Annotated in this window: 95 protein-coding genes, 1 tRNA gene, 1 other RNA gene, 5 pseudogenes and 1 riboswitch (2 of these 103 cut by a window edge); of the genes and pseudogenes, 71 read left to right on the top strand and 31 right to left on the bottom strand. The window is 55.4% G+C overall.

Annotated features, from left to right (window positions below; all coding sequences use genetic code 11):
- Positions 1-386, top strand: a pseudogene (locus BM022_RS05890) (DDE-type integrase/transposase/recombinase) (its annotated part extends 295 nt beyond the left edge of the window); the annotation flags it as partial.
- A 70-nt stretch (positions 387-456) separates the two neighbouring features.
- A pseudogene (locus BM022_RS05885) lies at positions 457-1,571 on the top strand (IS3 family transposase).
- A 217-nt stretch (positions 1,572-1,788) separates the two neighbouring features.
- Here the strand turns inward: BM022_RS05885 and BM022_RS05880 are convergent.
- Positions 1,789-3,198: a tyrosine-type recombinase/integrase gene (locus BM022_RS05880; protein ID WP_091137653.1), complete on the bottom strand. Its 1,410-nt coding sequence runs from the start codon at positions 3,196-3,198 to the stop codon at positions 1,789-1,791.
- Positions 3,199-3,507: 309 nt separating this feature from the next.
- On the bottom strand, positions 3,508-3,957 hold the full coding sequence (locus BM022_RS15115) for a site-specific integrase (protein WP_143079535.1): 450 nt from the start codon (positions 3,955-3,957) through the stop codon (positions 3,508-3,510).
- Between the two features lie 134 nt (positions 3,958-4,091).
- Here BM022_RS15115 and BM022_RS05865 point away from each other — a divergent pair, with 134 nt between their 5' ends.
- The 5 genes from BM022_RS05865 (at position 4,092) to BM022_RS05845 (ending at position 8,877) form a co-directional block, all read left to right on the top strand.
- The gene (locus tag BM022_RS05865; RefSeq protein WP_177191632.1) at positions 4,092-5,984 is read left to right on the top strand and encodes a pentapeptide repeat-containing protein; all 1,893 of its coding nucleotides are present in this window, start codon (positions 4,092-4,094) and stop codon (positions 5,982-5,984) included.
- A 343-nt stretch (positions 5,985-6,327) separates the two neighbouring features.
- Positions 6,328-6,744: an EamA family transporter gene (locus BM022_RS05860; RefSeq protein ID WP_091137647.1), complete on the top strand. Its 417-nt coding sequence runs from the start codon at positions 6,328-6,330 to the stop codon at positions 6,742-6,744.
- On the top strand, positions 6,741-7,091 hold the full coding sequence (locus BM022_RS05855; RefSeq protein ID WP_091137645.1) for an EamA family transporter: 351 nt from the start codon (positions 6,741-6,743) through the stop codon (positions 7,089-7,091). Before BM022_RS05860 ends, BM022_RS05855 begins: the two co-directional genes overlap by 4 nt.
- 199 nt (positions 7,092-7,290) lie before the next feature.
- Positions 7,291-7,578, top strand: coding sequence for a hypothetical protein (locus BM022_RS15430; RefSeq protein WP_177191631.1), 288 nt, complete (start codon positions 7,291-7,293; stop codon positions 7,576-7,578).
- A gap of 399 nt (positions 7,579-7,977) precedes the next feature.
- The gene (locus BM022_RS05845; protein WP_091137642.1) at positions 7,978-8,877 is read left to right on the top strand and encodes a hypothetical protein; all 900 of its coding nucleotides are present in this window, start codon (positions 7,978-7,980) and stop codon (positions 8,875-8,877) included.
- A 246-nt stretch (positions 8,878-9,123) separates the two neighbouring features.
- Here the strand turns inward: BM022_RS05845 and BM022_RS05840 are convergent, their stop codons facing one another.
- From BM022_RS05840 to egtB, 7 genes are all read right to left on the bottom strand, one after another.
- The gene (locus BM022_RS05840; protein WP_091137640.1) at positions 9,124-9,507 is read right to left on the bottom strand and encodes a hypothetical protein; all 384 of its coding nucleotides are present in this window, start codon (positions 9,505-9,507) and stop codon (positions 9,124-9,126) included.
- Positions 9,508-10,105: 598 nt separating this feature from the next.
- Positions 10,106-10,849, bottom strand: coding sequence for a hypothetical protein (locus tag BM022_RS05835; protein ID WP_091137638.1), 744 nt, complete (start codon positions 10,847-10,849; stop codon positions 10,106-10,108).
- A gap of 11 nt (positions 10,850-10,860) precedes the next feature.
- Positions 10,861-12,345, bottom strand: coding sequence for an alkaline phosphatase D family protein (locus BM022_RS05830; RefSeq protein WP_091137637.1), 1,485 nt, complete (start codon positions 12,343-12,345; stop codon positions 10,861-10,863).
- A gap of 303 nt (positions 12,346-12,648) precedes the next feature.
- A complete protein-coding gene (mnmC, locus tag BM022_RS05825) occupies positions 12,649-14,511 on the bottom strand; it encodes a bifunctional tRNA (5-methylaminomethyl-2-thiouridine)(34)-methyltransferase MnmC2/FAD-dependent 5-carboxymethylaminomethyl-2-thiouridine(34) oxidoreductase MnmC1 (protein ID WP_091137635.1) in 1,863 nt (620 codons plus the stop codon).
- Between the two features lie 74 nt (positions 14,512-14,585).
- Entirely contained in the window at positions 14,586-15,335 is a 750-nt protein-coding gene (locus BM022_RS05820) for a TerC family protein (RefSeq protein WP_091137634.1), read from the bottom strand.
- Between the two features lie 198 nt (positions 15,336-15,533).
- Positions 15,534-16,511: an L-histidine N(alpha)-methyltransferase gene (gene egtD, locus BM022_RS05815; RefSeq protein ID WP_091137632.1), complete on the bottom strand. Its 978-nt coding sequence runs from the start codon at positions 16,509-16,511 to the stop codon at positions 15,534-15,536.
- The gene (gene egtB / locus BM022_RS05810) at positions 16,508-17,914 is read right to left on the bottom strand and encodes an ergothioneine biosynthesis protein EgtB (RefSeq protein ID WP_091137630.1); all 1,407 of its coding nucleotides are present in this window, start codon (positions 17,912-17,914) and stop codon (positions 16,508-16,510) included. The genes egtD and egtB overlap by 4 nt, the downstream gene beginning before the upstream one ends.
- A gap of 457 nt (positions 17,915-18,371) precedes the next feature.
- Here egtB and BM022_RS05805 point away from each other — a divergent pair, with 457 nt between their 5' ends.
- The gene (locus BM022_RS05805) at positions 18,372-18,911 is read left to right on the top strand and encodes a PRC-barrel domain-containing protein (protein ID WP_091137628.1); all 540 of its coding nucleotides are present in this window, start codon (positions 18,372-18,374) and stop codon (positions 18,909-18,911) included.
- 102 nt (positions 18,912-19,013) lie between these two features.
- On the opposite strand, the gene BM022_RS05800 is transcribed toward BM022_RS05805, so the two are convergent.
- Positions 19,014-21,335 (bottom strand): ATP-dependent DNA helicase, encoded by a 2,322-nt coding sequence (locus BM022_RS05800; RefSeq protein ID WP_091137626.1) that lies wholly within the window; start codon positions 21,333-21,335, stop codon positions 19,014-19,016.
- A gap of 190 nt (positions 21,336-21,525) precedes the next feature.
- Between BM022_RS05800 and BM022_RS05795 the strand changes: the two genes are divergently transcribed.
- From BM022_RS05795 to BM022_RS05685, 26 genes and pseudogenes are all read left to right on the top strand, one after another.
- Complete coding sequence (locus tag BM022_RS05795; protein ID WP_091137624.1) at positions 21,526-22,674, top strand: MFS transporter; 1,149 nt, start codon at positions 21,526-21,528, stop codon at positions 22,672-22,674.
- A gap of 111 nt (positions 22,675-22,785) precedes the next feature.
- Positions 22,786-24,198, top strand: a complete 1,413-nt coding sequence (leuC, locus tag BM022_RS05790) for a 3-isopropylmalate dehydratase large subunit (RefSeq protein WP_091137623.1) — start codon at positions 22,786-22,788, stop codon at positions 24,196-24,198.
- On the top strand, positions 24,179-24,391 hold the full coding sequence (locus BM022_RS15930) for an entericidin A/B family lipoprotein (protein WP_256208965.1): 213 nt from the start codon (positions 24,179-24,181) through the stop codon (positions 24,389-24,391). Before leuC ends, BM022_RS15930 begins: the two co-directional genes overlap by 20 nt.
- 28 nt (positions 24,392-24,419) lie before the next feature.
- Positions 24,420-24,602 (top strand): annotated as a pseudogene (locus tag BM022_RS15715) (3-isopropylmalate dehydratase small subunit); the annotation flags it as partial.
- A 42-nt stretch (positions 24,603-24,644) separates the two neighbouring features.
- Positions 24,645-24,770 (top strand): entericidin A/B family lipoprotein, encoded by a 126-nt coding sequence (locus BM022_RS15710; protein WP_371264298.1) that lies wholly within the window; start codon positions 24,645-24,647, stop codon positions 24,768-24,770.
- Between the two features lie 47 nt (positions 24,771-24,817).
- Positions 24,818-24,982, top strand: a pseudogene (locus BM022_RS15705) (3-isopropylmalate dehydratase small subunit); the annotation flags it as partial.
- Between the two features lie 39 nt (positions 24,983-25,021).
- Positions 25,022-25,150, top strand: coding sequence for an entericidin A/B family lipoprotein (locus tag BM022_RS15700; protein ID WP_218146839.1), 129 nt, complete (start codon positions 25,022-25,024; stop codon positions 25,148-25,150).
- A 19-nt stretch (positions 25,151-25,169) separates the two neighbouring features.
- Entirely contained in the window at positions 25,170-25,808 is a 639-nt protein-coding gene (leuD, locus tag BM022_RS05770) for a 3-isopropylmalate dehydratase small subunit (RefSeq protein WP_091137618.1), read from the top strand.
- A gap of 31 nt (positions 25,809-25,839) precedes the next feature.
- Positions 25,840-26,901, top strand: a complete 1,062-nt coding sequence (gene leuB, locus BM022_RS05765; RefSeq protein ID WP_091137684.1) for a 3-isopropylmalate dehydrogenase — start codon at positions 25,840-25,842, stop codon at positions 26,899-26,901.
- A 63-nt stretch (positions 26,902-26,964) separates the two neighbouring features.
- Positions 26,965-28,077 carry an aspartate-semialdehyde dehydrogenase gene (gene asd / locus BM022_RS05760; RefSeq protein WP_091137616.1) on the top strand — a complete coding sequence of 371 codons (1,113 nt, stop codon included), beginning with the start codon at positions 26,965-26,967 and terminating at the stop codon, positions 28,075-28,077.
- Positions 28,078-28,311: 234 nt separating this feature from the next.
- Positions 28,312-30,159, top strand: a complete 1,848-nt coding sequence (locus BM022_RS05755; protein ID WP_091137614.1) for a FimV/HubP family polar landmark protein — start codon at positions 28,312-28,314, stop codon at positions 30,157-30,159.
- 74 nt (positions 30,160-30,233) lie between these two features.
- Positions 30,234-31,061, top strand: a complete 828-nt coding sequence (truA, locus tag BM022_RS05750) for a tRNA pseudouridine(38-40) synthase TruA (protein ID WP_091137613.1) — start codon at positions 30,234-30,236, stop codon at positions 31,059-31,061.
- A 109-nt stretch (positions 31,062-31,170) separates the two neighbouring features.
- Complete coding sequence (locus tag BM022_RS05745) at positions 31,171-31,797, top strand: phosphoribosylanthranilate isomerase (protein WP_091137682.1); 627 nt, start codon at positions 31,171-31,173, stop codon at positions 31,795-31,797.
- Positions 31,784-32,980: a tryptophan synthase subunit beta gene (trpB, locus tag BM022_RS05740; protein ID WP_091137611.1), complete on the top strand. Its 1,197-nt coding sequence runs from the start codon at positions 31,784-31,786 to the stop codon at positions 32,978-32,980. Before BM022_RS05745 ends, trpB begins: the two co-directional genes overlap by 14 nt.
- A gap of 14 nt (positions 32,981-32,994) precedes the next feature.
- Positions 32,995-33,804, top strand: coding sequence for a tryptophan synthase subunit alpha (gene trpA / locus BM022_RS05735; protein WP_091137609.1), 810 nt, complete (start codon positions 32,995-32,997; stop codon positions 33,802-33,804).
- Positions 33,805-33,832: 28 nt separating this feature from the next.
- Entirely contained in the window at positions 33,833-34,693 is an 861-nt protein-coding gene (gene accD / locus BM022_RS05730) for an acetyl-CoA carboxylase, carboxyltransferase subunit beta (RefSeq protein ID WP_091137608.1), read from the top strand.
- Positions 34,694-34,766: 73 nt separating this feature from the next.
- Entirely contained in the window at positions 34,767-36,125 is a 1,359-nt protein-coding gene (gene folC / locus BM022_RS05725) for a bifunctional tetrahydrofolate synthase/dihydrofolate synthase (RefSeq protein ID WP_091137606.1), read from the top strand.
- A 12-nt stretch (positions 36,126-36,137) separates the two neighbouring features.
- Positions 36,138-36,863 carry an SPOR domain-containing protein gene (locus BM022_RS05720; protein ID WP_091137605.1) on the top strand — a complete coding sequence of 242 codons (726 nt, stop codon included), beginning with the start codon at positions 36,138-36,140 and terminating at the stop codon, positions 36,861-36,863.
- A gap of 75 nt (positions 36,864-36,938) precedes the next feature.
- Complete coding sequence (locus tag BM022_RS05715; RefSeq protein WP_091137603.1) at positions 36,939-37,445, top strand: CvpA family protein; 507 nt, start codon at positions 36,939-36,941, stop codon at positions 37,443-37,445.
- 116 nt (positions 37,446-37,561) lie between these two features.
- Positions 37,562-39,082 carry an amidophosphoribosyltransferase gene (gene purF / locus BM022_RS05710; protein WP_091137601.1) on the top strand — a complete coding sequence of 507 codons (1,521 nt, stop codon included), beginning with the start codon at positions 37,562-37,564 and terminating at the stop codon, positions 39,080-39,082.
- Positions 39,083-39,246: 164 nt separating this feature from the next.
- A complete protein-coding gene (locus tag BM022_RS05705; protein ID WP_091137600.1) occupies positions 39,247-40,425 on the top strand; it encodes an O-succinylhomoserine sulfhydrylase in 1,179 nt (392 codons plus the stop codon).
- A 955-nt stretch (positions 40,426-41,380) separates the two neighbouring features.
- Complete coding sequence (locus BM022_RS05700) at positions 41,381-42,784, top strand: S8 family serine peptidase (protein WP_256208962.1); 1,404 nt, start codon at positions 41,381-41,383, stop codon at positions 42,782-42,784.
- Positions 42,769-43,233: a hypothetical protein gene (locus BM022_RS15925; protein ID WP_256208961.1), complete on the top strand. Its 465-nt coding sequence runs from the start codon at positions 42,769-42,771 to the stop codon at positions 43,231-43,233. The genes BM022_RS05700 and BM022_RS15925 overlap by 16 nt, the downstream gene beginning before the upstream one ends.
- A gap of 13 nt (positions 43,234-43,246) precedes the next feature.
- A pseudogene (locus BM022_RS05695) lies at positions 43,247-44,014 on the top strand (PLP-dependent transferase); the annotation flags it as partial.
- 572 nt (positions 44,015-44,586) lie between these two features.
- Complete coding sequence (locus tag BM022_RS05690) at positions 44,587-45,270, top strand: PEP-CTERM sorting domain-containing protein (protein WP_256208960.1); 684 nt, start codon at positions 44,587-44,589, stop codon at positions 45,268-45,270.
- A 171-nt stretch (positions 45,271-45,441) separates the two neighbouring features.
- A riboswitch (cyclic di-GMP riboswitch) is annotated at positions 45,442-45,528 on the top strand.
- Positions 45,529-45,772: 244 nt separating this feature from the next.
- On the top strand, positions 45,773-47,548 hold the full coding sequence (locus BM022_RS05685; protein ID WP_256208959.1) for a S8 family serine peptidase: 1,776 nt from the start codon (positions 45,773-45,775) through the stop codon (positions 47,546-47,548).
- A 135-nt stretch (positions 47,549-47,683) separates the two neighbouring features.
- Here the strand turns inward: BM022_RS05685 and BM022_RS05680 are convergent, their stop codons facing one another.
- From BM022_RS05680 to BM022_RS05660, 5 genes are all read right to left on the bottom strand, one after another.
- Positions 47,684-48,499, bottom strand: coding sequence for a M48 family metallopeptidase (locus BM022_RS05680; protein ID WP_091137679.1), 816 nt, complete (start codon positions 48,497-48,499; stop codon positions 47,684-47,686).
- Positions 48,500-49,025: 526 nt separating this feature from the next.
- The gene (locus BM022_RS05675) at positions 49,026-49,520 is read right to left on the bottom strand and encodes a peptidylprolyl isomerase (protein WP_091137597.1); all 495 of its coding nucleotides are present in this window, start codon (positions 49,518-49,520) and stop codon (positions 49,026-49,028) included.
- 8 nt (positions 49,521-49,528) lie between these two features.
- Positions 49,529-50,134 (bottom strand): peptidylprolyl isomerase, encoded by a 606-nt coding sequence (locus tag BM022_RS05670; RefSeq protein WP_091137677.1) that lies wholly within the window; start codon positions 50,132-50,134, stop codon positions 49,529-49,531.
- 119 nt (positions 50,135-50,253) lie between these two features.
- Entirely contained in the window at positions 50,254-51,483 is a 1,230-nt protein-coding gene (locus BM022_RS05665; RefSeq protein ID WP_091137596.1) for a L,D-transpeptidase family protein, read from the bottom strand.
- The gene (locus BM022_RS05660) at positions 51,480-52,556 is read right to left on the bottom strand and encodes a nuclear transport factor 2 family protein (protein WP_091137595.1); all 1,077 of its coding nucleotides are present in this window, start codon (positions 52,554-52,556) and stop codon (positions 51,480-51,482) included. The genes BM022_RS05665 and BM022_RS05660 overlap by 4 nt, the downstream gene beginning before the upstream one ends.
- An 87-nt stretch (positions 52,557-52,643) precedes the next feature.
- Here BM022_RS05660 and cysS point away from each other — a divergent pair, with 87 nt between their 5' ends.
- The 12 genes from cysS (at position 52,644) to BM022_RS05600 (ending at position 63,791) form a co-directional block, all read left to right on the top strand.
- Entirely contained in the window at positions 52,644-54,026 is a 1,383-nt protein-coding gene (gene cysS / locus BM022_RS05655) for a cysteine--tRNA ligase (RefSeq protein ID WP_091137593.1), read from the top strand.
- 198 nt (positions 54,027-54,224) lie between these two features.
- The gene (locus BM022_RS05650) at positions 54,225-54,617 is read left to right on the top strand and encodes a DUF5675 family protein (RefSeq protein ID WP_091137592.1); all 393 of its coding nucleotides are present in this window, start codon (positions 54,225-54,227) and stop codon (positions 54,615-54,617) included.
- A 49-nt stretch (positions 54,618-54,666) separates the two neighbouring features.
- Positions 54,667-55,203 (top strand): hypothetical protein, encoded by a 537-nt coding sequence (locus tag BM022_RS05645; RefSeq protein WP_143079534.1) that lies wholly within the window; start codon positions 54,667-54,669, stop codon positions 55,201-55,203.
- A 140-nt stretch (positions 55,204-55,343) separates the two neighbouring features.
- Positions 55,344-56,069 (top strand): EI24 domain-containing protein, encoded by a 726-nt coding sequence (locus BM022_RS05640; RefSeq protein ID WP_091137589.1) that lies wholly within the window; start codon positions 55,344-55,346, stop codon positions 56,067-56,069.
- Positions 56,066-57,856, top strand: a complete 1,791-nt coding sequence (locus tag BM022_RS05635; protein WP_256208957.1) for a tetratricopeptide repeat protein — start codon at positions 56,066-56,068, stop codon at positions 57,854-57,856. The genes BM022_RS05640 and BM022_RS05635 overlap by 4 nt, the downstream gene beginning before the upstream one ends.
- 174 nt (positions 57,857-58,030) lie before the next feature.
- Positions 58,031-58,618 carry a DUF488 domain-containing protein gene (locus BM022_RS05630; protein ID WP_091137587.1) on the top strand — a complete coding sequence of 196 codons (588 nt, stop codon included), beginning with the start codon at positions 58,031-58,033 and terminating at the stop codon, positions 58,616-58,618.
- A 24-nt stretch (positions 58,619-58,642) separates the two neighbouring features.
- Positions 58,643-59,113 (top strand): hypothetical protein, encoded by a 471-nt coding sequence (locus tag BM022_RS05625; RefSeq protein ID WP_091137585.1) that lies wholly within the window; start codon positions 58,643-58,645, stop codon positions 59,111-59,113.
- 102 nt (positions 59,114-59,215) lie between these two features.
- Entirely contained in the window at positions 59,216-60,340 is a 1,125-nt protein-coding gene (locus tag BM022_RS05620) for a DNA recombination protein RmuC (protein ID WP_091137583.1), read from the top strand.
- Positions 60,341-60,355: 15 nt separating this feature from the next.
- Positions 60,356-61,126, top strand: a complete 771-nt coding sequence (locus BM022_RS05615) for a M90 family metallopeptidase (RefSeq protein WP_091137581.1) — start codon at positions 60,356-60,358, stop codon at positions 61,124-61,126.
- Positions 61,126-62,187: a glucokinase gene (gene glk / locus BM022_RS05610; RefSeq protein WP_091137579.1), complete on the top strand. Its 1,062-nt coding sequence runs from the start codon at positions 61,126-61,128 to the stop codon at positions 62,185-62,187. Before BM022_RS05615 ends, glk begins: the two co-directional genes overlap by 1 nt.
- Positions 62,184-62,789 carry a transcription elongation factor GreB gene (gene greB / locus BM022_RS05605; protein WP_091137577.1) on the top strand — a complete coding sequence of 202 codons (606 nt, stop codon included), beginning with the start codon at positions 62,184-62,186 and terminating at the stop codon, positions 62,787-62,789. Before glk ends, greB begins: the two co-directional genes overlap by 4 nt.
- A gap of 183 nt (positions 62,790-62,972) precedes the next feature.
- Positions 62,973-63,791, top strand: a complete 819-nt coding sequence (locus BM022_RS05600; protein ID WP_091137576.1) for a TrmH family RNA methyltransferase — start codon at positions 62,973-62,975, stop codon at positions 63,789-63,791.
- Positions 63,792-63,796: 5 nt separating this feature from the next.
- Here BM022_RS05600 and BM022_RS05595 read toward each other — a convergent pair whose 3' ends face one another.
- On the bottom strand, positions 63,797-64,813 hold the full coding sequence (locus BM022_RS05595) for an MBL fold metallo-hydrolase (protein WP_371264297.1): 1,017 nt from the start codon (positions 64,811-64,813) through the stop codon (positions 63,797-63,799).
- 36 nt (positions 64,814-64,849) lie between these two features.
- Positions 64,850-66,817, bottom strand: a complete 1,968-nt coding sequence (acs, locus tag BM022_RS05590) for an acetate--CoA ligase (RefSeq protein ID WP_091137574.1) — start codon at positions 66,815-66,817, stop codon at positions 64,850-64,852.
- Between the two features lie 443 nt (positions 66,818-67,260).
- On the opposite strand from acs, the gene rimP reads away from it, so the two are divergent.
- Genes rimP through truB form a run of 5 tightly spaced genes read left to right on the top strand, consistent with a single transcriptional unit; the run spans position 67,261 to position 73,248 of the window.
- Entirely contained in the window at positions 67,261-67,689 is a 429-nt protein-coding gene (gene rimP, locus BM022_RS05585; protein WP_091137572.1) for a ribosome maturation factor RimP, read from the top strand.
- Positions 67,690-67,716: 27 nt separating this feature from the next.
- Positions 67,717-69,204 carry a transcription termination factor NusA gene (gene nusA / locus BM022_RS05580; RefSeq protein WP_091137571.1) on the top strand — a complete coding sequence of 496 codons (1,488 nt, stop codon included), beginning with the start codon at positions 67,717-67,719 and terminating at the stop codon, positions 69,202-69,204.
- 18 nt (positions 69,205-69,222) lie between these two features.
- Complete coding sequence (gene infB, locus BM022_RS05575) at positions 69,223-71,853, top strand: translation initiation factor IF-2 (protein ID WP_091137569.1); 2,631 nt, start codon at positions 69,223-69,225, stop codon at positions 71,851-71,853.
- A gap of 27 nt (positions 71,854-71,880) precedes the next feature.
- Positions 71,881-72,261: a 30S ribosome-binding factor RbfA gene (gene rbfA, locus BM022_RS05570; RefSeq protein WP_091137567.1), complete on the top strand. Its 381-nt coding sequence runs from the start codon at positions 71,881-71,883 to the stop codon at positions 72,259-72,261.
- A gap of 39 nt (positions 72,262-72,300) precedes the next feature.
- Complete coding sequence (gene truB / locus BM022_RS05565) at positions 72,301-73,248, top strand: tRNA pseudouridine(55) synthase TruB (RefSeq protein WP_256208956.1); 948 nt, start codon at positions 72,301-72,303, stop codon at positions 73,246-73,248.
- On the opposite strand, the gene BM022_RS05560 is transcribed toward truB, so the two are convergent.
- Both BM022_RS05560 and BM022_RS05555 read right to left on the bottom strand, forming a co-directional pair.
- Positions 73,243-74,082, bottom strand: coding sequence for a response regulator (locus BM022_RS05560; RefSeq protein WP_091137566.1), 840 nt, complete (start codon positions 74,080-74,082; stop codon positions 73,243-73,245). The genes truB and BM022_RS05560 overlap by 6 nt on opposite strands.
- A 165-nt stretch (positions 74,083-74,247) precedes the next feature.
- Positions 74,248-75,186 (bottom strand): GGDEF domain-containing response regulator, encoded by a 939-nt coding sequence (locus BM022_RS05555; RefSeq protein WP_091137564.1) that lies wholly within the window; start codon positions 75,184-75,186, stop codon positions 74,248-74,250.
- A gap of 368 nt (positions 75,187-75,554) precedes the next feature.
- Here BM022_RS05555 and BM022_RS05550 point away from each other — a divergent pair.
- The 5 genes from BM022_RS05550 to recR all read left to right on the top strand — a co-directional run bounded on the left by BM022_RS05550 (position 75,555) and on the right by recR (position 79,142).
- Positions 75,555-75,631, top strand: a tRNA-Met gene (locus BM022_RS05550).
- A 581-nt stretch (positions 75,632-76,212) separates the two neighbouring features.
- An RNA gene (ffs, locus tag BM022_RS05545) (signal recognition particle sRNA small type) lies at positions 76,213-76,311 on the top strand.
- A gap of 146 nt (positions 76,312-76,457) precedes the next feature.
- Positions 76,458-78,134: a DNA polymerase III subunit gamma/tau gene (gene dnaX, locus BM022_RS05540; RefSeq protein ID WP_091137563.1), complete on the top strand. Its 1,677-nt coding sequence runs from the start codon at positions 76,458-76,460 to the stop codon at positions 78,132-78,134.
- Between the two features lie 14 nt (positions 78,135-78,148).
- Complete coding sequence (locus BM022_RS05535; protein ID WP_177191635.1) at positions 78,149-78,472, top strand: YbaB/EbfC family nucleoid-associated protein; 324 nt, start codon at positions 78,149-78,151, stop codon at positions 78,470-78,472.
- 73 nt (positions 78,473-78,545) lie between these two features.
- Entirely contained in the window at positions 78,546-79,142 is a 597-nt protein-coding gene (recR, locus tag BM022_RS05530) for a recombination mediator RecR (protein ID WP_091137559.1), read from the top strand.
- Positions 79,143-79,323: 181 nt separating this feature from the next.
- Here the strand turns inward: recR and BM022_RS15425 are convergent, their stop codons facing one another.
- Entirely contained in the window at positions 79,324-79,569 is a 246-nt protein-coding gene (locus BM022_RS15425; RefSeq protein ID WP_177191628.1) for a hypothetical protein, read from the bottom strand.
- Positions 79,570-79,606: 37 nt separating this feature from the next.
- Between BM022_RS15425 and rluB the strand changes: the two genes are divergently transcribed.
- Entirely contained in the window at positions 79,607-80,323 is a 717-nt protein-coding gene (gene rluB, locus BM022_RS05520) for a 23S rRNA pseudouridine(2605) synthase RluB (protein WP_371264296.1), read from the top strand.
- A gap of 29 nt (positions 80,324-80,352) precedes the next feature.
- On the opposite strand, the gene prmB is transcribed toward rluB, so the two are convergent.
- The 4 genes from prmB to dapC form a co-directional block, all read right to left on the bottom strand.
- Positions 80,353-81,246 carry a 50S ribosomal protein L3 N(5)-glutamine methyltransferase gene (gene prmB, locus BM022_RS05515; RefSeq protein WP_091137556.1) on the bottom strand — a complete coding sequence of 298 codons (894 nt, stop codon included), beginning with the start codon at positions 81,244-81,246 and terminating at the stop codon, positions 80,353-80,355.
- An 846-nt stretch (positions 81,247-82,092) separates the two neighbouring features.
- On the bottom strand, positions 82,093-83,226 hold the full coding sequence (dapE, locus tag BM022_RS05510) for a succinyl-diaminopimelate desuccinylase (RefSeq protein ID WP_091137554.1): 1,134 nt from the start codon (positions 83,224-83,226) through the stop codon (positions 82,093-82,095).
- Between the two features lie 52 nt (positions 83,227-83,278).
- Positions 83,279-84,100: a 2,3,4,5-tetrahydropyridine-2,6-dicarboxylate N-succinyltransferase gene (gene dapD, locus BM022_RS05505; RefSeq protein WP_091137552.1), complete on the bottom strand. Its 822-nt coding sequence runs from the start codon at positions 84,098-84,100 to the stop codon at positions 83,279-83,281.
- Positions 84,101-84,146: 46 nt separating this feature from the next.
- A complete protein-coding gene (dapC, locus tag BM022_RS05500; protein WP_091137550.1) occupies positions 84,147-85,340 on the bottom strand; it encodes a succinyldiaminopimelate transaminase in 1,194 nt (397 codons plus the stop codon).
- A gap of 121 nt (positions 85,341-85,461) precedes the next feature.
- On the opposite strand from dapC, the gene BM022_RS05495 reads away from it, so the two are divergent.
- The 6 genes from BM022_RS05495 to BM022_RS05470 all read left to right on the top strand — a co-directional run bounded on the left by BM022_RS05495 (position 85,462) and on the right by BM022_RS05470 (position 90,882).
- Positions 85,462-86,346: a DMT family transporter gene (locus BM022_RS05495; protein WP_091137669.1), complete on the top strand. Its 885-nt coding sequence runs from the start codon at positions 85,462-85,464 to the stop codon at positions 86,344-86,346.
- A 188-nt stretch (positions 86,347-86,534) separates the two neighbouring features.
- Positions 86,535-87,485, top strand: coding sequence for a D-2-hydroxyacid dehydrogenase (locus BM022_RS05490; RefSeq protein WP_091137549.1), 951 nt, complete (start codon positions 86,535-86,537; stop codon positions 87,483-87,485).
- Between the two features lie 348 nt (positions 87,486-87,833).
- The gene (locus tag BM022_RS05485; protein ID WP_091137547.1) at positions 87,834-88,253 is read left to right on the top strand and encodes a rubrerythrin family protein; all 420 of its coding nucleotides are present in this window, start codon (positions 87,834-87,836) and stop codon (positions 88,251-88,253) included.
- 110 nt (positions 88,254-88,363) lie between these two features.
- Positions 88,364-89,695: a (Fe-S)-binding protein gene (locus tag BM022_RS05480; RefSeq protein ID WP_091137546.1), complete on the top strand. Its 1,332-nt coding sequence runs from the start codon at positions 88,364-88,366 to the stop codon at positions 89,693-89,695.
- 51 nt (positions 89,696-89,746) lie between these two features.
- Complete coding sequence (locus BM022_RS05475; RefSeq protein ID WP_091137544.1) at positions 89,747-90,346, top strand: DUF3501 family protein; 600 nt, start codon at positions 89,747-89,749, stop codon at positions 90,344-90,346.
- Positions 90,346-90,882 (top strand): CNP1-like family protein, encoded by a 537-nt coding sequence (locus BM022_RS05470; RefSeq protein ID WP_091137542.1) that lies wholly within the window; start codon positions 90,346-90,348, stop codon positions 90,880-90,882. Before BM022_RS05475 ends, BM022_RS05470 begins: the two co-directional genes overlap by 1 nt.
- 44 nt (positions 90,883-90,926) lie before the next feature.
- On the opposite strand, the gene BM022_RS05465 is transcribed toward BM022_RS05470, so the two are convergent.
- The 6 genes from BM022_RS05465 to BM022_RS05435 form a co-directional block, all read right to left on the bottom strand.
- Entirely contained in the window at positions 90,927-91,676 is a 750-nt protein-coding gene (locus BM022_RS05465; RefSeq protein ID WP_091137541.1) for an MBL fold metallo-hydrolase, read from the bottom strand.
- A gap of 48 nt (positions 91,677-91,724) precedes the next feature.
- A complete protein-coding gene (locus BM022_RS05460; RefSeq protein ID WP_091137539.1) occupies positions 91,725-92,066 on the bottom strand; it encodes a protein tyrosine phosphatase family protein in 342 nt (113 codons plus the stop codon).
- Between the two features lie 110 nt (positions 92,067-92,176).
- Positions 92,177-93,295 carry a glutamate 5-kinase gene (gene proB / locus BM022_RS05455; protein ID WP_091137537.1) on the bottom strand — a complete coding sequence of 373 codons (1,119 nt, stop codon included), beginning with the start codon at positions 93,293-93,295 and terminating at the stop codon, positions 92,177-92,179.
- A 331-nt stretch (positions 93,296-93,626) separates the two neighbouring features.
- Positions 93,627-96,824, bottom strand: coding sequence for an efflux RND transporter permease subunit (locus BM022_RS05445; RefSeq protein WP_218146838.1), 3,198 nt, complete (start codon positions 96,822-96,824; stop codon positions 93,627-93,629).
- Between the two features lie 58 nt (positions 96,825-96,882).
- On the bottom strand, positions 96,883-98,115 hold the full coding sequence (locus BM022_RS05440) for an efflux RND transporter periplasmic adaptor subunit (protein WP_091137532.1): 1,233 nt from the start codon (positions 98,113-98,115) through the stop codon (positions 96,883-96,885).
- 215 nt (positions 98,116-98,330) lie between these two features.
- Entirely contained in the window at positions 98,331-99,710 is a 1,380-nt protein-coding gene (locus BM022_RS05435; RefSeq protein ID WP_091137530.1) for an efflux transporter outer membrane subunit, read from the bottom strand.
- A gap of 528 nt (positions 99,711-100,238) precedes the next feature.
- Here BM022_RS05435 and BM022_RS05430 point away from each other — a divergent pair.
- Both BM022_RS05430 and BM022_RS05425 read left to right on the top strand, forming a co-directional pair.
- Positions 100,239-100,751 (top strand): RNA polymerase factor sigma-70, encoded by a 513-nt coding sequence (locus BM022_RS05430; RefSeq protein WP_091137529.1) that lies wholly within the window; start codon positions 100,239-100,241, stop codon positions 100,749-100,751.
- Positions 100,752-100,812: 61 nt separating this feature from the next.
- Positions 100,813-101,088 (top strand): FecR/PupR family sigma factor regulator, encoded by a 276-nt coding sequence (locus BM022_RS05425; RefSeq protein WP_218146837.1) that lies wholly within the window; start codon positions 100,813-100,815, stop codon positions 101,086-101,088.
- Positions 101,089-101,126: 38 nt separating this feature from the next.
- On the opposite strand, the gene BM022_RS15920 is transcribed toward BM022_RS05425, so the two are convergent.
- Positions 101,127-101,855, bottom strand: a complete 729-nt coding sequence (locus BM022_RS15920; RefSeq protein WP_256208954.1) for a PEPxxWA-CTERM sorting domain-containing protein — start codon at positions 101,853-101,855, stop codon at positions 101,127-101,129.
- 467 nt (positions 101,856-102,322) lie between these two features.
- On the opposite strand from BM022_RS15920, the gene BM022_RS05415 reads away from it, so the two are divergent.
- The 6 genes from BM022_RS05415 to BM022_RS05390 form a co-directional block, all read left to right on the top strand.
- Positions 102,323-102,553 (top strand): MbtH family protein, encoded by a 231-nt coding sequence (locus BM022_RS05415; RefSeq protein ID WP_091137527.1) that lies wholly within the window; start codon positions 102,323-102,325, stop codon positions 102,551-102,553.
- Complete coding sequence (locus BM022_RS05410; protein WP_091137525.1) at positions 102,553-103,299, top strand: thioesterase II family protein; 747 nt, start codon at positions 102,553-102,555, stop codon at positions 103,297-103,299. Before BM022_RS05415 ends, BM022_RS05410 begins: the two co-directional genes overlap by 1 nt.
- Entirely contained in the window at positions 103,277-103,981 is a 705-nt protein-coding gene (locus BM022_RS05405) for a 4'-phosphopantetheinyl transferase family protein (RefSeq protein WP_177191629.1), read from the top strand. The genes BM022_RS05410 and BM022_RS05405 overlap by 23 nt, the downstream gene beginning before the upstream one ends.
- A 77-nt stretch (positions 103,982-104,058) precedes the next feature.
- On the top strand, positions 104,059-109,341 hold the full coding sequence (locus BM022_RS05400) for a non-ribosomal peptide synthetase (RefSeq protein WP_091137522.1): 5,283 nt from the start codon (positions 104,059-104,061) through the stop codon (positions 109,339-109,341).
- Positions 109,341-113,930 (top strand): type I polyketide synthase, encoded by a 4,590-nt coding sequence (locus tag BM022_RS05395; RefSeq protein ID WP_091137520.1) that lies wholly within the window; start codon positions 109,341-109,343, stop codon positions 113,928-113,930. The genes BM022_RS05400 and BM022_RS05395 overlap by 1 nt, the downstream gene beginning before the upstream one ends.
- A 48-nt stretch (positions 113,931-113,978) precedes the next feature.
- A protein-coding gene (locus tag BM022_RS05390; RefSeq protein ID WP_091137518.1) for a non-ribosomal peptide synthetase crosses the window boundary here: on the top strand, positions 113,979-115,343 show its start. The gene runs 1,989 nt beyond the window's last position; 1,365 of the gene's 3,354 nt are visible here — the first part of the coding sequence; it begins with the start codon at positions 113,979-113,981; its stop codon lies off the right edge, out of view.

The raw sequence follows: 115,343 nt of genomic DNA, 5'->3' as shown, positions 1-115,343 counted from the left end.
AGGAAGGCCACAAGATTCGGTACTTCCAATACACAGCTATTGATGACGCGACCCGCATTCGTGCTTTGAAGATTTATGAAGGCATACGCAGCAGAACGCGATCGACTTTGTAGATTACGTCATTGCCAGGTTCCCATTCCGAATAAATACCATTCGCACCGATAACGGCCACGAAGTCCAGGTCAAGTTCCACTGGCACCTGGACGATCTGGGGGATACGCCATTCCTACATAAAGCCGAGAACGCCGCGATTGAACGGCAAAGTGGAGCGCTCGCATGGAACAGATCAGCGCGAGTTCTACCAACTACTGGCCTATACAGACGATGTCGACCTTCACGCCAAATTGGCTGAATGCGAGACTTTCTATAACTACCACCGGCCATATCGTAAGCTTCCCCATTTAGGAGACGCGCAAAAAGTAGAACTTTCTGGCAGGATTTTAGCTGGAGGTTCAAATGAAGAAATCGAGATTTACGGAAAGCCAGATTGTTGGGATATTGAAGGAAGCGGACAGCGGCGTTGCTGTTAACGAGATCTGGCGCAAGCATGGGATCAGTTCGGCAACGTACTATAAGTGGAAAGCCAAATATGGTGGGCTTGAGGTTTCCGAGTTGGTGCGTGTAAAGGAGCTGGAAGCGGAGAACAGTCAGCTCAAGCGCATGTACGCGAACCTGGCCTTGGAGAATGAGGCGATCAAGGCGGTATTAAAAAAGCTGTAGCGCCGTCTGAGCGCCGGGATGTGGTTTTGCGCTTGGCGGGTGATCAGAAGCTGTCGATCAAACAATCCTGCCAACTGGTGAACCTGTCACGGGCGGCGTATTACCGGGACGAGAACAAGCTTGCAGTGCGGGATGCGCCGGTGATTGAGGCGCTCAATGCGATTGTTGCCAAGCATGGCCGTTGGGGATTCTGGAAATGCCATGACCGACTGCGGCTTAAAGGTCATCCTTGGAACCACAAGCGAGTCTGGCGGGTGTATTGCGCCATGAAGCTCAATCTGCCGCGTCGTACGAAGAGACGATTGATCAGACCAATGCAGCCGCTGGATGCACCGCAGCGGCCCAATGAAGTCTGGTCGCTGGACTTCATGAGCGACAGCCTCTACCAGGGCCGGCGATTCCGCACATTGAATATCCTGGATGAAAGCGTACGAGAGGCGTTGGCTATCGAGATCGACACCAGTCTGCCCGCGCAACGCGTCGTGCGAACATTACAGCAGCTTGAGGCTTGGCGCGGGTTGCCCAAAGCGATACGGCTCGACAATGGCCCGGAACTGACCTCGCAGTACTTGGCCGACTGGTGCCAGGACAAAGGCATTGAACTGCGTTTCATCCAGCCGGGCAAGCCGAATCAAAATGCTTTCATCGAGCGTTTCAACCGATTATATCGGACGGAAGTGCTCAACAATTGGCTATTTACGTCACTTGATGAGGTGCGAGAAATCACGCACCAATGGCTACAAAGCTACAACGAAGAACGACCTCATGACGCGCTGGGAAGCCTGCCCCCGGCTGTGTTCCGTGAGAGATTGCTCGCAGGGAAGAATTCTACTTCTGAACTGTCTACTTGACGGGGAAGCTTACGATATGGCGGTTGGGCGGACAAACACCCTACGAACGTCTGGTCGAAAAAATGCGATAATTTCTTCAGTCAGCCGAGGTTGTCTCCATCACATATGCCAAATCGCCCATCGGCCGCGTAATGTGGATAGGGTTCAGTATGGCAACATTGCGGAGCAGGACATCTCCTAAAGAATCTCAGTGGATAGCATTCTGATCAGCTGGGGTTTATTCATCGCACCTTAGAATTTCTTCCAATTTATCGCCGAGCATCTTCCATGCCTCACGTTTTTCGTCAGTATATTCGTCAAGCAAATAGACTCGGTCAATTTTCGATCCAATTACATGATTCTGGCAGAGGTTAATTATGTCACGGTTGATTTTAAGTTTTTGCATGAGGGTTGACCCCGTTCTTCGCAAGTCGTGCGGTGTCCACTCTTCGTCTCCGATTACAAGACTGTTATTTTCAACTCGGCATTTCAGCTTTCGGCTGCGTTGCTTGAATTTCACTTGCCTATCACCCACTTGCTTACTGACAGTTTTTTCGCACACGTGACCCTCTTTATTGCGTGCTGGAAATGCCCAATCGCTGTCACCCGTTAGAGCGTGCAATTGTTTGAATTGATCGAGTGTAAACTCGGACAGGTAAATAAGCTGCTCGCGTTTTTTACCGTGTTCACCCTTGGTATTTGCTGCCGGAATAAACCATGTTCGCTGCTCAAAGTTGACATGCTTCCACTCAGTCTTTAGCAATTCACCTATGCGGCAGAGCGTTCCTAAGCACAACCATAGCGCAATTTGCGATTCGTTTTTCAAGAGGCGTTCAATGCCACATTTTCGAGAACGGTTTGCATAAATTTGAGCTGTCGCATCAAATATGCGTTTCAGCTGAATGATTTCGCCGATGCTCAACTGCCTTTTCCGCTCTTTGGTGTAGCCCTTTGGGACAAGTTGTTTGATGTCCACCAGCTCTGCAGGATTGCCATCGATCAGTAAGGCACGCCAAGGCTTGCGCCTTTCCGCCCACCGCAGCATTTGTCCGATGTCCTTCGATAACTCGACCGCTGTTGCCGTCTTTCCGGCGGCAATGATCCGCCGATAAACATCACGCAAATGATTCTCGGTCAAATGCCGTACTTCGATATCACCCAGTACAGGAATGGCATGCTTGCCGAATGACTGCCTAATGTACTTGTTGCCATCGCTACGGCTCACCCCGTCTTTAATCCAAATGCCATAAAGATCATTAAAGGTGAGGGCGTCGGCGCGCTTTTGCTCATCGACACGAATGATCTCCAGAATGGCCGCTTGAGCTTCGATTTTGACCGCGACCTTGTGGACTCGAGGGTCAACGCCTGACTTAACTAAATCACGTGCTTTATCGCGTTCTTCGCGAATGACTGCCATATCAACAGTTGGGTAAGTGCCACAATAATGCCAAGCCACTTTTCCCTGCCATTTGAAAGCGTAGCGAAAAACAATAGAGACACTTCCCGAATTAAGGCGAACTTCGCCAGATAGTCCGCCACCGTCATTTAACGTGTCACCTTTCCATTCTGCCTTAACGGCATCCAGTTCTTTAACGGTCCACTTGCTACCTTTTTTGCCCCTTGGATACCTTGCCATACCTAAGTCCATCAATTCCTATGGGTAAACCCATGGGTAAACCCGTCAGTGGCTTTTATCGAATCTCATTGCACCGTAATGGACGAACTATATCCTGAAAAGCGATAAGTAACAATCGGAAAACAAACAAAATATATGTTCTAGCAAGTCCACTAGCGTCCAAAGTAGTTTATTAGTTCATCTCTTATTAACTTGCTACGAACCAAGGGGTCGTGGGTTCGAATCCTGCCGGGCGCGCCATTCCATGCGGTTCTTCACGGGGCCGCATTTTCTTTTTGTGCTATAGAATCGAGTTGTGCTATAGATTTTCATTTTAGCGGTCTAACCGGCTCGGGTTTGCGCCGGTAAATCGCCTCTGCTGTGCGGGCGTCTCTGCAGGCAATAGCAGCGTCCCAGCATGCTCCAGGAATCCATAGCGGAGGCGCGCTTGGCTCGCAGATCGTGCTCGGTGAACCAGTCGCTGACCCTTGTCTCTTTCAGTACCCAATCCATGAACCGACCCCACATGCTGTCCCAGCCGTGGCAGTTGCCGGTCTCCTCATCGAGATACCCTTCCCCCTTGCGGTTGCAGAACAGGAACGGCGACAGCGCTGGCCGGGCCTGCTCGGCCATCTCCACCGCTGCTCTCGCAGCTCGCTCTTGATGATACCGCTGCGGTACCGGCAAGCAGTCCAGCTCTTCTGGCAGTATGAAGGCCGTCCACTTACACGGTTTGCCAGTCGAAGTGGCCAAGGCGTGGACTGGCGAACGTACGAAAAACGTGTTATTCATGGACATGATTTGCTGAAGGCGGAAATTGCACGGCAGTGCGAGAAAGTAAAAAATTATCGGAATGCCGTCAGCGTGTTGAGCTCAGAGATCGACATCTAAGGAATCGTTAGCTCCAGTCTATGTGGAGCTCTGTATTGGGCGAGAAAACAAAAGTGGATAAGAGTGAAAGTTATGGGTTATTTGGAAAAGGTAGAGATGAATGGAATAACTGGGCACAGCGCTGCTTATCAGATCGAGCCGAACTGGAGGCAAAAGAGGAATGGAGGCTCAACAGTGACCAAGACGGAATACCGGTGGGAGCTAATCAAGCAACCATCGACTGGTTGTCCTGCGCCTCAGCCGACTTTTCCAATCATTCCTTCGGAAGCAATGCTGACTTGTCAGGTTTTATTTTTCCGGGGCCTGTAATCTTTCGGGAAGTTGCGTTTCATAGAAATGCTAATTTCGAGCTTGCTTTATTTCACCATTTCGCCAGTTTCGAGAGCGTAACATTTTCTGGTCCCGCACATTTTCAACGCACCGTTTTTGCTGGCGGTAGCAGCTTCCGTAGAGCTCTTTTTCAGGAAGACGCTCATTTCACCCATTCACAGTTTTTACAGCATGTTAATTTTGAAGATGCACAATTTAGCGGCGGCCAGTCATTTTTCGATCAGGCGCGGATAAAAGGGACTTTTCAGAATGCTTCGTTTGGGATGGTGACTTTCGATTCTTCAATTCTCTCCTGTCGTTTTAATAGTGTAACCTTCGGCGGGGTGAGCGATTTTAGCCAAACGCTATTTGAAGATGCTACCTCATTCCTTCGTGCGCGGTTCGTCCAGGCAATTTTTGCGGGGGCAGAATTTAAGCAATTGTCCTGGTTTATAGGTGCAGTGTTTGAATACAACGCCTCCTTCTTTAACACTAGATTCCATCAAGCCGTAGCATTTCAACATTCTAAGTTTGAATCCGGTGCAAGCTTCACTGGTTCGCAGATTGCCGATGCCGAGTTTTTCGACTGTAAATTTGGTGACCGCTCTGACTTCACACACATTCAATGCGGCTTGATATCTTTTGAAAGGACGAAGTTTGCAAGCGATGTAGCGTTTCACGGGTCTAGTTTTAAGAAAGATGCCAAGTTCAGGGACGCGCTATTTTCCGGAGACGCCAGCTTTGCTAAGGCACGTTTTGAACAAGATGTTGTGTTCAACTCCGCACTATTCAAACGGTTGGTAGAATTTGATGACGTCAAGTTTGGAGGCATGTCGAATTTTTCACAAGCAACCTTTGACGGATCTACTTCTTTCAATAAAGCCACTTTCTGCCGGGACGTCGCTTTCGTTGGCATAAGAGCACAGAGCCTTTTTGCACTTAGTCAGGTAACGTTCCATTTGCCTCCTGACTTCCGTCAAGCCCATTTCTCGGAAGCGCCCAGCTTTGATGAGTCGCAATTTTGTGTCTCCGTTTCACGGGAGCCGACGATTGAATTTCCGGCGAGATGGCGCGCGCTTAAACGTCTAGCTATCCAAGCTCATGATCATGAAAGGGAGCTGGAATTTTTTGCTCAGGAGATTAAATCCCTGAGGAATGTAGAAGATTTTCAGTTCCCGATTTGGAATAATTACTCTCGGGGGAAACCGCTTTGGCCCGGTGGCGTCCGATACTGGATGGGTCTTCTCTATGAGCAGACGTCCGACTTTGGGCGTTCAGTCCTTGGCCCTCTTGTGGGTCTAGTCCTGCTCATGATTGCATGTACTTGTTTTTACTTTTCTTACCAATTTAATATTGAAGGAATCCAACAGGATCGAGGCGGCTCATGTACCCAAATCTTCGCTGCGATGTTCCTCGCGGTTCACAATGGATTGGTTGTTACTGGGCTGGGGAGATCGAACAAGCTGGAGCAGAGTTACAGTTGTCTTTATGGAGGAACCCCTTCCATGCCGAACATGCCCGACGTCATAGTTTTGGTTGGTATTTTTCAGACTTTGTTATCCGCTGTACTGATTTTCTTACTGCTCCTCGCAATTAGAAACAAGTTCCGTATCAAGTAATAAAGCTTGATTTTATAACACAGTTCTACATTCATAACTTACTGAAACTTAATAATAAATCTCTTGCTAGACTAACGGCTACGGACCAAGGGGTCGTGGGTTCGAATTCTGCCGGGTGGGCCATTCCCATGCGGCTCTTGCAAAACCGCATTTCTCTTTTTGTATACCATAAATTCAGTCTATACATAAAATCCACGTTAATGCTTTAACCCGCTCAGGCTCTATCTATAGATCGGCATGTTTCCCCGATAGTCAATTTATTTTTTTTAACAGCTGATCTCCATCCCGAGCCGACGCGGTATGATCCGGTTTTACTGAAGTTCGCTAATTTTCTGGATTCACGATGACCCCGATTCAATCCCCAGCGAGTGTGAAAGGCGCGTTGCCCTACTGGGGGGTCCTATGCTGCGCCCTGTTTGTTACTGCGTCCGTGGTTTGTTTGAAAAAGGGGGTAGACAACACACAGAATCTACTTAATACATTGAGTTGGCTAGAGATGCCGGCACTTGTCTCGGGATGGGTCTGGGCGGGAATTCTTTGTTTCATCATCAGCTTTGTTTTTTGGTTGAAGGTACTTAAGGTTCTTCCCCTCAACATCGCTTTTAATCTGGTTAACATTGAACATGTTTTTGTCCCGCTGGCCAGCTATCTTTTTCTGGGTGAAATGATCAGCTCAATGCGCGCTGTCGGAATTGGTATTGTTCTCTTGGGGGTCTGGGTGATTGCAGAAGCTTATTGTCGGATTGAGGAACGAGTGTGACTAGCGGGTTCTTCGTTCTCGTTATCCTCTCCCAAGCCCTTGTGGTCGGAGGGCAGATTTTTCTCAAGCATGCGTTGAATAGCACGGTGGACGGATCAGAAACTTCCACCTGGAAGCGGGCTGCGCCATTCGCCTATGGTCTCGGTCTGATGACGCTCTGGTTCTTCCTATGGCTGGAGCTGTTATCACGGGTCGAGCTGAGCTATCTCTACCCGTTCGATGCCCTGGGTCCGCTTTTCATGGCGTTTGGGGCTAGTATGATGCTCAAGGAAAAAATGACGCCCCGTCTATGGTGTGGGGTCTTGCTGATTGTCGTCGGACTTCTAATCGTTGGTGCCAGCCAGTAACCATTTATGTATTTTGCTAACATACGATTTTTTCCATTCGTGAGCTGACCCCATATAGACCATGCAGTTCTGAATCAAATCTCGACTACTATACCTTCAGTGTGCTTTCAGAAAACACGACTCTTTAGCAATCAGATACTTATAGGGCCACTACGAACCCAGGGGTCGTGGGTTCGAATCCTGCCGGGCGCACCATTCCATGCGGTTCTTTACAGAACCGCATTTTTCTTTTTGTCCTCCAGATTTCCGGTTCTCTGGTCTAGCTCGTCAGTTAGACGGTAACTCATCCTCGTCCTGCTTTAATCGCTTGCCGGAAGAAGTCAACCAGTTCCGGCACGTGATGATCGAAGGTGAAGAGGCGGCGCTGCTGCCAAACGCGCTCGCGGATCGTTTGCGGTTGATCGCGGTCTCGCAGCTGGGCGGCAAGCTGGTCCATCGTTTCAAAAATATTCCGACGCCAAGTTGCCCTGGTCAATGTGTGGGGTAGGAACCGCCAGCTAAATGTTCGGCTTCAGCGTAGGGCGTGGGAGCTATGAAACTTGCCTCCTGTTTTTTTTGCCCCCTTAAGATCGTGCTTGCGGGGTAGAATCAATCTGAGGACGCCGAGTGCGGTTCCATCGCGGGGTTTACTTTTGCCAAGGGTGGCGCAATGGAGGGGGACGGGCCCGGAAACGGGATCTGCGCGCCAACAGGTGCTATCCTTGGAATGAATGCGACGGGAGCCAGCATTTGGCGCAGCCTGATGCAAGGCAGAGCGATCCAGGCGGGTGGCACGCCCTGTCGCTATGACGTCGGTTCATTCCAGCACAAACGAACGGAACAACGTGGCAACGAGTCTATATAACAGGTACCATTTCACGCTATTCTGGATAAAACGAGGTCAGTCATGAAACACACTTCCTTGTTGATTAACAATCTCCGTGCGGTGTTACTTGCCGCCTTGACAAGTGGTATCGTGGGTACCGTTAATGGGCAGCAGCTTCACCCCGTTACACCCACAAGTCCGCTTCCCGAGTCAGGTCGGTTTGGTGGGACTGGTCCAGGCGGTACGCCAGCAGGGGTGCCTGCCTACGACTTGCAGCATGCTCCCCCGGAGGAAAGACACCGGGAAGGACGAGGCCAGGTTTCCCCCGACCCAAGAAATGCCCCGTTCGGTCAAACAGGCACACAACCAGGCGGCTCCGCACCCGGGCAGTTCTCTTACGATTCGAGAAACATGCCGCGGGGACGAGTAGAGACGCTGGGCGGTACAACGGGCGGGCAAAGCCCGGACGACTTCAGAACGGCGCCCTCTGGTCAGGCCGGTGCATATGGCGGCCCAACGCTCGGACGGGTCCCAGGCGACGCGAAAAGTACCCCGTACGGGCAACCCCGCAAGTCCGGGTCGAAAGCCGCGAGTTCCGGCCAAAAACGCCAGTACGGAAGCGCAACGTCAGGCAAGGCGCGACCCGAGTCCAAAGACGCGTCCGCCAGCCAAACACGCACCTCCGGCAGCGAAACGAGAAGGAAGGCGTCGTCTGACTCGGGAGATATATACACGGACCAAAGCCATGGATACGGCGCCACAACGGCCCGGCAGAGTCCATCCGCCGCTAAAGATTCAACCGCTGGCGAAGGACGGGAATCCGCCCCCGCAGCCAAAGGGAAGGCTTCAGCCGAGGGGAGGGGAGCATCTGGGGACGAAAGACAAACAAGCGCGCAGGGAAGCGCTCACGGGAGCCCAAAGAGAGAACCGGCTAAAAAAGAGCCGCCGAAAGATCCCTATGAAGGAATTAAATTAAACTAGGGAATGAGCAAATTAGCCGCAGACGGTGGATAGCGGATGGGGCGGGCGGCGGCGAGGCGTGGCGCGATTTTTTCCTGGTGGCGGTTCGGCACGTTCCACAGAAAATCAGGCTCATTGCTCCCGCCGAAAAATCCCGACCGGTGACACGAGGACCCATTAGACATGGGAGCTTGTGAAGACATCGGCTCGGTTTTCGGTATTATGAGGGCCCGGCCGAATCCCTTGCCCAGCTTGGGCACGTACTGCTCAGGCAGATTCTCCCCTGACCAGCGAGAGACTGTCGTCGGCTGTCAAGGCGCCGAAAAAATGCTGGAAGAGCTGGTCGCTCCTAAGCACCGCGCGCGCGTCCACGACGAGACGCAACCGTCCGCTTTCAAGCCGCAAGAGCTTCAGGTAATTGGGAAAAATATGATGCGCAGGCACCGCAACCCCGTTACCGGGTTCAGATGGATAGTGGACCCATTCCGGAACCAGGCCGGATTCGCGTATGCTGGTTTCCGATTCTTCGAACACGTACGCGGTAATGCCCATGGCGGCGCTTCTCCAGCAATCCACTGGCATAAGCGGCTGCACCGCCTGGGAGTTGGAGCTTGAGCCCTGGATGGATTCGCGGTTGGGTTTGGCTTTCATAATTTCCTCAGAAGATGATCACGTTATCTTGGCCGTTGTCCCTCTATTCCTTGTACGAGGGCTATTCGCGCTTATTTTAGTTATCGTGCCGACCATGGATGTAGTCGGATCGAGCGATTCTCCGGTAAGAGCTTGTCAACTGAACACATAAAACACGCTGGGGCTGATTTTCCAACTCGCATCCAGCCGCCTCGATACTGCTTCCATTCGCTGAACTGATACACTTATCTGCCATTACGTAGTTCCCGCGATTTCGCGAGTAGTTCATCACTTTTTTTCGCTTGCGGGGTCTTTCCACGGTTCCATGTTACGCGTTCCAGCGACTTTGCCCATTGGACCAAAGTACATCGGCCTAAAGTACACTCGCCGTCGGCCGACCGTATCTGGACCGACAGAATAATCGGAGCAGAGACTCTTTCTGGTGTTAGCCCCTGCCCATGATGCAGCCCAGGATGAGGCACTCATCAAGCGTGCGGCGGTAGAAAAACACGTTATTTTAACTCTTGCATTCGCGTTTTAGTAAGTATCACACGCTTTATTCAGGCTAACGCCAATGAACATCGGTCGGGCGGGACCTGGCGCTGCGGGACGCGGTTTATTATTGTCCTGCCGGTAACCGGTGTGGTGTATAGAAGGCTCCGGTAATAGGCCCCTCCTTGTTTTCCTCATGGTATTCGTGCCACCAGCGTGCTGATTGCCAGATCGCTTCCGGGCAACTGGCGCGGCTCTCCAGCCCCGGGGTGAGATCGAACCCGGCAGCGCCCGTTACGGTTTCAAGCATGGCGGCTGAGGGCATCCCCAATCCATCCAGCAGCGGATTTCCCGCACGGCCGGCGCCCCATGCGTATCCCAGCCAAGCCAGAAGGAGCTGCACTGCATCAATTACAATCCGCTGCTGCTGGAAACGCTCGACCGCGTTCATCAGCATTCGGGGTTCCACCGAGGGTGGCAGGTAAAGGATGCCGATGTTGGGGAAGAGCTTCGGATCACCGTACTTTTCAAGGGCACTATTCTGCAAACAGTTGCGCGCGGTCGGAAAACCGAAGCCCCCGGCAGGCGTCAGGGAGATTTCATACAAGGGAGCGGCATACAGGTCGGCTGTCGTGCTTTCATCCAGCAACGCGACATGCGACCAGTGGCTGGGCGTCAAATCGTTGCGCAAGTGCGATTGGGCAATTCTTAAACGGAAATGGATGAGATCCGTACCTCCTACAAGCAACATCGCCACCCTGTCGGGTCGCCAGTGCGAGCGCAACCAGTCTATATTTGTATTCCCTTTTTCCCGCTTGCTCTCCGCGAATCCGTTGTTGATCGATTTAGCTCTTGAAGAAAGCGTGTACATAATTTTGCTCCTCAGGCAGGGGACAGGGACATCTCACGCAGCAGCTGCGGCTTGCTTTGAAGGGGGTCTTCATGAAGCGGGTAATAAGTGGTGCGCAGGCGTACACCCGTGCCATTGCGCGCAAACGAGAGCAGTGCTACATGATTGCCGACCTGTTCATGCAATCTGGAGCAGCTAAACCTTCCCCCAAATCCGCTGAACCATAGAAGCTCGGGTACCGGCCCAGGCGATGAATGGCGGGGCCAGGGGTTGGGCCGGCCCGTAATCGCGTCCCACAGGGCAACGAGTTGATCCTTTCCTACGGAGCTTGCGAGCGAGGTGGGGGAGGAAATGATTTCAAATATTGACTCGCGTCCGGTATGGGCGTCTCTTATGGCGGCGACACGTCCCCAATGCACATCTCCTGTGATGAGAATAACCGGGAGGCCGGCTTCGGCCAACTTCGCCAAGGCCTGGGTGATGTGACCGAAGTCGCCATAGTTAGGCATCAGGTAATCCGCGATCTTGCCCTTCCATTCGCTCGATGCGACGTCGAGCAGCGACTGTCCGGTAATGAACAATGCGATGCGACGCTTGCGTATGACCTCGGCCACCCAGTGTTCGAGCTGTTCCCTTGCTCTCGTCGTCAACACTGTAGCCCGATCAGGGTCGCGCCGCGATCGTCCGTCTGCGAAAAAGAAGGACAGCGGCTCGATATCGAGCACTGAGGCATCGCCCAGCTTGGCGGGGCCTCCGTGAAAGTAGGCGTCGCGCTCATGGGTGAATTGGAAGGCCTCGTATAAGGCCGCGGCGGCTACTGTCCAGTTTTCACGCCCGGATTCTGTCCAGCTATTCTGGATGAATGGGCTGGGGTGAGGGAAATTATTCCAGTATTCATGATCGTCAGGTACCGAAATGGCCGGCGCAAGCCGGAGCAACTGCGAGTATCCCGCTTCCCCCTGCCAGTTCGCACGATAGTCGGCTTCAAACTTGCGCGCAAGCCGTGCCGCATCGGGGGGGAAATTCGCTAGTGTAGGGAGATCGAGATACACCTGGTCTCCCAACAATAATGTCAAATCAGGCCGCGCTGCGCTGTTCAGTTCGCGCGCAAGCAAGCCTGCCCGTCCACCTCTATCCTCCGCCTGATGAAAGCATGAAACCAGCAGGACATTGAACGTGCCGTCGAGGAGGCCTGGAACGCCGGCCGGCAATGTTTTCGTGCGCAACTCGGTGCGTGTTACTGTGCCATTAGCGCTTGCGGTAACGGTTATTTTATAGACCCGGCCCGGTTGCAGCCCGCTGATCTCGAACACGCCGGTAAAGTTCTCCGTGGCCCTTTCGTCCAGCAGCTCGTCCGGGATGGCGCTGGCGAGGGGACGGAGCGTCTGCATGCGGACGTCGCTGAGGGGTATGTTGTCCACATGCCAGGACAGTACGGGCGCGTGCGATGCAAGTATGCCGATCCATAGCCGCAGGCACTCAACCGGCGCGGCCCGAGGCAGAAGGGTTATCTTCATTTCTGAAAAAGCTTGAACATCAAATCAGGTCGGGGCCGAGTGGAGCGCGATAAGAAGCAGGAAGGCAAAATGTATAATTCCCGGGCGGATTGAGCCTTGATCCAGCGGTAAGTGAACAGTAGAAAAGCAACCGGAGAGTCGGACGAAACGCTCGCCGGATATTCACGCGCGGGCTCGCCTGTTTCGAAGATTATACGGCAGGTGAAGCCGTGCGCGGTGAATGAAGAGTTTCCGTATCAGTATCAGTACTGCGCTCCGCCAGCAACTGGCGAATACTTTTCAATGGCTGCCCCTGCAGGTTTCTCACCCGGTTACCGTTGTTTTTACCGTTTGCTTCGACCCTTGCTGACCCCGCGCGGTGGGAGCAAGCGCAGCCAGCACGTGTAAAGGCAAAGGCGGCAACTGTCCGCACGCGGCTGCTGCGATTACTTCACCCGAGAGGCCGGCGGTTATCAGGCCGCGCGTACCGTGGGCCAGACTGGTGTAAAGCCGGGGGGAAAGCTCGCCTACCAGCGGCATGGCGCCGGGGACGGAAGCTCTTATCGATGCGCGGCCCTCCAGTTGGCCGGCGCCCTGCGACATGATGGCCGCTGCCTTGGCCAGTCCCGGCGACATTTCCGCCAACCTGGATAGATTCTCGAGGTGTTCCGCGATCCGTACCCCCGTTTCTTCATCGTTGAAGCGATGTGTTGCGCCGATTAAATGGAATCCCGCGGTCGAGGGCGCGAGATACCCACTGGTGCATACAATCGTCTTGAGATTTTCGCTTGCGCGCGTCGATGGCGCCAAGGTAATCTGGCCGCGCACAGGGGTGAGCGGCAGATTCGCCGAGGGCTGAAGCGAGGTTGCCTTGGGGCCGGAGCAGATGATGGCTACCTCAGCTCGACAAAACCAGGTCTGATTGTGCCGGTCTCTTCCTTCCACACGCCACTCGTCGTCCACCGCGGTCAACGCGTCTACATGATAGCCGGTGCGCTGCACGATGGCCGGGCTTTGCGCCAGCACGTCGCACATCCTCGGCGGGACCACCCAGCCGCCGGCAGGGAACCACAAACCGCCATTGGCGAGCTCGATACCGGCCAGGCGAGAGGCTTCGGCCGCGTCCACCCGCTGAAACACGTGCTCCGGCCAACCGAGCGTTGCCAGTTTGTCGATTCGTTTTGCTTCTTCCGCCGAAAACGCCAGTTGCAGTTCGCCGCATTCCGCACGTACCGTTCCGTCAGCAGGTAACTTCTCGTCGAGCAAGGCGAGCGCGTGACCGTAGGACGCCAGCACGAAACGATGCAGCGGATTCATGCCGGCGCTCAAGCGCGTGTGCAGTATGCCGCGTGGGTTTCCGGAAGCACCGGCGGCCAGCGTCGGTGCACCCTCGACCAGCGTAACCGAGACGCCCCGGGCCGCCAGTGCGGAGGCAGCGGCGCAACCGGCGATGCCTCCGCCGATGACAACCGCTGTTGCAGGCGTGCGGCGAACAAGCGGCAAACCGGCAAGACGGCCTTGCAGCATATGGCGCTTGCACCCGAAGCCAGGCGATTTGGTTACTTGAAACCCGGCTTGCTCCAACCCTCGCCGAATCTCGCCGGCACAGGTGTAGGTGGCAAAGGTTGCGCCCGGGCGCGATACCTGCGCAATGCGGTCGAGCACCGGCTGTGTCCACATTTCCGGATTACGCCCAGGTGAAAAACCGTCCAGAAACCATGCGTCGATATCGCTCCGAACTTCATCCAGTGCCTCCGCTACGTCAGCGATGACGAGGGTGAGGTGCGCGCGGCCGTTGCGGAAGGCCCAGCGATTCCAGCCTGGAACACGGCGCTTCCAGCACCTGACGAGCTCGTTCGCATACTGGCGCAACGCCGGCCACAGCGCCAATGCATCCGCCAGTTCCTTGTCGTCCAGAGGGAATTTCTCGATACTGAAAAAATCCAGGTGAGTTCGGGGTGGGGCAACCTCGTCGAATAATTGCAGGGCGCATAAAAAGGCCAATCCGGTGCCAAAGCCTGTCTCGCCGACGACAAGGCCGTCGCCATCCTGCAGTGAAGCAAACCGCTTGGCCAGCTGGTTGCCCTCAAGGAAAACATGGCGCTTTTCGGCAAGCCCGGAGCCGCGGGAGAAGTAAACATCGCCAAAACGGCTGCAAAAAGGTTGTCCGCCTTGCCAATCAAGCATAGCGGTTTTTCCACGATCCCTTGAGCCCAACAAGCAGCCGATGGACAGCCCTCACAACAGTAATGATTGGACGGTCACTCAATCTTGCTTAATGCTTTATGTAATTTGACCGGCTCGGCCATTTTTTTGCGCATGCGAAGATTGATAAATTCGACGCTGACGGAAAAAGCCATAGCGAAATAGATATAGCCCTTGGGTACATGTATGTCGAAGCCTTCAACGATGAGTGTTACCCCTACCAGTATCAGGAATGAAAGCGCAAGGATCTTGATGGTGGGGTGCTTCTCCACAAAATCACCGATAGGCTTGGCGGCGAAAAGCATTACCAGTACGGCCAGGATAATGGCGATGGCCATCAACGCGACATGCTCAACCAGCCCTACAGCGGTAATAACCGAGTCCAGCGAAAATACAATATCCAGTATGGCAATCTGGATCAGCACCGATCCCAGACCCGTCACGACCATCTGTTTATTGTTGTCCTCCGCGCCTTCCAGGCTGTTATGAATTTCATGAGTAGCCTTGAACAATAGAAATAGCCCGCCGCCGATCAATACCAGATCGCGTCCCGAAATCGACATGCCAAACAGTTCGAACCAGGGCTTGGTCAAGCCCATGACCCATGAAATCGAGAATAGCAGGCCGAGGCGAGTCAGCATGGCGAGGCTAAGGCCCATTCTTCTCGCGAAATTACGCTGCGCCTCCGGGAGACGCCCTACCAGGATCGAGATGAAAATAATGTTGTCAATGCCTAAAACAATTTCCAGCGCGGTTAAGGTCACCAGCGCTACCCATGCTTCCGGGCTCGCCACCCATTCAAACATCAACTTCCCCTATTCTTGACCTGGATTGGTTGGAACACAATTTTTCCAATGAATACGGTTGCCTGCCTCTGCGGGACGTTCCCTGCAGAATTTCTTACGGCAAAAGGTATGAAAAATTGCGAAGCGGCCGCGCAAACACACTTTAATACGGCTTATTTTATTCTGATAGCCGGGTTTGTGGACGACGGCAGCAACTTTCTATGTTATCACGCCGAGGGTGACGGCGAACCATGACAGTGGGTCTGTCCAGGTGTGTTCGACCTCGAATCCGCCATCGTTCAGCAGGCTTTCCAGACATTCGATGGTGTATTTATAGCTGTTCTCGGTATGAATGCGTTCACCTTGACCAAAGCGCAATGTCATGTCGAGTGCATCTATCCTGACGGATTGGGGAATAACGCTTTCGAGGTGCAGTTCTACCCGCGATGCTGTCTGATTCCAGAACGATACATGGGAGAAAGTGTCCGGTTCGAAGTGGCCGCCTAGTTCGCGGTTAATCCGGACGAGAAGGTTTTTGTTGAACGAAGCGGTTACGCCTGCGCTGTCGTTATACGCCGCGTGCAGGATTCCGCTATCTTTTACCAGATCTGCCCCAAGCAGGAGCTGATCTCCCCTGGATAAATGGCTGGCGATGTTTTGCAATAGCGATATGGCTTGATTCCTTTCCAGATTACCGATACTCGAGCCAATGTATAAAACCAGCCGCGGGGGAGCTTGCCGCTCAAGAAAGGTAAGGTCTTCGAAATCTCCGACGTGGGGATGCACGCAAACCGAATCGAGATCGCGCTCCATCTCGTCTTTTGCCATCTGCAGCGCGGCGGCCGATACGTCCAGAGGGAAGTAATTGACGCTGAATTGATGCTGAAGCAGCGAGCGCAGCAAGATGCGCGTTTTTGTCGCCGTGCCGGCGCCTAATTCGGCAACGGTGACATTCTGCCCGAGCCGAGAACATATTTCGTTCGCATGCGTACTCAGTATTGCCGCTTCTGTTCGCGTGGGATAATACTCGGGCAAGCAGGTGATCTGCTCGAACAGGGCCGAGCCGCGGTCATCATAGAGCAGCTTCGGCGGCAGGCTCTTCGGCGTGCGAAACAGGCCATCCACCACCTCGGTCGCTATCGCCGGCAGGGGGGGTGATACAGGACTAATAGGACTGGACCGTTGTCGCGGGATCATTCGACAGTTCCATCATGAGCTAAGCGGACGCCGGAGAATTGCCAGCGCGCGTGCGGTGGGAAGAAATTGCGATAGGACTTGCGAATGTGCGATCGTGGGGTGGCGCATGAGCCGCCGCGCAATACCATCTGGTTGCACATGAATTTTCCATTGTATTCGCCTTCCGCGCCAGCGGGTGGACGGTAGCCCGGATAAGCGGTGTAAGGGCTGGAGGTCCACTCCCACGCATCGCCAAAGACCTGCTGCAAACCCGTTTGCCGAGAGCCCGCCCGCGGATGGTACGTCCGGCTCTCCAGCAAGTTTAAGCCTGCCGCTCCTGTATTCTTGAGTGAGCTCGCGGCGATTTCCCATTCAAACTCGGTTGGGAGCCGCATTCCGGCCCAGCGGGCAAACGCATCGGCTTCATAGAAACTGATATGGCACACTGGTTCGGCTGGCCTCAACGGCACGGTTCCCTGGCAAGTGAATTGGGTCCATCCATATCCTGCCTGTTCCCAGTAGAGCGGCGCTGCCCAACCGTTGCGACAGACATGATCCCAGGCATCGGATAGCCACAGTTCCGGGCGTCGATATCCGCCGTCCGCGATGAAGGCCAGATACTCCTGATTGGTCACGAGACGGGAGGCAATACAAAAAGGCTCAATGAAAACGGTATGCCGCGGCAATTCGTTATCGAAAGCAAAGCCGGAACCGTCATGGCCAATATGATGGAGACCGCCATCGAAGCAAAACCAGGCCAGCAGGGGCATAGAAGCAGGCTCGACGTCCACGGGGGTCCCGCTCTGGCCCGGCTGATAGCTTGGGCGTACCGGGTTCACCCAAAAGGCATGCTTGATATCGGTGATGATGAGCTCCTGATGCTGCTGTTCATGGTTCAGTCCCAGCTCGAGCAAACGGAAAACCTCGGGGGAAGCGCCCTGATCGAGTAAATCGCGAATGATGTTATCGACATGGGTACGATAGGACCATACCTCATCGAGCGTGGGACGGGAGAACGTTCCCCGGGTAGTGCGACTGGGGTGCGGCCCCAGCCGCTTGTAGTACGAGTTAAACAGGAAGCCGTAACGTTCGTCGTACGGCAGGTAGCCGGTTACATGCGGAGCCAGCACGAAGGTTTCAAAAAACCACGTGGTGTGCGCAAGATGCCATTTTGTTGGACTCGCATCCGGCATCGATTGAACCATCTGATCCTCGGGCGTGAGGGTTGCCACCAGATCCATCGTTTGATTTCGTACTTGATGATATCGCTCGAGCCAATGCTCGGATGGCAAACGCGTACCTGTACCTTCGTCGCGCAGGGACTGGGAGAGGGTGAAGAGTTCAGTTTCACCGCGGCCGGGCACTACCACGGAGCCAAGCCCGGCGCCTCTCTTACATCGGATAGTAGACGGGGATGTCGGCATTGCTGTTCTTCCGTAGTTCGTTGCTGTTGGTTCTGGCAATGGGTTCTGGCAATGGGATGATTCGGGTAGGCAGCCGGATGATCTGCTTCATCGTCATCGGTCTGCTGCATGGCGTGCACATTCCCATGCATGTCATGGGAAGTTATTCTGCCCGACCTGCCGTATCTCCTCTGTGCGCTGTCAGACATAGGCTGAGCAGACCTCCGCCGTAAACAAGAATGAAGGGCCCCCTGGATATGCTGGATATTTATGCAAACTGGTCAAACGCGGCGAAAATGCTCGCTTTGCGACGTCTTTGTACGTTACCGCACTGACCCTCGTCGGCAATTTCCGCATCATGCACCTATCCGATCGCTGCAAAGTGAATCGAACGGGTCGGGGATGAGTACTAGGAAATTCCGGGCGGAAAGTAGAAGTCCAAATACGGGAACTCTTAACCTTTAAAAAGGAGATAACCATGAGCTATGAAGATCGCGATACCTACGGTATGTATAAAAGCACCAGCTATAAAAGCTATGACAAGCAGGGACCCGGGCCTCGCCTGATGGGTGCCGATACGCTCATTGGTGAGGATGTCTACAATCACAAGGATGAAGATCTGGGCGATATCAAGGAGATCATGCTGGACATGAACACCGGAGCCGTTGCTTACGCGGTGCTGTCCTTCGGCGGATTCCTGGGTATCGCCGACAAGCTTTTCGCCGTACCGTGGAAGGCGCTGAAGCTGGATACGGAAAACAAGCGTTTTATACTGAATGTGGACAAGGAACGCCTGGAGGCCGCGCCGGGATTCGACAAGGACGACTGGCCCAATATGGCCGACCCGACCTGGCAGAACACGATCAACTCCTACTACGGCACGAAGTCCTACACCGACACGACGGCGACCAAGGGTTACACCTCATCCGGGAAGAAGGAGGACCGAATCATTCCGGAAGCGCCGTCGGGCACCGATTTCGTGAAGGACGAAACCGGTGGCGACTACGTCCATAAATAAGGCAAGGACGAAATCGTTCCGGCCAGCTAATGGCCGGGATGAAGTCTAGCTGAGTTTGAGTTAGGTGGAAAAGAGGCAAGGAGATCTTGCCTCTTTTGCTTTTCAGGCGCCCTGAAACCGTTCGGTCTTCCACCAACCTGGTAGCAGGCGACGCACGTCGGGCCGCGCGAACCGATCATCGATTAGATAGATGATCCCCCTGTCCGACTGAGTTCGGATGACGCGGCCAGCTGCTTGCACGACCTTTTGCATGCCCGGAAAAAAATACGTGTAGTCGTAGCCTGCATTAAGCATTGTGTCCATGCGACGTCTTAGTTGTTCATTTACCGGATTGACCTGAGGTAGCCCGAGCGTCGCAATGAACGCGCCGCTCAGGCGACTCCCAGGGAGATCGACGCCTTCGGCGAAAGACCCTCCCAGCACCGCAAAGCCTATGCCTTGGCTGGTCGCGGTGAAGCGCGCAAGAAATACGTCCTGCTCAATCTCGTCCATTCCTGGTCTTTGCTCCCATATGGGAATGGAAGGATGGCTTGATCTGAATTGAAGCGTCACGCGTTGGAGATAGTCAAAGCTGCTGAAGAATGCGAGATAATTTCCCGGCTTTTGTAAGTATTGCCAGGAGATCAAGTCAACAATGGGGGGAATGGACGCTTCGCGGTGCCGATACCGCGTTGAAATATTACTGACGACCTTAACCAGCAGTTGTTCGGGTTTGAAAGGCGATTCCACGTCGACCCAACCGGTATTTTGAGGCAGTCCCACCATATCGCTATAAAAGCGATATGGGCTCAGTGTGGCCGAAAACAACACCGTTGACTGCGCCACGGCGAACCGGGGTGCGATCAATGGCGCGGGGATGACATTCCTGAGGCAGAGTACCACAGGGACGCTTCTGGTGCGCGAGGTCCGCTTTTTTACCCCGCCTGCCTTTTTGTTTTTGACATCCGCCGTCACGTCAAACAATGAATGCTCATCAAAGGTTTCGCATATTCGAGTGAAGCGCAGTGAATCGAAGTAGAAGCGCTGCAGTTCTCCGTCGATGCCATCGGGGTTTTCCGTCAAATATTCCGTTATTGCGTTGACGGCCTGCTGCAACGCGGCTAAAAAACTGTCAGGTACCGCGCTGTACACCCGATAGGCTTCGGCCGACTCCTTGCTGAACGCGTTCCAGCAGCGGCTGAGGCGGGCAAGGACTTTTCCGAGTTGTACCGGGGCCGATCGCCTGGCAGATTGAAAATGCGCTTGATCCAGCTCCGCCGTATACATCTTGCGTGCTCGGCCGATCAGGTTGTGTGCCTCGTCCACCAGCACACCAACAGTCCACTGGTTGGCGACGGTCAATCCGTACAGTATGGCGCCCAGATCGAAATAATGGTTGTAGTCTCCTACGATTACGTCGCTCCACTGAATCAGATCCTGGCTGAGATAGTAGGGGCAAACACGATGCTCGCGGGCGAGGGCGCGGAGCGCGTCCTTGTCCAGCACATCCGTACCGGCGAGGGCAAGCGCGGCGCTGCGCGCCTGCGGCAGTCGATCGTAAAAGCCGTTTGCAAGCGGACAGGAAGCACCATGGCACGCCTTGTCGGGATGCTCGCATGCTTTCTCACGTGCGACCAGTTCGAGTACCCGGAGGCCCACTGTAGGCTGGGCGCAGTTACGCTTCATGAACCTGAGGGCGTCCAGCGCGAGTCTGCGCCCTGATGTTTTGGCCGTCAGGAAGAAAACCTTGTCCAGTTTCTGTCCGGGCCAGGCTTTAAGCAGCGGGAAAAGCGTGCCGATTGTCTTGCCTATCCCGGTGGGCGCCTGCGCGATCAGACAGCGGCCGAGCACGGCCGCTTTGTACACGGCCTCAGCCAGCTGTCGTTGGCCAGTACGAAATGATCCGTGGGGGAAGGTCAGATGTATCAATGCTTCGTTGCAACCGGCCCGGTGAATCAGTTCCTGTTCAGCCCAGTTCAGAAAGCGCTCGCACTGGTCATTGAAGTGTGCCTTGAGCGCCCCTCCCTCTTGGGTTTCGCTCAGCATAACTTCTTTTTTGCGTACGATATCGAAGTACACCAAGGCAAGGCAGATCCGCGGCAGGCCCAGCTTTTGGCACAGCAACCAGCCATAAATTCTGACCTGTGCCCAGTGGAGTTGACGATGATTATCAGGCATCATGCCGAGTTCGCCCCGAAACGTTTTGATTTCTTCCAGCTGATTCAGGGCTGGATCAAACCCATCGGCGCGCCCACGAACAAGCAGGTGCTTATACTCGCCGCTGAGACTGATTTCCGCTTGATACTGCGAGGGGCGGCGCGCGGTGACAACCTTGTGTCCGGCCATGCCTTCCTCCGCCGACGGCGCCGGGGTGAAACGTAGATCGAGATCGCCACATTTGGCGCTGAATTCGCATAATGCGCGCACCGAGACCGCGTATTTCATGCACGGATTCCGCTCAGCCAGAGCGTCAGCCGACGTGACGGACGTGTCTGGGCAGACGTTCGTGATTTCTACCGCGGGTCGCAAGCTCACTTTGCTATCGTCTCCCATTGTGAGGACGTGCTGAAAATTATTACCGGGTTCCCGGAAATGCGCATCCATTCACGTTCTGAGCCGAGCTGATCAGTTCCCCATGCACACCGTTCCTTACTGGCGTCTTTCCGGCTTCTACTTCTTCCATTTTGCCTTCATCGGCGCCTTCGCGCCTTACTGGAGCCTCTATCTCAAACATCTCTCGTTCAGCGCGCTCCAAATCGGCATGCTGATGTCGCTGTTGCACGTCACGCGCGTTTTCGCTCCGGCCGCATGGGGCTGGCTTGCAGATCATACCGGCAGGCGGCTCCTGATCGTCCAGGTAGCCGCGCTCGCCGGTCTGGCAAGTTATTGTGGCGTATTCTTTGGCGAGTCGTTTGGCTGGATGTTCGTAATCATGGCGCTGATGAGCTTTTTCTGGAGCGCGTCGCTGCCGTTAATCGAGGCCACCACACTTTCTTACCTGGGCGAAAGCACGGCGCGTTATGGACGCATACGGGTCTGGGGATCGGTTGGGTTTATTTTAGCCGTCACCGCGACCGGGTACCTGCTCGATGCGGCCGGTATCGCTTCCCTGTTGTGGGCGGTGCTTGGGCTTAAGCTGGGCATCGTTATTTTCTCACGCCAGATTCCCGAAGGGGAAGTTATGGTTCATCACGCGGATGGAACTTCGATAGGGCAGATATTCAGGCGCCCGGAAGTGATTGCCTTTTTCGCGGCCTGCATGCTGATGGCGCTTGCGCATGGCCCCTATTACACATTTTATTCGATTTACCTGGTTGAGCACGGCTACAGCAAGAGCATCGTCGGCTGGTTGTGGGCGATAGGCGTGATCTGCGAAATAGGGATTTTTTTCCTGATGCCGCAGCTGATGCATCGGTTTCGTCTCAAACAGATCATGGCCTTCAGTTTCGGTTGCGCTATCGCCCGGTTCCTGATGATAGGCTGGGGCGTGGACTGGCCAGCAATGATTCTGCTGGCGCAAGCGCTGCACGCCGCAACCTACGGTGCCCACCATGCCACCGCGATGATGGTGGTGCATCAATTCTTTCGCGGCCGTCACCAGGCAAAGGGACAGGCGCTCTATACCAGTCTCACGTTCGGGCTCGGCGGAACATTGGGCGGCATCTTCAGCGGCTATGCCTGGGAGTGGCTGGGGGCCGGTCTCACGTTCACCGTGAGTTCAATCGCAGTTCTGCTCGGATTGATATTGGTCGTCTGGAAAATGAACGTCGGCCGCGCAACATGATTTGTCCGGAAGAACCTGCAATGCGATACCGTTGTCTGTTACTGTTATGTTCCTGTTATGGGATAATTTCCACTTTGGCAGAATAATCCTTCCTTTACATTTGAATTAAAGATGCAAACGTTATACGACAAACTCTGGCGCAGTCACGTGGTACATGAGGAATCGCCCGGCGACCCGGATGGCATGACGCTGCTGTATATCGACCGGCACCTGGTGCACGAGGTCACCAGTCCTCAGGCATTCGAAGGCCTGAAGCTGGCCGGGCGCAGGCCGTGGCGGCGGGACTCCATTCTAGCCGTGGCGGATCACAATGTGCCCACGACTGCCCGCGGGCAGGGAATCAGCGACCCGGTGTCACGTCTTCAGGTGGAGACGCTGGACCAGAACTGCGACGAACTGGGTATCACAGAGTTCAGGATGAATGACCTGCGCCAGGGAATTGTTCACGTTATCGGCCCGGAGCAGGGCGCCACGCTGCCGGGGATGACAGTAGTGTGCGGCGACTCGCATACCAGCACCCACGGCGCGTTCGCCTGCCTCGCGTTCGGCATCGGCACCTCCGAAGTGGAGCATGTGCTCGCGTCTCAGTGCTTGCTGACAAAGAAAACCAAGGCAATGCAAGTCAGCGTCGACGGTGAGCTTGGTCATGGAATAACGGCCAAGGACATCGCGCTAGCGGTCATCGGCGAAATCGGTACGGCTGGCGGTACGGGTTACGCGATTGAATTCGCCGGTAGCGCGATACGGGGGCTTTCCATGGAAGGCCGCATGACTTTGTGCAATATGGCGATTGAAGCGGGCGCGCGCGCGGGCATGGTTGCGGTGGACGAAACCACGATTGAATACCTCCGCGGACGCCCATTTGCGCCCAAGGGTGAGCTGTGGGATAGGGCGACCGCGTACTGGCGCAGCCTCAAAAGCGATGAAGGCGCCAGGTTCGACAAGGTGGTGCGGTTTGATGCGGCACAGATCAGACCGCAAGTGACATGGGGCACCTCCCCGGAGATGGTAACGGCGGTCGATGGAAAGGTGCCTGATCCGGCGCAGGTGGAGGATGCGGTAAAGCGCCACGATATGGAACGCGCGCTGAAGTATATGGGACTCGCACCCAATACGCCGATTAGCGAGATCCGGCCGGACAAGATATTCATCGGGTCCTGCACCAACGCCCGCATAGAGGATCTGCGCGCCGCGGCGGAAGTGGTGAAAGACAGGCATATTGCCGCGAACATCAGGCTGGCGATGGTCGTGCCTGGCTCCGGCCTGGTCAAGAAACAAGCGGAGCAGGAAGGGCTCGACAAGATATTCCGCGATGCGGGATTCGAATGGCGGGAGCCCGGTTGCTCAATGTGTCTTGCAATGAATGATGACCGGCTTGAGCCCGGCGAGCGTTGCGCCGCCACTTCCAATCGCAACTTCGAAGGCAGGCAGGGACCGGGAGGGCGTACACATCTTGTCAGCCCGGCCATGGCCGCGGCTGCGGCGGTAGCAGGACATTTTGTGGATGTACGGAAAAAATATTGAAAATATATTAATATTAGAGCGCAACACCGGTGTGTCCTGTTTAATTATTACAAGAAAGGGGGTTTTGATGAAAATGCTGTCGATAATGTTTGCCCTGATTGCTGTTGTTGGTTTGTCCGGATGTAACACCTTCGCAGGTATGGGCAAAGATATCCAGAGCGGTGGTAAGGCAGTAGAGGAATCGACGAAATAGGTCTGAATTTAACTCGCTAGCGAAAAAATTTACTTTCTGCGACGGATTGGTGGCGCCGCTTGATCGCGCTAATGTCGATACCGACGCCATCATTCCCAAGCAGTTTCTGAAATCCATCAAGCGGTCGGGTTTTGGACAGAATCTCTGTGACGAGTGGCGGTATCTGGATCACGCCGAGCCGGGAATCGACGCGACCCAACGCAAGCCCAACACCAATGGGTTCTGTTCATTTATTACAAAAAAGGGGTTTACGATGAAAATGCTGCCGGTAATGATTGCTTTGATTACTGTTTTTGGTTTGTCCGGATGTAACACCTTCGCAGGTATGGGCAAAGATATTCAGAGCGTGGGTGGGGCCGTAGAGGAAAAGGCGAAATAGATCTGAATTTAACTCGCTAGTGAAGAAATTTTACTCTCTGCGACGGTTTGGTGGCGCCGCTCGATCGCGCCAATGTCGATACCGACGATATCATTCCCAAGCAGTTTCTCAAGTCCATCAAGCGGTCTGGTTTCGGACAGAATCTCTGTGACGAGTGGCGGTATCTGAATCACACCGAGTCGGGAATCGACGCGACCCGATGCAAGCCCAGCACAGATGGGTTCTGTTCATTTATTACAAAAAAGGGGGTTATGATGAAAATACTGCCGGTAGTGGTTGCCTTGATCGCTGTTTTTGGTTTGTCCGGATGTAATACTTTCGCAGGCATGGGCAAAGATGTGCAGAGCGGGGGTAAGGCATTGGAGAATCAGGCGAAATAGGTCTAGATTGAAGTAGATAGTGAAAAAATTTACTTTCTGCGACGGTTTGGTGGCGCCGCTTGATCGCGCTAATGTCGATACCGACGCCATCATTCCGAAGCAATTTCTGAAATCCATCAAGCGGTCAGGTTTCGGGCAGAACCTTTTTGACGAGTGGCGCTATCTTGATCATGGCGAGCCAGGGATGGATTCGACCCAGCGCAAGCCTAATCCCGATTTCGTACTTAACCTGCCTCGTTACCGCGGTGCGCAAATATTGCTCGCGCGCTCCAATTTCGGTTGTGGCTCAAGCCGGGAGCATGCGCCGTGGGCGCTTCAGGATTATGGTTTCGAGGTAGTCATTGCCCCAAGCTTTGCCGATATATTTTTCAATAACTGTTTCAAGATTGGTCTGCTGCCTATAGTGCTCGATGAGGTAAAAGTGGATCAGCTCTTTCGTGAACTAGAGGCAAACGACGGCTATCGGCTGGCTGTTGATCTGGAGAACCAGTCGGTGACGACACCGGGTGGGGAGTCGTTCTTTTTCGATATCGATCCATTTCGCAAGCAGTGTCTGTTGAACGGGCTGGATGAAATTGGCCTGACCTTGCAGCACGCGGACAAGATCAAGGCATTTGAGGACAGGCATCGCGCGACGCAGCCGTGGTTGTTTGCATGAAGCTCAGGCTCGCCGGCGTGAAAAGGTTTTTATGAAGATTGCGATCCTATCCGGCGATGGAATAGGCCCGGAGATTGTCGCTCAAGCCGTACGAGTCCTGGAAGCGCTGAGGAGCGACGGGTTGGAATTCGAGCTGGAGCATGGGCTACTGGGCGGTTGCGCTGTGGATGCCGCGGGAGAGCCTTTTCCTGAAGCGACACGCAAGCTTGTTGCCGATGCTGATGCAGTGATTCTCGGCGCAGTAGGAGGCCCCCAATACGATACGCTGCCGCGGCAGCTCCGGCCCGAACGAGGGTTGCTCGGTATACGCAAGGCGCTGAATCTGTTTGCCAACCTGCGCCCCGCGACGCTGTACCCGGAACTTGCCAATGCGTCCACACTGAAGCCTGAAGTCGTGGCCGGGCTGGACATTCTTATCGTGCGCGAACTGACCGGAGACATCTACTTTGGCGAGCCGCGCGGGATTGAGCAGCGCGAGGGCCAGCGCGTTGGATACAATACGATGATATACAGCGAAGCGGAAATACGCAGAATCGCGCGGGTGGCGTTTCAGGCCGCGCGCAAGCGTAATCGGAGGCTTTGCTCGGTGGACAAGATGAATGTGCTGGAATGCACCCAGTTGTGGCGCGATGTCGTGACCGAGACGGCGCCGGAGTATCCCGATGTGGAACTCTCGCACATGCTGGTGGATAATGCCGCGATGCAGCTGGTGCGCAACCCGCGCCAGTTCGATGTGATGGTGACCGGCAACATGTTCGGGGATATTTTATCGGATGAAGCGTCCATGTTGACGGGCTCCATCGGAATGCTGCCGTCGGCATCGCTGGACGAAAGAAGCAAGGGCCTTTACGAACCGATTCACGGCTCAGCCCCGGACATCGCCGGAAAAGACGTGGCCAATCCCTTGGCGACAATATTATCCGCGGCGATGATGCTGCGCTATACGTTCGATCTGGAGGTCGCGGCATCCCGGATAGAAGATGCTGTAAAAGCGGTGTTGGCGAAAGGTTATCGAACTGCGGACATCGATGAGCCCGGAATGAAAAGAATTGGCACGGCGGCGATGGGCGACGCGGTTCTGGCAAATTTATAGATTGGCAGGGTAGAAAAGATCCGGACCCTGGTGGGCCTGGGCTGAGGATGAACAGGACGAACGATGAGACAAGTTGGGTTTATTGGCTGGCGCGGCATGGTAGGCTCCGTGCTGATGCAGCGGATGCGGGAAGAAAACGACTTCGCGCTGGTAGCGCCGACCTTCTTTACTACCTCGCAGAAGGGTGGCAAAGGTCCGGATATCGGGCAGGAAACTCCGCCACTGAAGGACGCGCACAATATAGACGAGCTCAAGGCGATGGATATCCTTGTTTCCTGCCAGGGGGGCGACTATACCAGCGAAGTATTTCCCAAGTTGCGGCGGGCGGGTTGGAACGGTTACTGGATCGACGCCGCCTCGACATTGCGTATGGGAAAGGACGCGGTCATTATTCTCGACCCGGTCAATTTGCCAGTTATCGAGCAGGCGCTGCACGATGATGTAAAAAACTATATTGGCGGAAATTGCACCGTAAGCCTGATGCTGATGGCGGTGGGCGGATTGTTCGAAGAAGACATGGTGGAATGGATGAGCGCCATGACTTATCAGGCCGCTTCCGGTGCCGGAGCTCAGAACATGCGCGAGTTATTGCTGCAGATGGGTGAAGCCCACCGGGTCGCGAAAAACCTGCTGGACGATCCGGCCGCAGGGATCCTCGATATCGACCGGGAAGTCGCGGGGACGCTGCGCGATGTGAGTTTTCCGACCGAGAATTTTGGCGTGCCGCTGGCGGGCAGTCTTATCCCATGGATAGACAGGGGTCTTGACAATGGGCAGACGCGCGAGGAATGGAAAGGCCAATCGGAGACAAACAAGATCCTGGGCCGCTCCGATCATTTAGTTCCAGTGGATGGAATCTGCGTTCGCGTGGGCGCCATGCGCTGCCACAGTCAGGCGTTGACGATCAAGTTGAAGAAGGATGTGCCGCTGGACGAGATCGAGGATATTCTCTCCGCGTCCAACAGTTGGGTGAAAGTTGTTCCAAACGACCGAGAGAGCACGTTGAAGGAGTTGACGCCGGCTGCGGTTACGGGGTCATTGGCAATCCCCGTGGGGCGGTTGCGCAAGCTTGCGATGGGGGGCGAGTATCTTTCAGCCTTCACTGTCGGAGACCAGTTGTTGTGGGGAGCGGCGGAACCATTGCGCAGGATGCTGAGACTCCTCGTGCAAGCCTGAGAACCACGCAGGGTAAACGCTATCCCTTCGCAGGACTCAATAAAGACTTCCGCGAGGCTTGCTCCTCCATAAACGTTGTCCTATCCTGGTTTTATTCCCGTTGTCATTCCTTTATGACGTTACTTTTTCTTTCGCGAGAATGTAGCCGTGCGAAAGCCAGTCGCGGGATTCCTGAATAAGACCCGGGCACTTGCGAGGACAGCCTTGTTTCAAAGAGGAGTCGCGCCAAGCCGGATGGGCATCCCACGCGGGAGGCATGGGGCTGTTCCCGGCACCCCCCCGCACGGGGATTTTGTTTACGGGTTTGCAACAGCTTGTGCGCTTTTGTTCGTACTTATGGCTTCCGGAACCGGATGGGCGGCTGGCTTGGGAAGGCTTACCCCGACTTCGGCGTTGGGACAGCCGTTCGAGGCGGAAATCGAGCTGGTCGCGGTTAAGGATGGGGAAAAGCCCGGGCTAACAGCGAGCCTTGCGCCCCAGCAATTTTTTCGTCAGGCAAATATCGATTACTTGCCGCTGCTCGCAACTTTTCGAGCGAGTGTCGAAGTCCGTTCGGACGGACAACCCTATGTCAGGATCGTTTCTTCGCAGCCTGTCACCGAACCGTTGCTTAACTTGCTGGTCGAGCTGAGTTGGCCCTCGGGACGCCTGATGCGCGAATATGCGATTGTGCTCGCACCGCTGGGTGGTGATGGACTGATGCACGCCGCGCAGACAGCTGGAACTGCCCCGGCTGTTTTGGAAGAGGCTCAATTGCTTTCTGGAAAAACGCAGGATGCTTCTGGCTGGGAGCGATTTGGATTTCCGGTCGCGAAAGGGAGTGCGAACGAGGAAGCATTGAAACAGACGGTAACGGGAAAGATCGCACCCGCAGGGAACGCAGATCGCCTATTGGGTAAACAGAGGGAGGTGCGGCAAGAGGTCCTTCAGCGTTCTAAAGGCGCGGAGCCGCCGCATGCCCGCAGTGAAGAAGAGGTCGGCGCGATCGTTCGCGGGAACGGAAGAGATGCAGGTGCTCAGCCTAGCCTCCGCGAGGTAGACGAGGACGCAACTGGCAAAATTGGTTTGCCTCGCGGGGACGGCGAGCGCATTGCGTTGCTTGAGAAAGATATCGAGAACACGGAGCGTCTGTTCGAGCAAGAAAATCCGGCCCAGGCGGAAATGCAAGAACAGGCGGTAACGCTTGCGCCGGGAAAGGCGATTTCGCCGTTCGCCGTCGTGCCTCAGTCAACGCCATCCGCTCCATCGGCGCCCACACAGAGCGAAACAAATCGTCCAGAAGGAGCCCGGCCCGTTTATGAGGCAGCGGATGAGCCGGTGGCAATCGCAAAACCTGTGCAAGCCGCCTCGTTTTCCGTAAGCTCGCCAGAACCCGAGGCTGTTTTTCTGGACTTCGCCCAGATGACGCAGCCGATTGTCGATCGGTTGATGACGAACCGTGACGTTCTCGGCGGGACGCTCGCGCTTTTGATTGCTGGTGTTGTCGGCGCATCCATTGTGCGAAGGTCGAAGAAGGCGGGCGACCCGGCGGGCGGAAACGTCATATCTCCTACGTTGGACTCTTCAGCCGCGGCGGCTGCACGCGTACCTTCCACTGTCGCCAAGCACGAGACGCATGCCGCTTTTTCTACCGAGCGAGCAGCGGGCGCAGCCGGGGTCCGCAAACGCCGCCATCGGGGCACGCGAGATGTTAAAACTGAACCGGTTTCCCCAATTTTGCAGAATACCCCGGCAGAACATGTGCCAATTCCGAAGACGAAGATGAACGTGTGTGCGCTATTGTCCGGCTCATCGGAAGGCGCATCTCTGCCAACCGGCGCGGGTGTGCCGACGGAATGCCACGCGGCGGGAATTGATTTAAACAAAAACGTTTCCTCCGCATATCCTTACACGTATCTTCGGGGGCGCCCCTTGCATGAAAGAAGGGTCGGGGGACGGGAAATGCTATCCCAGCTCGATCTGGCCAGGGCATATCAGGAAATGGGCGACAAGGATGCGGCGCTGCAAGTTCTGCGGGAGGTGATTCGCAATGGCGACGCGGGGCAGCGGGAGCGTGCACGACATATATTGGCGAATCTTTAGAGCGCGGGGCGATAGTTGTACACCATTATTTCATCCTTTTTGTGCCGGGATCACGATCTAGGGTCATCGCGGCGATGAGAATCGCGCTTGTGCTGGAGTATGATGGCAGCAGTTTTTGCGGTTGGCAAAGCCAGCACTCACGGGATTCGGTGCAGGATGCCGTGGAAGCGGCGGTATCCGCAATCGCGGGCGGCAATATTCGCGTTATGGCGGCAGGGCGTACCGATGCCGGCGTTCATGCCTTTTATCAGGTGCTGCATTTCGATACGCAGGCACAGCGCCCCGCCAGCGCCTGGGTGCGAGGTGTCAATGCGCTGTTGCCCGACAGCATCGCAGTGCTGTGGGCGTCACAGATATCCGATGCGTTCCATGCCCGATATTCAGCTATTGAACGCTGCTACCGCTATGTGTTATTGAATCACCCCGTCCGCCCAGGGCTTGGCCACCGCAATATTGGCTGGTTTCACGGAGCGCTCGATCTCGAGTCCATGCGCGTTGCGGCGCAAATGCTGGTCGGCGAGCATGACTTCAGCGCCTTCCGAGCCGCGGAGTGCCAGGCTGTATCTCCCGTACGTCACCTGACCAAACTGGACATTTCGCGGCGGGGCGACATTATTCTATTTGAACTTCGCGCCAACGCCTTTTTACATCATATGGTGAGAAATATTATCGGTTGCCTCGTCTACGTGGGTAAGGGCAAACACCCCCCGGCGTGGGTCAAGGTGCTGCTGGAGGGACGTAATCGCGCCGCTGCCGCGCCGACATTTTCTGCTACCGGGTTATACTTGGCGGGGGTCCGCTACGATGCCAAATGGAACGTGCCGAGCTTTACCGATTCCTCACATGAACCTCTGCCTGCCGTCGTGCTGCCGTACCTCGATGGCCGCACAGCTTGTGGCTGAGGCTGTTGACGGACGCTAAGGATCTGCCAAATACCCAGGTCCCGGCGGGGTCATGGCGGTCGCAAATAATGAAATTGTTGGAACCTATAGAAAACCAAACGACTGTTCCATGGCGATACGGGTAAAAATTTGCGGTATTACGCGCGTTGAGGATGCTCTGGCCGCGGCCCACAGTGGCGCCGATGCCGTCGGCTTTGTTTTCTGGCAGCACAGCGCGCGCTACGTCACGGCAGAGAAAGCAAGGGATATTATCGCGGCGCTACCCCCATTCCTTGCCAAGGTCGGTGTCTATGTCGATCCGGATCCGGATTGGGTGCGGGAAACTTCTTCTTTGGCTGGGCTGGATCTCCTTCAATTCCATGGAGATGAGCCACCGGCATTTTGTCGGCAATTCACCCTGCCTTATATCAAGGCGGTACGCGTCAGGGCGGGATTAGATTTGCTACAATACGCAACCTTTTATAAGGGGGCAAGCGGGCTACTGCTCGATACTTATGTCGCAGGCGAGCCGGGTGGGACAGGGCATGCATTCGACTGGGATTTGATTCCGCAGACGTTACCATTGCCGCTGATTCTGTCCGGTGGACTGCATCCGGGTAACGTTGCAGAAGCGATCCAGCGGACCCAGCCATGGGCCGTGGATGTATCCAGCGGAGTGGAAGTCGCGAAAGGCATCAAAGACGCCGGCAAAATTGCTGCGCTCATGCAAGGAGTTCGAAACAGTGAACGTTTATGATTTTCCCGATAAATATGGTCACTTCGGTCCATATGGCGGCGTATTTGTGGCGGAAACATTAATTTCGGCACTGGACGAGTTACGCCGTCAGTATGAGCATTTTCGCAACGATGCCAGCTTCCAGGCGGAGTTTGCTTACGAATTGAAGCACTACGTGGGCCGGCCCAGTCCCATTTATCACGCAAAAAGATGGTCGGCTCATTTAGGCGGCGCACAGATACTACTGAAACGCGAAGACCTGAATCACACCGGCGCGCATAAGATCAACAATGCCATCGGACAGGCGCTGCTGGCGCGGCGCATGGGAAAATCGCGGGTAATCGCCGAGACCGGCGCAGGACAGCATGGTGTGGCCAGCGCCACGGTAGCCGCCCGCTATGGAATGGAGTGTGTCGTTTACATGGGCTCGGTGGATGTAGAGCGTCAGGCTGCCAATGTTTACCGGATGAAACTGCTTGGCGCCACGGTCATACCGGTCGAATCGGGCTCCAAGACATTGAAGGATGCGCTCAACGAGGCCATGCGCGACTGGGTGACCAACGTCGAGGATACGTTCTATATCATCGGGACGGTGGCGGGGCCCCATCCCTATCCCATGATGGTGCGGGATTTTCAGGCGATTATCGGGCGGGAAGCCATCGGGCAGATGCAGGAAGAATACGGTCGCCAGCCGGATGTCCTGATCGCCTGCGTAGGGGGCGGGTCCAACGCCATTGGGCTCTTTTATCCCTACCTGGATAGCAGTATCCGCATGATCGGTGTGGAAGCGGCGGGGAGGGGGATCGAGACCGGAGAGCACGCTGCCACCCTCACAACAGGGAGGCCTGGCGTGCTACACGGCAATCGCACTTATCTGATCCAGGATGAGAATGGGCAGATTATCGAGACGCACTCGATCTCCGCTGGTCTTGATTACCCCGGAGTGGGCCCCGAGCACGCCTGGCTCAAGGACAGCAATCGCGCGGAGTATGTCGGCATAACCGATGACCAGGCCCTTGAGGCGTTTCATGCCCTGTGCCATTACGAAGGCATCATTCCTGCGCTGGAATCCAGCCATGCGCTCGCCTATGCCGCCCAGCTTGCGCCGCAACTCGCCACTGATCAGTTGCTGCTGGTGAACCTGTCCGGCCGAGGTGACAAGGACATGGGCACTGTGGCGCAGGCTTCCGATATCGCTTTATAACCGACTTCCCCTTCATGTCCCGTATTGCTACCGTATTCGACGAGCTTCGCCGGCAAAATAGAAAGGCGCTCATTCCGTTTATCACTGCCGGTGACCCTGAACCGGGAATGATGGTTCCGTTAATGCACGAGCTGGTGAAGGCGGGGGCGGATATTATCGAGCTTGGAGTGCCATTTTCCGATCCGATGGCGGATGGTCCGACGATACAGCGGTCGTCGGAACGGGCGTTGAAGCATCACGTCGGTTTGAAGGACGTGCTGGCCATGGTCATGGCATTCAGGCAAAGCGACCCCATCACGCCCGTCGTGCTGATGGGTTATGCCAACCCAATAGAGGCGATGGGGTACGGGGCATTCGCCATGCGCGCGAAGGAGTGCGGCATAGATGGAGTGTTGACGGTGGATTACCCTCCGGAAGAGTCTGCGGAGTGGGTCGAATTTCTCAGAAGCCAGCAAATCGACGCAATCTTTCTGCTTTCTCCCACTACTCCTCAGGCGCGCATCGAAGAAGTGGCAAAGATGGCAAGCGGATATGTTTATTACGTTTCGCTGAAAGGTGTTACCGGCTCCTTCAATCTCGACCTGAGCGATGTTGCCAATAAGCTGGCGCTGTTGCGTTCAGCTATTTCCATTCCGATCGGTGTCGGTTTCGGCATTCGCGATGGCGCCACCGCCAAAGCGGTAGCAGAACTGGCCGATGCGGTCGTGGTTGGGAGCCGCATCATCGAGGAAATAGAAAACTCACCCCAGGCTGAGGTGTTAACCAATGTGCATGGCCTGGTCAAAACGCTGCGCAATGCCATAAACGAAGCCAGAACTAAATGACAGTCCGCGTGATTTCCCTCGAACACTTATGAGCTGGTTTCAGAAACTGCTGCCGCCTAAAATCAAGCGCAAGGAAACTGGCGGTGAAAAAAAGGCCGTGCCTGAGGGGTTGTGGAGCAAATGCGCTTCATGCGACGCGGTTCTGTACTATTCCGATCTGGGAAACAATCTTAACGTCTGCCCCAAGTGCAACCACCATAACCGCATTTCCGCCCGCGTGCGCCTCGATTTATTTCTCGATGCCGAGGGCCGGTATGAGATCGGCCAGGAAGTGCAGTCGGTGGATCCACTTAAGTTCAAGGACAGCAAGCGTTATGTCGATCGGGTGGCGGAGGCGAAAAGAGACACCGATGAGGACGACGCGCTGGTGGTGATACAAGGGAGCGTCAAAGCCGTACCGATGGTGGCGGCGGCGTTTGAATTCGGTTTTATGGGTGGATCGATGGGCTCGGTTGTCGGCGAGCGCTTCGTACGCGGTGTTCAGACCTGCGTAGAACAACGCCTGGCTTTCGTGTGCTTCACTGCAAGTGGCGGCGCTCGCATGCAGGAAGGACTGCTGTCGCTCATGCAGATGGCCAAGACAACAGCGGTGCTTACACAGTTGAGCCAGGAGGGGCTTCCTTTTATTTCCGTCCTGACTGACCCCACCATGGGCGGCGTGTCGGCCAGCTTTGCCTTCATCGGTGATGTGGTAATTGCCGAGCCGGGTGCGCTGATCGGTTTCGCCGGGCCGCGCGTTATCGAGCAGACGGTGCGACAAACGCTGCCCGAAGGCTTTCAACGCGCGGAATTCCTGCTCGAACACGGGGCCATCGATATGATCGTGGACCGCAGGCGCATGCGGGACAAGATCGCCAACCTGTGCACGCTGTTGTCGCGTGCTTCGTAGTCAACCCTATAGCCAGCCTTATTGTAGCCTGATTTCCGGTTCCCCTTAAAACCCGTACTTTTTTTCAGGGCGCATGGCAGCGAACGAGATCCATCCTGAATCACGCACGCTTTCCGATTGGCTGCTGCGGCTTGAGCAACTCCATCCCCGCACAATCGATATGGGGCTGGAGCGCGTAAGCAAGGTATGGGCTGAGCTTGGTGTTGCGCCGACGTTTCCCATCATCACCGTGGGCGGGACCAACGGCAAGGGATCGACATGCATTATGCTGGAGTCCATTCTGAGCCATTCGGGATATCGCGTCGGCTGTTACACTTCGCCGCATTTGTTACGTTATAACGAGCGGGTGCGGATCGGCCGCAGAGAGGCGAGCGATTCCGAATTATGCGATGCGTTCCAAGCTGTCGAGTCCGCGCGCATTCGCTCGGGTCTTTCCCTGACTTATTTCGAGTTTGGTACGCTGGCGGTGATGCAGCTGTTCGTCCAGGCTGCGGTGGATGTGGCAATTCTGGAGGTGGGATTGGGTGGACGGTTGGACGCGGTAAATATTTTCGATGCCGACTGTGCCGTTCTGACTAGCGTTGATTTCGATCATATGGATTATCTGGGTGAGACCCGTGAAATGATCGGGTTCGAGAAGGCGGGGATCTTGCGCAAAGGGAACGCTGCGATCTGCTCCGAGCCGGATATGCCCGCCGCGGTCCGTCTGCATGCGGAGACGATTGGCGCGGAGCTATCTCATATCGGCGAACACTTTGGCTACTCCACGGATGCGAACGGGTGGAGCTACTGGGGAAGCGGGGTAAAGCGCCATTCCCTCCCGTACCCAGCCCTGCGCGGCGCGCATCAGTTGCGCAACGCCAGTGCCTGCCTGGCGGCACTGGACGCGATGAGGGACAGGCTACCGATCACCATGGGCGACATACGCCACGGATTACTGGATGTCGCGTGGCCCGGCCGGTTCCAGGTTTTACCGGGACGTCCGGTCACGATCCTCGATGTGGCGCATAATCCGGGCGCGGCATCGGTCCTGGCGGAATGTCTCGATAGCATGGGCCGCTTTCATAAAACCTATGCGGTGTTCGCCATGCTCAGGGATAAAGACATTACCGCCGTCGCGCGCGCCGTTGCCCCGAAAGTGGATGTCTGGCTGGTGGCTGGTATAAAGGCGCCTCGCGGCGCTTCTGCTGATGAAGTCGTGCATGCGCTGGAAGCAGCGGGAGTGATACCGGGGGACACGCGAGCGGAAGGGGAAGCGCAAGAGCAGGATAGGGCAGCGAGAAGCGAAACCATACGTTGCTTTCCCTCTCCTACCGAGGCTTACACCTACGCCTGTGAGCAGGCGGGCATAAATGATAGAATTTGCGTTTTCGGCTCGTTCCACACCGTGGCTGAAGCATTACAAAGCCATAAAACGGTTGTGCGCAGTTAGTCAGGGATTCAAGTGGCAAAGACCGTCAGCGAAGAAGAAACCCAGCTCAGGAAACGTGCGCGGAGACGCTTGGTCGGGTCGATCACCCTCGTCATCGCCGCCGTGGTTATTTTGCCTATGGTGCTCGATAGTAAACCTGAGCAGCGCATCGAGGAGATTGATATTCGCATTCCCTCGGAGAATGCTGTCGATGAGCTCGGGCCTGAATCCGAGGCATCCGGCGGAACGTCCGACCGCGCCACTTCCGATACCGACGTCAGTGGAACACAGGCCGCAAATGAGCCGCCAAATCAGGCGCCCAATCGGGCGCCGCCGCAATCGTCCGGCAAGCCCGCCGCGCCTGCAAAGGGGGCTGTCGAAAAGCCGCATGCCGCCGGCACCGCGGAAACGGGATCCAGACTAGCCTCCAGCAGCGCGACTGGAAGCGCAAAGGGGACGGCACTACCAGTCAACTCCGAATTGTTTGTCGTGCAATTGGGCGCATTTACTGATCCGGCGAAGGCCCATCAGAAGCTGCAGAGCCTGCAAGAGAAGGATATTGCTTCGGTAATCGGCGTGGAAGCTTATACTGAAATCATCAAAGCTGAAAAGGGGCTCGACAAAAACATAGAGAAGGGCGTAGGGAAGGGGGATATTACCCGCGTGCGCGTTGGCCCATTTCGCTCCCGTGAAGAAGCCGAGAACGCTCGCGAAAAATTGAAGACGCTGGGATTCAGCGGGGTAGTGGCGGATAAATAGCGCGATGCGATCATGCTGTTCGTCGCCGATGCTGAGCGGTAGTGGATCGCGTTGCGGTAGATTGGTTAGTTGCGCATGACTATTTTTGACTATGCGGTTCTTGCCATACTCGTATTATCGATTTTGCTGAGCGTGGTACGGGGTGTGGTGCGCGAGCTGCTGTCGCTGGTGGGCTGGGTTATTGCGTTCATGGTGGCCAGTTCATTCGCAGCAGCGTTTGCTCCCATGCTGCCGTCGGCAATTGTCGGCGACCAGTTTCGGGGCGTGCTCGCATTTGCCTCCATATTCTTATCGGCCCTATTAGCAATGGGCCTGCTCACGATGCTGATATCCGCTTTGGTCAAGACAGCGGGGCTCGGTTTCGCTGACCGGTTTATGGGTTCGTTGTTCGGTTTCGCGCGCGGCCTGCTGGTGGTGTTGCTGGCGGTGCTGGCGGCGGGATTTACAACTGTGCCGCAGGAGCCTTTCTGGAAAAAGGCCACGCTGAGCGCACCGCTCGAAACCGTCGCGATGATGATCATCCCATGGTTGCCTCAGGATTTATCGCGGCATATCAGTTATGTAAAATCGAAGCGCGACTGATGAGCGGGAGTATCGGTAAAAAGCTACTTGATCGGCATCGGGCGGCCCGTATGAGAGAAGCTTTACCTTCAATTTTTTGCAGCGTTCATCCGGGCGATCTTCGCGGAGTATAAATCATGTGTGGAATACTGGGTCTTGTCGCACAAACGCCCGTCAACCAGTTGCTATACGATGGGTTGCTGGTGCTTCAGCATCGCGGCCAGGATGCGGCTGGGATCGTGACCGCGCAAGCCAATACTTTTCACATGCATAAGGGTAACGGGCTAGTCCGGGATGTGTTCCGCACCCGCAACATGCGCGCACTGCTGGGTAATATCGGAATCGGGCATGTGAGGTATCCCACCGCCGGGTCCTCCGAATCCCCAGCCGAGGCACAACCGTTCTACGTTAATTCGCCGTTCGGCATCGTGCTCGGGCATAACGGCAATCTTACCAACGCAGCACGGCTCAACGAGGAGTTGTTCCGGGAGGATTTGCGTCACGTCAACACCAATTCCGACTCCGAAGTTCTACTCAATGTACTGGCTCATGAACTTCAGACGAGCACGAAGAATCATCAACTCGATCCTGCCGCGATTTTCGAGGCAGTAGCCGGTGTTCATCGCCGCTGTCGGGGCGCCTATGCAGTCGTGGCGATGATTGCCGGTTATGGATTGCTGGCTTTTCGCGACCCGTACGGCATCCGCCCACTGGTATTTGGCTGTGCCGAGACCGAGCATGGGGTGGAGTATCTTGTGGCATCCGAAAGCGTCGCGCTCGACACCCTGGGGTTTAAGCTGGTCCGTGACGTGGCGCCGGGGGAAGCGATCTTTATCGATGAGAACGGTAATTTTTATAATAAGCAGTGCGCGACCAACCCGGTGCACCATCCATGCATTTTCGAGTTTGTCTACATGGCGCGTCCCGATTCCATGATGGACGGCATCTCGGTCTATGAGACCCGGCTTAACATGGGCGAGAGCCTGGCGGACAAGATTACGTCGACCATGCGGCATCTGGATATCGATGTGGTCATCCCGATACCGGATTCCAGCCGTCCGAGCGCGTTGCAGCTCGCCAACCGTCTGGGCGTGAGTTTTCGCGAAGGCTTCGTCAAGAATCGCTATATCGGGCGTACCTTTATCATGCCGGGTCAACAGCTGCGGCGAAAATCGGTTCGCCAGAAGCTAAATGCCATGAGCGTGGAGTTCCGGGGGAAAAACGTGCTGCTGGTGGACGATTCCATCGTGCGCGGTACTACCAGTCGTGAAATTGTGCAAATGGCGCAGGAGGCGGGCGCCAATAAGGTATATTTCGCCTCTGCCGCTCCGCCCGTGAGGTTCCCCAATGTTTATGGAATTGACATGCCCACGCGACAGGAATTGATCGCCACCGGCCGGGATGAAGACGAAATCCGTAGTGAAATCGGGGCGGATTATCTTGTTTTTCAGGAGCTCGACGCGCTCATAAAAGACGTGTCCAGGTTGAACCCCGTCATCGCCAATTTCGAAACGTCGTGTTTTGACGGCCATTACATTACGGGTGATGTCACCCCCGAGTACCTGGCCGTTCTGGAAGCCCAGCGTTCAGGCGGCGGGGTATTATCGCGTACCGGATCCAGTACCCAACTGGATTTGAATTTGGTCTCCGCAGAATAGGAGCGTCATTGAAGATTGACAAACTCAACCATCCAGAGTAGCGTAACAGTTGTGCGCCGATTTGATATTCAGCTTGCGGGCGCGTTATAAATTCGGCTAAAGCGGGAAAAAACCCGTCTTAGCGAGTGCTGAACGGGTTTTTTTATTTGAAGGAGTTTCGTTGCATGTCTGACGATTTCGAGCTGCAAACGCTGGCCTTGCATACCGGTATTCACCGCAGCCAATTCAATGAGCACTCGGAGGCGTTGTATCTCACCTCAAGCTTTGTATTCGACAGCGCCGCGCAGGCGGCCGCACGCTTTTCGGGGGCAGAACCAGGAAACATCTACTCGCGCTTTACCAATCCTACCGTAACAGCCTTTGAAGAGCGCCTCGCCGCACTGGAGGGAGCGGAAGCCTGCGTCGCGACTTCTTCCGGCATGTCGGCGATTCTATCCTGTGTAATGGGCCTGCTGTCGGCCGGGGATCACATCGTCGCATCGCGCAGCCTGTTCGGCTCCACCGTAAATCTGTTCAGTAATATCCTCACGCGTTTCAATATCGATACGACGTTTGTTTCAGCCACCGATATTTCGGAGTGGGAGGCGGCGATAAGGCCGGGCACTAAACTGCTGTTCGTGGAGACGCCGTCAAACCCGCTTACCGAAATCTCGGATATCGCCGCGCTTGCGTCCGTGTCGAAGAAAGCCGGCGCATTGCTGGCGGTTGACAATTGCTTCTGCTCGCCGGCACTGCAACGGCCGCTGGAACTCGGCGCCGATATTGTGATTCACTCTGCTACCAAATACCTGGAGGGACAGGGCAGGGTTCTGGGTGGGGCAGTGCTTGGCACGCGTGATGTTGTCATGGGAGGGGTATTCAGCTTCCTTCGCACCGCTGGTCCAAGCTTAAGTCCGTTTAACGCCTGGGTTATCCTGAAGGGGATGGAAACACTTAAAATAAGAATGGAGGCGCACTCGGCTAATGCGCTGGAAGTCGCCCGCTGGCTGGAAGCGCAGCCCGGCGTTGCCAGAGTTTATTATCCGGGCTTACCCTCTCATCCGCAGCATGAACTCGCCAAGCGTCAACAGAAGACCGGGGGCGGAATCGTTTCATTTGAGTTGAAAAGTGGCAAAGAAGCAGCATGGCGGGTGGTCGATTCGGTACGTTTGATTTCGATTACCGCCAACCTGGGCGACACCAAGAGCACCCTGACTCATCCCGCCAGCACTACGCACGCCCGTACTAGCCAGGAGAGCCGGGACGCTGCAGGAATTACCGATGGGTTGTTGCGAATTGCCGTTGGATTGGAAGCCGCCGGGGATATCCGAGCCGATTTGGCCAGGGGGCTGAACCCGGCATAAACCCCGGCTGGACCAAATTCCGGCCGACAGGCAAGCCCAATCCCACCTCATCCTGGGCGTCTCATCGCGAGGACGATCACCAGCAGCCTCCTCCATTATCAGAATTACAAGTTCCTCAAGCAGAGCGCGCGGTGCCCTTTCAGCGTTTGATTCTCAAGCCGCGCGCCGCGTTCCATCAGCTGCTCCAAGTTGTCGTTCGGTATCTTGCTCGTCATGCGACAGCGAACAGGGGCGGCAAAATCCACATCTCCTGCAACTCCCGGGCCAGGCTTACGCCTTCGCGCATCCGTTCTAGGCATCATTAATCGCGTTCATATGGCGTATTTCCCATTGCGCACGCGCCTGCGCCACGCGCTGTTCGGAGCGGGAGGCCACCGCCCAAGAATGGCGAGTGTGCTGGCACTGGGGGGAATCGTTTCGAGAGCGAAATCAATAGACCCAGCCGGGCCATTCCCAGTAGCAGGACATGCCATTGGTATTTCATATTCCCAGAGTCTAAGGCGAGCGCGCCGGTACAAGGTGGAGGTCGCGGCACGTTTTCTCCGCACTCCTGTGGAGCTCGATTTCAGAGACAACCTTGAGGGCAGGTCTCATAACATTGTTCGTAGGGTATTGTCGCTGCGTGGAGACATCCAAAGTGGACTTACTTTCAGGGCCTTATATGGAGATACTGTCGAGCTTGTAGTCATCGAGCAACAAAATTTAATTTCTTTTTTATTTAATCCCTTATCTAAAAAGGGAATTAGAAGCTGGCACGAAATATGCTTATAACGCCCAAGCTCATCAGTTCAAGGCGTTGCCGCCGAAAACCTCGGCTAAAGCATGTATGTGCGACATTGATAGCCGTTTTTCATGTTCAGGAAATAGATCAAATAGCCGTAATGCAATTTTATGCCTGTTGCAACTTTGGGTTTTTAGGGTGCCACGGGTTTCACAACAAAAAAAAGGAATCGACGTGAACGTCAACAAGAGGGAATTGTGTTCGGACTCAGGAGTGTGCTCATCACGGGCTACGTTAAAAATTGCTGGAGATGCGGTCCCAACTCGGCATGGCGTTGTCTCATTTCTACTTGCTGCATTTGTAGGATTGTTGTCGGTTGGTTCGACGGCTGCAGAGCCGGAGAGCAGGGGGCAGGGAACCGGGACCTGGGCGGAGGGGCGGATACTGGTTCTGCCGCACGCCGGGCTTCCTGAAAAGGAGCTGGCGAAAATTCTCGGGGAGCACGGTGGCAAGGCGAGGAAAATTGGGCAGAGTGATTTGTATATTGCGGATTTACCGGCACACGCCTCGGAAAAGGCGGTTGCCGCAAGGCTGGCCCACCACCCGCATCTTGAGTTTGTGGAACTTGACTATCTTGTGGAGCCCGATTTCGTGCCGAACGATCCCCAATATGGCAGTGCCTGGCATTTGTCCAAAATTGGCGCATCATCGGCCTGGAACAATTCGCAGGGAGCAGGCGTCATCATTGCTATTCTGGACTCCGGGGTGGATGGGTTGCACCCTGACCTTTCGTCCCGCATGGTCGCCGGCTGGAACTTCTACGATAACAACTCCTTAACCTCTGACGTATTCGCTCATGGCACGAAGGTGGCTGGCACTGCGTCAGCAATCACGAATAATGCGGTCGGCGTATCGGGTGTGGCAGGCCAGTCCAGGATCATGCCCGTTCGCGTTTCGAACACTACTGGTTCCGCCTACATCAGCGCGATCGCAAAGGGCCTGACATGGGCGGCTGACAATAAGGCGCGCATTGCCAACGTTAGCTTTTACGGCGTTGCGGGAAGCGCCAGCATCCAGAATGCCGCGCAATATATGAAGAACAAGGGCGGTCTGGTGGTGGTTGCCGCCGGGAATAACGGAGTTGACCAAGGTTACGCGCCAACCACAACCCTGATTGCAGTATCTGCCACAGACGGCAACGACTTCAAAACAAGCTGGTCAAGCTATGGAAGCTTTGTTTCAGTGTCGGCACCCGGTGCGGGCATCCTGACCACGACATGGGGCGGGGGTTACGGATCGGTGTCGGGCACGTCATTCGCCAGTCCGGTAACGGCTGGGGTTGTTGCGCTGATGATGACGGCGAATCCTGGGTTGCCGAACACGGACATAGAAAAGCGCCTCTTCTCGACCGCCATTGACCTTGGCGACATGGGGCGCGACCCCTATTACGGGTACGGCCGCGTAAGTGCCGCCGGGGCGGTGCAAGCTGTTATTTCCGCGACACCGGCGCTCGACATTCAGTCGCCCGTTGTCTTGATCTCATCCCCCTATCCGGATGCGACGGTATCCGGACTGGTGCCCGTCAATGTTTCCGCCACCGACAATATTGGCGTGAGTCGGGGGTGGAGCTCAGGGTAAATAACAATACTGTGGCCATCGATAATGCAGCCCCGTTTGCCTTTACCTGGGACTCGGCCGGTTCGCCAAACGGAATCACAAACCTTGTTGCTTACGCTTACGACGCTGCGGGTAATGTTGATGCCTCTGATCCGGTGGCGGTAAACGTTGCGAATGGAACCACGACCACTACCAAGGACACGCTAGCCCCGACAGTTAAGATCATCAACCCCGTCCCGGGAAATGTCTCGGGACGCGTGGCATCAGACAACGCGGGCGCTGCGGGGATCATGCTATACATCTATGTGGATGGGGCAATGGCAGCCAGCGGGACGGGCAGTACGCTGAGCTACGCCTGGAATACGCGCCCGAAGAATGCGCCAGGTCAGCTGCATACCATCCGGGCAGTAGCAAAGGATAGGGCAGGTAATGCTTCATCTGCGTCGGTGAACGTGAGGGTATTAAAATAGCTTAACACCGCCGGAGTGGGAGGCGGCGGTAAGGCCGAGCACTAAATTGTTGTTCGTGGAGACACCGTCAAACCCGCTCACCGAAATCTCGGATATCGCCGCGCTTGCGTCCGTGTCGAAGAAAGCCGGCGCATTGCTGGCGGTTGACAATTGCTTCTGCTCGCCGGCACTGCAACGGCCGCTGGAACTCGGCGCCGATATTGTGATTCACTCTGCTACCAAATACCTGGAGGGACAGGGCAGGGTTCTGGGTGGGGCAGTGCTTGGCACGCGTGATGTTGTCATGGGAGGGGTATTCAGCTTCCTTCGCACCGCTGGTCCAAGCTTAAGTCCGTTTAACGCCTGGGTTATCCTGAAGGGGATGGAAACACTTAAAATAAGAATGGAGGCGCACTCGGCTAATGCGCTGGAAGTCGCCCGCTGGCTGGAAGCGCAGCCCGGCGTTGCCAGAGTTTATTATCCGGGCTTACCCTCTCATCCGCAGCATGAACTCGCCAAGCGTCAACAGAAGACCGGGGGCGGAATCGTTTCATTTGAGTTGAAAAGTGGCAAAGAAGCAGCATGGCGGGTGGTCGATTCGGTACGTTTGATTTCGATTACCGCCAACCTGGGCGACACCAAGAGCACCCTGACTCATCCCGCCAGCACTACGCACGCCCGTACTAGCCAGGAGAGCCGGGACGCTGCAGGAATTACCGATGGGTTGTTGCGAATTGCCGTTGGATTGGAAGCCGCCGGGGATATCCGGGCCGATTTGGCCAGGGGATTGAACGGACGATGAACCGAGCATGCAAGCTCGCGTAAACAGGGCACCCCGCCCTATTTGATCTGCTAAGTGCTATTCACGCTGGCAGAAGTATCGCCGGAGACCTCCGTAACTCCTCCCATCCCAGCAGCCACGTCGCTTAAGCCTCAAGAATACCGAGGCGCGGAAGCCTTGATTTTCTAGCTTCACTTCGCATTCAAGCATCCGTTCCAAGTTGTCCACTCCTCCACCGGCTCGATCAGCGGACCCGCAAGAACAGTGAGTTGTGAAGGTTAGCCTAGATGTTCGTACAACGCGCGCGCTAAACTGCAGGGAGACGCTGGAATTGGGGCTGTTAGATGGCGAATTCGATAAATGCTCGTCTGTTAAATTTTCTCCAGGCACTCCGATTCTTCTTTTTCCTTGCGTGTCGAAAAAGCTTACACATGAGGATGAGTCTTCTAAATTATAGTTTAAGACCAATATCTTATAGCATGGCACGACTTATGCTTCTTAGTCGTTGGCTCCTGTTACTGATGTCCGCCGGTTAACAGGAGTAAGCAGGATTCGCGGAATCGACAAGAAACCAATACTAATAAAAAGGTTAGATGATGAATAAATTTTTTTCGGCAGCAGTAGTCAGTCTTGGATTGATCACTGCTCCATTATCTGCGTCTGCGTTGGTCATTGACATAAATACGTATCTGACTGGCAATCCGGTCGGGAGCAATGTCACAGTCGCAACGCTGACGATTACGCAGAATGGAGCGAACGCGGTGAACTTCAGTTTCAATAATTCGGTAGCTAATCTCGGCGCCATAGGGGACGACGCTTTTATATCGGGACTCCTCTTTTCTTACGACGGTACCCCCCTCCTAACAAGTAGCTCATTCGGCAGTTTCGGGGGTACTCAGCTCGTCGTGGCGGGTGCTTTTGGAATCAATCCCCCGGGTGGCGACGCGGGCTATAATTTTTATTTAGATCTCGATTACCCCACGGGGCCTCCCTCTGCCCGCTTTACGAATGGCGAGTTCAGCACATGGACGATCAGTTCAGCGAATGCGATCTCGGTAAGCGATTTTAGCGTGGATGTTAGTGGTAGCGGTCCCGCGTCATTGGCTATGGTGCATATTCAGCAGGTGGGGGCAGGGCCAGGGGGAAGCGGCTCATTAAAGTATGTTGGGGGTGACCCTGGCACCACTCCTCCTCAGGAAATCGCAGAACCTACGACGCTCGCACTCCTTGGCTTGGGACTGTTGGGCATTGGCGTGGCCCGCAGACAAAAAAAATAACGGAGATGTTTTTTTAGAGTAAAAACCCGCTCCGGCGGGTTTTTTTTTGGCTGACGCACGGCCGAGCTGAGCAATGGCGAGGCAAGTTTGGGCAGCGCCTTTCTTTATTTGCAACCTTTCAAGTCGAAAGAATTTTTTCCGTTAATGCCTTCAGTAAATTCTTATTTGTATCTGTAAAAAGGGCATACCCCATGAAAGCGGGGGACGCAAAGTCATCGGTCTACGGGGCGAAAGCCATAGGACGGCAGGGCTGCCAGGTAACGCTATTATCTCACCGGTTTAATGAATTAATCGTGTCAGCAAATTACCGGGGTCAAGATTGTCGAAAGTCGATTGCGAGTTTATGTCGCAAGCGATCCAGGCGGTTCCGTCTCCACTGCGAGGAGGAACTGGAATGCGCACTATCGAGTTTTTATCTGGATGTGTAACGAGCGGGTCGCCATCAGGCGCGGCCTTAGTAAATGATTGCGGCCTGCAGCGTGTCCAACGCGGTCGCGGTCGTATGTCGGCATATCTGCTGGCAGTCCTGATCGGATTAGCCGCGTCCAGCTCTAGCGCCGCGCCGCCGGAAAACAATGCGCAAGGCGCCAATAATGGTGGAGGCGGATGGGCTAATGGCCGGATTCTGGTAATGCCCCGTCCCGGACTGACCGAGAAGGAACTTGGGAAAATATTGAGTGAGCACGGCGGCAAGGGGAAAAAAATTGGCCAGAGCGATTTGTATATCGTGGATCTACCGGTTAATGCTTCGGAAAAAGCCGTTGCTGCCAGGCTCGCTCATCACCCGGCATTCAAGTTCGCGGAGGTAGACGAGATGGTTTTGCCCGACCTCATACCAAATGATCCCTACTATGGCAGCGCATGGCATTTGCCAAAGATTGGAGCATCAGCGGCCTGGGATAAAACACAAGGGGCAGGTGTCACCGTTGCAATTCTGGATTCGGGCGTCGATAGCGCACATCCCGATCTTGGACCCAGACTGGTGCCGGGCTGGAATTTCTATGACAACAACGCCAATACGTCCGATGTATACGGCCACGGGACCAAGGTTGCAGGCGCGGCTGCGGCGACGAGCAACAACAGTACTGGAATCGCCTCGGTTGCGGGGCAGTCCAGGATTATGCCCATACGCGTCACCAACCTTAGCGGCGCGGGCTATTGGAGCACCATAACGCAGGGGCTCGTCCATGCTGCAGACAATGGCGCTCGCGTGGCGAACGTTAGTTTTCTCGGTGTCACCAGTAGCTTGACTGTTCAAAATGCTGCGCAATACATGAAAAATAAGGGGGGACTGGTGGTTGTCAGTGGTGGAAACACGGGTACCCAGCAAAATTATGTGTCGACCACGACGATGATTCCAGTATCCGCCACGGATGGCAATGATGTCAGGGCCAGTTGGTCGAGCTACGGCGCTTATATCGCGCTGGCGGCTCCGGGTGCAGGGATCTGGAGCACCACCCTTGGGGGAGGCTATGGCGCAGTATCGGGAACCTCATTCTCAAGTCCTATAACCGCCGGAGTGGTCGCCCTCATGATGTCCGCCGCTCCATCATTGCTGAATACGAAGATCGAAAGCCTGCTGTTTTCGACCGCTGTTGACCTGGGCGCTGCGGGCCGCGACCCCTACTATGGCTACGGACGCGTAGACGCCGCAAGGGCAGTGCAGGCAGCCGTTGCAGCCGTTCCGGTGCCTGATACGCAGGCGCCTTCGGTGGCAATTTCATCACCAAGTAATGGCGCGACGGTGGCAGGACTGGTTCCGGTCAATGTCAACGCTGCGGACAATATCGGGGTGGCACGTGTTGAACTGAAAGTCAACAGCACAACCGTAGCCATCGACAGCACGGGTCCGTTTGCATTCAGCTGGGATTCGCACGGTGTGCCCAATGGCGCGGTCAATCTTGTCGCGTATGCATTCGACTCAGCGGGTAACTCGAAGGCTTCGGCCACGGTAGCTGTGAATGTAGCTAATGGAGTCACGACTCTTTCCAAAGATACGACAGCGCCGACGGTCAAAATCGTCAATCCGGTGGTGGGACCGGTTTCAGGCAACAATGTGGCGATCAGCGTGAATGCGACGGACGATAGCGGGCCCATGGGCATTACTCACACGCTCTATATCAATGGCGTACGAAAGGCGAGCGGAACCGGAACCACGTTGGGGTACAACTGGTTTATCGGTAATGTCGGGGCCGGAGCACACCTGATTCAGGCGATGGTCAGAGATGCAGCTGGAAATGCTTCGTCCTCTTCCGTTTACGTTATGGTGGTGAAATAGGATTAAGGGAAAAAGAATGGAACAACAGCAGTAACGGTCAATGGGCCAGGTGCGATCGTACCTGGCCACCATTGCTCATTTTCGGTTGCGTGCGCGAAGACCTCCGGGCATGACGCGACCCCAAAGACGTTCAGTTTAGCGTCGCGCGGCTTCGTAGAGCGGCATGACAACCGGCAGTAACGACTCCACCTGCTGAACCCTGGTTGAGTCAGCAGGATGACTGCTCAGAAATTCGGGCGGCTCTCCCCCGCTTTTCGCGTTCATCATTTTCTGCCATAGGGTCACGCCGGCGCGAGGGTTGTACCCGGCGCGTGCGCTCAGTTCCAGACCGATCCGATCCGCCTCGGCCTCGTCGCTGCGGCTGAAATGCGTGGCAAGCAAGGCTTCATAACCGATGGCAGCGAGATTCGCGGTATTCTGGCTCACCCCGAACGCCGCGGTTCCGAATGCGAGCGCAGCCTGAGCGGCGATTGCCTGCGACACCTGTTCGCGAGAGTGTTCACGCAAGGCATGGGCGATCTCATGCCCCATCACAACAGCGATCTCCTCGTCCGTGAGTTTCAGCCTGTTGATCAGCCCTGAGTAGAACATGATTTTGCCGCCCGGCATGCAGAATGCGTTGAGTTCGTTGCTCTCGATTACATTCACTTCCCATTTCCAACCCGGTGCATCCTTCCTGAATACCGCTGTTTGAGGTTCGATTCGGCGAGCGATGGCCTGTACACGTTGCAGCAGCTTCTCGTCCTTGTTCAATGCGCCTTTTTGGGTCGCCTCCGACTTGAGCTTGCTGTAGCCGAGGGCGGCTGTTTGCTCCAGCTGCTCGGACGATATAAGAAGCAGCTGAGAACGGTTTGCGCCAACCGCGCCGCCGCTCGTGGTAGTGGCGCATCCCGACACGGCAATCAACCAGATACTGATCGATACCGATGTAACAACTCGCAAAGCAGACATGGTTTTTCCCTTCATGAAATAGCTATCTTGTGACGACGCGTATTTCTCACGTCCCGTCGAATTTTGGATCAGGCAGCTGTCTTGACTTTCATCCGCTGAAAAAACTTGATCATACTCGAACCCCGCATCCTGAAGAACCACCGCACGTCGTCCCCCTAAGCGGGCGCCAAACGCTCACCCCAGCGTTCCAGCTTTTCCCGGTTTTTGGTAATGGGAACTTCGTCCGCCGGTTGCTAATACCGAGGGGGCACACCGCCCCCATGCCAAACAGGGATTCCGGGCTCCGAAACAGAAGAAGGGCGGCAGTTCAGCCACCCAAGGTTGTGGGAAGATCAGCGCTCAACGCGTTACCGCCTCGCACCGGCTACCCAAATCCAAGTTACGGTCTCGCCAGGACTTGGGCACTTGTGATCATTCGTTCCCCCCGGCAACGTACCCCGTGGAAGAATGTTCGGATTTGCCGATTTGCCGGGCAGTGCGAAGCGCATTGTTTTACCGGCGGGCATGTATGTTCCCGGCGATATTCTTATTCGATCACTTCCGCTTTTTCCAACAACACATTTTCCAGCGGCACATTTTGATGCCCCCCCCGATCGCCGGTTTTCACTTTCTTGATCTTATCCACCACGTCCATTCCTTCGACAACTTTGCCGAACACGCAATAGCCGAAACCCTGTGGCGTCGGCGAACTATAGTTAAGGAAATCATTGTCCGAGACATTGATGAAGAACTGTGCGGTGGCAGAGTTGACGTCGGAGGTGCGCGCCATGGCAACGGTGTATTTGTCATTTTTCAGGCCGTTCGCCGCCTCGTTCCGGATCGGAGCACGGGTCTGTTTCTGCACCAGGCCAGGCTCGAACCCGCCTCCCTGGATCATAAAACCGTCAATGACGCGATGAAATACCGTATTGTCATAGTGCCCGCTGTTCACGTAGTCAATAAAATTCTGCACGGTTACCGGGGCCTTTTCGCTATCGAGCTCGAGGGTAATTTCGCCGTAATTGGTATGTAGCTTGATCATGTTTATCCCTATTTCATGGAAGAGTTGGAGGATGGAAGTGGTTCGGCCGCAACAAGCTTGATGTCTTCGATGACAATGTCCGATTTGGGTACGTCGCCTGGGAACGGCCCACGCATCCCGGTAGGCGTAGCTGCGATCTTCTCGGCGACGTCCATCCCATGGATAACTTTACCGAACACGGTATAGCCATAACCTCGCGGGTCGGGCGAGGTGTAGTTAAGGAAAGTGTTATTGGCGACGTTGATGAAAAATTGCGCGGTGGCCGAATGTGGCTCCGAAGTGCGGGCCATTGCAATGGTCCCGGCATCGTTCCTGAGCCCGTTCGCCGCCTCGTTCTCCACCGGTTGTCGGGTCGGCTTCTGGGCGAAGGTTTTATCGAAGCCACCACCCTGGATCATGAAGCCAGGGATGACGCGATGAAACACCGTGTTGTGATAGTGGCCGTCTTTAACGTAGCGAAGGAAATTATCAACAGTCTTGGGGGCTTTGTCGGGATAAAGTTCAACCACGATATTGCCAAGATTGGTTTTGATCTCAACCTGAGGATTGGCGGCGTAGCTGACGGCGTTGAAACAAACCGCAAGAGCAATAGCGAGAAGTCTGGATATATGCATGATAGGAAGATGGTCGGGAATAGGATGATTGGATAAGGTGTTGGAAAAATAACGAATTGCTTTCAGCGTTCCGGGAACCTTTTGTATGAATGCTGCACGACAGTAATTCACGAACGGGGTTATGCAGCGCTTTCGTAGATTATTTTCCACGAGCCCTTGGTCTGATCTTTCATCCAGTATTGACGTTTTCTCATCTTGTTCGAGAGGTTATTACTCGCGTATTCCTGATCGAAATCCACCACTGCCAGGTCTTCTCTTCCAGGATAGAGAAACATTCCAATATTGCTGATTCCAACTTTGATCCAGTTTTTGGCGGCGTTCACTTGGCGCTTGTGTTGCGCCCATTCAGCCAATCCCTGATTTCCGCTGGAAAAATCGCGTCCATAGTTCCTCAGGTAAGCGTCGACATTCCCGCTTTCCCAATCCCGTCGCCAATTTTCCAGATGCTGAGCCAGCTTTTCACGCATGATCTGCGCATCCGTTGGCTTCACCCACTCGATTCCATCGCTGATGATAACGGGCGTGATCCCAACCTGCAATTTGGCGCTAAGCCGGTCGAGGTCCTGGTTCGACAGCACGACGCAGCCATCGCTGGCCCGCGGCGCGCGGCTGAAGGTATCCGAGGGGGTGCCGTGGAGCCAGATACCATAACCGCTACGGCCGTGCCGTTTATCCCATTCGTTGGGGTAGTTGATGGGAAATGCCTTCCCCCCATAAAAATCAGTCAGCTTTTCGCGCGGAACATTAGCTGTAATGAAGTAGACGCCGATGGGAGTTTTTTTGTCTCCTTCCTTCAATTTCCGGGATCCGTTTTTCCCGCTACTGATGTAATAATCGGCGACATAGCGGACCTTGCCGCCCAGATTCTGATATATATACAGCCGGGACTTGCCGGTATCGGCGATGGCGGCATATTTCTGTTCGGATTGCATTTGCAGGAGGTATTTGGGCACCCTGTCGCTCGGGACTGGCTCAAGGTGGCGTCGCACTCGCGCTCGCGCTTCATCCCGAAGGTCACTGATTTGTTGTTGACCGACCCCGGCAGTTTCGCCCATGTCGCTGATCGGGCGGGTGCGAGCCAGCAACATATCGCCTTTTATCAGATGAGCGAGCCGGAAGTTCGGGTTTGCCTGGAGAACCTGCTCAATTCCGCTTAAGGCGGTGTCTATGCGGCTATCTGCGATTTCCTGCAAGCTCTTGACAAGCATCGCTTCCGGTCCCGTTGCGAAAGGACCGGCGGAGGCTGGGCGATCGCTTGCGAACGCGTTCGTCATGACCGGCGCGAATGTAACGCCGGCTCCCACGAGCGCGGCAAGCAGATAGCCTGCTGCTATGCGCCGTGTTGTCATCGCCCTACATTTTCCTGGTTGATGAGCCACGTGCCGCCTGTTTTGACTAACTCAAGCGTTTTCAGCGTATTACTCTTGATTGCGTCCGAATGATAGGATTGCTTGAAAGTCACTCTGGCATGGGTGTCGTCGATAACATTGATCCTGGGATTGACAACTGCGACGTGGATGGATTTTGGCTTGGCGATGCGTTCGCGGCGGGCTTTCTCCCACGATGCACGGGAGACGCCTCCGGGCGCGCGGAAGTCAGTCGCATAAAAGGCCAGGTATGCCGCGACATCCTTATCCGACCACGCCTTCGCCCACGCATTCACAGTCTTGATTATTTCAGAAGAATCACCTGAATCAGCCTGTTTTTCAGGAGAGGGTTTTTCGGTCGCGGGGGTTCCGATGGCGGTTTTTTCGGATCCCAGTTTTTCCGTTTGTCCTGCTTTTACGGGTGCCTTCTCCGCGGTTTTTCCGGAAATCTTTTCTGAAGATTCCGCCCGCGACTCACCCGTCGGGGCAGATGTTGCAGGAGCTGCTGCGGTTTGGATTCTTCCGGATCTGGTCGCGAACAGGTCCTTGATCATCGCGAGCTTGGTCTGTGCGGCGGCATTCCGGTTATCCAGTTGAAGAGCCTTGCCATAAGCCTGGCTGGCCATCTTTGCGTAAATGTCACCCAGATTTTCATGGGCGGTGGAATAGCTGGGGTGGGTGCGTATCGCCGCCTCAAGCGCGCCCTTGGCTTTTTCGTACTGGCCCTGACTGGCGTAGAGGACTGCAAGATTGTTGTACGGCTCAGGCAGGTCAGGATAATCCTCTGATAGGGAAGAAAAAACCTTGATAGCCTCGCCGGTTTTTTTCTGCTCGGTAAGAATCAGGCCCTTGTTGAAGCGCATTTGGGCGTCCTTGGGTTTTATGGCGAGATAGGCATCGGCCTGCTCCAGCGCTTTTACCAGGTTGCCTTGTTGATAGAGCTTGGCGACCTCCTCGTTTTCATCGGCCAGCGCGACCGGACTCATCAGTCCGAGTGAAGCAATCAGACAGGCCGCAATGGATGCGTTTACCCGGCGAAAATCGAGCCTTTTCATTATGCTATACTTCTCCGGTTCTTGTTGAGTCGTCTTGGAATCTGCACGATTCTACCAAGAAGCCCGTTCAATTCACAATCTCGCCACATGCTCAGAATCCACAATTCGCTAGCCAGGGAAAAACAGGAGTTTATTCCCATGCAGGCCGGCAAGGTCAAAATGTATGTTTGCGGCATGACCGTTTACGACTATTGCCATCTCGGGCACGCCCGAATGCTGGTGGTTTTCGATATGGTGCAACGTTGGTTGCGGGCGAGTGGTTTGGACGTAACGTATGTGCGCAATATCACGGATATCGACGATAAAATTATCCGGCGCGCGCAGGAGAACGGCGAGCCCATCGAGGTGCTGACGGGACGATTCATCCAGGCGATGGAAGAGGATGCCGCTGCGCTTGGGGTGGAGCCGCCCGCGTGGGAGCCGCAGGCTACACGGTATATCGGCAGCATGATTGCCATGATTGGCATTCTGGTGAAGAAAGGCCTTGCGTACACGGCAGCGAACGGCGACGTGTACTTTGCCGTGCACAAATTTCCCGGTTATGGAAAACTCTCGGGAAAATCGCTTGACGATCTGCGCGCCGGGGAGCGTGTAGGTGTCGATCCCTATAAAAACGATCCGCTGGACTTTGTATTGTGGAAGGCGGCAAAACCGGGCGAGCCACAATGGGAGTCACCCTGGGGCGTGGGTCGTCCGGGCTGGCATATTGAATGCTCCGCAATGAGTGAATATTACCTGGGTGAACACTTCGATATTCATGGTGGGGGGCAGGACCTGCAATTTCCACATCATGAAAATGAAATTGCACAGAGCGAGGGGGCGCATGATCATCCCTTCGTCAATTATTGGATGCATAACGGTTTCGTTCGCGTCAACGACGAGAAGATGTCAAAGTCGCTGGGCAACTTTTTTACCGTGCGCGACATTCTTGCCCGCTTCCCGGCGGAGGTAGTGAGGTTCTTTATTCTGCGCGCGCATTACCGCAGTCCGCTCAACTATTCCGACCGCCATCTGGAAGACGCCAGACGGGCGCTGGACCGGCTTTATACCGTACTTAAAGGTTTTGATCCGAGCGAAGGTCCGGGGGAAATTGACTGGGATGAGCCGCACGCGGCACGGTTCAGGGAGGCGATGAACGACGATTTCAATACTTCCGAGGCCATTGCGGTGTTGTTTGACCTCGCCAATGAAGCCAATAAGCTGGTTTCATCAAAAACCATCAAATCAATGAAGGTGCTGGGCGGGTTGCTGGGGCTGCTACAGCAGGACCCGCAGCGATACTTTCAGGAAGCCGGAGCGGCAGCGGAGTCGGGATTTACGCCTGAACATATCGAGCAAATGATTCAGAAACGCCTTCTTGCCCGCGCAAACAAAGATTACGGCGAGGCTGATCGTATTCGCAATGAGTTGATGAGTGCCAGTATCATCCTTGAAGACACAGCAAAAGGCACGACCTGGAGGCGTTGCTGAATCGGGAAACTTTGCTGCGGCATTCGGGATTTCCCCCGGTTCAGGTCCCGCGGATGCGGTGTCATACCCGCGGTGCGAGCCGGAGCACACCGGGCTGCGATCGTTGCCGTGTATAGGCGTGCTCGACTTGCTGCGCGCGTCTACTGGAACGGGGTGAAGGATGTGTGCGCGTTACTGTTTTAATAGAGGAGGGCTGGAATGGAGCTGCGCATTAAACGGACCGACTTTTCTGACCAGAGCACGATAGGCGAATTGTCGGTGAACGGCCAGTTTGAGTGCTATACCTTGGAAGACAAGCTCAGGCCGGAAAAGATCGCAGGCAAGACGGCCATACCGGCGGGGCGCTACGAAGTGGTTATCAGTTTCTCGCAGCGGTTTCAGCGGCCGCTTCCGCTCCTTTTAAAGGTGCCAAACTTTGAAGGGATAAGGATACATCCCGGAAACACGGCGGCGAACACGGAAGGATGTATCCTGGTGGGCGAAACGAAGAGCGGGGATTTTATCGGACAGAGCAGGGTGGCGTTCGAAAGGTTGTTCGAAAAGCTGAAGGCGGTGGCCGCGACGGAAAAAATCTTAATGGAAATAGCATGAAACCGGAAATGGCGTTGGCGTTGGCATATTGACGTTCATGATGACGCCCATGAACACGCGCGGCATGTCGCGCTTGCTGAAATGGCTGCTTATCAGTTGTCTCGCCGGGTCCTCACGGGTCTATGCGCAAATGGATGGGGCAATACCGTACGTGCATGAGAAAACGCATGTGCTACCCTCCGGCAAGAAAGTCGATGTCAACCTGCGGGAGCGGCACTGCAAAAATGGCGAGTGTCGCGAGGTGGACGGGGGCATGTGGGGAATGGATAGCGGTATCCCGCGAGTTATTACTGAAACTCTGCGGGTGCGGATCGAGGGCCGCCCGTTTCCGATTCCCGAGAAGTTCTATAAGGATTTTACCAATACTCATGCGGTAAACGTTAGCGAAGATAAAGAGCGGATTATTCTGGAAGTCAAAGGTGGAGATGGAGCGGGGGCATACACCGCGCGATTCGTGCTGGGAGGCATGTGCGGTTTCGAGCGCAGAATCTGCGGCGAGGTATGCGAAGAAATCTGGGAGCGCACCACTTGGTACAATTCCTTCGCTTACGAGACTGATCCGCTGTGCAAAAGCGGGATCCAGTGATGCTGTCGCAGCATTCGATGCTTTTCTGCACGTTTGCGAGGGTTGGGCATAGATTGTTTGATATTGTTTAATACCTCTTACAAGTCTCATCGGTAGCATCCGGATTTCCTCGCTGCGCATCATTCCGTGAAGGAGCGTGCGTGACACGTGTATTCGAAGCACTTTCGCGGGCATTTCGCGATATGTTCCAGTTTCAGGTCATGTGGATCATCATTTGGCCTATTCTCACGGCAGGTCTGTTATGGTTGGTCCTGGGCGTGGTCTTCTGGAATACTTTCTCGGTATGGATCGCCAGCGGTCTCACTGCAATTGGTATCCAAACCTGGCTTGAAGGTGTCGAACCGCGATGGATCGCGTATGGGATTCAGGGAATCGCGCATCTGATTCTGTTTGTCCCGCTCGTTTTCGTTACCGCGCTCGTTATCACCGCCTTATTCGCCATGCCCGCCCTGGTTCGCCTGGTCGCCAGCCGCGATTATCCCCATCTGGGCCGTGAACAAGGCGGCGGGTTCGCGGGCAGCGTGCTCAACGCCTTGGTCGCTCTAGGAATCTTTGTTGCGATATGGGTGGTCACTATTCCCTTGTGGGTAGTCGGCGCAGGTGTCATTATTCCCTTCGTCGCCACGGCCTATCTGAACCAGCGTCTGTTCCGATACGACGCCCTGGCGGAACATGCCAGCAGGGAAGAAATGAGCGCGATATTTTCCGCTCAGCGCCCCTCCTTGTGGGGCTTGGGGTTGCTGACCGGTTTAATGCAATTTATTCCGTTTTTAAATTTGGTGGCCCCAGTGCTGGCGGCGCTGGCTTTTATTCATTTTGGACTTGCCCGTCTGTCTGAATTGCGGCTTCAGGTAGCGGCGCTATGAATCCGGATTATGAGGTGACATCGATGGAGACACAGGACGTACGTTTTATGGCAACTCGGTTGGCGGCAATGGGGGCAGTTATTGCCGCTGTGTTCGCTCATGCTGTTCAGGCGCACGAACCCACACTGGAAATCGGGCATTCCGGCGGCGCCCATCAGCATCACGGACAGCCTAATTCTGGCAGCGGGCTGCGGCAGGATGACCAGGCTTCACCACAGCTGTTGAATCTGGGCCCGCATACATTTCCGGTGAGCACGCGGAAGAAGCTGGCGCAGCAGTTCATGAACCAGGGACTGAACCTTTCCTACGCATTCAATCATGCCGAGGCGGGTCGCGCATTCCGGGAAGCGGCAAGACTGGACTCATCGCTTGCAATGGCTTACTGGGGTCAGGCGCTTGTGCTGGGGCCGAATATCAATGCGCCGATGGAGCCGAAGGACGAGATGTCGGCTCTCGAGCTGGTACGCAAGGCAGCCTCTCTCGGAGAGAAAGCCTCCCCGCGCGAGCGCGCGCTTATTGCCGCCCTTGAAAAGCGTTATAGCGGCAACGCGGAACGCCGCAAGGCGAATGATAAGGCCTACGCTGACGCGATGCGGGAGGTGCATCGCCGCTTCCCCGCTGATCCGGACATTGCCATGCTCTATGTCGAGTCGACAATGGACCTGAACTCCTGGGGTTACTGGATGCGCGACGGATATCCAATGGAAGGGACGGCCGAAATTGTCTCAATCACCGAGGAAGTGATGCGTGGCCATCCCAGGCATCCCGGAGCGCTGCATATGTACATCCATCTGATCGAGCCGACTGCGACCCCTGAGCGAGCGGAAAAAGCGGCCGATACGCTCCTCACGCTGATGCCCGACGCCGGCCATATTGTGCATATGCCATCTCACATTTACCTGCGCGTAGGCAGGTATGCAGATGCAATAAAGAGCAATCAGAAGGCGGTCGCCGCCGACGAAGCCTACCTGGAGCGGAAACACGCCAAGGGGCTGTACCCCGTGGTGTACTTTCCGCACAACATCCATTTTCTCTGGGCGGCTGCGACGGCCGAGGGTCAAAGCCGTGTTGCCATCGAGTCCGCCCGGAAGGTCGCGAGTATAGTGGACGACCGGACGCTTGCGGAATTACCGCCAACGGCGGTGTTTCGCGTCGTGCCGTATTGGGCGTTAGCGCGGTTCGGGAAATGGAACGAGATTCTCCAGGAAGCTGCCCCATCAGGGGAGAACGCGTTCGTGAGGGGCTCCTGGCATTATGCGCGCGGACTTGCTTTTGCCGCTACGCGGCAGTTGCAGCAGGCGGAGCAGGAGCTGGAAGCGCTGCGTGGCATCATGAGGGATGCATCGCTGGACCATCCGCTCGTATCGCTGAATACCGCGCGGTCAGTGCTGGCAATCGGCCCCGAGGTGTTGGCGGGAGAAATTGCTGCTGCCCGAGGGCAGTCGGAGGCGGCCATCTCTCATCTTGAGCGGGCGGTCCGCCTGGAGGATGCCCTGGCTTACACCGAGCCGCCGGAGTGGCAATCCCCGCCAAGGCTGACGCTTGGTGCCATCCTGCTGGAATCAGGGAATCCGGCTGAAGCCGAAACCGTTTACTGGGAGGACTTGCGGCGCAATCGGAACACCGGGTGGGCGCTTTATGGTCTGCTGCAGGCATTGCGCGCGCAAGACAAGAAAAACCAGGCTGAACTGATCGAAGCGCGTCTGAAGAACGCCTGGGCGCGATCGGACGTAAAACTCAACGCATCGCGCTTTGGGTGCGTTGCCGCACCGCCGGCGACGCCATAACCACCCCGCTAGACTCATCGCGACGCGCACATTCTCTATTTTGGCGGAGCAGGTATATTCGCTGATGTTTTTCCGGCAGAACGGCATAAGAGCATCACGGCGTAACGTCATCACCTCATGACGTCATACTATTGGAGCTGTTTTACCGACACTTGATGAGGGAGAGCCGAACGTATGGAAAAAGAGGGATCGAAACCCCCATCGCTCATCTATACCATCGGCCATTCGACCCATCCATTGGATGTGTTCATCGCTATGCTGCTGGCAAACGAGATCACACACCTTCTCGACGTGCGTACCATACCTCGTTCGCGGCGGAACCCGCAGTTCAACCAGGAAACGCTGGCATCGGCTCTACGCGCATCAAACATCGATTACCGGCACTTGCCGGGGCTTGGTGGATTGAGGCATGCGCGCAAGGACTCCATTAATGGAGGCTGGCGAAACGCATCGTTTCGCGGCTATGCGGACTATATGCAAACGCCTGATTTCGCCAGTAACATTAAGGTTGTTTTGGCGATGGCCGCATCCGGGCCATGCGCGCTGATGTGTGCGGAAGCGGTGCCATGGCGCTGTCACCGTTCGTTGATCGCTGACGCGCTTGTGTTGCGCGGCCTGCGCGTCGAACATATCATGAGCATACGGGAGCGGAAAACGCATGTGATGACGCCCTGGGCGCGAACTGATGGTTTGGACATCCTATACCCCAGTGGCGACGAGAGCATGGTCGATACACCAATAACGGTCAGCAACGACAGGTAAGTTCCGGGCTTTGCCGGGCATCGAGTGGGTATCATCGAAATCCGGCAAGAGCCCCTGGCCCAACAGCAGGAGGTGGCAAAACAGATGAAAATACGATGTAACAGATGGGCCGCGCTGGCCGTTCTGGCCGTGTGGGCGTCCCAGGCGGCGGCGACGGACGAGGGGGGGTTGGGAGGGTACCAGGAGCCCGGCACGAGCCAGGCAACACTGCGCGGACAGGAAAATATCCATCCCAAGCCGGGGGAAGCGAAACCCTGGGAGACGAGACCATGGGAGGCGGCGCAGGAGGAGCTGCGACCGGGGGCGCGAAAATCAATGGAAGAGCGCCGCCGGGTCGGCAGAAAAGCGCGAAAGGAGCAGCTTGAGAAAAGGAATATGGAAAATGTAGATGTTCAGCCGGTTGGAAACCTCGCGGAACAAATGCGGGAGCGTCCGAACAAATGGCGCAGGCACCAGATGGAGAGCGAGCGATACTACCCCATGGGCATGAGATAGTCGAAATTCAAGCCCTCAGTCTGCGCAAGAGGAGACGGCGGGGTTGTGGGTTCATCACACGAGCCGTGGACGTTCTCATTCTCCGGTATACTTTATTGCATCATGTCCGAAACCCTGCTGATTACCGCTTCCGCCGCCGTGATGCTGATCACCATGGCTTTTCTCGTGATCAGGCTTGGCATCCTTTCCACAATGGTGCGTGAACTGCTCGCGCAGCAAGCGAAACTGCTGGAAGATAAACACCGGGATATGCTCAAGGATTTGCATGAAGGATTGGTCAACCAGGGCGACCGGTTGTCTGAATCGCTTTACAAGACCTCGGAGCAGTTGCGCGGCACGATCGAAACGCGGTTAGACCAGATCAGCGGGCATGTCGCGGAACGGCTGGATGAAGGATTCAAAAAAACCAACGAAACTTTCACCAGTGTGATGGAACGGCTGGCCACCATAGACGAAGCCCAGAAAAAAATCGACAGTCTTACCACTAACGTGGTGAGCCTCCAGGAACTCTTGGGGGATAAGCGCTCGCGCGGGGCTTTTGGCGAGGTGCAACTGGAGGCTTTGGTACGAAATGTCCTGCCCGCTTCCGCGTATACGATGCAGCATACGTTGTCCAACGGCAGCCGGGCCGATTGCGTGTTGCGTCTGCCTCCTCCGACAGGGATGGTGGCCATCGATTCGAAGTTTCCACTGGAGAATTTTCATCGCATGTTCGACCGCGATGCCGATGAGGCCAGCCGGGCTGCCGCGCAAAAGCAATTCAAAGCTGACGTGAAACGACATGTGGATGACATCGCCGCGAAGTATATTGTTCCGCCAGAGACATGCGATGGCGCCGTCATGTTTGTACCCGCGGAGGCGGTTTTTGCCGAAATTCATGCTTATCAATCCGATGTAGTCGACTACGCAATGCAGAAGCAGGTATGGATCGTTTCGCCCACGACGTTGATGGCGGTTCTGAATACCGCGCGCGCGGTGCTGAAGGATATTGAAACGCGTGAGCAGGTACATATCATAAAAATCGAGCTTTCCAGGCTTGGCAAGGATTTTGTGCGCTTTGACGAGCGCATGAAGAAGCTTGCGGAACACATCCGCCAGGCCAACCAGGACGTCGAAGAGGTACATGTTTCCAGTCGCAAGATCAGTCAGCGCTTTGCCCGAATTGACGCGGTGGATCTGGATTCGTCTCAGGCCGAAAGCCGGGCCCTGGGTTCCGGGGGTGACTGATTTCGAGGTCTGGTGATGCCCTGGAATGTCAAAGCCTGGTATCGTGACCGTGTTCTCAAGAACGAATCTCTCCCTGACGATCTCTGGCGACACGTCGTAGCAGGTCTGTGGTTCCTGCACGGGCTAAGTGACGCCGAGCTAAGGCGGCTGCGCGAATGCGTCACGCTCTTTCTTCGTGCTAAGCAAATAAGCGGAGCGCACGGGTTGGTCGTCACTGGCGAAATGCGTCTGATGATCGCAGCCCAGGCTTGCATCCTGATACTGAATCTAGACCTGGACTATTATGATGGTTGGGTTGAGATTATTGTCTATCCGGGCGAATTCGTGCGCGACTACGAATATGTCGATGAAGATGGCGTGGCACACCATGCGCACGAGTCTGCGTCGGGGGAGTCATGGCTTGGGGGTCCGGTGATTGTTTCCTGGGAGGACGCAGTGACTGCCGAGCCTGACGCGGGCTACAACGTCGTCATACACGAATTTGCCCATAAGCTTGATATGCTGAACGGCGATGCAAATGGTTTTCCCCCGCTTCATGCGGATATGAGCCGGGAAGCATGGAGCGACGCATTCAGTCGAGCCTATGGGGATTTTTGCAGCCGCGTGGACGCGGACGAGGCCACGCGGCTGGACTCATACGCCGCCGAAGATCCTGCGGAATTCTTCGCGGTGATGAGCGAAGCATTCTTTCAAGCCCCCCAAGTCGTCAGAACAGATTACCCGGCGGTATATGAGCAGTTGGCCCTGTTTTACCGCCAGGATCCGGCACAACGGCGGGTTGCATAATGGGGACATATTTCGTCAGCGGTGACATCGGCGGAACCAAAACCCTGCTGCAGGCTGCGGAATGGCTGGATGGCAATGGGCATGTACGCTGCGAGCGACGTTATGCAAATCGCGAGTACTTGAGTTTTTCCGATGTACTTAGGGATTTTCTGGGCGCCACCTCGGCGCTTGGCATGAAGCCTCCCCTGAGCGCCTGTTTCGCGGTGGCAGGCCCGATTACCGAGCAGGGCATCAGGCTGACCAATTTGCCCTGGCTGATGAATGCGACGGCGCTGGAGCGTGAATTTTCTATCCCTGTGGTTAAGCTCATCAACGATTTTGAAGCAGTGGCCCTAAGCGTCGAGGTCCTGGCGGCAGACGACCTGGTGGTCCTGCAGAACGGCGCGCCCCGCGCAACCGGAATGCGGGTGACTCTCGGGGCGGGAACCGGCATGGGGGTCGCGTGGCTGATATGGCAAGGCGGGCGCTACATCCCCTTGCCCACCGAAGCCGGGCATATGGATTTCGCGCCCGCCGATGAGTTGCAGGTCCGGCTATGGGATCATTTACGCAGGCATTTTGGCCATGTATCGGTCGAGCGCATATTGTCCGGACCGGGACTCGTCAATATTTTCAATTTCCTCATGGTTGAATCTGGCGTCGCAGATAGGGCGCAGGCGCTACTGGGAAGCGATGGTGCCCCGCAAGTATCCGATCTTGCGTTCAATCACGGGCACCCGATAGCCATGAAATCACTGACCCTGTTTGTGGAAATTTACGGCGCTTATGCCGGAAATCTCGCGCTCGCGGGATTGTGCCGTAACGGGGTCTATGTGGCGGGCGGGATCGCGCCTAAAATCCTCGTCAAGTTGCAGGAAGGGGGCTTCATTAAAGCATTCCGGGATAAGGGACGATTTTCCTCGTTGATGGAGGAGATCCCTGTGTATGTCGTGATTAATTCGAAGGCCGGGCTCATCGGCGCGGCGGAAGAGGCAAGGCGGATGCTCGGCGCTCTGCCGGCCGGCAGTGAAAGTGCCCCGCATTTTTCCGAAGTCGACGATCCAGGTATAAGCAGGATATGAGCAAGGCATTTACCAGGGAAACGGAAGCGGATAACGATTTCGCGGAAGAAGACGCGAGCCCGTTGCCGCCATTGCCTGTGGGGAGCAAAAACTACATCACTCCAGGCGGACATCAACGCCTGATGGACGAATTCCATTGGCTGATGAACAAGGAGCGCCCCCAAGTGACGGCGACCGTCGCGTGGGCCGCCGCGAACGGCGATCGGTCGGAGAATGCGGATTATATTTACGGCAAGAAGCGCTTGCGTGAAATCGACCGGCGCATACGTTTTCTTACCCGCCGGCTGGACATCGCCGAAGTCGTGGACCCGGCGGCGCCGCGAGATGATGAGACGCGGATTTTTTTCGGCGCCACGGTGACGTTTGCGAACCAAGCCGGTGAAGAGAAAACTATTTCCATCGTCGGCGTGGATGAGATCGATACCGCTCGCGGTTATATCAGCTGGGTTTCTCCCATGGCGCGCGCGTTGATCAAGGCGCGAGAAGGCGATGTGGTAACACTGCATGCACCCGCAGGAACTGAAGATCTCGAAATCCTTGAAGTAAAATATCGCCCGATTCCGATCGAGCCCTTTGGAAACGCGGATGGGCCTGGGCGATGATGTCTGACTAACGCAGTTCGCCTGGTGAGGCCGAGGCGCGCCGTGGGGCGGTCTAGGCGGGTCCGGCGGTGTGGAGTGAACGAGGCATTGTCCAAGCGCAACCCTTCCGCAATAGTTTTCAATCCCGGTTAATCCGGGTTATCAAGCGCGCCCATCCCCGGTCATCACATCGCCGTAGCTAACGTGAAACTCATTTCCTCTCGCGATAATTCTTTTTTCAAGCAGCTTGTCAAACTGGCAGAATCCGCGCAGCAGCGCAGAGCAAGCGCGTTAACGCTGCTTGATGGCGTTCATCTGATCCGTGCGTACCGGTTGGCGTTAGGACAGCCTCAAAATCTGATAATGAGCGAGTCGGGTTGCCAGAATGAGGAGGTCAAGCAACTGCTCGCCGAAGAGCGCGAAAAGGGGGTCGAAAACGAGACGCCGGTGACGGTGTTGAGCGATGCGTTGTTCCGAGCAATCTCGCCGGTGAAGACGCCGACCGGTGTGATCGCGCTAATAGCCATTCCTGCGCAACAAGTATTTGCCGAACGCAACGAAGACCGCTTTTTTGTGCTGCTCGAAGCCATACAGGACCCGGGAAACCTTGGATCAATCCTGCGTTCCGCCGCTGCTGCGGGCGCAAGCAATATTTATCTCTCAGAGGGCTGCGCCGACGCTTGGTCGCCGAAGGTGCTGCGTGCCACGATGGGCGCGCACTTCCTGGTTGGGATACATGAGCAATCAGACTTGGCGAACGTGGCGCGGGACTTCAATGGCAAGGTGATCGCGACGTCGCTTAACGCAAAAAACAGCCTCTACCAGACCCGTTTAGTTGGACCGGTCGCGTTCGTGTTCGGCAATGAAGGAATGGGCATATCGGATGCGTTGCTGCAAGCGACCAGCGACCATATCGTTATCCCCATGCCGGGCGGCACGGAGTCGCTAAATGCGGCGGCTGCGGCGGCAGTATGTTTTTTTGAACGCGTGAGGCAGATGAGCGTCGCAGCAACAGCTAGCTGATCCTGCTATCGGGTCTCCCCGGCATGATTCAGCCAGTTCTCCAGGCCTTGCGCGTTCAACCTCACGTCCAGTTCCAGCAGGTTGCGAATTTCGTGGTCCGGCAGTTTACAGCCGTGGATGAGGACGTGGTGCAGCAGCAACTCGCCAAGTTCCTCCGTCAGGGCCGCCAGCCTTCCAGGCCCGCAGTCGCGCAGTTTGAGGGCTGCCGCTACGTGTGCATCGATCAGGTCGTGCATTTCGGCCGCATGACGTGGCAAGTGACCGATGCGACCGAAATGAGTAAGGAAAGCGTATGAGGGGTGATAACTCATGAGCCGGTCCAGAGATGCATGAGCGGCGGCAGGATCGAACTGCACTGGGGTGGTAGTCGGAAATACGAATTCCATTCTGTCGACGTCGAATTCACGATAAGAGATGCCGAATGTATCCCCGGTGAAAAATGACCGGTATCGCTCGTCGAGAATGCAGTAGTGATGACGCGCATGACCCGGCGTATCGAGAAAAAGCAGCGGGCGACCATTAAAGTCGAGGCGGAATCCATCTGGCGCCTCGATAATGCGGCTCGGATCCACGGGGCGAATGGCGCCATATATGCGTCTGAATTCCGCTTCGCCATAAACCGTCATTGCGCTGGCGATGAGCCTGGCGGGATCGACCATATGCCGCGCGCCTCGGGGATGCACGACCAGTCTGGCGTTCGGAAACTGATGCATGAATTCACCCGCGCCGCCCGCATGGTCCAGATGTATGTGGGTGAGGAACACGTAGGCCACATCCGCGGGCGCAAGGTTTTTTTCGCGCAGTGCGTTCATTACGCCGGCGACGGAGGCCGAGGTTCCGGTATCCACGAGCGCGGCCCGGCCATTCTCCCGTATCAGGTGAATCGCAGCCAGTCCCGGGCGCAAATAGTCGGCATCAATCGCGCTGACGCCGTTGTCGTAATCAGTGACGCTCTGCGTGCCCGGGCTTGATGGATATGTTTCCGCCCCCATTTGCGCCGCTGCAGGCAAGCTGTTATTCATAAGGCATCTATCTGGTATGTGGGCGGAGGATGCTCGCTACGCGACCGCGAGTTTCAATTGCTCCAGTATTGCCGGGTTTTCGAGGGTGGAAACGTCCTGTGTTATTTCCTCGCCTTTGGCTAGGGTGCGCAGTAGTCGCCGCATGATCTTGCCGGAGCGAGTCTTTGGCAGATTGTCTCCAAATCGGATCTCATCCGGCCGGGCGATCGGCCCGATTTCCTTCGCAACCCAGCTGCGCAACTCGACTGCGATCTCCTGCGCGCGCTTGCCGTCGGGTCGCGCACCTTTCAATACGACGAATGCCACGATGGCCTCGGTCTTGATCTCGTCCGGCTTCCCCACTACGGCTGCTTCCGCCACCAGCGGATTTCCCACCAGCGCCGACTCGATTTCCATGGTCCCGAGACGGTGCCCGGAAACGTTCAGCACGTCGTCGATGCGGCCCATGATCCAGAAATACCCGTCCGGGTCCCGGTTGGCCGAATCACCCGCCAGATAGTATTTACCGCCCAGTTCCTTCGGGAAGTAGGATGTTTTGAACCGTTCCGGGTCGCCCCACAATGTTCGTGCCTGTGAGGGAAAGGGGCGCTTGATGACAAGAAATCCGCCGCTTCCGTTGGGGACGTCGTGCCCGGCCTCATCCACGATTGAGGCCATGATGCCGGGGAGCGGCAAAGTGCAGGAGCCTGGCTTGAGCGACACCGCCCCCGGGACGGGCGCAATCATGTGACAGCCCGTTTCAGTCTGCCACCAGGTATCCACCACCGGACAGCGGGATTGACCAACCGCCGTGTAATACCACATCCATGCTTCCGGGTTGATCGGCTCGCCAACCGAACCGAGCAGTCGCAGCGAGGAAAGATCATATTTTCCCGGCAGGTCTGCGCCCAGCTTAATCAGCGATCGGATAGCGGTGGGTGCGGTATAAAACGTGGTGACTTTGTGATCCTGAATCATCCTCCAGAAGCGGCCGGCGTCGGGATAGGTGGGGACGCCTTCGAATATCACCTGCGTCGCACCAACTGCCAGCGGGCCGTAGGTGACGTAACTGTGCCCCGTAACCCAGCCCACATCCGCCGTGCACCAGAAAATGTCGTTGGGCTTGTAGTCGAATATCCAGTTCATGCTGGTGATCGTGCCCAGCAGATACCCAGCCGAGGAATGCTGCACGCCTTTCGGCTTGCCGGTCGAGCCAGAGGTGTAGAGCGTAAATAACGGGTGTTCGGCGTCGATCCATTCGGGCTCGCAATGATCGCCTTGACCACTTACCAGGTCGTGCCACCAAACATCGCGGGAGGAGTCGAACGTTGTGTTGCTGCGTCCGCGTTTATACACCACCACGGCTTGCACGGAATCGGTTTCCCCCATGGCCAGCGCCTCATCCACGGCGGTTTTCAGATAGTTGATCTTGTCGCCGCGGTGCTGCTCATCAGCGGTTATGACGGCCACTGCGCCCGCATTGAGAATGCGCTCGTGCAGGCTTTTGGCCGAGAAGCCGCCAAATACGACTGAGTGAGTCGCGCCGATACGAGCGCAGGCCTGCATTGCTACTATTGCTTCAATGCTCATCGGCATGTAAATAATAACCCGATCACCCCGGCCAATGCCCCGCGATTTAAGGCCGTTGGCCAACTGGCATACGCGGTGATAAAGGTCGCGATACGTGCAATTCGTCACTGTGCCATCGTCCGCCTCGAAGATGATAGCTATTTTGTCGGGCTGAGCAGTCAGATGTCGGTCGAGGCAGTTGAACGAGACGTTCAATTCCCCATCGTCAAACCACCTGAAAAAAGGATGATTGCTTTCATCAAGCACCCGGGTGAATGGCTTATGCCAGATGATATGTTCTCGCGCGAGTCTCCCCCAGAACCCGGGCAGGTCTTTTTCAGCTTCGGCGCAGAGCGCCTGGTAGCGTTCCATGCCGGCCAGGTTGGCTTGCCGTACAAAGTCGGCACTGGGGGGAAATATCCGGGTTTCATGCAAAATGGATTTAATCGCAGACACGAAGCGCCTCCGGTGAGTTTTTTCCGATAATCGCGAACGGAAATTGTATCATCCATAGGCAAAGGAATCTCTTATCCGGTCCGCATAGCGAGCAAGAAACAGCGTATTATTGGACGTGTATTGTCCAGGTAGCAGGAACCCAGCATGGATTTTGGTGCTGCGACGGGGTGAGAACGTGGATTCTCCCGCAGGATGGAAAACTTATCTTGCACTGGGACGCTCTAATGGTTATACAAATTCCGCATGAATACGACGTAAGACAAGCAGTCAAGATTTGAGCGGCAAAACGGCCTGGTAGGCGGTTGGCAGCCTATTTTGACCGATGTGCCCATGTAAGTCTGTGCTACTGCAACAATTTATAGCCTTTCATTAGTTATAAATTTTTGCTAAAATGGCGCCGATTATGGGCTCTTTTCAGCCCATTTTTTGTTTGTGTCGGTGCCATGGATTTGCATGAATTGCTCGAATCAACCTTGGCTGGACTTGGGTATGAACTGGTGGACCTGGAGCGATCGATACGCGGAAAGCTGCTGCGAGTCTTTATTGACAGGCCGAACGGCGTAAACGTGGATGATTGCGTGGCGGTCAGCAATCACTTGAGCCGATTGCTAGCGGTTGAGAATATAGATTACGACCGGCTGGAAGTATCGTCGCCTGGTCTGGACCGGCCGCTAAGGAAGACGGCTGACTTCATCCGCTTCTCGGGCGAGTCTGTCAAATTGCGGCTGCGTGTGGCATTGCAGGGCCAAAGGAATTTTGTCGGGGTTCTGCGCGAAGTAAACGACGGGATACTGAAGCTGGAAGTGGACGGAAAGACGCTGGATCTCGAGTTGAGCAATCTTGAAAAGGCTCGTTTGGTTCCAAAATTGTAATAATCCGAGAAATGGGGTGGAGGGAACATGACCCGCGAGGTTTTGCTATTGGTGGACGCGCTGGCGCGCGAAAAGAATGTCGAGAAAGACATTGTTTTTGTCGCACTTGAATTGGCGTTGGCATCCGCTACAAAAAAGCGTTTTCACGAGGACGCTGATGTGCGCGTGTCGATAGACCACCAGACCGGTGATTACCAGTCGTTGCGACGCTGGCAGGTAGTGCCGGACGATGCGGTGGAAGATCCGTCTCGTCAAATCGCATTGAGCGAGGCACTACAGCGCAACCCCGAAATCAAGCTAGAAGAATTTGTCGAGGAGGTGCTGGAGCCCGTCGAGTTCGGACGCATCGGCGCGCAGGCGGCGAAGCAGGTAATATTTCAGAAAATACGCGATGCCGAGCGCGAACAGATTCTGAGCGATTTTCTTGAGCGCAAGGAATTCATGGTTACCGGGACCATCAAGCGCATGGAGCGCGGTAACGCAATTATCGAATCGGGCAGGGTTGAGGCGGCGTTGCCGCGCGATCAAATGATCCCGAAGGAAAATTTGAGGGTTGGCGATCGGGTGCGCGCTTATTTATACAAAATCGATCGCAGTGCCCGGGGACCACAGTTGATCCTGTCCCGGACGGTCCCGGAATTTCTCATTAAACTGTTCGAGCTGGAAGTGCCGGAGATAGAGGAAGGTCTGCTTGAGATCAAGGTTGCGGCCAGGGATCCGGGTTCGCGTGCCAAGATCGCGGTCAAGTCCAACGACCCGCGCGTCGACCCCATCGGTACTTGCGTGGGCATGCGTGGTTCCCGTGTCCAGGCCGTGACGGGCGAATTGGCTGGGGAAAGGGTAGACATCGTGTTATGGGCCGACGATCCGGCAACGTTTGTGATCAATGCTCTGGCGCCAGCGGAAATCAGCAGTATCCTCGTGGATGAGGAAAAGCACAGCATGGATATCGTAGTGGACGAGGATAACCTTGCCCAGGCTATCGGACGGGGAGGGCAGAATGTACGGCTCGCTTCCGAGTTGACCGGCTGGGAGCTCAACATCATGACAATGGAAGAGTCTCAGGCAAAAAATGAAGAGGAATTTTCAGTGCTGCGGCAACTCTTCATGGAAAAACTCGATGTGGACGAGGAAGTGGCGGATATACTGGTACAGGAAGGTTTTACCACCCTGGAGGAGGTTGCCTATGTTCCGCTTGGTGAAATGCTGGAAATCGAGGCGTTTGACGAACAAACCGTCAACGAGCTGCGTAACCGTGCTCGCAATGCGCTCTTGACTGAGGCGATTGTAAGCGAGGAAAAAGTAGAACACATCGCGGAAGATCTGCTCGCCCTGGAGGGTATGGATAGCCAGACGGCGCGCGAACTAGCCGCCAAGGGGGTCAATACCCAGGAGGATCTGGCCGATCTGGCGGTGGATGATCTGGTGGAAATGGTCGAAATGGATGCAGAGCGAGCCAGGCAATTGATCATGGCTGCGCGCGCACCGTGGTTTGCCGCGGCGGACAGGGCATAGGGTTATAAAAGGTCATCAATGTCTCAAACGAATGTAGAACAATTTGCGAGTGAATTGGGTGTGCTTCCGGCAGTATTGCTGGAGCAGCTCCGGGCTGCGGGTGTCAGCAAGAATCTGACAGTGGACAGCCTGACGGAGAAGGATAAAACACAGCTTCTCGAATATTTGCGCAAAATTCACGGTACGCGAGAGGAGAAAAACAGAATTTCTCTTCCGCGCAGGCAGACGTCTGAAATCAAGAAATCGGATAGCAGCGGCAAAGCCCGTAGCATCCAGGTCGAGGTGCGCAAGAAGCGCGTATTCGTAAAGGGTGATCTGGAGGATCGGTCAACGGCAGCCAAGCCTGCCGAGGTCGTGCCCCCCGCGCCCGCTATTGCCATCCCGGTTCCCACCCCGGTGATCGATGCGGCGCAGCAGGCATTAAGGGAAGAAGAGGCAAGAAGACAGGCGGAATTGATTGCGCGGCAAACCGCGGAATTGAGGGAAAAGAAACAGCGTGAGAGGCCTGCCCAGGTTCAAGGCAAGGAAGTGGAGCCGGCCGGGCCAGTTTCTGCCGGCGCTCCAGCTGCAGTGGCCGTGTCTGAGCCCGCTCCCGAGCCGGCAGCGGTAGCGGCGATGGTTCAGCCGGCTGAGACGCCTCAGCCTCAGGCTGCTACAACTGAAGGGACCTTGCATAAACCGGTCGTCAAACCGGAGGACAAGGCGGCGAAGGCTGACAAGAAAAAGAAACAGACTAAGCAGGTCGTCTGGAAAGATGACCGCGTGGAAAAACGTGGACTCAAGACCCACGGCGATTTGTCCGGGGGCAAGGGCTGGCGGACACGCAGGGACAAGCACGGTAAGCATGTCTCGGATGAGCAGGGTGCTCATGGTTTTTCCGCGCCTACCGAGCCGGTCGTTCATGAAGTAATGGTGCCCGAGACCATCTCCGTCGGCGCGCTGGCGCAGAAGATGTCGATAAAGGCGGCCGAAGTGATCAAGACTTTGATGAAGATGGGGAATATGGTAACCATCAATCAAATGCTGGATCAGGAAACCGCCATGATCGTGGTGGAGGAGCTTGGTCATGTCGCTAAATATGCGACCCTGGATAGTCCCGAGGCATTCCTGACGGATACCGAGGCGCCGGCTGCGGAGGTTAAAACAGAACCGCGTGCGCCGGTTGTTACCGTGATGGGCCATGTCGACCATGGCAAGACGTCGCTCCTCGATCACATACGGCGGACTCGGGTCGCCAGCGGGGAAGCGGGAGGGATCACGCAGCACATTGGCGCATATCACGTCGAAACCGAGCGCGGGATGGTGACCTTCCTTGACACGCCCGGTCACGAGGCATTCACGGCGATGCGCGCCCGCGGCGCGAAGGTTACCGATCTGGTTGTATTGGTCGTGGCGGCGGATGATGGCGTCATGCCGCAGACCATCGAGGCAATCCATCATGCCAAGGCTGCCAAAGTACCGATCGTGGTGGCGGTGACCAAGGTGGACAAGCCGGAAGCGAACCCCGAGCGCATCAGGCAGGAATTGGTTACGCAAGAGGTTGTGCCCGAAGATTGGGGAGGCGACACGATGTTTGTCGACGTCTCCGCGAAGACGGGCGCCGGCATCGATGCACTCCTGGAAAGCGTACTGCTCCAGGCGGAAGTGCTGGAACTGCGCGCGCCAAAGGATGCGCCCGCGAAAGGGATCGTAATTGAGTCCCGCCTGGACAAGGGCCGCGGCCCGGTCGCGACCATACTTGTGCAGGCGGGCACGCTCAAGCGGGGCGATGTATTGCTGGCTGGCGCAGTATATGGTCGTGTGCGCGCAATGCTTGACGAGAACGGCAAGCCTGTGGAGCAGGCGGGGCCATCCCTTCCGGTCGAGATTCAGGGGTTGTCCGAAGTACCTGTCGCGGGAGAGGCGGTCGTGGCGTTGGTCGACGAGCGCAAGGCGCGGGAAATCGCGCTCTTTCGTCAAGGCAAGTTCCGTGATGTGAAGCTTGCCAGGCAGCATGCCGCAAAACTGGAAAACGTATTTGAGCAGAAGGGCGAGGTGAAGGTGCTAGCCCTCATCATCAAAGCCGACGTCCAGGGCTCCTACGAGGCGCTGACCCACGCGCTGCAAAGGCTTTCCACGGATGAGGTCAGGGTGAATATCATCCACAGCGGGGTGGGCGCAATCACGGAATCCGACATTAACCTTGCGCTGGCTTCCAAGGCGGTTGTGATTGGCTTTAATAGCCGCGCGGACGCGGTCGCACGCAAGCTTATCGCCTCCACCGGGGTGGATGTACGTTATTACAGCATCATTTATGAGGCTGTGGATGAAATCAAGGCAGCGCTATCCGGCATGATGGCGCCCGATCGCAAAGAGAATATCACGGGATTGCTTGAAATCCGCAATGTCTTCCGCATTTCCAAGGTTGGCGCGGTCGCGGGCTGCTACGTACTGGAGGGTCTCATCAAACGAGGTTCTCTGGTGAGATTGATACGCAACGGCGAGCTGATTCATACCGGTGAGCTGGACTCTCTGAAGCGCTTCAAGGACGATGTGCGAGAGGTAAGAGCGGGTTTCGAGTGCGGGCTTTCGCTTAAGAACTTCAACGATATCCAGGTCGGGGATCAAGTGGAAGCGTACGAAATCGTCGAAGTCGCGCGCAGCCTGTAACGCGATTGCTTCGCCCGTGGATGCATTATGCCAAAAGATTTCTCCCGTTCTTTGCGCATCGCCGATCAGATCCAGCGCGAGTTGGCGGATCTGATCCGCAACGAGCTTAAAGATCCGCGCATCGGCATGCTCACTTTGACCGGCGTTGAAGTGAGCCAAGACTACGCGCATGCCAAGGTTTTCTACACGACGCTTCGCAGCGAAAGCGACAATTTCCTCATCAGTAACGGACTGGAGCACGCGGCTGGCTTTTTACGCAGCCAACTGTCTCATCGGCTGAAGCTCCGGGTGGTGCCGCAGCTCCATTTCGTCTATGACCAGTCGATCGAGCGGGGCGTCCGCTTGTCCCAACTGATCGACGAGGCCGTGTCGCGTGAAGGATCCTCGAGCGAGCCGGATGAGAGCTAATTTTCCGTCTCGCCGCCGCATTCTGATTCGTTCCGCATATTGAAAGTCGAAGTCGCGCGGCCACTGTGCGTCAAGCGCGAAATCAGCGGTGTCCTGCTGCTGGACAAATCTGGCGGCATATCCTCCAATCGAGCGCTGCAAATTGCCAAACGCCTCTTCGGCGCGCGCAAAGCCGGTCATACCGGCACGCTTGATCCGATGGCAACAGGCCTGCTGCCCATCTGCTTCGGCGACGCAACCAGATTTTCATCTGCGTTGCTGGGAGCGAACAAGTCCTATGAAGCGACGCTGAGACTCGGATATATCAGCACGACTGGGGATGCCGAGGGCGACATTTCCGTCGCGGAAGGCATTTCGTGTCACGATTTGAAAGACATGGCGCCTCAGGTAGAGATGGTACAGAAGAGTTTTACCGGCTTGATCACCCAGATACCGCCGATGTACAGTGCGCTGAAGCATCGTGGGAAGCCCATGTATGTCTATGCCAGGGAAGGGGTGGAGATCGAACGACAACCCCGTCAAGTGATGATTCATGAGTTGCATCTCATGGTGATCGACGGCGACAAAATCAGGCTCTGGGTCCGTTGCGGTTCGGGAACGTACGTTCGCACGCTTGCTGAAGATATAGGGAGAGCGCTGGGCTTCGGGGGCGCCTATCTCACCGCCTTGCGCCGCACGACAATAGACGATTTCGATTTGTCGCAAGCATATAGCTTGGATACCCTTGAGACCATGTCCATCCGCGAGCGAGATTCTCGCCTGCTTACGGTGGACACGCTACTGCGGGATCTAGCTGCCGTTGTGCTGGAGGCACCGGCGGCGGCAGCGCTAAGACAGGGACGCAGCGTTGCCGGAGTCAGCAAGGCGGTTGAAGGAGAGAAAATCCGCTTGTATGACGAGGAAAAAAATTTCCTGGGCCTCGGGGAAGTGACGGCAGGGGGAGATATCGCCCCGAAAAAAATCCTGGGGAACGGACAAAAGTTATGAATGGTCCTTGGATCGCATGCTGTCCGTGACGTCTTTTCCTATTCCGCGGTAGCCGGTAAAGCGGCCTGACGAGTCAAACATGGGTTCGCCGCTCACCATTAAATATTGTTGGGCACCGTCGGATCTGGTTCGACTGTACACAAAGTCGATAAAAGGGCGCCGTGCCTCGATGTTGGCCTTGAAGACAGCATACTCAGCGTCGTTCCAGCGTGCTCCGGCAGTTTCTTTAGATTCACCGAGCAGGTTGTCGACCGTGATTCCGAGCATATCGAGAACCGGTCCATATACTTTTGTAAAATTCCCTTTCTCATCCTGCTCCCAATACCAGTCGGACGCCAGTTCGGTAAGGCGGCGGAAGCGCGCCTCGCTTTCGCGGAGTTCGGCGGTCCGCTCTGCCACGGTCTGTTCCAATACCTTGTTGTAATTTTCCAGTTGCTTATACAAAAGGCGCACTTCAAGCATATTGTGGATGCGAGTCTGGACTTCGATCAGGTCGAACGGCTTGCTGACGAAGTCTTTTGCACCGGCCTGCAGTGCTCGCAATTTATGACCTGGTTGGGCCGTGATCACCAGTACCGGCAGGTACCCGTACGTTTCAATTTTCTTCAGCCCTTCCAGCACCTGGAAGCCATCCATACCGGGCATCTGAAGATCAAGGAGAATCAGATCATACCGGTTCTGGCGATAGAGATCGGCCACCTCGTGTGGATTCATGGTGGAAGAAATGTGGGTATAACCGCCGTCACTCAGCATTTGTTCAAGCAGCCGGACATTCGCCTCCTGGTCATCCACCACCAGGATTTTTGCATTTAGAATTTCGGGTTTGCTAATCATTATTTTTCCGTGCACTGTACCTTATCAACTCGATGCGTCTTTCAGGCAACATACGCCTATCCCGAAAGGCTCTTCCGAAAAGTTATTATATAGATGATATTTATTATATTTGCGTTTAAAGCAGAAACAATTGGACACAAGTACGACATGTGAAGGAAATGAGGGTCAATGGCTCATCCGTGCGGAAATTCGATAAGTGTTCTTGTTCGCCTGCTTCGCTTCGAGCAGCGCAGTATCTGCATTCTTCAACAGCGTCTTGACATCCCTGCCATTGCGCGGATAAAGACCCACCCCGGCGCTCGCCGTCAGCCTGACCTCGGTACCCTGGATACTATAAGGTTGTGATAGCGCTTTAATGATTTTTTCCGCCGCAAGCGCCACACCATCGACACTATTTACGTAAGGCATAGCAATCACGAATTCATCACCGCCAAGACGCGCTACCGTATCCTCCTGCCGCACAGCCGCCACCAGGCGCGCGGCAACCAGTTTAAGCAGCAGGTCGCCGACATCGTGGCCCAAGGTGTTATTAATTTGCCTGAATCCGTCCAGGTCCAGGTATACGACGGCCATTATGCTGCCGTTCCTTTTTGCGTGAATAATCGCCTGCGAGACTCTTTCTACCAGAAGGCGCCGGTTCGCAAGCCCCGTGAGCGGGTCGTGCAGTGCCATAAACTCCTGGGTTTTTGCATAGCTGCGGGCCTGCTGATGCAATAGGCGTACTTCCAGCAAATTGTGCACGCGCGCCAACACCTCGGCCATGTCAAACGGTTTGCTGACAAAATCCTTGGCGCCGGATTGGAGCGCGCGAAGCTTGCAATCCGGATTCGCGGTAACAACCAATACCGACAAATAGCCTTCCGCTTCGATCTCCTTCAAAGCTTCCAGCACCTGAAATCCGTCCATGCCCGCCATTTTCAAATCGAGCAGAATCAGATCGTAGTGATTCTGACGGTGCAGTTCATAAACCTTATATGGATCTGTCGTAAAGGAAACAGACGTATAGCTTGCGACTTCCAGCACGCGTTGCAACAGCAAAACATTGGATTCCTGATCATCAACAATCAGTATCTTGGCGTTATGAATCTCGGTTTCGCTGATCATATCGCTACGTGTTCATCTTTACCTTGCTCATCTTATTGGGTAGTAAGGTGGGCATTTCGTGTTCCTGTATTCATATGGATGGGATGGTTCCAGAAAAATCGCTGCCATACGCCAGGGTGCGGTATTTTCAATCGTTCAACTACCGATCTTATTTCTCGTCCTTTTGCCCAGCATACTCATAACAAATCGTCATTTTGCCGTTATTGCAAGCACGCCTCTGTGCGTTATCTCGCATAGCAGTTCAATCGCTCGCTTTTGTTGTGCAGAGCCTGAGCGGCAGCACGCGGAGCGGCGGTTGCCTTTTCTCGTTTGCGACATTGGAACAGAATTTGATCTTTCGAATTCATCTGATATAATCCTTATTCTGGCGCGGGGTGGAGCAGTCTGGCAGCTCGTCGGGCTCATAACCCGAAGGTCGTAGGTTCAAATCCTGCCCCCGCAACCAACCTCCAATTCTGTCGGAAGCCAGTTTTTTTCAAGGCTCGACGGACGCTGCCGGGGCAAGTTCGCTTGCCTAATAGGCGGCAGACAACACGACCAGGAAATATTGCTCGAGCAGAAGCAGCCGGGTCGCAAATACGAAGTCGACGCAACCACCGTTTAGCGATCTTATCCCAAGCGATATTACCGGCATTACCTAGCCATACGATGTCCCGCGCATTACCCGTAACAATATAAGCATCTTCATTTGGCCCCTCAATTTGCTGCTTGCTGGTCAGGTGCAGCTCCCGGGTGGTGCTACATGCGATAAACGGCAGTCGGTGGAATATGCCGTGCGGCGTGTTGACTGCGCGCTAATCGGTACTCGGGTCGGGATAGAAGGTATTCCCGGACGTTTTCTCGATGGTCTTGAGAATGGCAACGAATGTTGGCGCTGGGAAAAAAAGGTCGGGGTTAGCCTCGCACCCCCGCGCATGCAAGCTTATCTTGCCTTGCATGCATGTTACAATGCACCTTAACTGGGGGCAGTTCGCGCTTTTACCGGTATTCTGCTTTCCGCTTTATGTTGTGCTTTTAGCTTTATATGGCGGGCCTCCCCGCATTGCATGGTAGTGAATCTGGTCAGGTCCGGAAGGAAGCAGCCACAGCTATTTTCTGCAAGTGCCGGGGGTCAGGCTCGCCACCCGTTTCGTTCGAGAAAAATGGTCGACGTGCAATAGAACCGGCGGAACCGGCGGTAAGCCGGTTCTGCCGAACCTCAAGCTGCGAGCACCAAATCTACCTTTGCGCCCAGTCGATAAATAACCGTCCCCCTTCCTTTTCTATTCATCGTGCCCCAGACTCAAGTTCTCGCCAGAAAGTGGCGGCCAAAGAGCTTCTCCGAACTGATTGGACAGGACCATGTGGTCAGGGCGCTTACCAACGCGCTTGAACAACAGCGCTTACATCATGCGTACCTTTTCACCGGTACCCGCGGGATCGGCAAGACCACGATCGCGCGCATTCTAGCCAAGGCTCTCAATTGCCGGACAGGCATTACCTCGTCGCCCTGCGGGATATGTTCGGCCTGCACTGAAATTGATGCGGGGCGCTTCGTTGATTTGCTTGAGGTGGATGCGGCCTCCAATACGCAAGTGGAAAAGATGCGGGAATTGCTCGAGAATGCGCTTTACGCACCCACGACTGCCCGTTACAAGATTTACATCATCGACGAAGTACACATGCTCTCCAAATCGGCTTTCAATGCGATGTTGAAAACGTTGGAGGAGCCGCCGGAGCACGTCAAGTTCATCCTTGCGACCACAGATCCGCAGCGAATTCCGGTCACGGTTTTGTCGCGTTGCCTGCAATTCAACCTGAAGCAGATTCCACCGGCGCTGATTGCCGCGCATCTCAAGCATGTGCTTGAACAGGAACAGATAAGCTGCGATGCAATATCGTTGCAATTGCTCGCACGGGCAGCGCAAGGCAGTCTGCGCGACGCCCTGAGTATCCTCGACCAGGCTATCTCTTTTGGTGGGGGCACGATCGAGGAAGCCGGGGTGCGGGATATGCTGGGCGCGATTGACCAAAGCTACCTCTATGAACTGCTGGACGCGTTGACGCACAAAGATGGGGCGCGCATGCTTGCAATAGCGGACGCCATGGAAAGCCGGAGCGTGTCATTTGATGCGGCGCTGCAGGATCTGGGATCGTTATTGCACCGCATCGCGCTGGTGCAAATCGTGCGCCCGGCAATAGCCGAGGATACACCGGAGCGTGAACATCTTTTGGCGTTGGCAAAGACATTCGCCGCGGAAGATATTCAGCTGTTTTACCAGATCGCCATCCATGGCCGAGGCGACCTCGGCCGGGCGCCGGATGAATATGCAGGTTTCACCATGACCCTCATGCGTATGCTGGCCTTCATGCCCGAGGAATTTCCGCAAACCCCGCCCCCATCCACTCCCGCGCCCGCCGCAGCAATCAACGCGGACGGTAGCGCTGCCGATAGGGGGCGCGGAACTGATGCGCAGGTTAAATCCGCGCCGCCCTCCGCTACAAGTTTAGTCACGGCAAAGCCTGCAGCGACAAGCGCTTGGATGGAAACGCCAGCTGTAGCGAAGCCAGACGCTGACACAAGTCTGCTCAGCAGCGACTGGATAGTGATGGTGCCCGAGTTAAAGCTGAGCGGGCTGGCAAAGATGTTGGCCCAGCACAGCGAAGTAAAGCATGTGGCGTCGAACGAAATCGAATTCTGCGTGCCCGAGACGCAAAAGCACCTGCTGGATAAAGATTACCAGGCCAGGGTGCAGGCCGCGCTGAGAGCTCACCTGGGAAAGCCAGTACGGGTAAAGTTCTCTGTTGGGATGGTCACGGGCATGACCCCGGCGGAACTGGAGAATCGGGCGAAACAGGAGAGGCAATCCCAGGCCATCACGGCCGTGGAATCGGATCCGTTCGTGCGCGAGCTGGTGGAACAGTTTGACGCAAAAATAAATATTTCTTCGATCAAACCCATTCAATAGCGGAGGTACAAATGATGAAAGGCGGCTTGGGTAATCTTATGAAGCAGGCCCAGCAAATGCAGGAGAACATGAAAGCCATGCAGGAAAAGCTGGCCTCGGTGGAGGTCGAGGGGCAGTCCGGCGCAGGCATGGTGAAAGTGGTGATGACATGCCGGTATGATGTAAAGCGCGTCAGCATCGATAACAGCCTCATGGGCGATGATAAGGAGATGCTGGAGGACCTGATCGCAGCCGCAGTGAACGACGCCGTTCGGCGGGTCGAATCGACGACCCAGGAAAAGATGGCCAGCTTCACCTCCGGACTGAGCCTTCCGCCAGGAATGAAACTGCCGTTTTAATCTCGCCCCTTAATGGGTCGCGACGACCGGATTCGATTGGGTACTCCTTCTATCCTTATATGACTTCAGTTTATTGAAAACGCCGCGTAGCCTGGATGAGCTGATCGATGCGCTGCGCTGTCTGCCGGGTGTCGGCCCGAGGTCGGCGCAGCGCATGGCCTATCACCTGCTGCAGCGTGATCATGCTGGCGCACGCCGCCTTGCCAATTCGCTAGATTATGTGCTGGAGCACATCAGGCATTGCGAGAAGTGCAATAATTTTACTGAAGAGGCGGTATGTGAATTGTGCCGGTCGCCGAATCGCGATAGTGGGTTGCTGTGTGTGGTTGAAATGCCGGCCGACCTGCTGATGATGGAGCAGGCGCATTGCTACAAAGGCATGTATTTTGTGTTGATGGGCAGGTTGTCGCCGTTGGACGGCATCGGCCCGCGGGAAATTCACCTTGACCGCTTGCTGAAGCGGGCTCAGGACGGCATCGTAAAAGAAGTAGTGCTGGCGACCAATTTTACCGTCGAGGGCGAAGCGACAGCTCACTATATTGGCGAGCTGCTGCATAACAAAGGAGTGAAAGTAACGCGTATCGCGCGCGGGTTGCCGGTGGGCGGTGAACTGGAACACGTGGATAGCGGGACGCTCGCGCAGGCGGTACTCGAGCGACGAGAGGTTTAGCGCAGAATTTAAACCGGCTTCAGTAACGATCGGTGCAGGTGCCACTTCAGTTGTCTGGTAGCCGTACTGGACCGCGAATCCCAATGCACGCAAGTGATTCATCCTCAAGCAACGTGATAGCCGCTTTCGGTTGACATGGCGTTTTACCCTGCCCCCTGGGCGCGAGAACTGGCAAAGAGGTTCAGATGAAAGCCAAGTCACAACAATCAAGCAAGGCGGCAACGCCATCGAGATCGACCAGGCCGTCCAGGGGGGCAAAATCGCCCAAGTCGCCCCTGCGGCCGCCATTGGTGCCGCCCGCATCGCCTCGGGTGCGCCCAGCGCCTAAAACGGCCCAATCGGCGCAATCCACCCAATCCACCAAATTGACCGGACTAGCCGAAACGCTAAGATCGGGCAGGAAAAAGACGCCTGCAATTGGCGACATAAACGCCCGTCCGGAGGCAGCGCCTGAAACGCAAAAATTGCAAAAATTACTGGCGCAGGCGGGGCTGGGCTCGCGGCGCGAGATGGAAGAGCTGATCATTGCCGGGCAGGCGACCATCAATGGAAAGATTGCACACATAGGCGACCGCGTGGGACCGGAAGATGTCGTACGGGTGGGAAAGCGTGTTATCCATTCCAGATCCGGCAAACGTACCCCTCGAGTCATGCTTTATCACAAGCCGGAGGGTGAGATCGTGAGTCGAGATGACCCGCAAGGCCGCCCATCCGTATTCGACAAGTTGCCGCAGATGCAATCATCTAAATGGATAGCAATCGGCAGGCTGGACTACAACACCAGCGGCCTGCTTATATTCACGACAGATGGCGAACTGGCTAATCGCCTGATGCACCCCCGCTTCGAAGTCGAGCGCGAATATGCGGTCCGAATTATCGGACGCTTGGCTCCGGAACAGTCGGAATTGTTGACCATCGGGGTGAAGCTGGAAGACGGTGTGGCAAAATTTGAGTATTTGTCCGACGAAGGCGGCGAAGGTTCCAATCACTGGTACCGCGTGATATTGAAAGAAGGCAAAAACCGCGAGGTGCGCCGCATGTTCGAAGCGGTGGGAATGACGGTGAGCCGGCTTATGCGGGTACGCTTCGGTCCCATCAATCTGCCGCCGCGCCTGAAGCGCGGCAGGTGCCTGGAATTGACCGAGACCGAGATACGGCGACTGCTCGAGCTGGTCGCCTAGTTGCCCTCCAATATGAGGAAAGGAAACGATCAGGGGAGCTGGTCTCGTTTCAGCAGAAACACAAATTCGTCTCCCGCGCTGGTTTCCAGCCAAGTGAAAGGTATGTCGGGATAGACCTGTTCAAGGTTGTCCCGATTATGGCCGATCTCAACGACCAGTAGCCCCCGGTCGTTCAAATGGCTGGCCGCTTCGTTCAGTATCGTCCGCGTGGCTTCCAGTCCGTCCACGCCGCTTCCCAGCGCGTTTTCGGGTTCACGGCGGTATTCCTCCGGTAATGTCGCCATTGCTTCCGCGCTGACATACGGCGGATTGCTGATAATAAGATCGTAAGTGCGGCCTTCTAATCCTGCGAACAGATCGGATTGGACGAGATTGACCTGCTGCTCCAGGTTGTAATCCGCTACGTTCCTTTGGGCGACTTCCAGCGCTTCCGGCGAAATGTCGGCCGCATCTATGGTGACGTTGGGGAATGCGTGTGCGAGCAATATGGCGAGGCAACCAGAACCAGTACAGAGATCAAGTGCTGAATCGACCTCGTCGGGGTTCCGTATCCATGGCGCAAGTTGTTCCCGCAACAGCTCGGCAATGAAGGAACGCGGTACGATCACGCGCTCATCCACAAAAAAATTGAAATCTCCTAGCCATGCCTCGTTAGTGAGGTATGCGGCGGGAATTTTCTCGGTGGCGCGGCGCTCGATGATGCCCAACACTTGCTCAAGCTCATCCGTGATAAGCCTGGCATCGAGAAACGGTCCGAGCCGGTCGAGCGGAAGATGGAGCGTGTGGAGAATGAGATAAGCCGCTTCATCGTAGGCCGAGGCCGAGCCATGGCCAAAAAAGAGACCGGCCTCGTTAAAGCGGCTTACCGCGAAGCGGAGCAGGTCACGGATAGTTTGGAGTTGAGTTCTGGCTTCGTGGTACATAAGGCTTAGTATACGTTACCTGTTTTACCACTCCTTGCTTTTCCCATTTCAACGATACCGGACAAGGATCAGTACTTAAAGCAGATCGAGGTTCACTTTACATACCCCTGTTAAAAGTCCGATGCGTTGCCGCACGAGTTGAAGCAAGGCGAAAAATAGGCTGAGCTTGGATTTCCCAGATTTTTTGAAATTATTAATATCTGGATAGAAAGAAACATTTGGGTCAACAAGCGTAGCGAAGATTCGCGCTTATGGTCATAAAAATGCGGCCCTATTACCTGTTCGACATGAAAGCTATAGGAGATAAAGGAGGTAAGCAAAATGAACCTGCCAGGATTTACCGCCGAGTTTTCGTTATACGGAAGAACCGCGGGTCGCCCTCATACGAGACCGGGCTTGTGCGGTGAACAGTATGGAGTAATTCCTCAAATGACCCTGGTTAGTGTGCTATGTGCTGAAGAATATGCTCGATGCATGGAGTGGTGTGGGCTAGCCCTTATTGTCAGTCCGGGTTATTGCGAATGCATGTGCAGAAACATCTATTGCGTGTGCGGCGGGCGGCGCTGTCTGCCGAAGATGTGTGATCCCGCGCAATAGACTGGGTGAAGAAGTGATACCGACAATCACCTTGAACGCGCCTGAAAATGCCCCTCAATCCGACTGATCGAAACCGGCAGGGGAAGAAAAGTTCAGGCATGGCCACCACCTCAGGTGAAAGTAGACCTTTCATATGAAAATATGGAAAGCCGGCGCACCGCGGTCGCGGTCTTTTCCCTTCGCGGCCGGTTCCGATAGGTTGCGTTCGCTTTGCCCACCCAGCTGAAAATTCAAGGTTGAGGAAAGGTTTTATCCCAGCAACAGGCTCTCCAGCGTCAGCCGGTAAATCTGGGGCAGCTGATGCAGGTCCTCCACTTCCACGTATTCGTTGAGCTTGTGGATGGTGGCATTGCGCGGTCCCATTTCCACTACCTGGGGGCAGATGTCGGCAATGAAGCGCCCATCGGAGGTGCCGCCGGAGGTGGAAAGCTCGGGCGCGATTCCGGTTACGGTTGAGATTGCGCCGCTTATCGCATCCACTAGGCTGCCCTTGGGTGTCAGATAGGGTTTGCCTGACAGTTCCCAATGAAGATTGTAGTCAAGCTCGTGACGGTTAAGGATTTGATGCGTTCTCGCTTTCAGCGACTCAACCGTGCTCGCGGTGGAGAAGCGGAAGTTGAACAGCATCGTCACTTCACCCGGTATGACGTTGGTCGCGCCCGTCCCGCCATTGATATTGGAAATCTGCCACGTGGTGGGCGGAAAATATTCATTGCCGTCGTCCCATCTTGTTTGCGCCAGTTCGGCAATGGCAGGCGCGGCCAGGTGGATGGGATTTTTAGCGAGGTGGGGGTAGGCGATATGGCCTTGTATGCCTTTCACGGTCAATGTCCCTGAAAGGGAGCCGCGCCGGCCGTTCTTGATCGTGTCCCCAAGTTTATCGACGCAGGTAGGTTCGCCGACGATGCAGTAGTCGATCAGTTCGTTGCGGGCTTTTAGCGCCTCCACCACGCGGACCGTTCCGTCGACGGCCACGCCTTCCTCATCGGAGGTGATCAGCAGCGCAATCGAGCCGCCGTGGTTGGGATATGCCGCGACGAACGCTTCGATTGCAGTAACGAACGCCGCCAACGATCCCTTCATGTCGGCGGCTCCCCGGCCATAGAGCCTGCCGTTTCGAATTGCCGGAATGAATGGGTCACTGTCCCATTGGTCGACCGGGCCAGTCGGCACCACATCGGTATGCCCGGCGAAACACAGCAGCGGCGCAGCTGCTCCGAGTCGCGCCCATAGATTATCCACTTCGCCGCAGCGTACTCTTTCAATGCTGAAGCCGATTTTCTCCAGGCGGCTGATCAGAATTTCCTGGCAGCCGTTATCAAATGGAGTGAGCGAACGGCAGGCGATCAGGGCTTGCGCGAGAGCCAAGGTTTCATTTTGCATGAGGTATCATCCGGAAAGGTGGTGCGTAGGCGAATTCAATCATGATTTACCGCTATATGCCGCGCAGCAGCTCATTGATGCCAGTCTTCGCCCGGGTTTTTGCGTCCACCTGCTTCACGATGACGGCGCAATAAAGGCTGTATTTGCCATCCGCGGAGGGAAGATTGCCCGACACGACCACCGAGCCCGCCGGGACGCGCCCGTAGCTGACTTCACCCGTTTCGCGGTTGTAGATCTTGGTGCTTTGGCCGATGTATACGCCCATGGAAATCACCGAGTTCTCGCCAACGATGACACCTTCGACAATTTCCGAGCGCGCGCCAATGAAACAATTATCCTCGATGATTGTCGGATTGGCCTGGACGGGTTCGAGCACGCCGCCTATTCCCACGCCCCCTGAGAGGTGCACATTCTTGCCAACCTGCGCGCATGACCCGACCGTAGCCCAGGTGTCAACCATGGCGCCTTCATCGACATACGCGCCGATATTGACGTACGAGGGCATGAGTACCACATTGCTGGCAATGAATGCGCCTTTTCGCACCGCTGCGGGGGGCACTACCCGAAAACCGCCGTTACGGAAATCCTTGGAACTGTAATCCGCGAATTTGGATGGCACTTTATCGAAATAGTTGGAAAATCCGCCTTTGATGAAACTGTTGTCCTCTATGCGGAAAGAGAGCAGCACCGCTTTTTTAATCCATTGATGCGTGGTCCATTCGCCGTTTACTTTTTCCGCCACCCGCAGTTTGCCGCTGTCGAGCATTTCCAGTACCTGCGCTACGGATTCCTTCAGTTTTGCCTCCACGTTGCGCGGGGTGATCTCGGCACGGCGTTCGAATGCTTCTTCAATGATGCGTTGGAGCTGATCCATGGTTTTCCTTTGGTATTGTGTTATCCAGTTTGACGCTGTGCCGGGGTCAAGCCGTTGACATCAGCATTTTTATCCGTTCGACCGCTTCCATGCATTCTGCCAGCGAAGCGACCAGGGCAACGCGAACAAAATTTTCACCAGGATTAATCCCGCCGGCATATCGCGCCAGGTAGCTGCCCGGTAGAACGGATACATTATAATGGCGATAGAGCTCGGCGGTGAACTGCACGTCACTGATGGGTGTTCTTACCCACAAATAAAATGCCGCGTCAGGCATCGATACTTGCAGGGTTTGCTGCAGCGACTCGGTCACGGCCGCGAATTTTTCCCGGTAGAGGCGCCGGTTTTCGATGACATGATGTTCGTCGTCCCAGGCTGCCTTGCTAGCCGCCTGAACCGCCGGGTTCATGGCGCTGCCATGGTAGGTACGGTAGAGGAGGAATTCCTTAAGTATCGACGCATTGCCCGCGGCAAACCCAGAACGCATGCCCGGAACGTTGGATCGTTTTGACAGGCTGCTGAATACCACCAACCGGGGAAAGCCGCTGCGGCCCAGACGCTGGGCCGCAGCGAGCGCGCCGAGCGGCGGGGCGTCTTCGTCGAAATAAATCTCGGCATAGCACTCGTCCGAGGCAATGATAAAACCATGACGGTCGGATAGCTCGAACAGACGTCGCCACTCGTCCATGGTCATTACCCTCCCGGTAGGGTTACCCGGCGAGCATACGTAGACTAATTGCGTACGCGACCAGATTTCCTCGGGCAGTTGCCCATAGTCGAGTGCGAAATCGTTTTCCGGCAGCGTGTTGAGAAAATGGGGCGTAGCGCCGGCCAGTAAGGCTGCGCCTTCGTATATCTGATAAAAAGGATTTGGACAAACTACAATTGCCTCTGGGCGCGATGGATCGATTACCGCCTGGGCAAAGGAAAACAGCGCCTCACGGCTTCCGTTGACAGGAATGACTTGTGTGTCAGGATCGATATCCGACAAACTGTAGCGCCGGGTCAGCCACCGAGCAATGCTGGCGCGTAGCGGCCTGGCCCCCAGTGTAGTTGGATAAACTGCCATGCCGGAAAGGTTGTCCGTCAGTACGTGGCGGATGAAGTCGGGTGTGGCGTGCTTGGGTTCCCCGATGTGCAAGCTGATGGGCGGGTAAGCCTGCTGCGGCGAGATCCCTTCAAACAGCTTGTTGAGCTTCTGGAAAGGATAGGGCTGCAGGCGGTCGAGATTGGGATTCAATTTTATAAGTCTCGCCTCGGGGCTTGAAGGAGCGCTGGCTTTCAGGACGAAGTCTATTGGGAACGAGGTCTATTGATCGTTGCGAGATTATAAAGTGGCAAACGTTTTGCTACCAGACAAAATGAGCAATCAAAATCAGCAAAATGTTTTTCCCGTATTGGCCCTGCTGGGGGGAGCCGCTATCTGGGGCCTGCTGTGGTACCCGTACCGGCTTCTGGAACAGGCGGAGGTCAGCGGACCAGTTGCCACCACGCTCACTTATGCTTTTGCGCTGTTGCTGGGCCTGGCGGCCTTCAGGAAAAACCTGGCAAAGTCTCGCATCCTAAGCGGTAGACCACAATTATTGCTCTGGATCGGTTTGTGCGCCGGCTGGACCAATCTTGCCTACGTACTCGGCGTCATTCACGGTGAAATCATGCGGGTGATGCTGCTGTTTTATCTCGCGCCGCTCTGGACCATCGTATTTTCCCGCCTGCTGCTCAACGAAGTACTCAGCCTGCACGGCTATCTGGTTATGGTTTTTTCGCTGACGGGTGCGATCGTTATGCTTTGGCAGCCCGAAACCGGTTTTTCGATGCCTTCGTCCTATGGAGACTGGATGGGATTATCAGCCGGCTTCATGTTTGCGCTCTCCAACGTGTTGAGCCGCATGGATCAGGTGCACAATATACAGCTGAAGTCGCTTGCGGTATGGACGGGCGTAACACTGATTGCGTTCGGATACAGCTTGTTTTTGCAGCCGCCATTGCTCGGCAGCGTTCCGGTCGGTGTTTATCTGCTCATGTTTGGCGTGGGGCTGGTGGTGTTCGGTCTTAGCGTGGCTGTTCAATATGGTCTGGCGCAGGTGCCGGCAAATCGGGCTATTGTCATTATGCTGTTCGAGTTGGTCATTGCTGCGCTAGGCGCTTATTTTCTTGCTGGCGAGGCCATGACAACGAGAGAGTGGATAGGCGGTGCCATGATTATTTCCGCTAGCCTGTTTTCCTCCAGGATGAATCGGGCGTAACATGGTCTTCTGATAGTGCCAATTTGATGCATGTTCCCGCTCGTCCCAGGCGCGGATGCGGTTTTACTCCGGGAGCGCGGCCCCACGAAATCTCGGGGAATATTTGAAGGAGTCTTCCTTGAATACATTGCAGGTAAAAGCGGGATGATCACAACGCATACGACACGGATCTTATACTTAACGCTGTGATGAACCAGCACGTGGTTTTCCTGGAACGGGACTCGCTGAAGGCGCGTATGCGCCGGCCTGATTTTGAACATAGCTATGAGGAATACCCACACACTCGCGGTGATCAGGTCGTGCCGCGCCTGCGACCTGCGACTGTGGCGATTATCAACAAGGTGCGGCTGAACGACGAGATCCTGGCCCAGTTGCCCAGCCTGAAATTGATCGCGATGTGCGCCACTGGATATGACGGGATAGACATGGATGCCTGCCGCCGCCGAGGTATCGCGGTGACGAACATACGCAACTATGCCATCCATACCGTGCCCGAGCACGTGTTTGCGCTGGTGCTTGCGTTACGCCGGAACCTGCTGGCCTATCGTCAGGAGATCGAGCAGGGGGCATGGCAGAAGTCGGAGCAATTCTGCCTGTTCACGCATGATATCGGCGAGCTGTTCGGTTCCACCATGGGAATCATTGGTGAAGGCGCTATCGGGCAGGCGGCCGCGGCCATTGCTCGCGGCTTCGGCATGCGCGTGCTGTTTGCATATCATCCGTCGCCCAAGAAAAAAAAGGTAGTGCTTACTCCTCTGGACCAGGTGCTTGCCGAATCGGACGTGCTTTCGCTGCACTGTCCATTATTGCCGGCCACGCGCAACCTCATCGGCATCGAGGAGCTGCGCAAGATGAAGCGCAGCGCTTTGCTGATCAATACGGCGCGCGGTGGGCTGGTTGATGAGGCGGCGCTGGTTCAGGCGCTGGAGGAGCGCGTTATCGCCGGTGCCGGCTTTGACGTGCTGACTGTGGAGCCACCGGCAAATGGCAATCCTCTGCTCGAGCTGCGCGGTCCAAACTTTATCCTTACGCCTCACGTTGCCTGGGCCTCGGCTGAGGCAATGCAAACGCTCGCCGATCAATTGATCGATAATATCGAGGCTTGGGTGGCAGGCAGGCCGCAAAATCTGGTGACGTGACAGATGTCGGAGCGAGCCGAGAGGGTGGGAAAGACTCTGCAACGCTAATTTATTCCAGGATAGCAAGCGTGTGGTGGGATGGAAGCGGATAAGCGGTAGAAGCGTCGGGGGCGAGCCGTTAAGGAAGAGGAAGGCAAGATCGCACGGCGAATTCGTCCCCTTCCTTAGGGCACATTTCCCAGGTCAAGCCCGGCTGTTGACAAGCCAGATTCCCTCCGCTAGTCTCCTACCCGGTTAAGCTGGGCCTGATTTTCGGTCAGGCAGCTTTAATTCATGCGATTCAGCATGCCAGCCGGACTCGAACGCCCGGTTGGTTTGATGGTTGCCAATATATAACAGGAGAGATTCATGGAACTCAAAGGATCAAAAACCGAAGGAAACCTGAAAGCGGCCTTTGCCGGCGAGTCGCAGGCCAATCGCCGCTATCTCTACTTTGCGGCGAAAGCAGACGTGGAAGGGCAGAATGACGTTGCGGCAGTTTTCCGCTCGACGGCGGAGGGCGAAACGGGCCATGCCCATGGACATCTGGAGTATCTCGAGGGCTGCGGCGATCCCGCAACCGGCTTGCCTTTCGGCTCATCCCGCGCGAACCTGCAAACAGCAATAGCCGGAGAGACACACGAGTATACCGACATGTATCCCGGCATGGCCAAATCCGCGCGCGAAGAAGGCTTTGATGAAATAGCCGACTGGTTCGAGACACTCGCGAAGGCTGAACGCTCTCATGCAAATCGCTTTCAGAAGGCTTTGGACAGCCTCGCGGATTGAGCGTTTTTACGACTTATACCACCGGGTCGGGCAGAACAGCCTGACCCGGTTGATATTGGCTTCATCCCTCATTTTGGTTTCCATAATTTCTTGCTTATTTTTCCCTTGTCATGACCACTCGAGAAGGCAGTCTTGAGCCGCCCAAGCGTCATCCGCTCGACTGGGAAAACCCCGAATACTATGACGAATCGAAGTTGTTCCACGAAATGGAACGTGTCTTCGATATCTGTCATGGCTGCCGCCGTTGCGTAAATCTGTGTACGGCGTTTCCGCGGTTGTTCGATCTTATCGACGATGGGTCGACTGGCGAGCTGGATGGGGTGGAGAAGCAAAAATACTGGGAGGTGGCGGATCAATGCTACCTCTGCGATATGTGCTTCATGACCAAATGCCCTTACGTTCCACCGCATCCCTGGAACGTCGACTTTCCGCACCTGATGCTGCGCGCCAAGGTGGTAAAACATGAAAAGGGAGAGACCTGTTTTCGCGACAAGCTGCTTTCCAGCACGGATCTCGTAGGCAAGCTGGCCAGTATTCCGGTGGTCACGCAGACTGTAAACGCGGTTAACAATAACGCGGCGGCCCGCAAGCTGATGGATAATATGATCGGTATCCATGCTGAGCGAAAACTTCCCGAGTATGACAGCCGAAAATTCCGTTCCAACGCTCGGGTCAATACCGCTCACGAGGTCCGCGCCGGAGCCAAGACACCGGGGAAAGTGGCGATTTATGCTACCTGTTACGTGAATTATAACGAGCCCGGCATCGGGCACGATCTGTTGAAGATTCTGGATCACAATGAAATTCCGGCATGTCTGGTGGAAAGGGAAGCATGCTGCGGGATGCCAAAGCTGGAATTGGGGGACCTGCAGGCGGTGAAAGAACTCAAGGAGAAGAATATTCCACCGTTGGCGCAACTTGCGCGAGAAGGCTATGCAATCCTTACCGCGGTCCCGTCGTGCACGCTCATGTACAAACAGGAATTGCCCCTCATGTTTCCTGCGGATGATGATGTGCAAATAGTAGCGAACGCAATGTTCGATCCCTTCGAATACCTTACGCTGCGGAAACGGGATGGCTTGCTGAAGAGTGATTTCAAACAGCCTCTTGGCAAGGTCTCCTACCACATTCCCTGCCATCTGCGGGTCCAGAACCTGGGGCAGAAAACGAGAGAGATGCTGCAAGCTATTCCCGGCACCCAGGTAACAGTGGTGGAACGTTGCTCCGGACACGACGGTACCTGGGGCGTAAAAAGCGAATACTTTGCCAATTCCATGAAAATCGGCAGACCGGTATTCAGGCAAATGGCCGCCCCAGACCCAGATTACATCAGCTCCGATTGCGCCATTGCCGCACGCCATATCGAACAGGGGATGGGCGCAACAAAGGCGCAAAAGCAGCATCCATTGACACTTATGCGGATCGCGTACGGGCTTGACTGAATCGTTCTGACGGCATTCCTATTACTTTTTTTATAAGAGCCTGACCTGACCATGGGACGCATTACCGCCGATAGCCTGATGACCCTGGAAGCCTATGCCAAAGTACGGCCCGAATTCCGGAAACGAATGATCGCGCATAAAAAAAACCGCAAAGTTCACGTGGGCGAGCACGTTACACTTATCTTCGAGGATGAATTGACGGTGCGGTACCAGATCCAGGAAATGCTGCGGGCGGAAAAGGTTTTCGAAGAAGCCGGCATCCTTGACGAGCTGGATGCATACGGGCCGCTGGTGCCCGACGGATCGAACTTGAAAGCGACCATGATGATCGAATTTTCCGATCCCCTCGAGCGTGGCGTGAAGTTGAAGGAATTGATCGGGATCGAGGACCGGGTATACGTAAAAGTGGGGGATTACGAGCCGGTGTATGCCATTGCTGACGAAGACCTAGACCGTGAAACGGAAGAAAAAACTTCCTCGGTACATTTTTTGCGGTTTGAACTGGATCGGAACAGGGTCGTGGCGTTGCGGAATGGCGCGGCTCTTAGCATGAGCATAGACCATCCTGCTTATCTGCTTCCGATGACGCCTGTGCCCGCAGCCGTGCGCGATTCCCTGGTCAACGATCTCGATACGGACTTAACCTCGTAATGAAGCGGCTGCTGATATCGTTGTGTCTTCTTTCGATGGTCGCGCCGGCTGCCGCTTTCTTCGGGCCGAAAAAAACTTCGGATTACGAGTACGAAAACGAGAAGCCGTGGGTGGAGATACAGGGTCAACTGCCAAGCTACCCAAAATCGGAGAACCTGCTGGAGTTCGACGCCGGGCCGGCCAGCAACAATCTTCATTTCGTCGATAGCTCATCCATCAGCGTAGGTGAGGATGGCGTAGTGCGCTACAGCCTGGTGGTCAAGTCGCCCACGGGGGCAATGAATGTCAGCTATGAAGGCATCCGCTGTCAGACCAATGAACGCAAGATTTACGCCTATGGCCGCGCGAATAATGAGGCGTGGGCGCCAGCGAAAATGGGGAAATGGGTCGATATGGAAAATATCAAACAGAATTATGCGCAACGCGCGCTCTTCCGATATTTTTTCTGTCCTCTCGGGACTGAAATGATTAAAGACGCGGATGAGGCGGTGCGGGCGTTAAAGGCGGGGGGACATCCCAAGGCGGTCAAATATTAGCCTCCTCTAATTGTCAATTATCCTCTCGCAGATGGACGGACGGGCTAACCCTGCGGGCTTTGGGTCATGTGTCGACAATAGTTTTGCAGGTTGTCTGGCAGATGATCGGGGCAGACCCCGCATCGGCGATTTCCTGCGACCGCATAATCGATAAATTTGGGCGGCGCCAGCTTGAGGTTCGCCATGAGCTCCTTGAATTCTTCGAGGGTGCGGTTGTTCCCCAGCCGCGGGTTGCGGGTCTTCTCCTGCGAGATTGAGGAAACCCGCCGGTTGTTATAGTCATGGCAGGGGTAAACCAGGCAGTCATCCGTCAGGGCAAATAATTTTTCGGTCACGCTCCTGAACAGCACTTCAGTATTGCCATTCTGGAAGTCGGTCCGTCCACACCCGTCGATCAACAGCGCATCGCCGGTGAAGACCCTGTCGCCGCACAGGTAGGCGAAGTGCCCATCGGTATGTCCGGGTGTATGCAGGGGTTGCAGCGCAACGCTGCCGATGCAAAGAGGGATACCTTCCTCAATGCCAATATCCGTGCAGGGAAGCCGGTCGAAAGCAGGCGCGGCAATTTTGCTGCCTGTGGTCTGCTTCAGTTCAAGCGCGGCAGTAATATGGTCAGCGTGAATATGGGTTTCGACAGTGCAGGCCAAGGTCAGCCCGAGGCGCTTGATTTCGGCCAGATCACGTTCGACGGACGTGATCACCGGGTCGATCAGCAGCGCCTGCCCGGTTTTCTCGCATCCTAGCAGATAGGTATAGGTGCTGGATAAAGGCTCGAACAGCTGGCGGAATATCATAATGGTTTTTTTACGGATTTCACGCTCGCGCGGGCGAATCCACCTAACTCAGGAAGCAGGCCTGGCTCTCTGGTAAAGCGTCTTGGCTCGCATTCCAAGCTTGCAATAGCCCAGTACGGGGCCCGGCAGCGTTTCAATGGCTGTCTTGAATTGGGACACATGGGAATCGTTTATTTGACCCGGCACCACCGGCAAGTAAAAGAACTCAAGACCGAGCGTCCTTGCTGTTGACTCAAGCAGCGCATGGTCGGCATGAGCGCCGCCATCCTCGTCATCCGGCCGGTTGCAAATGACAGTTTTAAAGCCCGCCGCCTGGATCTCCGCGAGGTCGTCGACATCGATTTGCGGGCTGGACGAAAAGTTGTCGTCAATTCTGGTAAGCGGCTTCATTAAATCTCCTCGGGCAATGGCGTTTCGGGATATTGTATGTGAGTCTCCGAACCCTGAATAATTCCCATCCGCTCCACAGAGGAATTGTCCAAAGGTTCTTCAGAGGTTCGTTAAAGCAAAACCAGATTATCCCTGTGTATGAGTTCGGGTTCAACCACGTAACCCAGGACAGCTTCGATGTCGCTGCTCGCGCGGCGGAGGATCTTCCTGGTTTCGGCAGCGCTGTAATTGACCAGCCCGCGCGCAATTTCCCTTCCGCTCGGGTCGAGACATCCAATGGCTTCCCCGCGTTCGAAGTTGCCGCCGACATCCATGACTCCGATCGGCAGTAGGCTCTTCCCACCTGCGGCAAGCGCATGCACTGCTCCCTCATCCAGGGTCACGCTTCCGCGTAGCTGCAGGTGATCAGCGAGCCATTGCTTCCGGGCCGCGAGCGTCATGGTATCCGCCAACAATTGCGTCCCTATCGCCTCGCCTTGCGCGAGGGAGATCAGGACATTGGGTTCGTGGCCCGACGCGATCACCGTATGCGCGCCGCTGCGGGCAGCCCGCTTTGCGGCAAGTACTTTAGTCAGCATCCCTCCGCGCCCAATCTCGCTGCCCGTCCCCCCAGCCATCGCTTCAATCGCAGGGTCTCCGGCCCTTGCCTGCTCCACCAGAGTGGCTTCCGCATTCTTGCGCGGGTCGGCGGTGAATAATCCGCCCTGATCGGTGAGAATAACCAGCACATCGGCTTCGATCAGGTTGGTGACGAGCGCTGCCAGGGTGTCATTGTCGCCAAAGCGGATTTCATCGGTCGCGACGGTATCGTTTTCATTGATGACCGGAATGACATTGAGGCTTAGTAATGTGGTCAGCGTTGAACGCGCATTCAGGTAGCGCTTGCGGTCAGAAAGGTCGTCGTGCGTAAGGAGCACTTGCGCCGCGTGCAATTCGTGGTTGCGGAAGCATGATTCGTAAGCCTGCACCACGCCCATCTGGCCGACGGCCGCTGCAGCCTGCAACTCGTGCAAGGCGTGAGGACGTTTTTTCCAGCCCAACCGCTGCATGCCTTCCGCGATTGCGCCGGAAGAAACCAGCACAATCTCCTTGCCCATTTCCTTGAGCTTGGCAATTTGCTCCGCCCAGCGGGCCAGGGCCGCATGATCGAGCCCCTGTCCCTGGTTTGTGACCAGACTGCTGCCGACTTTAACCACAATACGCCGGGCGCTTTTCAGGATGGATTGCATGAGCTTTTTACGCTGAAGCAGGGCAATGATGCGTATGGGTGGCGAGGCAGCAAGGCAGAATTATTATGACAACCGATAATAGAGCGACTCAAATGGATGAGGCATGCTCAAATGGAAGAGGCGATCAGTATAATCTTTGTCATTATTTTTAGAAAGCTGGCTGGATCAAACCAGCCGGTACGGCTTGTCCGAAGCCAGCTGAGGCTTGCTACCGACCAGAGAAAAACCCGGTTAATTTTCCTTCACCGCGAGCCGAAAATTTGCACGTGCATAATTATTATATGTGGGGCAGCGCAGGCTGGCAGTCTCGGCGGATAACCGGATAATGCAATCAATATTGTTGTGCGGGTTCGCGGGCCAAGACGCGGTTATTTCGACTCTCTATTATGCCGTAACAGACGGGGGTCAATATCAGGCTGGCAGTCATTCCGATCAAAAGGCCGACTGTTAATGATAACGTCATCGGCACCAGAAACTGGGCCTGTTCACTTGTCTCGAGCAAAATGGGGAGGAATCCGACGAAATTGGTCAGAAAGGCAAGCAAAATTGGTCTGAACCGCGCAGTACAAGCTTCTACGATGAGGTCTGCCATGGATATATCGGCTGCGCCTTCTCGCTGCTTGACATAATCCAGAAGCACGAGGCTGTCATTCACGACCACGCCACTCGCGGCAATCATGCCAACCAGGGATTCCATTGATATTGGCAGACCAATCAGCCAATGGGCCCATACTGCGCCGGCCCAGGCTACTGGGGCACCCAATAAAAAGACGAGCGGTTTTACATACGACTCAAAGGGGATCGCGATCAAGGCATAGATTAACGTTAAGGCGATCGCGGTCAAGAATATCAGGGTACGGGCGGTATCTTCCTGCTCCTGGCGTTCCTCACCGATATTTATGTCGAGTCCAGGAAATTGCCGCTTGAGCTGCGGGATTTCTTCGGCGGCCAACCGGGCGTGGAGCGCGTTGAGGTCTGTTATCTTGGAATCGATTTGTGCTTGAATTTTAAGGATGCGTTGCCGGTCCTGGCGTATGAGCATGGACTGGCCGGGTACGAGTTCGATTTCGGCGAGCGTCCCTAAAGGCGCTTGCCCGCCGTTGGGGAGCCGTATGGGAAGGCTGGACAGGCCGGGCAGCGAATCCCGTTCGTTGGGCGGCAGGCGCACCATTACTTTTACCTCATTACGCCCCCGCTGGAACCTATGCACTTCGTCGCCGTAGTATGCATGACGCATCTGTTCGGCTAGATCCTCCAACCGGAGGCCAAAGTGTTCGGCCTCTGGTTTAACGCGAAGACGAACTTCAGCCTTGCCGGGTTCGGCGTAATCTACGACATCGTACACGCCAGGATAGCCCGCCAGCTTTTGTTTGAACTGCGCGGCCGCAAGGGACAAAACCGCGGGGTCGGGATGCCCGAGATCAAATTCCATATCGAAAGGGAGGTCTCCCTCTTTATAGTGGAATTCGATTTTGGCGCGGCCGATATCTCCAATTCGCTTCCGCCACTCACGCACGAAATCCTCTACCACGATATGTTTTCGTCCCGTGGGTGACAACTCGGTCCAGAATCCGGCCTCATGTTCCGTAATGATCGTTTCCACTCCGACGATGACGCTTTGCTTAATATGAGGATCGCGAATTCGGGCTTCCTTATCCAGTTGGTCCCGAACTTCCAGCAATGCACGTTCTACCTTTTCCGCGATGCGACGTGTCTCGCTGTATGGGACATCCTTGGGTAATTTTAAGGCGACCCAGAAGCTGTCTTTCGTTACGTCAGCCTGCAAGGAAAGCCTGACATAGCCTCCGGCAACCAGCGCGGCGGCCAGCATCAGGACTACCGCAAATATCGCAATAGTCAAGTAGCGCCACGCCAGGGCTCTTTCCAGCACTGGCGTATATACGCGGTGGACAAAGCGTCGCAATCCCCGATTCAGGCTAGTCCGCACCTTTGCCAATGGAGTTTGCGCAACCGGCTTTGGGGGTGCGGCGAGATGAGAAGGTAAAATGAGGAGCGCTTCAACCAGCGAAAATACCAAGGTCAGGATCATGACCAGGCAGATCGGTTTCATCATTTGGCCGGCCCAGCCCGGCAGGAACAAACCGGGTAGAAAAGCGACAAGAACGATCATGACGGCAACAATTACTGGCAGAGAAACCTCCCGAGCGCCAGAAATTGCGGCCTCGAGGTATGCCAACTTTCGCCTGCCTGCTGTTAATAATGGTGTGGACTCGATTTCTGACTTGGGTGAGCCGGAGGCATCTACGGCTTCCTGTTTCGCGTAGATGGATTCCCCGATAATGATCGCGTCGTCGACGAGCACACCCATGGCGAGGAGAAAACCGAATAGGGATAGCATGTTGAGCGACACATCCAGCGCTGGCATGAGCCAGAATGCGCCAAAAATCGAGGTCAGTATTCCGATACCCGCCCAGATCGCGACCTTGAAATGGAGAAACAACGTCAATATCAGGCAGACGAGCACGAAGCCGGTCAATCCGTCCTCAAGCAGGGTTCCGATTCGTTCCTCGTAGGCCTGAGAATCGTCCCACCAGGTGATAAGCCCGATTCCGGGTGGCAACTGGGCTTGCATTTCGGAAACGTACGCTCTGACGCGTCGCGCAACTTCAACTGTGTCTCGCTCCGCGTGAACCTCCCAGCCCTGCGCGGTTTCTCCGTTGTGGTGCCATTCCGAAATGCGCTCCTCCAAGCCATCCTTGATTATAGCGACATCTCGCAGCAGTACCCGGCTGCCGTCCGAATTCGTTTTCACCACCAAGCTTCCGATGGCAACACTGTCCTGCGCCTTACCCTTCACGCGAAGCAGCAGCTCACCCATCGGGTTTTTTATTACCCCCCCGGGTAAATCTATAGAAGCTCGCCTGATAGTTTCCGTGACCTCGTTTAGCGATATGCGAAACTGACGCAGGCGTTCAGACGAAACCTCAATAGCGATCTCGTAGGCCTGGTCATAGTAGTTGTGAGCGCGCGTAACACCGGGTATCTGCGATAAGTCGCCCTGGATGCGGTCGCTCAGGCGCTTGAGTGTAAGCGGGTCGGTGGGTCCGTGCAGCGCGACCCAAATCACGCCATCGTCTCCGATACGGTGTCCGGGAAGAACTTCGATTCTCTCCAATCCCTTCGGCAGGCGAGGTATTGCTTGAACACGTCCCTGGACCGCGTTCACCATCTGGTTTCGATCATAGTCCGGAAGGATAGCGACCTTGACGAGGCATTCCCCCTCGATTATTTCGGTTTTAAGCCGTTTGATACCGGCAAGATTGTAAATTGCCTCCTCGATCCGGATACAGACGGACTCTTCGATTTCGAGGGGGCCCGCCCCTGGATAGACGGCTCTGACATCGATTTGGTGAGGCGTAAATCTGGGGAATACCTCCTTATCCATCAGCAACAGGCTGCCGCAGCCACCCAAGAGGATCAGCAGCATCAGCAGATTGGCGGCGATTGGATTCGAGGCAAACCAGGCGATCAAGCCGGAGGGCGGCATGGCGGGAAGTATGGGCTTCACCTCGGTGTTTCCTTACAGAGGCTTGGCGCGGGGACGTGACAGGGAGAGAAAAAGGGTATCACAGTGCTGGTTGAGGCATTGACGTATCCCTTCGCGCATTTTCCGCTGCCAGCCCGAGCGGCACGATCTGCGTCCGGAGCTTCATGCCTTGCACGGGAACCTGAATACCGGAGACGACTACGCGATCTCCAGGGTTAAGACCGCCTTTTATAAGGACCCGATCAGGCTCGCTACGTAGGATATCCACATGGCGAATATGAAGTCGATCTTCTCCATCGACCCATAACACTTCGTGCGAGGGATTTACCGCTCCGGGCGGCAGGACAAATACATCCGATTGATCTCTACCCACGATCTCTGCATTTACGAACAGCCCGGGCATGAGCGGCGCTTGTCCTGCTTTTACGGTATATGGATTGTTTACCTCGGCGACCGCGTGCAGAAGACCCGTTTCTTCGTCCAGCGCCCCTTCCGCGCGAACGATGTGTCCTTCCCAGCGTTGCAATGCCCCGGCAAACTGCGTGCTTAAAATTACCTTGGGACCGGTTTCCGCTTTACTGTTTCCTTGGTCCAGCAGCAGGTCAAGATAGGTAAACTGATCGGTGGCCAAGGGGAGGCGCACCTGGGCAACGTCGATGGCATAAATACGCGCCAGCTTTTCCCCTGGTTGAACATATTGCCCGAGCCCAGTATGTCTTTCCCTGACGCGCCCCGCAAACGGGGCGCGCCATTCGCATCGGTTGCGCTGCAGGCGGGCATTCGCAAGGTCAGCCTGCGCGGCTTTTAATTTGGCACGGGCCTCCGCTAATTGAGGCTCGCGCAAGATCAGGGCCGAAGGCTGCCCTTCTCCCAGGGAGTGCCATTCGTTGCGCGCCTGCTCCGCCTGCGCTTCTTCCATCATTACTTGCCGCTCCGCCTCGGCAATGCGGGCCTGCGCCTCAGCGATTGCGTGGTCGTAACTGCGCGGGTCTATTTTAATCAATACATCCCCTCGATTGAAAAAGCCGCCCGCGACGAGGCTCGGGTGCAGCTCAACGACCTGGCCCGCGACTTCTGGCACCAGGTCAATTTCTGTTCGCGCCGTGACCACACCGTGAGAGCGGATATTCAGCTTGACTGTCTGCGGCTCAACCTGGACCACCTGCGCCAGCGGCGCTTCGTCATTCAATAATTCTGACTTTGGCTGTGGCTTGTGAACGACGATAGCCCAGGAAATACTGATTCCGGTCAGTACCACCACAACAGGCGCGATAATTTTCAGCACGGCTCTGCGTTTCAAGTTTTTCAGCATGGTGCCCGGGAATCAACGGACAGATTGCCCCCGAAACGCTTTGTCATCAGCCTGGGCTGCCTACCTCCGCGCATGCTGGGTAATTGGTGCCGTCCAGTTAAGCCTCGCATGTTCTTCCTACCGTTTCTTTCAATGAATCTCCTCTCTAGTCTCGTCCACAGCCCACTTCTTCGACCAGCTACAAAACTTCATATGTCGTTCAACGAGGCGCTTCGTCAAACGCCGCCCCCCAGTGCGAGATAAAGGTTGACGCGATTATTTAACAACTGCCGTTTCACAGCAATATGAGCGCTTTGTGCGTTCAACGTGCTGCGGTAACTGTCCAGCAGCGTGAGAATTTCAATCATACCAAGCTGATAGGAATAGATCGCCAGCTTGCGGCTTGCCTCCGTTTGCTCGACCGCCTGCCTCAGCGCTTTTTCTTGTTCCCGCAGCCACTCATCCGCTGCAAGTACCTGCTCCACTTCACGAAATGCGTTCAGCGCGGTACTTTTGTAAAGATTTAGCGCTTCCTCTGCGCGCGCTTCGTTCAACTGGATCTCTCCGCGTATGCGCCCACCGGTAAATAAGGGTTGGGCCAAGCCTATTACGACGTTCCAGGCCAGCGAGCGGGGGTCGACGAGGTCGGTCAACGCTGTGCTGCGCGTGCCGCCCGCTGCTGTTAAGACAATCCTGGGCAGCAGGAGTTTTCTTACGCTTTGCACCCGCGAATCGGCTGCCAGCAGGCGGTCAAATGCAGCGACTAGATCGGGTCGTCTTGCCAGTAGCTCGGATGGTATTCCAGCAGGTAGCCCGGAAGGCGGCTCGGGCAGTGCCGACGCCTCGGTCAAACCCCCTGCGGGATAACGGCCGAGCAGCACCTCAAGCCGGCGGTTGACCAATTGTATCTGGTTACGGGCTTCGCCAAGCTCTGCCTCGGCAGTAGCAAGGTCGGTGAGCGCCAAACGCAAATCAAGTGCATTCGTTATTCCTCGTGCAAAACGCCCTCGCACAAGCTGGACAATCGTGCGGCGGTCTTTGACGGACTGCTCTGCTACGCTCGACTGAAGCCTTGCCTCCGCCAAGTCAAAATAACTTTGAGCGATCCTGGCAGCCAGCGATAACCGAGCACCGTTGAGGTCCGACGCCACGGCACTTGACTCCACGAAGGCGGCTTGCCTGACATCCCTGATCCGGCCCCATACATCCAGCTCCCAACTGAGGCTGAATACAGCATCGAATACGCCGAATCTTGCCGAGCCGAATCCTGCTTCCCGAACCTTTACTTGTTGATTATCCGCGATGAACGATATTTGGGGAAATAGACCGGACCCATCAATCCGAGCCTGGGCAATGGCCGCGTCGAGCCGTGTTGCCGCAGCCTTCAAATCGTAGTTATCGGCGAGCCCGCTGTGGATCAAGCTGCTTAAATTCGGGTCGCCAAATGATTCAACCCACTGCTCCGGCGTCGGTTGGCTAGACCCATTCGCCCCGGTCCAATGAGAGGGTATCTCCGCTCCAGCATCCTCCGCGTGTCGCACCGGCGGCGCTTTGCAGCCGCTTGCACCGATCAGGAGCAGCATGGAAAGAATTGCGAGCCTCGGTATTCTTGGCATTCGTTTCAGCTGGATCGAGCGTTGATCTCGAAATGAATTCAGTCACTGGTCCGGATTGCTTCGCAGGTGCTTCCACATACCCCGGACTAGATGACAAAAGCAGGTTTGCCCCCGCCCCTTTATTTATTGATAGAGAAGTTTATCTATGACCCGGTTCGCTTGAGTGTAAACAAGGGCAACAAGCATCTCTATCTCAACCAGCTTAACACGGGCCAATGCATATAGACGAACGGGCCAATGGTCTACAACAATTGCGTGACAAGACATCCATGAACGGCTCGACGGGTGATGGCAAGATAAGTTATCGATAAAACAATCATTCACACCGTCGCTACGTGATATGAATTTTTGTCATGGTTAATAAACCAGTTTAAAAAAAACAATTATATCATGAGCTTGTAATAAGGAAATGCTAAATAAGGACTGTGCGATCACATATTTGTATTGTACAAGATTATTCGTTATATGATAATAAGAACAATTCTCGTTATTATCTATCGTTGATTCAACTCACATGGGGAGGGTAGGATGATCTTGGACCAGCAGCCTGTTGACTTGGGGACAGTCTTTGTTGCTCATCAGGCGCAATTGCGGCGGGCCGCGCTGAAAATTCTCGGCGATCTTGCCAGGGCAGAGGATGTGGTGCAGGATGCGTATCTGAAGGTAACCGAATCGGAACGCGCGCCGAACATCAAGCAGCCCTTGGCATATTTATATCAGATCGTGCGTAACCTCGCTATCGATCGGCATCGCCGCGCTGCATTCGAAGGAGGGCTCTTTGAGAACGAGGAAGAAGGGCTTCAGGTGCCAGGGCAGATGGCAACGCCTGAGGCAACTGCAATCAGCCGTCAAAATCTGACAGTGGTGGCACGTGCCCTATCCGAGCTTCCGGAACGGACGAGACGCGTTTTCGAACTGCATCGACTGGACGGGCATACTCATTGTGCCATCGCCGCCCAGTTGAATATTTCAACGTCACTGGTGAATATTCTGATCCATGACGCCATGGATCACTGCCGGGCCGCACTCCGGTCCATGTGACTTTTTTTACCTAAAATGTTCGCATCCGCTACAATTGCTTGGTTAGCAATAGTATTGGAGTGTGAATCAAATTGAGATTTGGAAGACCTTTATTGCGGATCGAGCCCACCGCAAGGTGAACTTTACTGACCCGCATGGTGATGACAGGGTATGGCGAGCCGCCGTGGAGTGGGTCACGCGCGAGCATGAGTCACCATTAAATGGTGCCGCGGAAAAGGAATTGTTTGATTGGCTGGAAAGTGATCCTGCCCATCGGGCAGCCTATGAGGAGGCATCCTATTTGTGGATGCTGACTGGTCTGGTTCCTCGTTCGGATGGGTCGAAATCAGACGGATGAGTCTTCCGAAAAAACAGGGGCCGAGGCCCCTGTCAAGCCTAAAGCTCTGCAAATACTTTTCTTCGGCGCGCCATTGCGCCGACCAGACCCAGGCCAGCCAATAGCATAGCGTAGGTTTCCGGTTCAGGAACCACGGAAACTCCCGACAGCCGGAGGCGGTATGCCTCGTTAACTGCACCACCGGTAGCATCCGGCGGTGGTGCCCATCCGGTCAAAGGTGACGCACCCCCGGGACCGGACGCCGTTATAATCGAGGTAAACGGAGCAGCGGTATTGGGAGCAATGAAGTTTTCCGGCCCGACGCCATTGCCGCTGGTTGGCGTGGTGCTATTGATATCAAATACCCCCAGATAGTACCAGCCCACGGCTTGCGGACCGCGGGGGTCTCCGGCCGGTAAGCCGGCATTGGAATCACCCAGCCGCGCATCGTCATTTCCATATATCCCGTAGCCGCCTGAATTAAAGAGCGCCAAGCCGGAATCAAACGTGCCAGTCACGGACGCCGAGAAGGTGGTAGGACTGGAAATGTAAATCCGGTATAGATCAACGTCCGCGCCATTTGTCACGGTTCCATAGATATTTCGTAATGGGCCGTTGCCGAGCGGTTCCTGTGCTGTGGCAAGGAGTTGTCCGGCATCTCCGGACTCATTCCAGTTGACCGCGTATGCAGGGTTGATGAAAAGGGAAGATGCTAACAAAGATGCCGAAACGGCTACCTTTGCAACGCCGGCTTTCCCGGAAAAATTGCTTTTGAGTTTTAACTTCATAAAACTTCCCTCCTATGAGTACTACAAGTTTGTCAAAGTTTGTTTCTTCAATACGGCGGATTCACTCTTATTCGTCGGATCACCTCCTTCACAAATTATTAAAACGATTTACTAATTCGCAAGGCAGGGGCGCAGGGCAATTCCTTTCATTTTTGAAGTTATGTCAGTGATCTCTTAGTTCCCGAAATCGAAGAATCTCGACCCTCCTATTGCGTCCTGACCTATTTCCGCAGACCGTCACCTGCATCTCTGATCCGATCCCTTCCGATAAACGCTTGCGCCTCTTTTCTCTTAATTTGCGCCAATTCGATATGACGTAATAACAATGAGAACGATTGGCATTATCGTTATTTTTAGCGATCACGCAAGGTTTTTTTCTTTGTTATTTCCTCATCCTGATTCGTCTAGTTGGATAAGAAACGCCCTAATGGGCAGGGTAACGCGGTTCATTTATTCGAGGATTTGTGATGACAAGTTGTTTTGATCGTGAAGAGGGGATTTTCCGTGTGCTGGTCAATCACGAAGAGCAGTATTCGATCTGGCCGGAATGGAAAGCCATACCCGGCGGGTGGCGCGACACTCAGATAATTGGCGACAAGAAAACATGTCTGGAATATATCGAAAAAGTCTGGACAGACATGCGGCCGCTGAGCCTCCGGCGCTTTATGGATGAGCAGGCGACGGGTGCAAGCCAGTAATGCCTGTACCACTTACTCTATTCAGCCTGCCATGCGCGGGCGCCAGTTCCGTTATGTATTTGCGTTGGCGGAAACGATTGCCGTCATGGATACAGGTCGTGCCAGTCGAGTTGCCGGGTCGGGGACGGCGCTTGCATGAAGCGCCGGAACGCAATCTGGACGCTTTGGCTGCGCTTCTATGCAATGAGCTTGGGTCTCAGCTTCCTGAGCGCTACGCAATCTTTGGGCACAGCATGGGTGCCTTATTGGCATATAGAATCGCACACGGCCTTCGGACGGGTAGCGCTCCCTTACCCGTAGCATTGGCGGTATCGGCTTGTGTGGCGCCATCTCTACAGGACTGGAAACGGTACGCGGACAAAACCACTGACGCCTCCCTGGTCGCTGAGCTGCGCAAGCAGAATGGAACGCCGGACGAAATGTTCGAGAGCCCGGAACTCCTCTCCATGACGTTAAATTTGCTCCGTGCCGATTATCGAGTTTGCGCTAGCTTCCGCTATCAGAAACTATCGCCTTTACCTTTTCCTCTCCATGTGTTTGGCGGGCGGGACGATGAAATCCATCCTTCCAGGCTTGAAGCGTGGCAGGAGGAAACGGCCCTGCGTACTTCTCTGGACTGGTTTGACGGCGGCCATTTTTTTCTTCGCCAGAACGAAGAGGCCTTCCTTTCGGCCCTTGTGAAGCGCCTGACGTCTAATGCCACCATGTTGCCGCATAACCCGCATGCTGCGCCTGCCTCTGCCTGAAACTATTCCATCGAGTATTGAAGTGTGGCAGCTCAAGCTTAATTTAAGGCTGCCCATTTCGAGTACGGATTTCTCGCTGCTTAGCAAGGACGAGCGCGCACGGGCTTTATATTTTTACAGGCATGAAGATAGAGTACGCGCAATCGCTACGCGAGCGGCACTACGGCGGCTGTTGGCTGAGCGGCTTGCCTCTCCCGCCGACGAGATAGGTTTTGTCGCCAATAAATATGGCAAGCCTTTTCTGCGCCATGAAGAGGGCATCGAGTTCAATGTGTCGCATGCGGGCACTTTTTCATTGATTGCAATTTCCACGGACGGGCCAATTGGGGTGGATATCGAATGCCGAAATCGGGGAGTCGAGGAAAAAATGTTTGATCATTATGTACTGTCCTCAATGGAACGAAGTTCTGGGTCAGGCATAGCCAATTTCGTTGAGCATTGGGTGGCAAAAGAGTCTGTCTTGAAAGCCCTTGGACTGGGAATCTCCGAGTACTTGCAGGCCGTTTCTATTCTGCCCGGAGAGGGGAGCGATTATCGAGTCATACACGACCAGCCGGAGTGGGCGGGACTAAAGGTTTGGCCGATCGACGCGCCGGAGGGATACGCAGCAGCGGTGGCCGTAAAACGCCCGAATAAGGGAATAGGGACTTTGCGTGAGCGTTCCTTCACGCTACTCGAATAACAGCTCAGTTTCATTATGTTAATCAGTTCTTTCCAAGCTGTAAGTGAACAATAGCGAACAGGGAATAGTCAGTAACAATGAAATCACGGCAAATTACGCAGCGCGATTATCCGGACGATATGGTAGTGCATCTGCAGACGCTTGCCTTGGAGCGTCCGCATGATACCGCCCTGATCGTGGTAAGCCCGGAGGAGTCGGGGAGTGGCGCCGCAGTGGATACGAGATTCGACTATTTAACGTTGGATCAGCACGTCCGTGCGCTGGCCGCTGCCCTTCAGGAACGCTTTCTTCCCGGGGAACGCGCGTTGCTGCTGTTGGATAACGACGAGCATTATGTCATCGGATTCCTTGCGTGCCTGTATGCCGGTGTAATCGCTGTGCCCGTGTTCCCGCCTGAAGGAACGCGCGAGCGACATCTGGCAAGATTGCTTGCCATCTCATCTGACGCCAGGCCCGGTTGTATTCTCACTACCGGTGAAATCCGCCCCCTGCTTACGGAGCAATTTTCTCAGGTACCTATCCTGAACGTAGATACGGTGACGTTGGAGTACGGTAGCGAATGGCGCCTTAAGCCTCTCCGCAAAGACGATGTTGCATTTCTTCAATATACATCGGGTTCCACCTCGACGCCGAAAGGGGTAATGGTCAGTCACGGCAGTCTCATGGCAAATGCGAGGGCACTTGAAGAGGGTATGTCGATGAGCCCGGACGACATATATCTCAGCTGGTTGCCTCTCTACCACGACATGGGTCTGATCGGCGGGCTGTTGCAGCCTATTCACCGCGGCATCCCCGCCGTGCTGATGACGCCCCGATTTTTCATTGAACGGCCTGTTCGCTGGCTCGAAGCCATCACGCGTCATCGCGCCACGGTGAGCGGCGCTCCGGATTTTGCTTTTCGGCTCTGCGTAGAGCGGGTGAGAGACGGGCAGATGCAGGGACTCGATCTATCAAGCTGGCGTATCGCTTTCTCCGGTGCCGAGCCGGTCCGCCATGACACGACGCAGGCTTTCATGGAGCGGTTTGCGCAGGTGGGGCTCGCGGCTCAAGCAATTTATCCCTGCTACGGGCTGGCTGAAGCCACGCTTTTTGTAACGGGAGGCACACGCGGGGACGGCGTCGAAGCACACCAGTTTTCCATGGAAAGGCTGGCTCAAAGCCACGCCGAAGTGGTGGAGCAGGGAATTCCCCTGGTTGCGTGCGGAGCCCCTGTATCCCATCACGACGTGGAAATTGTCCATCCGGAATCCTTGATTCCACTGTCCGATGGCAGCGTTGGTGAAATCTGGATCAGCGGGCCCAGCCTTGCTGCAGGGTATTGGCAGCGTAGCGAGGAAACGGAAGAAACTTTTGTACATCGCGACGGGAATCGGTGGCTGCGTACCGGTGACCTCGGTTTCGTTCATGCGGGGCAGCTCTACATCGCAGGAAGGTGCAAGGATCTCATCATTGTTCGCGGGCAGAATATTTATCCTCAGGATATCGAAAAAGTGGTTGAGGAGGAGGTGGAGGCGTCGCGCAAGGGTCGCGTGGCGGCATTTCCGGTGGAAGCTCCTCAAGGGGAAGGTATCGGTATCGCGGTGGAAATATCCCGCGGTATGCGAAAGCTGGTATCCGTTGAAACTCTGGTCAACGCGCTCAGCGAAGCGGTGAGCAACCACTGTCACGAACCGCTATCGGTGGTCGTATTACTTAACCCGGGCGCGTTGCCAAAAACTTCCAGTGGTAAGTTACAGCGCGCCGCCTGCCGCCAGGGGTGGCACGAGCGTACGTTGGATGCCTATGCAATTTATGAATTCGGCCGCTATTTGCTGGGCGGCAATGCGCAAAACACGCAGCCCGTGGATGCATTAGCCGATGAAGTCGAGATTGCGCTTGCCGGAATCTGGGAAACTGTTCTTAGTCGCGCGGTCGCGCGGGCCGAGGACCACTTCTTTGCGATTGGAGGCAATTCCCTTGCCGCAGTACAGGCTGTCGCGCGTATCTCCGATTACTGGGAAATCGATTTTCCAGTCCGCAGCCTGTTCGAGAATCCTCGTGTCGGTGAGTGTGCCAGCGAAATCAAGCGCGTTCTGGCGAACGGTGCTTTGCGGCGGCAAGCCGATATCCGTATTTTCCCGACAGGCTTCAGAGCGCCCTCATATCCCTTGTCATTTGGTCAGCAGCGCCAATGGTTCCTCTGGCAGCTCGATCGATCGAGCACTGCATATCATATTCAACATGCCTTGCGGCTGAATGGAACATTGAATATCGAGGGGATATGCGCGGCCTTTGACGGTCTCCTCCGACGGCATGGAGCATTGCGCGCGATCTTTCGCGTAGGAGCTGATGGATCTCCCGAGCAGATTATCCAGCCAATGTCTCCGTTCGAAATTTCCTGCGTGGATTTGCGCGAGTTGCCGCTGCCGGAGCGGGAAGCACGAGCAGCCGAAGAGGCGCGGCGGTTCTGTTCGGTTCCCTTCGATCTCACGCAAGGCCCGCTGCTGAGAGTGGCATTGATCCAGATAGCCGGCGACGAGAATATTCTAGTAATGGTCATGCACCATATCGTTTCCGATGGGGCGTCCATGCAATTTTTAATCGACGAGCTTTCGGCCCGTTATCTGGCATATGTTCAAGGAAGAGTTATCGACTTCGACCCGTTGCCTATCCAGTATTCCGATTATGTCGAATGGCAGCGGCGCTGGCTCGATGCGGGTGAGAAAGACCGGCAGCTCGAGTACTGGCGCAACTACCTGGGAATGGTTCATCCGGTATTGACGCTACCCGCCGATAATCCTCGCAAGCCGATTGCAAATTATCACGCAGCCCGTCATTCCTTTGATCTCTCCCCCGACTTGGTCAGCGAACTTCGCCTGATATCGCAGAAGCAGGGCGTAACGCTATTCATGTCGTTGCTGGCAGCGTTCCAGGCTTTGCTGTATCGACATACCGGGCAGCGGGATATCCGGGTGGGCGTGCCCGTCGCCAACCGCACTCGGGTTGAAACAGCGAGCCTGATAGGTTTCTTTGTGAATACGCAGGTATTGCGTACCCAATTGCATGGCCGCATGTCGCTTGCAGATGTCCTGGACCAGGTGCGGGAAGGCGCCATAGATGCGCAAGCGCATCAGGATCTTCCGTTTGAACAGCTGGTCGAAGCACTGCAGCCGGAGAGGAGTTTGAGTCACAGCCCCTTATTCCAGGTGACTATCAACCACCTGTTGAGGGATTATCGGGCGCTACACCAGCTTTCCGGCGTGAAAGTGTCGGATTACGAGCTCGGTGAACAGGCTGCGCAGTTCGAGCTGACGCTGGAAACAATCGAATCACCAGATGGCAGCTTGCGCGCCAGCTTTATCTATGCATCTGAACTCTTCGATTCCTTGACCATGAAGCGGTTGGGCGAGCATTACGTCGGCATGTTGCGAACGCTTGCCAGTTGCCCTGAACAATCGATTGCCGATATTGATCTGCTCTGTGACAGGGACAAAACACTCCTTAAAAGCTGGAGCGTCGGCAAGGTTGGGTCCGCGCCAGCCGCGCTTGTACACCGGTTGGTTGAGCAGCGTGCGGAAAAAAGACCTCAGGATATCGCTCTGATTTTCGCTGACATCCAGTTGACCTACGCCGAACTGAACCGAAGAGCCAACGTCCTGGCGCACCGGCTCCTAGCCATGGGGGTAAAGCCGGAAGTCAAGGTGGGCATTGCGGTCGAACGTTCCATGGAAATGATAGTAGGTCTTCTGGCGATCCTGAAAGCAGGTGGCGCGTACGTCCCCCTTGATCCGGAATACCCGCAGGAGCGGCTGAATTACATGGTAGCCGACAGCGGCATCAGCCTATTGTTGTCACAAGGTCATATCACCGATCGCATTCCGCGTTCACCAGAACTCCCCGTGCTCGAGCTTGATCTGCTCGACTGGAAGGTCGGGCTCGACACCAACCCCCGCATAACGCTGCATCGCGACAATCTCGCTTATGTCATCTATACATCTGGCTCGACAGGAAAACCCAAGGGTGTCATGGTTGCCCACGGACCGCTAGCCATGCATTTGGCGGCGATACGCCAAATTTACGACGTTCAGCCAGGAGATCGGGAACTTTTGTTTTTCTCGATGAATTTCGACGCTGCGGCCGAGCAATGGATGACGCCGCTATCCAGCGGTGCGACGATTGTCGTGCCTTCCGCGAGCGAACTCTCGATCGACAATTTCACCAGCCTGATCATCCGTCATAGCATTTCAACACTGCATTTGCCTCCGGCTTATTTACGGCTTCTTCTGCCATCCGCGCGCCGTAGCGCTGCTTCGGTTCGGGTATGTATCGCCGGCGGAGAAGCCTGGTTTACGGGTGATCTGGCGGCAACAGAGGAGACATTTCCGAACGTCCGGCTCGTGAATGCTTACGGTCCCACGGAAACGATCATCACTCCGACAGCCTGGGTGGGCAGTTCGGCGGCCGGTATTGCCGGAGATTATGTGCCTATTGGCCAGCCTGTCGGCAAGCGTAGCGCATACGTGCTCGACGATGAACTCAATTTAGTGCCGCCGGGCGTCATCGGAGAGCTCTACATGGGAGAACAAGGTCTTGCCCGTGGCTACCTCAACCGTCCTGCATTGACTGGCGAACGTTTTATTGCCGATCCGTTCAGTCAAACCGGCGGGCGCCTCTACCGTACCGGTGATCTGGTGCGCTGGGATATGGACGGGCAACTGGAGTATGTAGGCCGTCTCGATCATCAAATCAAGATACGTGGCTTTCGTGTGGAATTAGGCGAGATTGAAGCGCAACTCCTGGCTCAGCAGGGAGTATCGGAAGCTGTCGTGGCCGCGCAGGAAAGCCGAAATGGGACGCGTCTGATTGCCTATATCGTGCCGCATGCGGACGTGCTACTCAATTCCGCGCTGCTTAAGACTGCACTTGGCACGACTGTTCCTGACTACATGCTACCCAGTCTTTTCGTTTTTCTCGACGTATTGCCGCTCAGTCCTAACGGTAAGGTGGATCGGCTGCGCCTGCCTCTCCCTGACCAGCCGAAAGAGCAGGACTATGAAGCACCGGTCACCGGCATCGAGACACTTGTGTCCGAGATCTGGGCCGACGTTCTCGAGGTTTCCCGCGTCGGGCTGCACAATAATTTTTTTGATCTCGGCGGTCATTCGCTCCTATTGATCAAGGTGCAATCGAAATTGGAACAGCGGCTAAACACACGCGTACCGATGATCGAGCTTTTTAAACACAGTACGGTCGCCAGTCTGGCTAAATTCCTGGGGCAGGAACGGGCAGAACATCTGCCTCTGCAACACCACCGGGAACGCGCAGAGCGTCAACGGGGCGCATTTATTCAACGGAAGCAAAAGGCAGGGAGGACGCACTGATGCAACACGAAGACGAGTTTCCGGAGAGCTCGGGCATCGAAATTGCCATTGTCGGCATGGCTGGACGTTTTCCGGGTGCAAGCGATATTGATGCTTTTTGGCGGAACCTGCGCGATGGCGTGGAATCGATTACTCCGCTGAGCGATGAAGACTTACTGGCACGCGGTGCTTCCGCAAGCGAGCTAGCGGATCCGCTTTATGTCAAAGCAATCGCGCAGCTGGACGGGATTGATCTTTTTGACGCGTCTTTTTTCGGCTACAGTCCCCGCGAGGCGGCGGAAATGGATCCTCAACACCGTCTTTTTCTGGAGACCGCATGGAAGGCCCTGGAAGACGCCGGCTATGACACCTCGACTTATCGAGATCTGGTTGGCGTCTACGCGGGCTGCGGTGTAAACACTTATCTGATCCTCAACCTCCTTTCCAGTGGGCACTTCTCTGACATGCGGGACATATCCTCTCTGCAAGGTCTGATGAACGGGAATAACAAGGATTCGATGACCACCACGGTCTCCTATAAGCTCAATTTGCGGGGGCCAGCGGTCACTGTGCAGACGGCCTGTTCAACCTCGCTTGCTGCCGTCCACGTCGCTTGTCGAGGGTTGCTCAACCACGAGGCCGATATGGCGCTCGCGGGAGGCGTCTGGGTCAATCTGCTACATGACGCCGGCTATCATTACCAGCCCGGCGCGATCCTCTCGCCGGACGGCCATTGCCGCGCCTTTGACGCCCAGGCGGCGGGGACCGTGATCGGGAGCGGAGTGGGAATCGTGGTATTGAAGCGGCTGGCCGATGCCTTGGCGGATGGCGACACCATTCACGCCGTCATAAAAGGTTCCGCGATCAATAATGATGGCTCAGCCAAGGTGGGTTATACAGCGCCAAGCGTCGAAGGGCAGGCGGAGGTCATTCTGGCGGCACAGGCAATTTCAGGCATTTCAGCCGACACCATCAGCTATGTCGAAGCGCATGGCACTGGTACGACGATGGGCGATCCCATCGAAATCGAGGCGCTCACGCAAGCATTCCGGGAAAGTACACAACGACAGGGATTTTGTGGCATCGGTTCCGTCAAGACCAATGTGGGTCATCTAGACGCGGCTGCAGGCGTCGCCGGCCTGATCAAGACTGCCTTGGCGCTGGAGCATCAAATGCTTCCACCCAGCCTTAATTTTGAACGACCTAACCCCCAGATCGATTTTTCCAACAGTCCGTTTTATGTGAATGCCACCGGCAGGCATTGGGCCGACGGTTCCACGCCGCGTCGGGCAGGGGTAAGTTCGTTTGGCATCGGCGGCACGAACGTCCACGCAATCCTCGAAGAGGCGCCGCCAGCAAGGCAATCCGGGCCTTCCCGAGATTGGCAGATACTCATGCTTTCCGCGCGCAGCAGCCATGCGCTCGAGGCAATGACGGAGCGTCTAGGCAGTCACCTGGAGACTCATCATGGAGCGCCGCTGGCCGACGCGGCGTATACCCTGCAGATCGGAAGACGGCGATTTTCCCATCGCGCCATTACCCTTTGCAGTAATACCGAGGACGCAATAGTTGTTTTGAAGAGCCGCGACCCGCAGCGATTCCTGACTGGACAAGTCGCCCCTGAAGATCCCTCCGTGGTGTTTATGTTTCCCGGACAAGGTGCTCAACATGTCGATATGGCGCGCGACCTCTATCGGGGCGAAGCCGTATTCCGCGAGGAATTCGATCGTTGTATCGACATAACGAAACCTTTTCTCGATTTCGATTTGCTTGCACTCCTTTACCCTGGGACCGACGAGGCCAATCGGGCTGCCGCGACGATGCGCCTCGCGCAAACGGAAGTTACCCAGCCAGCGCTTTTCATCATTGAGTATTCCCTGGCGAAGCTTTGGATGTCGTGGGGCGTTTTACCGGCCGCGATGATAGGTCATAGCGTGGGCGAATACGTTGCCGCGTGCCTTTCCGGCGTGCTTTCCCTTGAGGATGCGTTGAAATTGGTTTCAATGCGAGGCCGCCTGCTGCAGGGAATGGAAGCGGGCGCGATGCTAGCGGTGATGTTGCCGGAAGGCGAAATAACGCCTTATCTCAACGCCAACTGTGACCTTGCGGCCGTCAATGGACCTGAACTATGCGTAATGTCCGGCACGCCGGCGTCAATCGAAGCTGTAGAAAAACTTCTCACTGGTAAAGGTATTACAGCCCGACGATTGCATGTCTCCCATGCATTCCATTCGGCAATGACAGAACCCCTGTTGCCTTCTTTCGTCGAGATGGTGGGAGAAACTCACCTCCGCCGGCCAACAATTCCGTTTCTGTCAAACCTCAGCGGCGACTGGATTACGCCAAGCGAGGCGACTGATCCCAATTACTGGGGAAAGCATTTACGCGGGACGGTTCGCTTTGGTGAGGGTCTGAGCGAATTACTGAGTAAACCAGCCAATATTTTGCTGGAAGTCGGTCCGGGTGAAACACTGACCACACTCGCGCAAAGGCATCCGGACAAGAATCCGGAGCAGGTCGTATTGTCGTCCCTGCCCCATCCTGGCAAGACACAGATGGCCCTACAGCATTTTTTTCTTACCCTAGGGAAATTGTGGCTGAAGGGTGTCAACATCAAATGGGAATACTTCTACGCAGAGGAGCGGCGTAACCGCGTTTCACTGCCTGCATATCCATTCGAACGCCTGTCTTACTGGGTTAAGCCCAAGACGGGGAACGCCAGCAATTCGATGACAGCCGTGCAGGGTGTGGCAGAAGGGCATGGGCTTTCCATTTCGTCGCTTGACGAGTGGTTTTATGCGCCTTCGTGGCGGCGGAGCGAACGTCCCGTGCTTCGTGACGCGTTTGCTGGAGAACACGGATCTGTGGTCGTCTTCACGGACGAACATTACATCGGACCCGACCTGGTTGCCCGCTTGAGAACGTACGGCATTAAACCAATCGTAATACGTCCCGATCTTGCGTTCCGGCGAGAGGATGAGGATTTTTATACTGTCCGGCCCGGACACCGCCAGGATTATGACCTGTTACTCGGCAGTCTGCGCGATGACGGGAGAACCATTGGCCGCATCTTTTATTTGTGGAGTATCGACGGAGGTATCAGGGAGTGGCCTGAGGAGGAGAGCTGGGCGAGGAATTTTTTCAGCCTGTTTTATCTTGCGCAAGCGATGGAAAGTAATAAGGCACTCGATCCTTCCAGAATCAAGGTGGAAATTACGGTTGTTACCAATGGGCTGGAGGATGTTACGGGAAATGAGCAGCTTTATCCGGAAAAGTCCCTGTTGCTTGGGCCGTGCAAAGTCATTCCGCAAGAATATTCGTACCTGGATTGCCGCATCATCGATATCGAACTTCAGTCCCGCAACGAAGCGACGGAAGCCAGGCTCGTGGAACAGATACTGGCGGAATCTCAGGCAGATTCTGTTTCCTCCGTTGTTGCCTACAGGGGGCCGCACCGCTGGGTTCAGTGCTTCGAGCCCGTCCGCCTTCCTCCCCCCCAGTGCTCCGTTCTCAGGCAAGAGGGCGCCTATCTCATTACCGGAGGATTGGGCGGGGTCGGGCTCACCCTTGCGGAGTATCTCGCGAAGACCTGCAAGGCGAGGCTCGTATTGCTGGGACGTTCCCCGATCCCTTCGCGAGAACAATGGTCGAGCCTGTTGGCGGATAACGGCAGCATCGATTCAACGGCCCGCGGCAAGATAGAAAAAATCCTGCAACTCGAAGCCCTCGGTGCCGAAGTGCTGGTAGTGCAAGCTGATGTCGCCATCACGTCGGAACTGGAAGGGGCTGTCGCCGAGGCGCACAAACGCTTTGGCCCCATTCATGGCGTGATTCATGCTGCGGGTGAAGTTGGCAGTGGTCTGATTTCGGCTAAAACAGAGGCGATGGTGGCTCGGATATTTTCGCCGAAGGTGCAAGGAACGCGCGCATTGCAAGCTGTATTCAAGGATGAGGGATTGGACTTCATGTTGCTGTGCTCGTCGCTCGCCGCGATTGCAGGCGGCCTCAGCAAAGTCGATTATTGTGCTGCGAATGCCTATCTCGACGCCATCGCTCGCGCCGCTTCTCATGAGTCCGCGTTTCCGATCATCTCGATCAACTGGGATGGCTGGCGGGAAGTCGGAATGGCAGCAAACATGGCGATGCCAGCCGGGGTGGGCATAGCACCCCAGGAAGGTGCCGAGGTTTTCGAGCGTATCGTAAGCGGTGTGATAAGACCTCAAATAATCGTTTCAACGCTCGAACTGAATAGCAGACTTAGCCAGTCACAGGATGATCTCGTAGCTCAACCGCTGACATTTGCTGTCGCGGAGAAGCAGGGAAGATACCCTCGACCGGCCCTGCAGACAATTCTTAAATTGCCGGAAAGTGATCTGGAAAAAGCAATTGCCGAAGTCTGGCAGACCCTGCTGGGAATGGATGCGATTGGTATCGATGATAATTTGTTTGAGCTGGGCGGAGATTCCCTGCTGGGCATACAGCTTCTTTCGAGAGTCCGGGCTGGCTTCGCGGTCGACTTGCATCCCGCCGACTTTTTTCGGTCGCCTACAATCGCTGGCCTGGCGGCACTGGTGGAAACAAAGCTGATCGATGAGATCGAATGCTCATAGCTTGGCGACCCCTCGCATTCGGCCAGACATTTGGGCGGCGGTTCTTTGATGAGTAACGACGACCTTGCGGGCAGGCGTGCGCGCCTGACACCGGAACAGCGGCATCGGCTTGCGCAACGCCTGGCATCTGGCGGGGCTCTGGCCGGGGGTGAGCCCACCATTCCGCGCAGAGAGTCCTTGCAGCCCCCATTAGTGTCCTATGCGCAGCAGCGGCACTGGTTTTTATGGCAACTGGAGCCATTGAGCACCGCGTATCATCTGAGCGGCGCGTTGCGTTTAGTCGGGAAGCTGGATGTTGAAGCGTTGCGTTCAAGTTTTGACGCACTGGTTATGCGTCATGAATCACTGCGCACTATTTTCCGGGCCAACGCGGAGGGAATGGCCGAGCAGGTCATCGAAGCGGCACAGCCACTGGTTATCCCGCTGATCGACCTCGACGGCTTGCCATATGCGCAACGCGCTGCCCGCGCGAACGAAGAAATCAACGCGTTGAATGCGATGCCTTTCGATCTCACGAACGGTCCGCTACTGCGGGTGCTGCTTATCAGAGTCGCGCCCGAGGAGCACCTGCTCGCGGTGGTGATGCATCATATTGTGACCGACGACTGGTCGAAGCGCATCATCATCAATGAGTTTGCCGCCCAATATCGTGCCCGCCTGCAAGGGCAGGCGCCTTCTTTGCCGGTGCTGCCGATTCAGTATGCGGACTACGCGGTATGGCAACGCCGCTGGCTGGAAGCGGGCGAGAAAGACCGGCAACTGGCTTACTGGCGTGGACAGTTGGGAGAGGATCATCCGGTACTGCAGTTGCCCGCTGATCATCCCCGGCCATCCATTACCAGCTATAGGGCAGCGCACCATTCATTTGTGCTGCCGGCTCCGCTGGTTGCGGGATTGCAGCGGCAGGCGCAGCGTCAGGGTGCCACTTTTTTCATGGCGCTGCTCACTGGCTTTCAGGCGTTATTGCACCGATACACCGGCCAGGATGACATACGCGTGGGTGTTCCGATTGCCAATCGTCACCGCATCGAGGTCGAAAGCATTGTCGGTTTTTTCGTCAACACCCAAGTGTTGCGTAACCGTATCCACAGTCGTGCTTCCCTTAAAGTTCTTCTCGACCAGACGCGTGAAGCAGCGCTGGGCGCTCAGGCCCACCAGGACCTGCCATTCGAGCAACTGGTTGAAGCACTGCAGCCTGAACGCAACCTGAATCAGAACCCGTTGTTTCAGGTCATGTATAACCACCTGCGCGAAGATCATCGTCCACTGGAGCAACTGCCTGGCCTCACGCTGGGGAGCTACGAGGTAGGCGATCAGGCTGCGCAGTTTGAACTGACGCTGGATACGACTGAGCATGGGGATGGGCAGGTAAGCGCCCTGTTCAGTTATGCCGCGGAGTTGTTCGAGCCTGAC

This window comes from Nitrosospira sp. Nsp14 (assembly GCF_900113575.1).
Classification (GTDB): Bacteria; Pseudomonadota; Gammaproteobacteria; order Burkholderiales; family Nitrosomonadaceae; genus Nitrosospira.
Note: the sequence above shows the minus strand (reverse complement) of the source record. Positions and strands in the feature narration are given on the sequence as shown.

Bases quoted from the DNA above. Each gene is read 5' to 3' on its own strand.
- BM022_RS05880 (WP_091137653.1), bottom strand. From the start codon at position 3,198: ATGGACTTAGGTATGGCAAGGTATCCAAGGGGCAAAAAAGGTAGCAAG.
- BM022_RS15115 (WP_143079535.1), bottom strand. From the start codon at position 3,957: ATGAATAACACGTTTTTCGTACGTTCGCCAGTCCACGCCTTGGCCACT.
- BM022_RS05860 (WP_091137647.1), top strand. From the start codon at position 6,328: ATGACCCCGATTCAATCCCCAGCGAGTGTGAAAGGCGCGTTGCCCTAC.
- BM022_RS15430 (WP_177191631.1), top strand. From the start codon at position 7,291: ATGCGGTTCTTTACAGAACCGCATTTTTCTTTTTGTCCTCCAGATTTC.
- BM022_RS05845 (WP_091137642.1), top strand. From the start codon at position 7,978: ATGAAACACACTTCCTTGTTGATTAACAATCTCCGTGCGGTGTTACTT.
- BM022_RS05840 (WP_091137640.1), bottom strand. From the start codon at position 9,507: ATGAAAGCCAAACCCAACCGCGAATCCATCCAGGGCTCAAGCTCCAAC.
- BM022_RS05835 (WP_091137638.1), bottom strand. From the start codon at position 10,849: ATGTACACGCTTTCTTCAAGAGCTAAATCGATCAACAACGGATTCGCG.
- BM022_RS05830 (WP_091137637.1), bottom strand. From the start codon at position 12,345: ATGAAGATAACCCTTCTGCCTCGGGCCGCGCCGGTTGAGTGCCTGCGG.
- mnmC (WP_091137635.1), bottom strand. From the start codon at position 14,511: ATGCTTGATTGGCAAGGCGGACAACCTTTTTGCAGCCGTTTTGGCGAT.
- BM022_RS05820 (WP_091137634.1), bottom strand. From the start codon at position 15,335: ATGTTTGAATGGGTGGCGAGCCCGGAAGCATGGGTAGCGCTGGTGACC.
- egtD (WP_091137632.1), bottom strand. From the start codon at position 16,511: ATGATCCCGCGACAACGGTCCAGTCCTATTAGTCCTGTATCACCCCCC.
- egtB (WP_091137630.1), bottom strand. From the start codon at position 17,914: ATGCCGACATCCCCGTCTACTATCCGATGTAAGAGAGGCGCCGGGCTT.
- BM022_RS05805 (WP_091137628.1), top strand. From the start codon at position 18,372: ATGAGCTATGAAGATCGCGATACCTACGGTATGTATAAAAGCACCAGC.
- BM022_RS05800 (WP_091137626.1), bottom strand. From the start codon at position 21,335: ATGAAATACGCGGTCTCGGTGCGCGCATTATGCGAATTCAGCGCCAAA.
- BM022_RS05795 (WP_091137624.1), top strand. From the start codon at position 21,526: ATGCACACCGTTCCTTACTGGCGTCTTTCCGGCTTCTACTTCTTCCAT.
- leuC (WP_091137623.1), top strand. From the start codon at position 22,786: ATGCAAACGTTATACGACAAACTCTGGCGCAGTCACGTGGTACATGAG.
- BM022_RS15930 (WP_256208965.1), top strand. From the start codon at position 24,179: ATGTACGGAAAAAATATTGAAAATATATTAATATTAGAGCGCAACACC.
- BM022_RS15710 (WP_371264298.1), top strand. From the start codon at position 24,645: ATGAAAATGCTGCCGGTAATGATTGCTTTGATTACTGTTTTTGGTTTG.
- BM022_RS15700 (WP_218146839.1), top strand. From the start codon at position 25,022: ATGATGAAAATACTGCCGGTAGTGGTTGCCTTGATCGCTGTTTTTGGT.
- leuB (WP_091137684.1), top strand. From the start codon at position 25,840: ATGAAGATTGCGATCCTATCCGGCGATGGAATAGGCCCGGAGATTGTC.
- asd (WP_091137616.1), top strand. From the start codon at position 26,965: ATGAGACAAGTTGGGTTTATTGGCTGGCGCGGCATGGTAGGCTCCGTG.
- BM022_RS05755 (WP_091137614.1), top strand. From the start codon at position 28,312: ATGGGCATCCCACGCGGGAGGCATGGGGCTGTTCCCGGCACCCCCCCG.
- truA (WP_091137613.1), top strand. From the start codon at position 30,234: ATGAGAATCGCGCTTGTGCTGGAGTATGATGGCAGCAGTTTTTGCGGT.
- BM022_RS05745 (WP_091137682.1), top strand. From the start codon at position 31,171: ATGGCGATACGGGTAAAAATTTGCGGTATTACGCGCGTTGAGGATGCT.
- trpA (WP_091137609.1), top strand. From the start codon at position 32,995: ATGTCCCGTATTGCTACCGTATTCGACGAGCTTCGCCGGCAAAATAGA.
- accD (WP_091137608.1), top strand. From the start codon at position 33,833: ATGAGCTGGTTTCAGAAACTGCTGCCGCCTAAAATCAAGCGCAAGGAA.
- folC (WP_091137606.1), top strand. From the start codon at position 34,767: ATGGCAGCGAACGAGATCCATCCTGAATCACGCACGCTTTCCGATTGG.
- BM022_RS05715 (WP_091137603.1), top strand. From the start codon at position 36,939: ATGACTATTTTTGACTATGCGGTTCTTGCCATACTCGTATTATCGATT.
- purF (WP_091137601.1), top strand. From the start codon at position 37,562: ATGTGTGGAATACTGGGTCTTGTCGCACAAACGCCCGTCAACCAGTTG.
- BM022_RS05705 (WP_091137600.1), top strand. From the start codon at position 39,247: ATGTCTGACGATTTCGAGCTGCAAACGCTGGCCTTGCATACCGGTATT.
- BM022_RS05690 (WP_256208960.1), top strand. From the start codon at position 44,587: ATGATGAATAAATTTTTTTCGGCAGCAGTAGTCAGTCTTGGATTGATC.
- BM022_RS05685 (WP_256208959.1), top strand. From the start codon at position 45,773: ATGTCGGCATATCTGCTGGCAGTCCTGATCGGATTAGCCGCGTCCAGC.
- BM022_RS05680 (WP_091137679.1), bottom strand. From the start codon at position 48,499: ATGTCTGCTTTGCGAGTTGTTACATCGGTATCGATCAGTATCTGGTTG.
- BM022_RS05675 (WP_091137597.1), bottom strand. From the start codon at position 49,520: ATGATCAAGCTACATACCAATTACGGCGAAATTACCCTCGAGCTCGAT.
- BM022_RS05670 (WP_091137677.1), bottom strand. From the start codon at position 50,134: ATGCATATATCCAGACTTCTCGCTATTGCTCTTGCGGTTTGTTTCAAC.
- BM022_RS05665 (WP_091137596.1), bottom strand. From the start codon at position 51,483: ATGACAACACGGCGCATAGCAGCAGGCTATCTGCTTGCCGCGCTCGTG.
- BM022_RS05660 (WP_091137595.1), bottom strand. From the start codon at position 52,556: ATGAAAAGGCTCGATTTTCGCCGGGTAAACGCATCCATTGCGGCCTGT.
- cysS (WP_091137593.1), top strand. From the start codon at position 52,644: ATGCTCAGAATCCACAATTCGCTAGCCAGGGAAAAACAGGAGTTTATT.
- BM022_RS05650 (WP_091137592.1), top strand. From the start codon at position 54,225: ATGGAGCTGCGCATTAAACGGACCGACTTTTCTGACCAGAGCACGATA.
- BM022_RS05645 (WP_143079534.1), top strand. From the start codon at position 54,667: ATGAACACGCGCGGCATGTCGCGCTTGCTGAAATGGCTGCTTATCAGT.
- BM022_RS05635 (WP_256208957.1), top strand. From the start codon at position 56,066: ATGAATCCGGATTATGAGGTGACATCGATGGAGACACAGGACGTACGT.
- BM022_RS05630 (WP_091137587.1), top strand. From the start codon at position 58,031: ATGGAAAAAGAGGGATCGAAACCCCCATCGCTCATCTATACCATCGGC.
- BM022_RS05620 (WP_091137583.1), top strand. From the start codon at position 59,216: ATGTCCGAAACCCTGCTGATTACCGCTTCCGCCGCCGTGATGCTGATC.
- BM022_RS05615 (WP_091137581.1), top strand. From the start codon at position 60,356: ATGCCCTGGAATGTCAAAGCCTGGTATCGTGACCGTGTTCTCAAGAAC.
- glk (WP_091137579.1), top strand. From the start codon at position 61,126: ATGGGGACATATTTCGTCAGCGGTGACATCGGCGGAACCAAAACCCTG.
- greB (WP_091137577.1), top strand. From the start codon at position 62,184: ATGAGCAAGGCATTTACCAGGGAAACGGAAGCGGATAACGATTTCGCG.
- BM022_RS05595 (WP_371264297.1), bottom strand. From the start codon at position 64,813: ATGAATAACAGCTTGCCTGCAGCGGCGCAAATGGGGGCGGAAACATAT.
- rimP (WP_091137572.1), top strand. From the start codon at position 67,261: ATGGATTTGCATGAATTGCTCGAATCAACCTTGGCTGGACTTGGGTAT.
- nusA (WP_091137571.1), top strand. From the start codon at position 67,717: ATGACCCGCGAGGTTTTGCTATTGGTGGACGCGCTGGCGCGCGAAAAG.
- infB (WP_091137569.1), top strand. From the start codon at position 69,223: ATGTCTCAAACGAATGTAGAACAATTTGCGAGTGAATTGGGTGTGCTT.
- rbfA (WP_091137567.1), top strand. From the start codon at position 71,881: ATGCCAAAAGATTTCTCCCGTTCTTTGCGCATCGCCGATCAGATCCAG.
- BM022_RS05560 (WP_091137566.1), bottom strand. From the start codon at position 74,082: ATGATTAGCAAACCCGAAATTCTAAATGCAAAAATCCTGGTGGTGGAT.
- BM022_RS05555 (WP_091137564.1), bottom strand. From the start codon at position 75,186: ATGATCAGCGAAACCGAGATTCATAACGCCAAGATACTGATTGTTGAT.
- BM022_RS05535 (WP_177191635.1), top strand. From the start codon at position 78,149: ATGAAAGGCGGCTTGGGTAATCTTATGAAGCAGGCCCAGCAAATGCAG.
- BM022_RS15425 (WP_177191628.1), bottom strand. From the start codon at position 79,569: ATGTCGCCAATTGCAGGCGTCTTTTTCCTGCCCGATCTTAGCGTTTCG.
- prmB (WP_091137556.1), bottom strand. From the start codon at position 81,246: ATGTACCACGAAGCCAGAACTCAACTCCAAACTATCCGTGACCTGCTC.
- dapE (WP_091137554.1), bottom strand. From the start codon at position 83,226: ATGCAAAATGAAACCTTGGCTCTCGCGCAAGCCCTGATCGCCTGCCGT.
- dapD (WP_091137552.1), bottom strand. From the start codon at position 84,100: ATGGATCAGCTCCAACGCATCATTGAAGAAGCATTCGAACGCCGTGCC.
- BM022_RS05495 (WP_091137669.1), top strand. From the start codon at position 85,462: ATGAGCAATCAAAATCAGCAAAATGTTTTTCCCGTATTGGCCCTGCTG.
- BM022_RS05490 (WP_091137549.1), top strand. From the start codon at position 86,535: ATGAACCAGCACGTGGTTTTCCTGGAACGGGACTCGCTGAAGGCGCGT.
- BM022_RS05485 (WP_091137547.1), top strand. From the start codon at position 87,834: ATGGAACTCAAAGGATCAAAAACCGAAGGAAACCTGAAAGCGGCCTTT.
- BM022_RS05480 (WP_091137546.1), top strand. From the start codon at position 88,364: ATGACCACTCGAGAAGGCAGTCTTGAGCCGCCCAAGCGTCATCCGCTC.
- BM022_RS05475 (WP_091137544.1), top strand. From the start codon at position 89,747: ATGGGACGCATTACCGCCGATAGCCTGATGACCCTGGAAGCCTATGCC.
- BM022_RS05470 (WP_091137542.1), top strand. From the start codon at position 90,346: ATGAAGCGGCTGCTGATATCGTTGTGTCTTCTTTCGATGGTCGCGCCG.
- BM022_RS05465 (WP_091137541.1), bottom strand. From the start codon at position 91,676: ATGATATTCCGCCAGCTGTTCGAGCCTTTATCCAGCACCTATACCTAT.
- BM022_RS05460 (WP_091137539.1), bottom strand. From the start codon at position 92,066: ATGAAGCCGCTTACCAGAATTGACGACAACTTTTCGTCCAGCCCGCAA.
- proB (WP_091137537.1), bottom strand. From the start codon at position 93,295: ATGCAATCCATCCTGAAAAGCGCCCGGCGTATTGTGGTTAAAGTCGGC.
- BM022_RS05440 (WP_091137532.1), bottom strand. From the start codon at position 98,115: ATGCTGAAAAACTTGAAACGCAGAGCCGTGCTGAAAATTATCGCGCCT.
- BM022_RS05435 (WP_091137530.1), bottom strand. From the start codon at position 99,710: ATGCCAAGAATACCGAGGCTCGCAATTCTTTCCATGCTGCTCCTGATC.
- BM022_RS05430 (WP_091137529.1), top strand. From the start codon at position 100,239: ATGATCTTGGACCAGCAGCCTGTTGACTTGGGGACAGTCTTTGTTGCT.
- BM022_RS15920 (WP_256208954.1), bottom strand. From the start codon at position 101,855: ATGAAGTTAAAACTCAAAAGCAATTTTTCCGGGAAAGCCGGCGTTGCA.
- BM022_RS05415 (WP_091137527.1), top strand. From the start codon at position 102,323: ATGACAAGTTGTTTTGATCGTGAAGAGGGGATTTTCCGTGTGCTGGTC.
- BM022_RS05410 (WP_091137525.1), top strand. From the start codon at position 102,553: ATGCCTGTACCACTTACTCTATTCAGCCTGCCATGCGCGGGCGCCAGT.
- BM022_RS05405 (WP_177191629.1), top strand. From the start codon at position 103,277: ATGCTGCGCCTGCCTCTGCCTGAAACTATTCCATCGAGTATTGAAGTG.
- BM022_RS05400 (WP_091137522.1), top strand. From the start codon at position 104,059: ATGAAATCACGGCAAATTACGCAGCGCGATTATCCGGACGATATGGTA.
- BM022_RS05395 (WP_091137520.1), top strand. From the start codon at position 109,341: ATGCAACACGAAGACGAGTTTCCGGAGAGCTCGGGCATCGAAATTGCC.